This is a genomic window from Meridianimarinicoccus sp. MJW13, assembly GCF_014901205.1.
GTDB lineage: Bacteria > Pseudomonadota > Alphaproteobacteria > Rhodobacterales > Rhodobacteraceae > Meridianimarinicoccus.
This window is the reverse complement of sequence record NZ_JACNMU010000003.1, coordinates 57381-172149: the sequence shown is the minus strand read 5'-3', so window position 1 is coordinate 172149 and position 114769 is coordinate 57381. Positions and strand designations below refer to the sequence as shown.

Annotated in this window: 107 protein-coding genes and 5 pseudogenes (2 of these 112 only partly in view); 38 read left to right on the top strand and 74 right to left on the bottom strand. The window is 60.4% G+C overall.

What is annotated here, in order from left to right; all coding sequences use genetic code 11:
• On the top strand, positions 1–346 hold the final stretch of the coding sequence (locus H8B03_RS06475) for a TRAP transporter large permease (RefSeq protein WP_193140915.1). Its footprint begins 917 nt before the window's first position; only the last 346 of its 1263 coding nucleotides appear in the window; the start codon falls outside the window, past its left edge; its stop codon occupies positions 344–346.
• Here the strand turns inward: H8B03_RS06475 and H8B03_RS06470 are convergent, their stop codons facing one another.
• The 6 genes from H8B03_RS06470 to H8B03_RS06445 form a co-directional block, all read right to left on the bottom strand.
• Positions 347–1162, bottom strand: coding sequence for a PaaX family transcriptional regulator C-terminal domain-containing protein (locus tag H8B03_RS06470; RefSeq protein WP_226925749.1), 816 nt, complete (start codon positions 1160–1162; stop codon positions 347–349).
• A gap of 17 nt (positions 1163–1179) precedes the next feature.
• On the bottom strand, positions 1180–3216 hold the full coding sequence (gene paaZ, locus H8B03_RS06465) for a phenylacetic acid degradation bifunctional protein PaaZ (RefSeq protein WP_193140914.1): 2037 nt from the start codon (positions 3214–3216) through the stop codon (positions 1180–1182).
• A gap of 30 nt (positions 3217–3246) precedes the next feature.
• On the bottom strand, positions 3247–4599 hold the full coding sequence (locus H8B03_RS06460) for a TRAP transporter large permease (RefSeq protein WP_193140913.1): 1353 nt from the start codon (positions 4597–4599) through the stop codon (positions 3247–3249).
• Positions 4596–5102: a TRAP transporter small permease gene (locus H8B03_RS06455; protein ID WP_193140912.1), complete on the bottom strand. Its 507-nt coding sequence runs from the start codon at positions 5100–5102 to the stop codon at positions 4596–4598. The genes H8B03_RS06460 and H8B03_RS06455 overlap by 4 nt, the downstream gene beginning before the upstream one ends.
• Positions 5103–5168: 66 nt before the next feature.
• A complete protein-coding gene (locus H8B03_RS06450; RefSeq protein WP_193140911.1) occupies positions 5169–6185 on the bottom strand; it encodes a TRAP transporter substrate-binding protein in 1017 nt (338 codons plus the stop codon).
• Between the two features lie 34 nt (positions 6186–6219).
• Positions 6220–8229: an FAD-dependent oxidoreductase gene (locus H8B03_RS06445; RefSeq protein ID WP_319022443.1), complete on the bottom strand. Its 2010-nt coding sequence runs from the start codon at positions 8227–8229 to the stop codon at positions 6220–6222.
• 97 nt (positions 8230–8326) lie between these two features.
• Between H8B03_RS06445 and paaG the strand changes: the two genes are divergently transcribed.
• From paaG to H8B03_RS06425, 4 genes are read left to right on the top strand one after another with little or no spacing between them, the layout of a single operon-like run.
• Positions 8327–9112, top strand: coding sequence for a 2-(1,2-epoxy-1,2-dihydrophenyl)acetyl-CoA isomerase PaaG (paaG, locus tag H8B03_RS06440; RefSeq protein WP_193140910.1), 786 nt, complete (start codon positions 8327–8329; stop codon positions 9110–9112).
• 2 nt (positions 9113–9114) lie between these two features.
• Positions 9115–9540, top strand: a complete 426-nt coding sequence (paaI, locus tag H8B03_RS06435) for a hydroxyphenylacetyl-CoA thioesterase PaaI (RefSeq protein ID WP_193140909.1) — start codon at positions 9115–9117, stop codon at positions 9538–9540.
• Between the two features lie 22 nt (positions 9541–9562).
• Positions 9563–10873: a phenylacetate--CoA ligase PaaK gene (gene paaK, locus H8B03_RS06430; protein ID WP_193140908.1), complete on the top strand. Its 1311-nt coding sequence runs from the start codon at positions 9563–9565 to the stop codon at positions 10871–10873.
• Between the two features lie 2 nt (positions 10874–10875).
• Positions 10876–11472 carry a TetR/AcrR family transcriptional regulator gene (locus H8B03_RS06425; protein ID WP_193140907.1) on the top strand — a complete coding sequence of 199 codons (597 nt, stop codon included), beginning with the start codon at positions 10876–10878 and terminating at the stop codon, positions 11470–11472.
• A 16-nt stretch (positions 11473–11488) separates the two neighbouring features.
• On the opposite strand, the gene H8B03_RS06420 is transcribed toward H8B03_RS06425, so the two are convergent.
• The 7 genes from H8B03_RS06420 to pcaF are packed head-to-tail and all read right to left on the bottom strand — an operon-like array spanning position 11489 to position 17099.
• Entirely contained in the window at positions 11489–12253 is a 765-nt protein-coding gene (locus H8B03_RS06420; RefSeq protein WP_193140906.1) for a Phenylacetic acid catabolic protein, read from the bottom strand.
• Positions 12254–12262: 9 nt separating this feature from the next.
• Positions 12263–13330: a 1,2-phenylacetyl-CoA epoxidase subunit PaaE gene (gene paaE / locus H8B03_RS06415; protein WP_193140905.1), complete on the bottom strand. Its 1068-nt coding sequence runs from the start codon at positions 13328–13330 to the stop codon at positions 12263–12265.
• A gap of 12 nt (positions 13331–13342) precedes the next feature.
• The gene (gene paaD, locus H8B03_RS06410) at positions 13343–13801 is read right to left on the bottom strand and encodes a 1,2-phenylacetyl-CoA epoxidase subunit PaaD (RefSeq protein WP_193140904.1); all 459 of its coding nucleotides are present in this window, start codon (positions 13799–13801) and stop codon (positions 13343–13345) included.
• 1 nt (position 13802) lies between these two features.
• Positions 13803–14570 carry a 1,2-phenylacetyl-CoA epoxidase subunit PaaC gene (paaC, locus tag H8B03_RS06405; protein ID WP_193140903.1) on the bottom strand — a complete coding sequence of 256 codons (768 nt, stop codon included), beginning with the start codon at positions 14568–14570 and terminating at the stop codon, positions 13803–13805.
• Complete coding sequence (gene paaB / locus H8B03_RS06400; RefSeq protein ID WP_193140902.1) at positions 14570–14908, bottom strand: 1,2-phenylacetyl-CoA epoxidase subunit PaaB; 339 nt, start codon at positions 14906–14908, stop codon at positions 14570–14572. The genes paaC and paaB overlap by 1 nt, the downstream gene beginning before the upstream one ends.
• The gene (gene paaA, locus H8B03_RS06395; protein ID WP_193140901.1) at positions 14905–15879 is read right to left on the bottom strand and encodes a 1,2-phenylacetyl-CoA epoxidase subunit PaaA; all 975 of its coding nucleotides are present in this window, start codon (positions 15877–15879) and stop codon (positions 14905–14907) included. Before paaA ends, paaB begins: the two co-directional genes overlap by 4 nt.
• A 17-nt stretch (positions 15880–15896) precedes the next feature.
• Positions 15897–17099, bottom strand: coding sequence for a 3-oxoadipyl-CoA thiolase (gene pcaF, locus H8B03_RS06390; RefSeq protein WP_319022442.1), 1203 nt, complete (start codon positions 17097–17099; stop codon positions 15897–15899).
• Between the two features lie 656 nt (positions 17100–17755).
• On the opposite strand from pcaF, the pseudogene H8B03_RS06385 reads away from it, so the two are divergent.
• Positions 17756–18082: pseudogene (locus H8B03_RS06385) on the top strand (integrase core domain-containing protein); the annotation flags it as partial.
• Positions 18083–18145: 63 nt separating this feature from the next.
• Here the strand turns inward: H8B03_RS06385 and xylB are convergent.
• The 9 genes from xylB to H8B03_RS06340 form a co-directional block, all read right to left on the bottom strand.
• Positions 18146–19597: a xylulokinase gene (xylB, locus tag H8B03_RS06380; RefSeq protein WP_193140899.1), complete on the bottom strand. Its 1452-nt coding sequence runs from the start codon at positions 19595–19597 to the stop codon at positions 18146–18148.
• Positions 19598–21070, bottom strand: coding sequence for a mannitol dehydrogenase family protein (locus tag H8B03_RS06375; RefSeq protein WP_193140898.1), 1473 nt, complete (start codon positions 21068–21070; stop codon positions 19598–19600).
• Positions 21067–21768, bottom strand: a complete 702-nt coding sequence (locus tag H8B03_RS06370) for an HAD family phosphatase (RefSeq protein WP_193140897.1) — start codon at positions 21766–21768, stop codon at positions 21067–21069. The genes H8B03_RS06375 and H8B03_RS06370 overlap by 4 nt, the downstream gene beginning before the upstream one ends.
• Before the next feature lie 41 nt (positions 21769–21809).
• Positions 21810–22871 (bottom strand): ABC transporter ATP-binding protein, encoded by a 1062-nt coding sequence (locus H8B03_RS06365; RefSeq protein ID WP_193140896.1) that lies wholly within the window; start codon positions 22869–22871, stop codon positions 21810–21812.
• A gap of 11 nt (positions 22872–22882) precedes the next feature.
• Complete coding sequence (locus H8B03_RS06360) at positions 22883–23935, bottom strand: NAD(P)-dependent alcohol dehydrogenase (RefSeq protein WP_193140895.1); 1053 nt, start codon at positions 23933–23935, stop codon at positions 22883–22885.
• A gap of 3 nt (positions 23936–23938) precedes the next feature.
• Positions 23939–24190 carry a DUF2160 family membrane protein gene (locus tag H8B03_RS06355; protein WP_193140894.1) on the bottom strand — a complete coding sequence of 84 codons (252 nt, stop codon included), beginning with the start codon at positions 24188–24190 and terminating at the stop codon, positions 23939–23941.
• 4 nt (positions 24191–24194) lie between these two features.
• Positions 24195–25031, bottom strand: a complete 837-nt coding sequence (locus tag H8B03_RS06350; protein WP_193140893.1) for a carbohydrate ABC transporter permease — start codon at positions 25029–25031, stop codon at positions 24195–24197.
• A gap of 4 nt (positions 25032–25035) precedes the next feature.
• Positions 25036–25911: a carbohydrate ABC transporter permease gene (locus tag H8B03_RS06345; protein WP_193140892.1), complete on the bottom strand. Its 876-nt coding sequence runs from the start codon at positions 25909–25911 to the stop codon at positions 25036–25038.
• 131 nt (positions 25912–26042) lie between these two features.
• On the bottom strand, positions 26043–27482 hold the full coding sequence (locus tag H8B03_RS06340) for an extracellular solute-binding protein (protein WP_319022441.1): 1440 nt from the start codon (positions 27480–27482) through the stop codon (positions 26043–26045).
• A gap of 213 nt (positions 27483–27695) precedes the next feature.
• On the opposite strand from H8B03_RS06340, the gene H8B03_RS06335 reads away from it, so the two are divergent.
• The 8 genes and pseudogenes from H8B03_RS06335 to H8B03_RS06300 form a co-directional block, all read left to right on the top strand.
• Positions 27696–28676 carry a sugar-binding transcriptional regulator gene (locus tag H8B03_RS06335; RefSeq protein ID WP_193140891.1) on the top strand — a complete coding sequence of 327 codons (981 nt, stop codon included), beginning with the start codon at positions 27696–27698 and terminating at the stop codon, positions 28674–28676.
• A gap of 78 nt (positions 28677–28754) precedes the next feature.
• Complete coding sequence (locus H8B03_RS06330; RefSeq protein ID WP_193140890.1) at positions 28755–29033, top strand: hypothetical protein; 279 nt, start codon at positions 28755–28757, stop codon at positions 29031–29033.
• On the top strand, positions 29030–30010 hold the full coding sequence (locus H8B03_RS06325) for a sugar kinase (protein WP_226925748.1): 981 nt from the start codon (positions 29030–29032) through the stop codon (positions 30008–30010). Before H8B03_RS06330 ends, H8B03_RS06325 begins: the two co-directional genes overlap by 4 nt.
• Positions 30007–31287: a D-tagatose-bisphosphate aldolase, class II, non-catalytic subunit gene (locus H8B03_RS06320; RefSeq protein ID WP_193140889.1), complete on the top strand. Its 1281-nt coding sequence runs from the start codon at positions 30007–30009 to the stop codon at positions 31285–31287. Before H8B03_RS06325 ends, H8B03_RS06320 begins: the two co-directional genes overlap by 4 nt.
• A gap of 3 nt (positions 31288–31290) precedes the next feature.
• Positions 31291–32049, top strand: a complete 759-nt coding sequence (locus tag H8B03_RS06315) for an SDR family NAD(P)-dependent oxidoreductase (protein ID WP_193140888.1) — start codon at positions 31291–31293, stop codon at positions 32047–32049.
• A gap of 11 nt (positions 32050–32060) precedes the next feature.
• Positions 32061–32792, top strand: coding sequence for an SDR family oxidoreductase (locus H8B03_RS06310; protein WP_193140887.1), 732 nt, complete (start codon positions 32061–32063; stop codon positions 32790–32792).
• A 30-nt stretch (positions 32793–32822) separates the two neighbouring features.
• Positions 32823–33551, top strand: a complete 729-nt coding sequence (locus H8B03_RS06305) for an SDR family oxidoreductase (protein ID WP_193140886.1) — start codon at positions 32823–32825, stop codon at positions 33549–33551.
• A 162-nt stretch (positions 33552–33713) separates the two neighbouring features.
• Positions 33714–33842: pseudogene (locus tag H8B03_RS06300) on the top strand (IS3 family transposase); the annotation flags it as partial.
• A 139-nt stretch (positions 33843–33981) separates the two neighbouring features.
• On the opposite strand, the gene H8B03_RS06295 reads toward H8B03_RS06300, so the two are convergent.
• On the bottom strand, positions 33982–34737 hold the full coding sequence (locus tag H8B03_RS06295) for a hypothetical protein (RefSeq protein WP_193140885.1): 756 nt from the start codon (positions 34735–34737) through the stop codon (positions 33982–33984).
• Between H8B03_RS06295 and H8B03_RS06290 the strand changes: the two genes are divergently transcribed.
• A complete protein-coding gene (locus tag H8B03_RS06290; protein WP_226925747.1) occupies positions 34736–35365 on the top strand; it encodes a MarR family winged helix-turn-helix transcriptional regulator in 630 nt (209 codons plus the stop codon). The genes H8B03_RS06295 and H8B03_RS06290 overlap by 2 nt on opposite strands.
• Positions 35366–35460: 95 nt before the next feature.
• Here the strand turns inward: H8B03_RS06290 and H8B03_RS06285 are convergent, their stop codons facing one another.
• Entirely contained in the window at positions 35461–36339 is an 879-nt protein-coding gene (locus H8B03_RS06285) for a LysR substrate-binding domain-containing protein (protein WP_193140884.1), read from the bottom strand.
• A 98-nt stretch (positions 36340–36437) separates the two neighbouring features.
• Here H8B03_RS06285 and H8B03_RS06280 point away from each other — a divergent pair, with 98 nt between their 5' ends.
• The 4 genes from H8B03_RS06280 to H8B03_RS06265 all read left to right on the top strand — a co-directional run bounded on the left by H8B03_RS06280 (position 36438) and on the right by H8B03_RS06265 (position 40197).
• Complete coding sequence (locus H8B03_RS06280) at positions 36438–37142, top strand: SDR family oxidoreductase (RefSeq protein ID WP_193140883.1); 705 nt, start codon at positions 36438–36440, stop codon at positions 37140–37142.
• Entirely contained in the window at positions 37132–37383 is a 252-nt protein-coding gene (locus H8B03_RS06275) for a DUF6552 family protein (protein ID WP_193140882.1), read from the top strand. The genes H8B03_RS06280 and H8B03_RS06275 overlap by 11 nt, the downstream gene beginning before the upstream one ends.
• Positions 37384–37748: 365 nt before the next feature.
• The gene (locus H8B03_RS06270) at positions 37749–38558 is read left to right on the top strand and encodes a carbon-nitrogen hydrolase family protein (RefSeq protein WP_193140881.1); all 810 of its coding nucleotides are present in this window, start codon (positions 37749–37751) and stop codon (positions 38556–38558) included.
• The gene (locus H8B03_RS06265) at positions 38551–40197 is read left to right on the top strand and encodes an NAD(P)/FAD-dependent oxidoreductase (protein ID WP_193140880.1); all 1647 of its coding nucleotides are present in this window, start codon (positions 38551–38553) and stop codon (positions 40195–40197) included. Before H8B03_RS06270 ends, H8B03_RS06265 begins: the two co-directional genes overlap by 8 nt.
• A gap of 365 nt (positions 40198–40562) precedes the next feature.
• On the opposite strand, the gene H8B03_RS06260 is transcribed toward H8B03_RS06265, so the two are convergent.
• The 4 genes and pseudogenes from H8B03_RS06260 to H8B03_RS06245 form a co-directional block, all read right to left on the bottom strand.
• A complete protein-coding gene (locus tag H8B03_RS06260; RefSeq protein WP_193140879.1) occupies positions 40563–41315 on the bottom strand; it encodes a GNAT family N-acetyltransferase in 753 nt (250 codons plus the stop codon).
• A complete protein-coding gene (gene menC / locus H8B03_RS06255; RefSeq protein WP_193140878.1) occupies positions 41312–42466 on the bottom strand; it encodes an o-succinylbenzoate synthase in 1155 nt (384 codons plus the stop codon). The genes H8B03_RS06260 and menC overlap by 4 nt, the downstream gene beginning before the upstream one ends.
• A gap of 51 nt (positions 42467–42517) precedes the next feature.
• A pseudogene (locus H8B03_RS06250) lies at positions 42518–43242 on the bottom strand (ATP-binding cassette domain-containing protein).
• On the bottom strand, positions 43239–43871 hold the full coding sequence (locus H8B03_RS06245; protein WP_226925746.1) for a hypothetical protein: 633 nt from the start codon (positions 43869–43871) through the stop codon (positions 43239–43241). Before H8B03_RS06245 ends, H8B03_RS06250 begins: the two are co-directional and overlap by 4 nt.
• 247 nt (positions 43872–44118) lie before the next feature.
• Between H8B03_RS06245 and H8B03_RS06235 the strand changes: the two genes are divergently transcribed.
• Both H8B03_RS06235 and tnpB (H8B03_RS06230) read left to right on the top strand, forming a co-directional pair.
• Positions 44119–44418: a transposase gene (locus H8B03_RS06235; RefSeq protein ID WP_193140876.1), complete on the top strand. Its 300-nt coding sequence runs from the start codon at positions 44119–44121 to the stop codon at positions 44416–44418.
• Complete coding sequence (gene tnpB, locus H8B03_RS06230) at positions 44415–44786, top strand: IS66 family insertion sequence element accessory protein TnpB (RefSeq protein WP_193140875.1); 372 nt, start codon at positions 44415–44417, stop codon at positions 44784–44786. The genes H8B03_RS06235 and tnpB (H8B03_RS06230) overlap by 4 nt, the downstream gene beginning before the upstream one ends.
• Before the next feature lie 21 nt (positions 44787–44807).
• Here tnpB (H8B03_RS06230) and H8B03_RS06225 read toward each other — a convergent pair whose 3' ends face one another.
• The 4 genes from H8B03_RS06225 to H8B03_RS06215 form a co-directional block, all read right to left on the bottom strand.
• Complete coding sequence (locus tag H8B03_RS06225) at positions 44808–46730, bottom strand: beta-galactosidase (RefSeq protein WP_193140874.1); 1923 nt, start codon at positions 46728–46730, stop codon at positions 44808–44810.
• Complete coding sequence (locus H8B03_RS19100; RefSeq protein WP_264299178.1) at positions 46727–46855, bottom strand: hypothetical protein; 129 nt, start codon at positions 46853–46855, stop codon at positions 46727–46729. Before H8B03_RS19100 ends, H8B03_RS06225 begins: the two co-directional genes overlap by 4 nt.
• A gap of 87 nt (positions 46856–46942) precedes the next feature.
• Entirely contained in the window at positions 46943–48004 is a 1062-nt protein-coding gene (locus tag H8B03_RS06220) for an ABC transporter ATP-binding protein (protein WP_193140873.1), read from the bottom strand.
• A 3-nt stretch (positions 48005–48007) separates the two neighbouring features.
• Positions 48008–48838, bottom strand: a complete 831-nt coding sequence (locus H8B03_RS06215; RefSeq protein ID WP_193140872.1) for an IclR family transcriptional regulator — start codon at positions 48836–48838, stop codon at positions 48008–48010.
• Between the two features lie 117 nt (positions 48839–48955).
• On the opposite strand from H8B03_RS06215, the gene H8B03_RS06210 reads away from it, so the two are divergent.
• The 7 genes and pseudogenes from H8B03_RS06210 to H8B03_RS06180 all read left to right on the top strand — a co-directional run.
• Positions 48956–50227 carry an ABC transporter substrate-binding protein gene (locus H8B03_RS06210; protein WP_193141213.1) on the top strand — a complete coding sequence of 424 codons (1272 nt, stop codon included), beginning with the start codon at positions 48956–48958 and terminating at the stop codon, positions 50225–50227.
• Positions 50228–50321: 94 nt separating this feature from the next.
• A complete protein-coding gene (locus tag H8B03_RS06205) occupies positions 50322–51257 on the top strand; it encodes a carbohydrate ABC transporter permease (protein WP_193140871.1) in 936 nt (311 codons plus the stop codon).
• 1 nt (position 51258) lies between these two features.
• A complete protein-coding gene (locus H8B03_RS06200; protein WP_193140870.1) occupies positions 51259–52107 on the top strand; it encodes a carbohydrate ABC transporter permease in 849 nt (282 codons plus the stop codon).
• On the top strand, positions 52104–54188 hold the full coding sequence (locus H8B03_RS06195; protein ID WP_193140869.1) for an alpha-galactosidase: 2085 nt from the start codon (positions 52104–52106) through the stop codon (positions 54186–54188). Before H8B03_RS06200 ends, H8B03_RS06195 begins: the two co-directional genes overlap by 4 nt.
• Before the next feature lie 220 nt (positions 54189–54408).
• Positions 54409–56124 carry a DUF3300 domain-containing protein gene (locus tag H8B03_RS06190; protein ID WP_193140868.1) on the top strand — a complete coding sequence of 572 codons (1716 nt, stop codon included), beginning with the start codon at positions 54409–54411 and terminating at the stop codon, positions 56122–56124.
• Position 56125: 1 nt separating this feature from the next.
• The gene (locus tag H8B03_RS06185) at positions 56126–57037 is read left to right on the top strand and encodes a DUF2950 family protein (RefSeq protein ID WP_193140867.1); all 912 of its coding nucleotides are present in this window, start codon (positions 56126–56128) and stop codon (positions 57035–57037) included.
• A gap of 60 nt (positions 57038–57097) precedes the next feature.
• A pseudogene (locus H8B03_RS06180) lies at positions 57098–57298 on the top strand (DDE-type integrase/transposase/recombinase); the annotation flags it as partial.
• On the opposite strand, the gene H8B03_RS06175 reads toward H8B03_RS06180, so the two are convergent.
• The 3 genes from H8B03_RS06175 to H8B03_RS06165 all read right to left on the bottom strand — a co-directional run bounded on the left by H8B03_RS06175 (position 57285) and on the right by H8B03_RS06165 (position 61473).
• Positions 57285–57806 (bottom strand): adenylate/guanylate cyclase domain-containing protein, encoded by a 522-nt coding sequence (locus tag H8B03_RS06175; RefSeq protein WP_394355449.1) that lies wholly within the window; start codon positions 57804–57806, stop codon positions 57285–57287. The pseudogene H8B03_RS06180 and the gene H8B03_RS06175 overlap by 14 nt on opposite strands.
• Positions 57807–58096: 290 nt before the next feature.
• Positions 58097–59029 (bottom strand): hypothetical protein, encoded by a 933-nt coding sequence (locus tag H8B03_RS06170; RefSeq protein WP_193140865.1) that lies wholly within the window; start codon positions 59027–59029, stop codon positions 58097–58099.
• A gap of 14 nt (positions 59030–59043) precedes the next feature.
• Positions 59044–61473, bottom strand: coding sequence for a pyridoxal-dependent decarboxylase (locus H8B03_RS06165; RefSeq protein ID WP_193140864.1), 2430 nt, complete (start codon positions 61471–61473; stop codon positions 59044–59046).
• Between the two features lie 282 nt (positions 61474–61755).
• Here H8B03_RS06165 and H8B03_RS06160 point away from each other — a divergent pair, with 282 nt between their 5' ends.
• Positions 61756–63435 (top strand): VCBS domain-containing protein, encoded by a 1680-nt coding sequence (locus H8B03_RS06160; RefSeq protein ID WP_193140863.1) that lies wholly within the window; start codon positions 61756–61758, stop codon positions 63433–63435.
• A gap of 430 nt (positions 63436–63865) precedes the next feature.
• Here the strand turns inward: H8B03_RS06160 and H8B03_RS06155 are convergent, their stop codons facing one another.
• Together H8B03_RS06155 and H8B03_RS06150 are read right to left on the bottom strand one after the other, a co-directional pair.
• A complete protein-coding gene (locus tag H8B03_RS06155) occupies positions 63866–64549 on the bottom strand; it encodes an AIM24 family protein (RefSeq protein ID WP_193140862.1) in 684 nt (227 codons plus the stop codon).
• A 1-nt stretch (position 64550) separates the two neighbouring features.
• Positions 64551–65408 carry a DUF4239 domain-containing protein gene (locus H8B03_RS06150; protein ID WP_193140861.1) on the bottom strand — a complete coding sequence of 286 codons (858 nt, stop codon included), beginning with the start codon at positions 65406–65408 and terminating at the stop codon, positions 64551–64553.
• Position 65409: 1 nt separating this feature from the next.
• Here H8B03_RS06150 and H8B03_RS06145 point away from each other — a divergent pair, with 1 nt between their 5' ends.
• Positions 65410–66354 carry a TAXI family TRAP transporter solute-binding subunit gene (locus H8B03_RS06145; protein WP_193140860.1) on the top strand — a complete coding sequence of 315 codons (945 nt, stop codon included), beginning with the start codon at positions 65410–65412 and terminating at the stop codon, positions 66352–66354.
• 137 nt (positions 66355–66491) lie between these two features.
• Here the strand turns inward: H8B03_RS06145 and H8B03_RS06140 are convergent, their stop codons facing one another.
• From H8B03_RS06140 to H8B03_RS06095, 10 genes are all read right to left on the bottom strand, one after another.
• Complete coding sequence (locus H8B03_RS06140; RefSeq protein WP_226925778.1) at positions 66492–66845, bottom strand: transposase; 354 nt, start codon at positions 66843–66845, stop codon at positions 66492–66494.
• A gap of 56 nt (positions 66846–66901) precedes the next feature.
• Complete coding sequence (locus tag H8B03_RS06135; RefSeq protein WP_193140859.1) at positions 66902–67612, bottom strand: IS6 family transposase; 711 nt, start codon at positions 67610–67612, stop codon at positions 66902–66904.
• Positions 67613–67653: 41 nt separating this feature from the next.
• Positions 67654–68073 (bottom strand): plasmid pRiA4b ORF-3 family protein, encoded by a 420-nt coding sequence (locus H8B03_RS06130; protein ID WP_193140858.1) that lies wholly within the window; start codon positions 68071–68073, stop codon positions 67654–67656.
• On the bottom strand, positions 68070–69695 hold the full coding sequence (gene tnpC / locus H8B03_RS06125) for an IS66 family transposase (RefSeq protein ID WP_193140857.1): 1626 nt from the start codon (positions 69693–69695) through the stop codon (positions 68070–68072). The genes H8B03_RS06130 and tnpC overlap by 4 nt, the downstream gene beginning before the upstream one ends.
• Positions 69696–69755: 60 nt before the next feature.
• A complete protein-coding gene (gene tnpB, locus H8B03_RS06120) occupies positions 69756–70106 on the bottom strand; it encodes an IS66 family insertion sequence element accessory protein TnpB (protein ID WP_193140856.1) in 351 nt (116 codons plus the stop codon).
• Positions 70103–70519 carry an IS66-like element accessory protein TnpA gene (tnpA, locus tag H8B03_RS06115; RefSeq protein ID WP_193140855.1) on the bottom strand — a complete coding sequence of 139 codons (417 nt, stop codon included), beginning with the start codon at positions 70517–70519 and terminating at the stop codon, positions 70103–70105. The genes tnpB (H8B03_RS06120) and tnpA overlap by 4 nt, the downstream gene beginning before the upstream one ends.
• Positions 70520–70529: 10 nt before the next feature.
• Positions 70530–71720 carry an MATE family efflux transporter gene (locus tag H8B03_RS06110; protein ID WP_193140854.1) on the bottom strand — a complete coding sequence of 397 codons (1191 nt, stop codon included), beginning with the start codon at positions 71718–71720 and terminating at the stop codon, positions 70530–70532.
• Positions 71721–71843: 123 nt separating this feature from the next.
• Positions 71844–72392 (bottom strand): hypothetical protein, encoded by a 549-nt coding sequence (locus tag H8B03_RS06105; protein WP_193140853.1) that lies wholly within the window; start codon positions 72390–72392, stop codon positions 71844–71846.
• Between the two features lie 375 nt (positions 72393–72767).
• Positions 72768–73517, bottom strand: coding sequence for an isoprenylcysteine carboxylmethyltransferase family protein (locus H8B03_RS06100; protein WP_193140852.1), 750 nt, complete (start codon positions 73515–73517; stop codon positions 72768–72770).
• A 223-nt stretch (positions 73518–73740) separates the two neighbouring features.
• Positions 73741–74685 carry a homocysteine S-methyltransferase family protein gene (locus tag H8B03_RS06095; RefSeq protein ID WP_193140851.1) on the bottom strand — a complete coding sequence of 315 codons (945 nt, stop codon included), beginning with the start codon at positions 74683–74685 and terminating at the stop codon, positions 73741–73743.
• A gap of 118 nt (positions 74686–74803) precedes the next feature.
• Here H8B03_RS06095 and H8B03_RS06090 point away from each other — a divergent pair, with 118 nt between their 5' ends.
• Positions 74804–76423, top strand: coding sequence for an alpha/beta hydrolase (locus H8B03_RS06090; protein WP_193140850.1), 1620 nt, complete (start codon positions 74804–74806; stop codon positions 76421–76423).
• A 144-nt stretch (positions 76424–76567) separates the two neighbouring features.
• On the opposite strand, the gene H8B03_RS06085 is transcribed toward H8B03_RS06090, so the two are convergent.
• The gene (locus H8B03_RS06085; RefSeq protein WP_193141212.1) at positions 76568–77434 is read right to left on the bottom strand and encodes a DMT family transporter; all 867 of its coding nucleotides are present in this window, start codon (positions 77432–77434) and stop codon (positions 76568–76570) included.
• Between the two features lie 96 nt (positions 77435–77530).
• On the bottom strand, positions 77531–78925 hold the full coding sequence (locus H8B03_RS06080; protein ID WP_226925745.1) for an FAD-binding oxidoreductase: 1395 nt from the start codon (positions 78923–78925) through the stop codon (positions 77531–77533).
• Positions 78926–79071: 146 nt separating this feature from the next.
• Here H8B03_RS06080 and H8B03_RS06075 point away from each other — a divergent pair, with 146 nt between their 5' ends.
• The 3 genes and pseudogenes from H8B03_RS06075 (at position 79072) to H8B03_RS06065 (ending at position 83009) form a co-directional block, all read left to right on the top strand.
• Positions 79072–80109, top strand: a complete 1038-nt coding sequence (locus H8B03_RS06075) for a GlxA family transcriptional regulator (protein WP_193140848.1) — start codon at positions 79072–79074, stop codon at positions 80107–80109.
• Positions 80110–80390: 281 nt separating this feature from the next.
• Positions 80391–81543 (top strand): annotated as a pseudogene (locus tag H8B03_RS06070) (IS3 family transposase).
• Positions 81544–81827: 284 nt separating this feature from the next.
• Complete coding sequence (locus H8B03_RS06065) at positions 81828–83009, top strand: phytanoyl-CoA dioxygenase family protein (RefSeq protein WP_193140847.1); 1182 nt, start codon at positions 81828–81830, stop codon at positions 83007–83009.
• A gap of 383 nt (positions 83010–83392) precedes the next feature.
• On the opposite strand, the gene H8B03_RS06060 is transcribed toward H8B03_RS06065, so the two are convergent.
• The 8 genes from H8B03_RS06060 to H8B03_RS06025 form a co-directional block, all read right to left on the bottom strand.
• Positions 83393–85300, bottom strand: coding sequence for a DUF3604 domain-containing protein (locus H8B03_RS06060; protein WP_193140846.1), 1908 nt, complete (start codon positions 85298–85300; stop codon positions 83393–83395).
• An 860-nt stretch (positions 85301–86160) separates the two neighbouring features.
• On the bottom strand, positions 86161–86499 hold the full coding sequence (locus tag H8B03_RS06055; protein WP_193140845.1) for a hypothetical protein: 339 nt from the start codon (positions 86497–86499) through the stop codon (positions 86161–86163).
• Between the two features lie 456 nt (positions 86500–86955).
• A complete protein-coding gene (locus H8B03_RS06050) occupies positions 86956–87951 on the bottom strand; it encodes a DUF1214 domain-containing protein (protein ID WP_193140844.1) in 996 nt (331 codons plus the stop codon).
• Positions 87952–88084: 133 nt separating this feature from the next.
• Positions 88085–89908 (bottom strand): alkyl sulfatase dimerization domain-containing protein, encoded by a 1824-nt coding sequence (locus H8B03_RS06045; protein WP_226925744.1) that lies wholly within the window; start codon positions 89906–89908, stop codon positions 88085–88087.
• A gap of 49 nt (positions 89909–89957) precedes the next feature.
• Positions 89958–91028, bottom strand: coding sequence for a DUF1214 domain-containing protein (locus H8B03_RS06040; RefSeq protein WP_226925743.1), 1071 nt, complete (start codon positions 91026–91028; stop codon positions 89958–89960).
• A gap of 45 nt (positions 91029–91073) precedes the next feature.
• Entirely contained in the window at positions 91074–91451 is a 378-nt protein-coding gene (locus H8B03_RS06035) for a YmgD family protein (RefSeq protein ID WP_193140843.1), read from the bottom strand.
• A 58-nt stretch (positions 91452–91509) separates the two neighbouring features.
• Positions 91510–91719, bottom strand: coding sequence for a glycine zipper 2TM domain-containing protein (locus tag H8B03_RS06030; RefSeq protein WP_226925742.1), 210 nt, complete (start codon positions 91717–91719; stop codon positions 91510–91512).
• A gap of 167 nt (positions 91720–91886) precedes the next feature.
• The gene (locus tag H8B03_RS06025; protein WP_193140842.1) at positions 91887–92675 is read right to left on the bottom strand and encodes a transporter; all 789 of its coding nucleotides are present in this window, start codon (positions 92673–92675) and stop codon (positions 91887–91889) included.
• A 76-nt stretch (positions 92676–92751) separates the two neighbouring features.
• Between H8B03_RS06025 and H8B03_RS06020 the strand changes: the two genes are divergently transcribed.
• Positions 92752–93798, top strand: a complete 1047-nt coding sequence (locus H8B03_RS06020) for an AraC family transcriptional regulator (RefSeq protein ID WP_193140841.1) — start codon at positions 92752–92754, stop codon at positions 93796–93798.
• A gap of 59 nt (positions 93799–93857) precedes the next feature.
• Here the strand turns inward: H8B03_RS06020 and H8B03_RS06015 are convergent, their stop codons facing one another.
• The 9 genes from H8B03_RS06015 to H8B03_RS05970 form a co-directional block, all read right to left on the bottom strand.
• Positions 93858–94526 carry a carbonic anhydrase gene (locus H8B03_RS06015; RefSeq protein ID WP_226925741.1) on the bottom strand — a complete coding sequence of 223 codons (669 nt, stop codon included), beginning with the start codon at positions 94524–94526 and terminating at the stop codon, positions 93858–93860.
• Positions 94527–94628: 102 nt separating this feature from the next.
• Positions 94629–95834: a serine hydrolase gene (locus tag H8B03_RS06010; protein WP_226925740.1), complete on the bottom strand. Its 1206-nt coding sequence runs from the start codon at positions 95832–95834 to the stop codon at positions 94629–94631.
• Between the two features lie 191 nt (positions 95835–96025).
• Positions 96026–97192, bottom strand: a complete 1167-nt coding sequence (locus H8B03_RS19180; protein ID WP_319022440.1) for a helix-turn-helix domain-containing protein — start codon at positions 97190–97192, stop codon at positions 96026–96028.
• Between the two features lie 386 nt (positions 97193–97578).
• On the bottom strand, positions 97579–98640 hold the full coding sequence (locus tag H8B03_RS05995; RefSeq protein ID WP_193141207.1) for a DUF418 domain-containing protein: 1062 nt from the start codon (positions 98638–98640) through the stop codon (positions 97579–97581).
• A 35-nt stretch (positions 98641–98675) separates the two neighbouring features.
• Positions 98676–98915: an alpha/beta hydrolase gene (locus tag H8B03_RS05990; protein WP_193140838.1), complete on the bottom strand. Its 240-nt coding sequence runs from the start codon at positions 98913–98915 to the stop codon at positions 98676–98678.
• A gap of 90 nt (positions 98916–99005) precedes the next feature.
• Entirely contained in the window at positions 99006–100760 is a 1755-nt protein-coding gene (locus H8B03_RS05985) for a N,N-dimethylformamidase beta subunit family domain-containing protein (protein ID WP_193140837.1), read from the bottom strand.
• A 44-nt stretch (positions 100761–100804) separates the two neighbouring features.
• Positions 100805–101188 (bottom strand): carbohydrate porin, encoded by a 384-nt coding sequence (locus H8B03_RS05980; RefSeq protein WP_319022449.1) that lies wholly within the window; start codon positions 101186–101188, stop codon positions 100805–100807.
• 27 nt (positions 101189–101215) lie between these two features.
• Complete coding sequence (locus H8B03_RS05975; RefSeq protein ID WP_193140836.1) at positions 101216–101938, bottom strand: hypothetical protein; 723 nt, start codon at positions 101936–101938, stop codon at positions 101216–101218.
• A gap of 1 nt (position 101939) precedes the next feature.
• A complete protein-coding gene (locus H8B03_RS05970; RefSeq protein WP_193140835.1) occupies positions 101940–102908 on the bottom strand; it encodes a cation transporter in 969 nt (322 codons plus the stop codon).
• Positions 102909–103253: 345 nt separating this feature from the next.
• Here H8B03_RS05970 and H8B03_RS19175 point away from each other — a divergent pair, with 345 nt between their 5' ends.
• The 3 genes from H8B03_RS19175 (at position 103254) to H8B03_RS05955 (ending at position 106438) form a co-directional block, all read left to right on the top strand.
• On the top strand, positions 103254–104147 hold the full coding sequence (locus H8B03_RS19175) for an AraC family transcriptional regulator (RefSeq protein WP_193140834.1): 894 nt from the start codon (positions 103254–103256) through the stop codon (positions 104145–104147).
• A gap of 303 nt (positions 104148–104450) precedes the next feature.
• Positions 104451–104720, top strand: a complete 270-nt coding sequence (locus H8B03_RS05960; RefSeq protein WP_193140833.1) for a hypothetical protein — start codon at positions 104451–104453, stop codon at positions 104718–104720.
• Between the two features lie 104 nt (positions 104721–104824).
• Positions 104825–106438: a N,N-dimethylformamidase beta subunit family domain-containing protein gene (locus H8B03_RS05955; protein ID WP_193140832.1), complete on the top strand. Its 1614-nt coding sequence runs from the start codon at positions 104825–104827 to the stop codon at positions 106436–106438.
• 503 nt (positions 106439–106941) lie between these two features.
• Here H8B03_RS05955 and pta read toward each other — a convergent pair.
• The 8 genes from pta to H8B03_RS05915 all read right to left on the bottom strand — a co-directional run.
• The gene (gene pta, locus H8B03_RS05950) at positions 106942–107934 is read right to left on the bottom strand and encodes a phosphate acetyltransferase (RefSeq protein WP_193140831.1); all 993 of its coding nucleotides are present in this window, start codon (positions 107932–107934) and stop codon (positions 106942–106944) included.
• Between the two features lie 45 nt (positions 107935–107979).
• Positions 107980–108339, bottom strand: a complete 360-nt coding sequence (locus H8B03_RS05945) for a cupin domain-containing protein (protein WP_193140830.1) — start codon at positions 108337–108339, stop codon at positions 107980–107982.
• Between the two features lie 19 nt (positions 108340–108358).
• Complete coding sequence (locus tag H8B03_RS05940; protein ID WP_193140829.1) at positions 108359–109399, bottom strand: YeiH family protein; 1041 nt, start codon at positions 109397–109399, stop codon at positions 108359–108361.
• A gap of 136 nt (positions 109400–109535) precedes the next feature.
• Positions 109536–111317, bottom strand: coding sequence for a sulfoacetaldehyde acetyltransferase (gene xsc, locus H8B03_RS05935; protein ID WP_193140828.1), 1782 nt, complete (start codon positions 111315–111317; stop codon positions 109536–109538).
• Positions 111318–111342: 25 nt separating this feature from the next.
• Positions 111343–112743 carry an FAD-binding oxidoreductase gene (locus H8B03_RS05930; RefSeq protein ID WP_193140827.1) on the bottom strand — a complete coding sequence of 467 codons (1401 nt, stop codon included), beginning with the start codon at positions 112741–112743 and terminating at the stop codon, positions 111343–111345.
• Positions 112744–112780: 37 nt separating this feature from the next.
• Positions 112781–113167: a nuclear transport factor 2 family protein gene (locus H8B03_RS05925; protein WP_193140826.1), complete on the bottom strand. Its 387-nt coding sequence runs from the start codon at positions 113165–113167 to the stop codon at positions 112781–112783.
• A 20-nt stretch (positions 113168–113187) separates the two neighbouring features.
• Complete coding sequence (locus H8B03_RS05920; protein WP_193140825.1) at positions 113188–113697, bottom strand: universal stress protein; 510 nt, start codon at positions 113695–113697, stop codon at positions 113188–113190.
• Positions 113698–113718: 21 nt separating this feature from the next.
• Positions 113719–114769 carry the 3' portion of a TRAP transporter large permease gene (locus H8B03_RS05915; RefSeq protein WP_193140824.1) on the bottom strand. Its footprint extends 290 nt past the window's final position, so 1051 of the gene's 1341 nt are visible here — the last part of the coding sequence; its start codon lies off the right edge, out of view — the gene reads right to left on this strand; the stop codon is at positions 113719–113721.

Below are 114769 nucleotides of genomic sequence, written 5' to 3'. Positions count from 1 at the left end.
CAATATCGGTAACGTGATCCTGTTCATCCTGATGATGAACCTGCTGTTGCTGGTGGTCGGCATGTTCATGGACACGATCTCGGCCTTGCTGATCTTCGGACCGCTGCTCATGCCGGTGGCGGCGACCTTCGGGATTGATCCCGTGCACCTGGGGATCATCATGGTGCTGAACCTTGAAATCGGGCTGCTGACGCCGCCGATGGGGCTGAACCTTCTGGTGGCTACCACCGCGTTCAAGGAAAAGTTCAGCCTGGTCACCGTGTCGGTGTTGCCGTTTATCGGCCTGATGCTGTTGACACTGCTCCTCGTCAGCTTTGTGCCATGGCTGTCGCTCGCATTGCTTTGATCAGCGGGGCTCGCCGGACACCAGCGCGGTTTCCAGGCTGGCCAGCGCCTGTTTCGGGAACTGGTCAAGCAGGTTGAACACGTTGACGCGGCATTCGACGCCGCGCCAGCCGTCGGGAAACACATGATCGGGAAGAACCGGCGCCTTCAGGATGATGCGCCGCCAACTGTGGACAAGAAGAACCCGCAACGCCGCGATTTCGATGCTGGTCAGTTGCGGGTCCGATCCCAGGGTTGCGCGCAGGGCGTGCAATGCGGATGCGAAATCCTGCGACAGCCTGACGGTATCGGCGTCGCAAATCCGGGCGCTCATCCACGCGGGCAGGGGGCAGGTGTCGGTCACCGGGGTTGTGAACACCTCCTCGGTTTCCGGTGGCACCGAGGTGATCATCACGTTGGACGACACCCAGGCGCCGGGTGATGCCTCCAGCTGCGCGGGGTTTGCCGGGTTGGACAGCACCAGCCAGGCGGACTTGGCCGCCGGCCCGGCGGCGTAGATGCGGGGCGAGGCTTGCATACTTTGCGCATGGCCCCACGGTGTCAGGAAATAGTCGCTGGTGCGGCCCGTGCGGGCGCTTTCGATCCAGCCATCCTTTCGCAGACGGTGAAGCGCGACGCGCATGGCCTCGGGTTTGACACCCATTTGTTCGGTCAGGTGGCGCAGGAGCGACCCGCTGATCCGCGCGTCGCGGTCCAGCGCCAATTCGCCGAACACCGCAACCAGAAGCGACCACACCCGAGGTGTTCCACAATCGGTCAGGTGTCTGGCGATGTCGGTGAATGACGTGGTCTGCATATGCGCGGTCTTAGTGCGCATATGCAGGATTTCCAAGCCTAGGATGAATAGGCGTTCATCGTAAGAAGATCGTATTCGGCCACCAGATCATCGTCCTGGTTGGTCAGCGTGACGTGCCAGCGCACTTCGCCGTATTCGTCGTTGCGCGGTGTCTTGTGCTTGACCGTCAGGCGCACCTTCATGCTGTCACCCGCCTGGACCGGTTTCATGAATCGCAGCGCGTCCAGACCGGTATTGGCCAGAACCGGGCCTTCGTTCGGTTCCACAAACAGACCGGCGGCAAAGCTGAGCAACAGGTAGCCGTGCGCGACACGTCCGGGGAAGAACGGATTTCGTGTCGCGGCGGCTTCATCCATATGGGCATAGAACGTGTCACCGGTGAACTCGGCGAAATGTTCGATGTCGGCCAGGGTGATTTCACGCGGCGCGGTGTGAATGGTTTCCCCGATCTGCAGGTCGTGGAACGTCCGCGTGAAGGGATGCGCCGGGGCGGGTTTTTCCGTCGCGCCCGGAACCCATTTCCGGCCGATCGCGGTCAGGATATCGGGGCTGCCCTGAATGGCGGTGCGCTGCATGTAATGCATCACGCCGCGCACGCCGCCGAGTTCCTCGCCACCGCCGGCGCGACCCGGGCCACCATGCACCATGTGGGGCAGGGGAGAGCCGTGGCCGGTCGATTCCTTCATGCTGTCGCGGTTGTTGAAATAGAGCCGTCCATGGAAGGCACCGGCGCCCATCGCCACTTCGCGCGCAACTTCCGGGTCATGGGTGATGACCGACGCCACCAGAGAGCCTTCGCCGCGATTGACCAGTGCGATGGCATGATCCAGATCGCGGTAGCCCATGACGGTCGACACCGGGCCAAAGGCTTCGGAGTCATGTATGCGCACGGCCGCGTCGGGGTCGGCGCAATGGAACAGCATCGGCGGCAGGAACGCGCCTTTGGCCGCATCCGCGCCCTGAACGTCAAACTTGTCGGGATCGCCGAACACGCGCTCGGCCTCTGTTCCGATAAGCCCGGCCTTTTCCAGCACGTCGCGTTTCTGGCTGTTGGACACCAGCGCGCCCATGCGGGTGCCTTCGGCCTGCGGATCGCCGATCACGGTCTTGGCCAGACGCGCGCTCAGCGCCTCGATCACTGCATCGACCTGCGCCTGCGGCGCGAGGATGCGGCGGATGGCGGTGCACTTCTGGCCCGCCTTGGTGGTCATCTCGCGGTGTGCCTCTTTGATGAAGAGGTCGAATTCGGGTGTGCCGGGCACGGCATCGGGGCCGAGGATGGAGGCGTTCAGGCTGTCCTGTTCCGCGACAAAACGGATCGAGTTGCGCAGGATATGCGGGGCCGAGCGCAGCTTGAATGCCGTCTGGGCAGAGCCCGTAAAGCCAACCACGTCCTGACAGGTCAGCCGGTCGAGCATGTCGCCCAAGCCACCCGACACAAGCTGCAATGCACCTGCGGGCAGGATGCCGCTGTCGAGCATGATCTTCACGGCCAGTTCGGTGACGTAACAGGTCGCGGTTGCGGGTTTGACGATGGCGGGCACACCGGCAAGCAGGGTCGGCGCCAGCTTTTCCAGCATCCCCCAGACCGGGAAGTTGAAGGCGTTGATATGCACCGCAACACCTTGCAACGGCGTGGCGATGTGCTGGCCCATGAAAGTACCATTGCGCGACAGTTGTTCGACATCGCCGTCCAGATAGACATGCGCGTCGGGCATTTCGCGGCGGCCCTTGGAGGCAAAGACGAACATCGTGCCGATGCCGCCGTCGATGTCGATCATGTGGTCAGATTGCGTGGCCCCGGTGGCAAAGGACAGGTCGTAAAGCGCCTGCTTGTGCTTGCCCAGATGGGATGCCAGCGCCTTGAGCATGCGGGCGCGGTCATGGAAGGTCAGCGCCCGCAGGGCCGGACCGCCGGTCTGGCGAGCATAGTCGAGCATGGCCTGCACATCGAGCGTATCGTTGCCCGCGCGGCCCAGAGGCGCGCCGGTAACGGCGTTTTCGATGATCCGGGCATTGGCATCGGGGGCGACCCATTGACCGGCCGCAAAGCTTTTGACCTCAAGAAGGCTCATGTCGTTTCCTTTCGTGCGCGGCGCAGACAACTAGTGTCCAAGGCCACCCATTTGGTTTGGCAAGAACAGAACAATGATTGGCAGGGCGACGATCAGCGCAAGGCGGATGATGTCGGCGATCCAGAACGGGGTGACGCCCTTGAAGATCGTACCGGTGGACACATTGCCGACCACACCCTTGAGGATGAACACGTTCAACCCGACCGGCGGCGTGATCAGCGAAATCTCGACCACCACCACAACCACGATGCCGAACCAGATCGGATCGAAGCCAAGCGATGTGACCAGCGGAAAGAAGATCGGCACGGTAAGAAGCAGCATCGACATGCTTTCGAACACACATCCCAGCACCAGGTAGACCAGCAGGATCATCACCATGACCATCAACGGCGACACGTCGTAGGCGGTAACCAGGCTGATCAGAGCCTCGGGCATTCCGGCGATGTTGACGAAGTTCGAAAACACCTGCGCGCCGATCAGAACCGCAAAGAGGCTGGCCGAAGTGAGCGCGGTTTCCTTGAGAACGTCGATCAACGCCGCGAAATTCAGCCCGCCGCGCGACAGGGCGATGATGAATGCGCCCATCGCCCCCATGCCTGCCGCCTCTGTGGGCGAGAACGTCAGGTTGAGCGGTTCGAAATCGAACAGGCCGTAAAGGCCGCCGATCACCAGGAAGAACAGCAGCAGCACCGCCCATACGGATTTCAGTGCAACGATGCGTTGCGGCCAGGCGGTGCGTTCACCTGCGGGGCCGGCCTCGGGCTGACGCCAGACGGTCCAGCGCACCGCGCCCAGATAGAACAGGATGCCCATGATGCCCGGAATGATCCCGGCCATGAACAGCTTGCCGATCGAGGATTCCGTGAGGATGCCATAGATCACCAGGATCACGGAAGGCGGGATCAGAATGCCCAGCGTACCGCCCGCCGCGATCGACGCGGTGGCAAGCTGGTCGGAATAGTTGAAGCGGCGCATCTCGGGCATCGCCACCTTGGACATGGTGGCAGCCGTCGCCAGCGACGATCCGCAGATCGCCGAGAATCCGCCGCAGGCCATGACGGTTGCCATCGCAAGACCGCCGCGCATATGGCCAAGGAAGGCGTTGGACACCGCGTAGAGTTCGCGCGCCATGCCGCCTTTGTTCACAAAAAGGCCCATCAGGATGAAAAGCGGGATCACCGAGAGGCCATAATCCTGTGCCGTGTCGGTAATCTGCCGCCCGACCATGGACAAGGACGCGCGCATCCCGCGATCATCGAACAGGCTGCCGCCACGTTCATAGGCAAAGCCCAGCGTTCCGACGAGACCCATCGCGAACACGATGGGTATGCGCAACAGAACCAGGATAAGAACAACGCCGAAACCGATCAGTGCAGCAGTCATGTTTTCAGCTCCCTGAGGATTCGTGGTGCCACCAGGGTCAGCACCCCGGCCACCACCATCGCCGCCGCCGCAAGCGTGATGCCCGCTGCGATGAACCACATGGTCAGGAATTGCGGCATGGCGAGGTATTCGGTGACATCACCGTATTCCCGCGTGCGTTCGGCCAGTTTCCAGACCTGCGACACCGGCCATGACAGCATGCCACCGCACAGGATCAGGACCAGCCCGTCTCTGACACGGGTCAGTCGAAACCGGGCGAAAATGCCATCCGTCAGATCGACCGCGATATGGCGGTTGGTGACCGAGATATGCGGCATCACGGCAAAGACCATCACTGCAACGAAGATCCGGGTCAGTTCGGTTGCCGCTTCGATCGGGGCGTCAAAGCTTGATCTGAGGATCACGTCGCTGAACGTCATCACCATCAGGATGAACAAGGCGGCGCAGGCCAGCCAGATCGGAATCTGAACCAGCAGATGATAGGCTTTCTTGATCGTCGGCATCGACCGCCTCCTCGGGAAACCGGGACCGGGCATCAGGAATGCCCGGCCTGTGGGTGTGCGGTCAGGTTACTGAACGCCCAGCTCGCTGCGGAACGATGCAAGGGCCGCAGGGGCGTCGATGCCCTTGGCGCTGACTTCTTCCACGACGCTGGCGGTCACGTTGTCGATGATCGACGCGAAGGATGCGATATCCTCTGCCGAGGCCTGGGTGATCGTGTTGCCTTCGGTGTCCTTGGTCAGCTGGATGCTGAATGCATCGCCTTCATCCCAGACTGCGCCGGACATGCGGCTGATCGGCTCGCCGAACACCTTTTCCTCAAGCGCTGTTTGCAGGTCTTCGGGCAGGTCGGCGAACAGGTCTTCGTTCATGATGTAGGCAAACGAACCACGGAAGAAACCGCCGGGGATTTCGAAGTAGTTCGGGGCGACTTCGGTCAGGCGAAAGCCCTGACGGCTGTCGATGGTCATCATCACGCCGTCGGCGGTGTTGGACGCCAGCGTTTCATAGACCTTGGGCGCGGGCACCTGGATGCCGGTGGCCCCCAGGGCAGAGCCGACATCGCTTGCCACGCCGCCGGGCATCCGCAGCTTGAGACCCGAGATATCGGCAAGGCCGTTGACCTGTGCGTTGGTGTGCAGCTGGCCGGGGCCATGGGTATGCAGACCGATCACCTTGACGCCGCGATGTTCGTCAAGCGCGGCAAGGTGGTTCTGATGCAGGTTCCAATAGGCGACCGATGCCGCCTCGGCGGTGGTGTCGACGCCAGGAAGCTCGACCAGCTTGTAGCCGGTGAAACGGCCGGGCTGATAGCCGTGGAACACATAGGCCACGTCAACCGCACCATCGAGCACCATGTCCATCTGGGCATCCGGCGGGGCGATGCCCATGCGGACTTCGCCGGTCACGCGGCCATCGGTGGCCTCTTCGATCATCTCGATCATCTTCGGCAGCATCTGCGCGTTGATGTTATGGGTCGGGGGCACCCAGCTGGAAATGACCAGCGTGTATTCCGCTTCTGCGTTTGCGGCGGCACCGGCTGTCAAGGACAGCGCGGTCAGGGCTCCGAATAGGGATTTGTTCATGGGTATCTCCTCCTGATCTCATGACGGGTGGGCGTTAGGTATAGCGTTTTGCGCGGGTCCAGCTGCCGGGGCTTTGCCGGTCCAGCGCATCCAGTGCGTCGCGGATCGTGACGTCACCGGCGGTTTGTGCGGCAAACATTGGCCCGCCGCGCGCGCGCGGAAAGCCGTAGCCATGCAGCTTGACGATATCGACCGCCGCGTCGTTTTCGGCGATGCCTTCCTCGACGATCCGTGCGCCTTCATTGGCTAGGATCGCAAGCAATCGGGTCTGGATTTGCGCCTGTGTGAATGTCTGCCGAGAGATGCCGGTCTCGGCGGAATACCGGGTGATCAGATCGGTCACGACCTGGTCCACCTGCGGTGTGCGGTCGCCCTCGACATAGGCATACCAGCCTTTGCCGGTGCGTTGTCCGGTCCGCCCGAGCGCGCAAAGCTGGTCAGAGATCGTCACATAGCGTTCCTCTGCCGGGCGCGTCGCGTCCTGCCTGCGGCGGTTGGCTTCGGCGATCTGCAACCCGCTCATGTCCTGCGCCTCGAACGGGCCCATTGCCATGCCATAGGCGCGCATCGCGTCGTCGATCTGTTTCGGTGTCGCGCCATCGGCCAGCATGTATTCCGCCGCGCGGCGGTAGACGGCGAGCATCCGGTTGCCGATGAACCCGTCACAGATGCCCGACAGTACGGCGACTTTGCGCAGCCGTTTTGCCAATGCGAATGCCGTGGCGAGCGTGTCTTTCGACGTCTCGGGCAGCTTCACAACTTCCAGCAGCTTCATGATATGCGCGGGAGAAAAGAAATGCAGACCGACGCAGCGGGACGGGTTGTCGATACCTGCGAAGATGTCGCGCGGATCAAGGTAGGACGTGTTGGTTGCAAGGATGGCGTCGTCGGACATGGCCTTGGCCAGACCCGCGAAAGCGGCCTTCTTGACCTCGACATCCTCGAACACCGCTTCGATCGCCAGATCTGCATCCCTGGCCACGTCATATCCGACACCGGCGTTGAAGGAGGCGATCTGAGCATCATGCGTGGTCTGGTCGATCTTGCCGCGCTTGAGCGCACCGTTGATCAAGCCGGCAACGCGGTCTTGTGCAGCATTGGCCGCGTCCTGATCGCGTTCGATGATGGACACCCGATATCCCGCACTCAGGCAGGCGGCGGCAATCCCGGCCCCCATCAGCCCGCCACCGACAATGGCGATCCGCGTAATGTCGCGGGGGGTACCGCCTTCGATATCCTTGGGCCGGGCCACCGCGCGTTCGGCAAAGAAGGCATGGCGCAAGGCGCGGCTTTCATCGCTTTTGCGAAGCGCAAGATGCAGGGCGCGTTCCTTGGGCTGGCCTTCGGCAAAGGGCAGGACCGCCCATTGCAGCGCATCGAGATTGTGCAAGGGCGCGACGGTGCCGCGGGCCTTGCTGGACAGAGCGTTGCGTTTTTCGGAGAACCAAGTGTCGTCCAGCGACGGGGCAGGGCGTTGCGAAACCGGCGTCGGCGCATCCAGCGTCAGGCCTTGCGCGGCGGTTTCGGGGTCTGCGTCGATCGCGTCGATTGCGCCAAGGGCAAGCGCCTCTTTCGCCGAGATCAGCTTGCCAGAGCAGGCCATGTCTAGCGCAGCGTCCCAGCCGAACAGGCGCGGGGCGCGTTGTGTGCCACCGGCACCGGGGATGACACCGACATTGACCTCGGGCAGACCGAACTTTGTTCCAGGCGCCGCGATCCGCCAGGCACAAGCCATCGCGATTTCAAGCCCACCGCCAAGCACGGTGCCGCGCATCGCGGCGACAAAGGGCGTTTCGCTGGCTTCAATGGCGTTGACGACATCGGGAAGATGGGGTTCTTGCGGCGGCGCATCGAATTCGGTCATGTCGCCGCCGGCGATGAATGTGCGTCCCGCGCATTGCAAGATGGCAAGGCGGGCGCCCTGAACGGCCGTGACCGCGTCAAGCAAACCCTGGCGGACAGCGGTCGAGGTCGCATTGACCGGCGGGTTGTTTACCGTCACCCATGCCAGCCCGTCTTCCAAGCGTACATCAACAGTGCCCACGATGTCTCCTCCGCAAGAATCGTTCCTGTCATCATTAATTGACCAACCGGTCGGTTTATGCAAGTGTGAATTTGTGCAAGCCAGAAAGTGATCCCGAATGACTGAATCGATTCTCGTTCAAACCCATGAAAACTGGACGGAAATTACTTTGAACCGGCCAGACCGACTCAACAGCTTCAATGATGAGATGCATCTTGCTCTGCGTAGCGCGCTTGAGAAAGCACGCGATTCCGGGGCGCGCGCGATCCTGTTGACCGGGGCCGGGCGCGGGTTTTGTGCCGGTCAGGACCTTGGAGATCGTGACCCTTCCAAGATGACAACACCCCCCGATCTGGGTGCGACGGTGCGCACCTACTACGCCCCGCTCGTGCGGTTGATCCGGTCGCTGGAATTTCCGGTTGTCTGTGCGGTGAACGGTGTCGCGGCCGGGGCGGGGGCCAATCTGGCACTGGCCTGTGACGTTGTTCTTGCGGCGCAGAGTGCCAAGTTCATCCAGTCCTTTTCCAAGGTTGGTCTGATCCCCGACACCGGTGGCAGCTGGCATTTGCCGCGTCTTCTAGGCGAAGCGCGCGCCAAGGGTCTGGCCTTTACGGCGCAGCCCTTGCCCGCGCAGCAGGCGGAAGACTGGGGCCTGATCTGGAAAGCCCTGCCCGATGACGACCTGATGACCGAGGCACGCACCATGACCGCGCGGTTCGCCAATGGTCCGACGCTTGGCCTTGGGCTCAGCAAGGCCGCGATCCAGGCGTCGGCAACGGATACGCTTGATGATCATCTCGATCTTGAGGCCGAGTATATGAAAACCTGCGGGGAAAGTGCCGACTACGCCGAAGGTGTGTCTGCCTTCCTGCAAAAGCGCGCACCGGCGTTCAAAGGGGCGTGACCATGACACCGAAGGAACGCGCCGCGCGCGCCGCCAAGGCCATGTGGTCGGATGACGGGGCCTCGCAATGGCTGGGCATGACGCTGGTGTCGGTCGATGAAGGCACATCGGTGATGACGCTGCTGGTTGAGCAGCATCATTGCAACGGGCATCGTATTTGCCACGGCGGCATCACCTTTTCGCTGGCCGACAGCGCCATGGCCTTTGCGTGCAACAGCCGCAACCAGGCGACCGTCGCGCAAAGCAACATGATCACCTACACCGCGCCCGCCCGCGCCGGAGACATCCTGACCGCCACCGCGCATGAAGTGTCGCTGACCGGTCGCAGCGGCATTTACGACGTCCGCGTGACAAATCAGAAGGGTGAGACCATCGCGGAAATGCGCGGGTTGTCACGCTCGATCAAAGGCCAATTGTTCGAAGAATAATCCGAGGGATGGAGGATACTACATGAAAGATCTGAGCCCGAAAAAATCCGATCTGGATCCGATCGAGGTTGCCAGCCGTGACGAGATCATGGCGCTGCAACTGGAACGGATGAAATGGTCGCTGCGCCACGCCTATGACAACGTGGCGATGTATCGCGAACGCTTTGACGAGGCGGGGGTCCACCCCGACGACCTCAAGGAATTGAAGGATCTGGCCAAGTTCCCCTTCACCTACAAGAACGACCTGCGCGACAATTATCCGTTTGGTCTGGCCGCGGTGCCGAAGGAAAAACTGGTGCGCATCCATGCGTCATCCGGCACCACCGGTAAACCGACGGTTGTGGTCTATACCAAGAACGACATCGAGGTCTGGGCCGACACGCTGGCGCGCAGCCTGCGGGCGTCGGGCTTGCGGGCGGGCGACATCATCCACAACGCTTACGGCTACGGTCTTTTCACCGGCGGACTTGGCGCGCACTATGGCATCGAAAAGCTGGGCGCGGCGGTTGTGCCGATGGGCGGTGGCCAGACCGAAAAGCAGGTGGGCCTGATCACCGATTTCCAGCCGACGGGGATCATGGTCACGCCGTCCTACATGCTCAACATCCTTGAAGGGTTTCACAAGGCGGGCATTGATCCGCGCAGCACATCGTTGCAAGTGGGCGTCTTCGGGGCCGAGCCCTGGACCAACGCGATGCGCGCCGAAGTGGAAGCGGCGTTCGACATGCATGCGGTGGATATCTACGGTCTTAGCGAAATCATGGGCCCCGGCGTGGCCAACGAATGTGTGGAAACCAAGGATGGCCTGCACGTCTGGGAAGACCACTATTACCCCGAGATCATCAACCCCGTGACCGGCGAGGTTCTGGAAGATGGCGAGGAAGGCGAACTTGTCTTTACCACGCTGACCAAGGAAGGCATGCCGATGATCCGCTACCGCACGCGCGACCTGACCCGGCTGCTGCCCGGCACCGCGCGCAGCCTGCGGCGGATGGAAAAGATCACCGGACGGTCCGACGACATGATGATCCTGCGGGGTGTCAACGTGTTCCCGACGCAGATCGAGGAACAGGTCATGGCCACCGGCGGGCTTGCGCCTTATTTCCAGATCGAGCTTTACAAATCGGGTCGCATGGACGCAATGCGTGTCTATGTCGAGGCCAATGCGGATGCCGCGAGCGAGCTCTCCAAGACGGCGGCGGCGCGGATGTTGACCAAGCATGTCAAGGATATGGTCGGAGTGTCCATCGAGGTGATCGTCGGTGATCCCGGATCGGTGGTGCGAAGCCAGGGCAAGGCTGTCCGTGTCGTGGACAATCGCAACAAGGAATAAACGTGTCGCGTCCCATAGCTAAAGACCACGATGTAAAGCGTGCCCATATCCTGAAAATCGCCGCCCGCGTGTTTGCCGATCAAGGCTTCGCGCGGGCGTCGATGGCGCAAGTGGCGAAGGATTGTGGTATCTCGAAAGCCAACATCTACCACTACTACAGCAGCAAGGATGCGCTGCTGTTCGACATCCTTGATACCTATCTGTCGGCGTTGCGGGACCGGATTCTCGGGCTGGACATGACCGGGCTTGACCCGTCAGACCAGTTGGGGCGCATCGTGACGGAAACGCTGCGCGCCTATGAAGGCATGGATCACGAACACAAGATCCAGACCGAAGGCATCCCCTTGCTGCCAGCGGATCAGCAGAAAATCCTCAAGGCCTATCAGCGCGATCTGGTGACGCAGATGAGCCGTGTGGTTGCCGGGATCGCGCCCAAGGTGTTCGACGACGACACGCGCAAACTGCACGCCACCGTCATGTCGATCTTCGGGATGCTCAACTGGTTTTACATGTGGAACAGAACCGCCGACCATCAGGCGCGGGATGAATACGCGAAACTGGTCACCCGCCTGACATTGTCGGGTGTGCGCGGCCTTTGACAGCCGCGCATCCCGTTCAGCTGGCGGGTCGATCCAGCCCCAGCTTTTTCAACGCGGCCGTCGCAATCTCGACCCAGGTATCGTGCAGCTCTGCATTTGTCTTGTGGCGCAATCCCATCGCCTTGAGCGTATCGCTGCGCGGGGAAACGCCCGAACCAAAGCTGTCGCTGACGCGGGGCCACCAATAGGCAACGCTCTGGTTGACGGCGTCGGTTTCGCCTTGTGCGATCAGCTTTTCCAGACCTTCCGCGGCCAGTTCGGTATGGCGCTGCTCGCGCGGGGCAACCTCACGGATGGCTTCGGCAAAGGGCTGGTAGGACGAGGTCAGGAATTCCGACAGCTGCACATCCACGGCAAGGCCCATCAGCAGGTTCATCACCACCGCATCGACCCAGCCATCCAGCGGGTAGTTCAGGACCGACAACCGCATGTCATGCGCGTTGCGCGTCGTGCCGGGGGCGGTGTCGCGGGGCAGGCGGTCTGACCACGGGTGATGATTGGCATAGCGATCGGTGTTCGCGCCGAATTCACCCATGAGCTTAAGCACCTTGTCGGCATTGTCGGTCTTTTCCAGAACGATCCGCGCGGCGGCGATGCGTTCCTTGATGCCCGGCCCGGCATTGATCACGTCGGCAAAGCCCGCAGCCCCGGCCAGTTCGCTATCCACGAAGGTGGCCATGATCTTCATCAGTTCGGCGCGATAGCGCGTCGGCACGTTGGCGGGGTTGGTGAGGCGACCGCCCTGGGCAAGGTAGTCCGTGATATCCATCGTGTCGGTCATGGTCGGCTCCTATTGATCGTAATCCACGACCACGCGGTCGGTGAGGGGGTAGGACTGGCAAGACAGGACATAGCCTTGTGCCACTTCGTAATCTTCAAGCGCATGGTTGGCGATCATCTCGACCTCGCCTTCCAGCACCTTGCACTTGCAGGTGGAACAGACACCGGCCTTGCAGGCATAGGGCGCGTCCAGCGCGTTTTCGAGCGCGGCGTCGAGGATCGACTGATCCTTGTCCATGGTGAAACTGCGCGCCGATCCGTCCATGGTGATGGTCGCTTCGGTCGATTTGGCGGCCGCCCCGCTGGCGGAACTGCTGGCACGGCGGGCAAGGCGACCGGGCTGGGCACTGGCGAACAGCTCGAACTTGATCTGCTCGTCGGTCAGCCCGTGTTCACGCAGCGCTGCCGCGATGCCAAGCATCATCGGTTCGGGCCCGCAGATGAACGTCGTATCGATGCTGTCGATGTCGATCCAGTGTTCGAACAGCGCCTTGCACTTGTCCGCATCGACCCGACCCGTGAAAAGGTCGATATCCTGCGCATCGCTTTCCAGAACATGGATCACGGTCAGGCGACCCATATAGAGGTTCTTGAGATCCTCCAGGTCTTCGCGGAACATGATCGTGTTCACGCCGCGATTTGCATAGACCAGCGTGAAGGTGCTTTCGGGTTCGCGCCTGAGAACCGTCTTCATGATCGACAACACAGGCGTGATGCCCGACCCACCGGCAAAGCCAAGATAGTTCTTCGGCTGCTGCGGGTCGATGGGCGTGTGAAAGCTGCCCATCGGTTCCATCGCCTCGATGGTCATTCCGGGCTTGAGGCTTTCGTTGGCCCAGGTGGAAAACGCGCCGCCATCGACCTTCTTGATGCCCACCTGCAACACACCATCGTCCTTGCCGGCACAGATGGAGTAAGAGCGGCGCACCTCGGTCCCGTCGAAATCCTGGCGGAAAGTCAGGTACTGGCCCTGGATGAAGTCGAAATCCCCGCCGTTTACCGGCTTCAGCGTCACGACAACCGCGTCGCGGATGGTCTTCGTGACATCAGTGACGGACAATTGATGAAAGCGTGCCATCAATGGTGCTCCTCAGATACATTTGAAATAGTCGAAAGGCTCAAGGCAGTCGGCGCAGCGCCATTGCGCCTTGCACGGGGTCGATCCGAACTGGCTGATCCGGGTCACGTTGGTCGATTTGCAGCGCGGGCAGCAGTCCGGTCCACCCGCCGCGCGCGGCGGTGCAATGCCATAGTCCATCAGCTTGGCGCGGCCCTTTTCGGACAGCCAGTCGGTTGTCCAGGGCGGGCTGATCTGGGTCTTGATGCGCACGTCCCGGATACCCCGGTCATGCAGCGCGGTTTCGATATCCATCGAAATGACACTGGTCGCCGGGCACCCCGAATAGGTCGGCGTGACCGCAACTTCGAGCGTGTCTCCGTCCCAATTCACCTCGCGCACGATGCCCAGATCGACAACCGAGATCACCGGGATCTCGGGGTCGGGCACGGCGTCGAGCCAGTCCCAGATCTCCTCCGCCGCGGGTTTCATCCTACCACGTCGCTCCGGGATAGGCGCGTTGCAGCCATTGCATCTGGGTCAACATGTGGCCGAGGTGTTCGGAGTGCTGAAAGCCGGTCTTGCCGCCCTTGTGGGTGAACTTGCCGTCCGGGATGGTCAACGTCGCCTCGGTCAGAATGCCGCCGACATGGGTGTCGAACGCGGCGCGCAGCGTTGCCAGATCGGGGGCGATGCCGGCTTTGGCCATGGCGTCGTCCACTGCGTCGGTGACGAACATCTCGCCCACATAGGGCCACAGCAGGTTCAGCGCCTTTTGCATCCGCTGGTGGCTTTCAGAGGTGCCGTCGCCCAGCCCGATGACCGTGTCACCCGAGCGTTCGACATGGTACTGCACTTCCTTGACCGCCTTGGCGGCAATGGCCGCGATCCGGTCATTCGACGACTCCGCAAGCGCGGTAAGCACCGCCAGATGCCAGGCGTCAAACAGGAACTGGCGCATCATCGTCTGGCCGAAATCGCCGTTGGGCTGTTCGACCAGCAGCACATTGCGGAAATCCCAGACGTCGCGCAGCATCGCCAGATCATCTGCCGACCGGCCCTTGCCTTCGACTTCACCGGCAAGGCCAAGCCACATCTGCGTCTGACCGATCAGATCCAGTGCCGTGTTGGCCAGCGCGATGTCTTCTTCCAGCACCGGTGCAAGACCGCACCATTCGCTGACGCGATGGCCCAGCACCAGGGTGTTGTCGCCCATGCGGCACAGGAATTCGAAAAGTTGGGCTTGATCAACCTGTGCCATCACATCGCCCCTACTTCGTCGGGAATGTCAAAGAACGTCGGGTGACGGTAGACCTTGCTTTCCGACGGTTCGTACAGCGGGCCTTTTTCCGAAGGGCTGGAGGCGGCGATATGACGTGCCTCGACCACCCAGATGCTCACGCCTTCGTTGCGGCGGGTATAGACATCGCGGGCGTTCTTGATCGCCATTTCCTCGTCCGGCGCATGCAGGCTGCCGACATGGCGGTGGCTCATTCCGTGCTGACCGCGGATAAACACTTCCCAAAGCGGCCATTCATGGCGCTTGGGCTTGGTGCGGGTTTCGGGTGTGTCGGGATATGCGGAATTGGGAGAGCTCATTCTGCTGCCACCTTTTTGATTGCACGTTTTTCGGCATGGGCCAGAAGCCCGTCGCGCACCCATTTGCCGTCGTCCCACGCCTTGTTGCGCGCGGCGAGCCGTTCGGTGTTGCAGGGGCCGTTGCCTTTGATCACTTCGAAGAATTCATCCCAGTCCGGTTCGGCAAAGTCATAGCCGCCCTTTTCCTCGTTCCATTTCAAGGTTTCGTCCGGAACGGTCAGGCCCAGGTATTCGGCCTGCGGTACGGTCTGGTCGACGAATTTCTGACGCAGCTCGTCATTGGTGTTCATCTTGATCTTCCACGCCATCGACTGTGTGGAATGAATGCTGTCCTTGTCGCTTGGCCCAAACATCATCAGCGACGGATACCAGAACCGGTTGAGCGCGTTCTGCGCCATTGCCTTTTGTTCCGGCGTGCCCGCGGCCATCTTCATCATGATGTCGTAGCCTTGCCGCTGGTGGAACGATTCCTCTTTGCAGATGCGGATCATCGCGCGGGAATAGGGGCCGAAGGACGTGCGTTGCAGCGGCACCTGGTTCATGATCGCGGCACCGTCGACCAGCCAGCCGACCGCGCCCATATCGGCCCAGGTCAGCGTCGGGTAGTTGAAGATCGAACTGTATTTCATGCGGCCATCCAGCAGCATCTCGGTCAGTTCATCGCGGCTCACACCCAGGGTTTCCGCGGCGCAATAAAGGTAAAGACCATGCCCCGCCTCGTCCTGCACCTTGGCCAGCAGGATCGCCTTGCGTTCAAGCGTGGGCGCGCGGGTAATCCAGTTGCCTTCGGGCAATTGGCCGACGATTTCGGAATGGGCGTGCTGGCCGATCTGGCGGATCAGCGTCTTGCGATAGCCCGCAGGCATCCAGTCCTTCGGTTCGATCTTTTCGCCCGCGTCGATGCGCTCCTGAAAGGCTTTCGCCTCGGCGCTATCGTCGGCGGATTCAGATTTTACCATCTGTGCATACATGTCTTTTTCCTCCCGGTTCAGACGCGTTCGATAATGATAGCAGTTCCCTGGCCCACACCCACACACATCGTACACAGCGCATAGCGCCCGCCGCTGCGTTTGAGCTGGTGAGCCGCCGTCAGGACAAGACGCGCACCGGACATGCCAAGCGGATGACCCATCGCGATAGCTCCGCCATTCGCGTTTACACGCGGGTCGTCATCTGCCACGCCAAGCTGACGCAACGTGGCAAGACCCTGCGCTGCAAAAGCTTCGTTGAGTTCGATGACATCCATCTGGTCAATGGTCAGGCCCGCGCGCTGCAGCACCTTCTGGCTGGACGGCACCGGGCCGATGCCCATGATGCGGGGCGCAACTCCGGCGGACGACATGCCGACCACCCGCGCCATTGGCGTCAGACCATGCGCCCTGCTGGCGGCTTCAGAGGCGATCAGAAGGGCCGCAGCCCCATCATTGACGCCGCTGGCATTGCCCGCCGTGACCGTCAGGTCGGGACCGTTGACGCCCCGAAGCTTGCCCAGGGTCGCGGCATCGGTGCCGGGGCGGGGGTGTTCATCGGTGTCCACGACAACCGGATCGCCCTTGCGCTGCGGGACAGAGACAGCAACGATTTCGTCGTTGAACGCTCCGGCGGCATGGGCGGCGGCCCACCGCGCCTGCGACCGGGCCGCAAACGCATCCTGGTCTTCGCGGCTGATGTTGAAATCGGCGGCGACGTTGTCTGCGGTCTGCGGCATGGAATCGACGCCATATTGCGCCTTCATCTTCGGGTTGATGAACCGCCAACCGATCGTCGTGTCATAGACCGCGTTCGACCGGGTAAAGGCCGATTCCGCCTTGGGCATCACAAAGGGTGCCCGGCTCATGCTCTCGACGCCACCGGCGATGGTCAGGTCGTAATCCCCGGCCTTGATCCCCCGCGCGGCAAATCCGATGGCGTCCATGCCGCTGGCGCACAGCCGGTTGACGGTGGTTCCCGGCACGTTTTCGGGCAGACCCGCAAGAAGGGCGGCCATGCGCGCGACGTTGCGATTGTCTTCGCCCGCCTGATTGGCAGAGCCGTAGATCACTTCGTCGACCAGCGTCCAGTCGACATCGGGGTTGCGGGCGACCAGGGCGGCAATCGGCAGCGCAGCAAGGTCATCCGCGCGAACCGACGACAAGGCACCACCGTACCGACCAATGGGTGTGCGAACGCCGTCGCAAATCAAAGCTTCCACGAGAGTATCCTTCACAGAGTTAATCGACCGCATGGTCGGTGTATGGGGGCCGAGAGATTCGCTCAAGAGAAAAGTTACGAAATTCTCACGCAGCCACGATTTCGTAACTTGTTAGGGTTCCACCGACAGGCCAGCCGATGATCGGGCCGGTGGAACCCGGCCGGAGAAAGGTGGCTGACCGATGCATGTTCAAGAGGGACCGTTGCGTTGATCCGCTGAAGTTGGCGAAACACCTCCATGGCTGTGTGTCATCGGGACTGACCGAGCATATCGTTGACGAAGCCGATCTCAGCCTGAACGCCCGGATTCATGTTGTCGATGCGGTGGTTCCTGTTCGTTCCGACGGCATCAAATCCCGCAGAAGAGCGACTTCGCAAAGGTGCGTGATCGGAAGCCCTTTCATTATCCATGCCCCCGCTTCAGCGCCGCATGATCGCTTTTAATCCGGAGGTTTCGCCACTTCTTGTCAACATGGGAGAAATTGTCGAACTGGGGATCATAGCGTCGATTCTCGCCCGCTATCACCCCTCGGCAGGCGGGTGCCCCTGCGTGCTACTCCACCGCTGCTTGAAAAGGTCTCAGCCTCAATGCCGGCACTGCCGCCCGTTCCGTTGACATCCAGCCCTGCAGACCCGAACACCATGAGAGTTTAAAACGGCAGCGAGTTCATCTCTCGCGACCTCGATCTCTGGGCCAATGTGCACGACGTCACGCTGGACTTCTCACGGCCGGAAAAACCGACCGACAACGGGTTCATCGAAGCCTTCAACAGCAAGCTCCGGGCCGAATGCCTGAACGTGCGTCGCCATTGTTGCTCGAACCAATGGCGCATCAATGGCAACTTCATGAGCCTTGCGGATGCCCGCGACAAGCTGGAAGATTGGCGTAGGCACGACAACGAGGACAGACCCCACAGTGCGATCGGATATAACGTCCCGATCGCCATGCATTATCCCGATGGCGCCACCAGCCCGTCATCGTGAAAGAGTCGGAAAAGTCCAGCTTCCGGCGGTCCAAGCTTGGGGAGCAGTGCTGTCGCCACGGGCTTACTGAATCGCCTTGAGCCCCGGATAGGCCGCACGAAACCCCGCATATGCATCCTCGAACGCGGCGCTCCGGCTCCTGTCCGGGAGAATTTCGTCACGTATCTCGGGTGACGTGATGATACTTTCCGGCGCCTCGCCTGAAGCTGCAATCATGCCCAATCGCGCCGCCCCAAGTGCAGCTCCAAATTCACCTGAGGCCGGCAGTTGAAGCGGGACGTCAAGGACAGTGGAGATCATTCGAAGCCAATATCGTGACGCGCTACCCCCACCGATCGCGATGAGGCTTTCCAGCTTTGCGTCCGTCGCCTTCAGCGCGTCAAAACTGTCGCGCAATCCGAAGGCCACACCTTCGAGTACGGCACGGGTCAACTCCTCGCGCGTGGTGCATGTTGAAAGCCCGGTAAAGCCGCCCCGGATCTCTGCATCGTTGTGTGGCGTTCGCTCCCCTGACAGGTATGGCAGGAACCGCGTGGAAGACGGCGGCAAGAGGGAGTCCCCAAGCGCGCTTGTCAATTCCGAAGGTTTCTTGCCGACGATCCGGGCCAGCCAATTGAGACTGTCGGTTGCCGACAACATGACCCCCATCTGGTACCAACGTCCCGGCAACGCGTGGCAGAAGGTGTGTACCGCAGTTTCGGGAGCTGGCCGGTAACCGTCACGGGCGGCAAGCAAAACGCCCGAAGTGCCGAGCGAAGCGAAGCCCTGGCCTTCGTCCAATGCACCGATGCCACAGGCGGCGGCGGCATTGTCGCCCGCTCCTCCTGCGACCGTCACCGGTCCGCCGAGGCCCCATTTTTTGGCCAACCGGTCCCGAAGATCTCCGGCAGCCTCCGACCCTTCGACCAGACGCGGCATCTGATCGATGTGCATGTGACTGGCTTCGAGCAGACGTCCAGACCAGGTCCGCCCGCCAACATCCAGCCAGGACGTGCCCGCGCTATCGGACATGTCCGCAACGTAATCGCCGGTGAGATAGTAGTTCAGATAAGCTGCGGGAAGCAGCACTTTCGCGACTTTTGAGAATACTTCTGGTTCGTTTTTACGGACCCATTCCAACTTGGGCGCGGTAAAGCCGGGAAAGACGATGTTTCCCGAAAGCGCGCGCACGCCTTCGCTGGCATCAAGGCGGGCGGCTTCTGCATGCGAGCGGCTATCGTTCCACAGGATGCAAGGCCTCAGGACATCGCCGGATGAATCCAGCAGGGTCGCGCCGTGCATATGTCCTGCCACGCCAATGCCACGCAGATCCGCGAAAGCGGGATATGTGCCGCGCATCTCGTCGATCGCGGCCTCCAGCGCCGCGATCCAGTCGGCCGGGTCCTGCTCGGACCAGCCGGGGTGTCGATGGACGGCTTCGTAGTGCCGCTCGGTCGCACCGATGGGTGTTCCATCACCGTCCACAAGCAACGCGCGCAGGCCGGAGGTTCCAAGATCAATGCCAAGAAAGGTCATTCAGGCGCCCTTCAGGTAAATTTTCAGCGCGGCTTCCATGCCGTCACGGTAGATAAGGTTCAGCCAGCGGGCAAATGACCCCGCGAAGCGCGGGTCATCGGCGAGGTCACCGTAGAGATTCCGTTGTGCCAACCAGGCTGCCGGTGATGATTTGGCTTCCTTCGCAGCGGCGTTCAACTGATCCCAGAACGGGTCGTTCGGCGATATCTCGGAACCATCGTCGCGTGTGCCTTCGCACATGCGGGCCCAGGCCGCCTCGACCAGTGCCAGACCGTCCAGCGGAGCGTCGGCGGCAAGCGCGTCGCGGACCGTAGGCAGGACCATGCCGGTGTGCCGTGAGGATCCGTCGAAAGCTATACGACGGATGGTATCGATGATCCGGGGATTGGAGAAGCGCGTTTCGACAAGGTCCACATAAGCCGCCGGCGTCATCCCCGGAACCGGCGTGACATGTGGCACGATCTCTTCCATTTCGACCTTTCGGAAAAGAGCCGCGACCTGCGGGTGCTGCTTGGCCTGAGAGACGGTTTCGATTCCCAGGACCTCGGCCACGTTGGCGATTACCTGGTGTCCAGCGTTCAGGATGCGGATTTTCTGCGCCTCGTACCCATGCACATTGTCCGAAAACTGCGCGCCTGCCTTCGCCCAGTCCGGGCGCCCGGCACAAAAATCGTCCTCGATCACCCATTGCCGGAAGTTCTCATGCGTTACCGGGGCGGCGTCGTCGATCCCCATCTCGCGGACCAACGCGATTTCCTTGGACCCGGTGGCCGGAACGATGCAGTCGACCATTGAATTGGGAAACGCACAATTGCCGTCAATCCAGTGGGCCAGGTCCGGGTCGCTCAACCGTGCGAGCGATACCACTGTCTGGCGCAGGATGGCGCCGTTGCCTTGCAGATTATCGCAGCTTTGTACGGTAAAGGGACCGATCCCCTGGTCCCGGCGCAGTTTCAGCGCCGCGACAATGGCTCCGAAAGCCGTCCGTGGGGTGCCGGGGTTGGCCGCGTCGTGCCGGACGTCGTCATGCGTCTCATCGAAGCCCTTTGTAACAGGATCGATGTAATACCCGCCTTCGGTCACAGTGAGTGAGACGATGCGGATATTGGCCTCCGCCATCTGTTCGATCAACGGGCCGTTGCCGTCTTCGATCGGAACATAGCCGATCATCGACCCCACGACCTCGCCTGAGATCCCCGATGGATCCAGTTCGATCAGCGTGGTCAGACAGTCCTGCGCCGTCAGTTTGGCGCGCATTAGGTTGTCATACGGGCGCACACCCGCTCCGACAATTGCCCAGTCCTGCGCCAGACCGCTTTGCATCAGGCGGTGCAGATACCAGGATTGGTGCGCCCTGTGAAAATTGCCCAAGCCGATGTGGACAATTCCAGCCGTCAGTTTGCTCCGGTCGTAGCCGGGCTTTTCGATGGCTTTTGGCACGCTTCCAAGCGTTTCGTTCGAAAGGGCGATCATTTTGTCACGTCTTCCGTGTATGATTGGATGAACCGTTCGACTGCCGCGAGGTGTTCAAAGACCTCGATTGCACCAGCCTCGCGCAGCAGGGCAGTATGCTGATCCCGTTTTCCATCAAGATGTTGCCCACCAACAAAGCCGATGGCCGGAATGCCCGCTGCACGCGCCCCACGGATGCCATGCGGAGAATCCTCCAGGACCAGACAGTCGGCGGCATTCAGGTCAAGCCGGTCCAGTGCCAGCAAGAACAGGTCTGGCGCGGGCTTTCCGTTCGCGACCTCTTCCGCGCTGCATGCCGTGTCCGTGAACCAGTGATCGAGACCCGCCAATTCAAGCGTGGCCACCATGCGCCGCAGTGACCCTCCGGTCGCAATCGCCATTGCGGTGCCTTGCTGTTGGAGGCCGGACAGCAGCGTTTCGGCGCCGGGGATTGTGAACAGTTTGCTCTCGTATGACGCAAGCAATCTGTTCTCAACCCGTTGGGCGAAATCCTCGGGGACGGGGCCTTCAAGCCGCTTTGCAACAAACTCAGCGATGACAGGCATCGCGACTCCGAGGAACCGGTCGCCAATCTCGCGTGCGCTTGCGTCCCGAATCCCGAGCGCACGCATTTCGATGGCGATTGCCTCGAGTGACAACGGTTCGCTGTCAACGAGGCAACCATCGAGATCAAATATGACAGCCCGTTTTCTGTGCATTGGACGTTCCCTCTTCCATGGAGTCTCAGGACGAAGGATATTCAAAGGCGTCGCTCGGTTTCCCGGTCGAACAGATGCACGTCATCCGGGTTGATGATGAAACCCAATTTCGATCCGGGGCGCGCGTTGATGCGGTCCTTGACCAGGGCGTCGATCAGGTCCTTGCCGGACCGCGCGAAAATCTGGGTCTCCGACCCGGTCGGTTCGACCACAACCACTTCCATCGGTACACCCCCATCTCCGATCTGAATGTGCTCGGGGCGAATGCCATAGGTCACGTCCTGCCCTTCCCGGGCGGCCGTCTCTGGCAGCGGCAGGGAAAGCCCGCTTTCGGATACGAAAACCCGGCGGTCGCCCTCGGACGCGATCTTGCCGTGCACGAAATTCATCGACGGCGAGCCGATGAAGCTGGCGACAAAGGTGTTGTCGGGATTGTCATAAAGATCCAGCGGCGAGCCGATCTGTTCCACACGTCCATCACGCATGACGACGATCTTGTCGGCCATGGTCATGGCTTCGATCTGGTCGTGGGTCACATAGACGATAGTGGTTCCAAGGCGCTGGTGCAGCTCTTTGATTTCGACGCGCATGGTGACGCGCAGCTTGGCATCAAGGTTCGACAGCGGTTCGTCGAACAGGAACACTTGCGGATCCCGCACGATGGCACGGCCCATGGCCACGCGCTGGCGCTGGCCCCCAGAAAGTTCCTTGGGATAGCGCTTGAGGTACTTGGTCAGATCGAGGATATCGGCCGCCTTGGTGACCTTTTCGTCGATCTCGGACTGCGGTCGCTTCGCCATCTTTAACGGGAAGCCGATATTGTCGTACACCGTCTTGTGCGGATAAAGGGCATAGCTCTGGAACACCATGGCGATGTCCCGCTCCTTGGGCGGAATGCCGTTTACCACGCGCTCGCCAATGGAGATCGTTCCATCGTTGATCTCTTCCAGGCCCGCAAGCATCCTGAGAAGCGTGGACTTGCCGCAACCCGAGGGACCGACCAGGACGACGAATTCGCCGTCTTCGATGTCGACGCTGACGCCATGCATGACCTGCACGTTGCCGTAGCGTTTGAAGACGTCTTTTATTGTGACGTTGGCCATGTCGCGGTCCCCTATTGCGGAAGTACGATTTGCATCTTCACATCCGCCGGAGGGGCGGAGGCGGCGATCTCGAACGCGTTTACGCTGTCCGAAAACTCGAATGTTCTGGTGATGAGCGGTTTGACGTCGATGGCGCCCGAGCTGAGCATGCCGACGCAGCGCGGAAATACGTGGGCATACCGGAAGATGTTCTCGACTCGCGCCTCGCGCACCATGGCTGCGCCTGCATCGTACTGGATAGGATCCGGCTGGCCGCCGATCATGACGACGCAGCCGCCAGGACACAGCGGTTCGAACACGGTCTTGGCGGCATGCGGCGATCCGGTGGCCTCGAAGACGAGGTCCACACCCCACCCGTCGGTGTCGCGTTTGACGACATCGACAACGCTTTCGGATTTGACGTTCACAGGGGTGATGGCCGCGCTGAGCGATCCCGCAATCTCGAGCTTCTTCTCAGACAGGTCGGTCACGTAGACCCGCGCGCAGCCCGCGGCCAAGGCCGCCAGTGCTGTCACCAACCCGATGGGCCCCGCTCCCATGACAACCGCATTGTCGCCAGGCTTTACCCGTGCCTTGGTGGCAGCATGGACCCCGACCGCCAGCGGCTCGACCATTGCGGCTTCGGCGAAGCTGACGTTGTCAGGCAGGAGGAAGGTGAAGGCCTCTGGGTGCACGCAGGTCGGACGCAGGATGCCGTGCACGGGCGGTGTTGCCCAGAAACGCACCGCCGGATCGATGTTGTACATGCCCAGTTGCGTCGCCCGGCTGTTGGGATCGGGAATCCCAGGTTCCATGCAGACACGGTCGCCCGTCTTCAGTGTCTGCACCTCCGCACCGACCTCGATCACGGTGCCCGAGGCCTCGTGTCCCAGGATCATCGGTTCGTTCACCACAAACGGCCCGATACGCCCGTGCGTGTAGTAGTGGACGTCCGATCCGCAAATGCCGACGGTGTGCAGCTTGATGCGGACATCGCGCGGCCCCAGCGTTTCTTCGACCCGGTCAATGGCGGGGAAGTCCCGCAGGTTGATTTCGTCTTTCTTCTCAAGAACAAGCGATTTCATGCCTCAACCTTTCCTGATGATGATGAATGCCACAACAAGCGCAATGGCGTTGGAGATCCAGATGGACAGCCCGGCTGGTTCCAGAAACCGGAACCAGAACAGCGACAGGGCGATCCAGATCACGACTGAAATGAACAGACGGTCGAACCAGTTCGTCTCGATTGGCAGGAAACCGGCGCTATTCTCGGGAATGGGGGGTGCGCTTTCCTCTTCATGGAGCGCCGAGGCGAGCGGTGCTTCGTGTTGGTCACTCATGGTCTTATCCTTTCACCGCGCCAAAGGTCAGACCCGCGACGATGTGCTTCTGCACAAGGCCGAAGACGATCAGGGCCGGGATCAGCGTGAAGACCGAGATCGTTGCCATGACCCCCCATTCGGTGCCGGTTGTCGTCACGTATTCGGACAGACCGGTGGTCAGTGTGCGCGCGTTGAAGTTGGTCAGGGTGGCGGCCAGCAGGTATTCGTTCCAGGCGAAGACCCAGGTCAGGATCAAAGTCACGGCAAGACCGGGACGACAGAGCGGGAAGACAACCTCGGTGATGACCTTCCACGGGCTGGCACCGTCGACATAAGCCGCCTCATCCAGCTCTTTCGGAATCCCGTCTACAGTTGGACGAAGCGTCCAGATCGCGAATGGCAGGTTGAAGGTGCAGTAAACCAGGATCATGCCGATCCGCGTGTCCAGCAGGTTCCAGTCGCCGACCGCATAGACCTGGGTCATCAGCAGAAAGAGCGGCAGCAGGAACACCGCCGGAGGCGCCATGCGGTTGGTGATGGTCCAGAAGAAGATCGATTCCTTGCCGCTCATGTTGAACCGCGACAGCGCATAGCAGGCGAAGAACCCGAGCACAGTGCAGAGCACCGCATTTCCGGTCGAGATGATGACCGAGTTCAGCATGTAGCTGCGCAAAAGGCGGTCGCCCCAGACCTTGGCATAGTTGCCCCAGTAGGGATCCGACAGGATCAGTTCGGGCGTCGAGAAAAGTTGCACCGCGGGCTTCACCGATATGACGAACAGCCAGTAGATCGGGAACAGGGTCAGCAGGCTGATGAGACTCCAGAAAACAATTCCAATGATCGGGTTTTGCTTTTTCATGGCCTCAGTCCTTCTTGCTGCGGGGTGCAAGCATGGTCACGTAGAGCAACCAGCAGGCGACGATTGTGAGGTAGAGAACGATGACGGAAATGGTTGATCCGTAGCCGTAGTTCGTTTTTGGGAACACTTCCTTGAAGATGTGCACACCCACGAACCGGGTCGCAGAGCCAGGCCCGCCTCCGGTGAGCATCCAGACCTCGTCAACCGTTCTCAAGGCATCCATCAGGCGGATGAAGACGGTCGCGACGACGGCGGGTGCAATCATCGGTAGCGTGATGTGCCAGAAGATCTGGCGCTTGTTGGCGCCATCGATCTGCGCCTGTTCGAATGGATCGGGCGGCAGCGAAACCAGCGCGGCGATCAGCGTCAGTGTCACCAGCGGGGTCCAGTGCCAGATATCCATGATGACGACGGTTGCGAATGCGGCCGGGGCGGATGTCCCGATGTTCATGGTGATCCCGAACCACTCGTCCAGGAAATGCGGAATGATCCCGATCGAGGGCGTTGTCATCAGTTTCCAGACAGAGCCGACAATGATCGGCGCCATGATCAACGGCAGCGTATGGATCGTGCGAAAGATCGCTTTGCCCGGAAAATCGCGCATGAATGCCTGGGCCAGCACATAGCCAAGGATCAATTCGGACAAAACGGCGAAGATGACGAACATGACCGTGACGCCAACCGATTTCAGGAAGGCCGGGTCGAAGACGATCTGGCGAAAGTTGTCGGCGCCGTTGAACACCATCTCGGGATTGACGGCGAACGGGTTCCATTGATGAAAGGACACGTACACGACGTAGATGAATGGCAGGACACCGAAGAAGAACAGGATGACCAGTGTCGGGGCCAGAAGAATCCAGCCAAGTCTCTTGGATTGCATGACGCACCTCTGCTGTTGTCGATGCCCGATTGCGACACCGGCTAAGCCTTTAATGAGTATTTCTTGCTTGCGGCGCGGGCCGCCGCCTGAATGCGGCGGCGGCCCTTTCGGCAACCTGTAGGGAGGTCAAGTTACTTGCGGTAGCCCAGCTCGGTCAGAGTGGATTCCGCTGCGGCCGCCATCTGGTCCAGACCTTCCTGGACGCCAAGGTCTCCGAGCAGGATCTGGTAGAAGATCGGCGCGGTCGCTTCGCGGACCTGAGCGTGGAACGGATAGGCCGGCGCGCCTGCGAACAGGTAGCCCTTGTCCTTGATCAGGTCATAGTAGCCGCTCAGCTTTGCGTTCATCTCCTGAACCTTCGGGTCATCGTAGGTCGCGGTGTTGGTGACACGCGGAGCGGCAACCGCCCAGTCGGGCTGAACTTCATTCTGGCCGATGTACTGCAGGAACAGCGCGGTGGCTTCCTTGTTCTTGGAGGAATGCGGCATGCCGAATGCACCGCCATCGTAGTAGCCGATGTAACCTGTGCCACCTTCGACTTCTTCGAGGATGCCGTCTTTCAGCGGCGGCAGCGCAACACCGACCTTGCCGACAACCAGAGACTTGCTCTCATCGGCAGCGATCCAGCCAGCGTTCTCACCGTAAACCAGGCCCTGTGCGGCACGGCCAGCGCCGAAAGTGGTGCCCACTTCGGTCCAGGTCGACGCGGGGCTTTCCGGCGGGGCGATGTCACGCATGGACAGCCACCATGTCATCGCCTCGACGGCTTCCGGCCCGTTCATTTCGCCGCCGTTTGCAACCGATGCGGCGTAGTTGTTGTCGGCGTCGATGCCCCAGTTGTAAACGCCGAAGGTTGGTGCAACCGACTCGTAGTATTCGTACCACGATGCCACGTGACCGGTATGGGCCTGGGCGGTGGTGCCCCATAGGTCCATATCGTTCGCTTCGCCGTACTCGGTGAAGAACTGCGCGATCTCGGCATATTCTTCATGGGTTGTGGCGGGAACGAGATCACGGCCGGTCTGGCTCTTGAACGCCGCTTGGATGTCCGGATCGTTGAAGAGGTCGGTCCGGTAAAGATAGACCTTCAGGAAGGCTTCCATTGGCACGCCATAAAGGTGGCCGGCATCATCTTTGAAGTAGTCCGCGAAGGTGGTGAAGTTGCCCTCGTCGTAGGTCGGGGCGTTCAACTCCGGGTTGTCTGCCAGGAACTGTGTCAGGTCGGTCAGGAAGTCGCGGGACAGATACGAATAGATGATGTCCTGTTCGATATAGGCCATGTCGTAGATGCCGGTGCCGGCTTCCATGTCCTTGATCGCCTTGTCGAACATCTGGTCCCAGGACGTGGTTTCGACATCGACCCGAATGCCGGTCAGAGCTTCGAATTCCGGCGCGAGGACTTCGCGGATGTAAAGCGACGGCGGCGACGATTCTGTTACGCCGCGGATGGTGACACCCTGATAAGGCTCGGCGGCCGATTTCCACCAGGCTTCGTCAATTTCAGCGAATGCCGATGTGGCGGCAACGGTAAGTGTAAGCGCGGACGCGCCCATCTTGAATGCAAAGCTCACTGCTTTCCTCCCATTTTTGACAGAGCGCAGCGCACGCTATCGAACGCACTATGCGAATCGTCTCGCGCCACCTCCCAACGCTACAATGCAAGTGCATCGCCTTACATGCAAGTGTAATTATTCATATGTATGTGTTGCCAAACATATGTATCTGTGCCAGCTTTCTGTCAAAGTTGTCGGGAGTGACGCCTGCATGTCTGGGAGGACTTCAGCTTGGGACGCGAACCAATCGAGGACAGCGACGCCTTCGTAACTGAGGTCTGCTGGCACTACTATGTGAACGAAATGACCCAAGCCGATGTTGCCCGCCATATGGGTGTCACAAGGCTACGCGTGAACCAGGCAATTCAAACGGCGAAATCTCTGGGCTTTGTAAAAATTCAGATTGAATCGCCGTTCCTGCCCCGTGTTGAGTTGCAGGAGAACCTGAAAGAGGCGCTGGGTCTTCAGCGCGTCGTCATAGGACCGGCAAACGAGGCGGATTACGACTACCACAAGGCCGTCGGGGCGGCGCTGGCGGCTCTGCTCGCAGAACGTCTGGCGGCCGGCGGCTGGACATCGCTTGGTGTGTCTTGGGGCTTGACGCTTGACGCCGCTATTAGAAAGCTCACGCGTCAGTCGCATCCAGGCTTGGAAGTTTTGTCGATTCTCGGTGGTACGGCCGAAGGATCAACACTGAACTCGTTTGGGATCGCGTCCGGATTTGCCAATGTGCTCGGCGCGAGCTTCTCGGTCCTGACTGCACCAATCTACCTGTCCGAAGGTATCGATCGCGATCTCTTCCTGTCACAATACGCATTGAAAGAGCATTTCGAGAAACTCAAATCCCTGGATGCAGTCCTTCTGACCTGTTCGAACGTTTCAGAGAAATCGTTCCTGGTTGAACACGGGCTTCCGCACGAACTTACACCAGAGACGTTGATCGAGGCAGGAGCCATCGGCGATGTGCTTGGTCAATTCTTGGATCGGGATGGCGCTTCCGTGTCCGAGGCGGTGGACAACCGCACCGTCGGAATGCCGCTTGATCAGGTTTTGGCTGTCCCGGAAAAGATCATGGCGGCCGCGGGTCCACACAAGGTCGAGATTATCAAAGCTGCCTGCAAACGCGGCCTCGTCGATACGCTGGTCACGGATGACGTCACCGCACGACTACTGCTTGAGGACAAGTCCGTCCAAAGCAGCGCTGCAGAATAGCCGGCGAAGGATCGAATGCGAAGGTTGGGAATTCACTCGTTCGTCTGGACCGGCGGTCAGACTCAGGCCGGGCCCGAAATGGCACTGGAGACATCAGCCGAACATGGCCACCCCTGCATCAAGGTCGCCAACCACTGCCCAAAGCAGTTCAACAGGGACCGGCTCGCCAGAAAGGCAGAAGGACACAACGTGCAGATCGGCGTCACCATTGGCCTTCCGGTCAGCAAGGACCTGTCGTCCGATGACCCGGAAGGGGTCAATGCGGGCAACGGCCATCTTGCAGCGCATGCAAAGATCTTCATCGAATTGAAATCGGCAGAGCCTCGCCGCGCCACCAATGCGAGGGCATCGCGATGACGTTGGCACCGGACAGTCTTGGCCCAACGGTTTGCATCGGCGAAGTGCTTTCCGAAATCGTCGCCACGACCGTTGGGAGGGGCTTTTCCGAACCGCTACCGCTGATCGGGCCCTATCCCAGTGGCGCACCGGCGATCTTCATTGACCAGTGCGGGCGATTTGGCGGATCGGCTGCGATGATCGGTGCGGTCGGCGACGATGATTTCGGTCGCGTGATCATCGACCGGTTGCGGCGAGATAACGTCGATGTTTCCGGGATCTGCGTCGATCCAAAGCTGCCCACCGGAACAGCGTTCGTTCGCTACCGCCCCGATGGGGACCGGGACTTCGTGTTCAATATGTGGACGTCCGCCGCCGGAAACCTGGCCTGGACGGACGCCGTGGACGCCATCGTATCACGTGCCGGGCACCTGCATGTCATGGGAACCCTGTTGGGCAACGCAACCGTCTGGCCAATGATCGAACGGGCTGCGGACATCATATCGAAACGGGGCGGCAGCATTTCACTCGATCCCAACATGCGCAAGGAATTGCAGGCTGATGCAGAAACCGGCGCACGTGTCGCTGCGATGGTCGCGATGTCCGACCTGCTGTTGCCGTCCGGAGAAGAACTGTTTGTCGCCGCCGGCCTGTCACCGGATGCAAGCGAGGAGAACGCGTTGGAGCAGTTATTCGGCACTGGCGTTTCGGAGATTGCAATCAAACGCGGCAAAGATGGATCAAGCTGTCATGACGCCGACGGCACCTTTACGCGTGCGCCCGCCTTCATCGTTGAAGAACTAGACCCAACCGGTGCCGGCGACTGCTTTGGCGGCGCCTATGTTGCGGCGCGGCGACTGGGCTTGAGCACCCAACAATCCCTGACCTATGCCAACGCCGCCGGTGCACGCAACGTGACGTTCCGCGGCCCGATGGAAGGCGCGGGAACGCGGGCGGAACTGGACACATTCATTCAGCAGACGGAGCGCGCAAAATGACCGCGATTGAATTGACGGACCTTGCGCGGCTGCATCGTTCAGGACAAGCGCGGGGGATCACGTCTGTCTGCTCCGCCCATCCCATCGTTCTGCGCGCCGCCCTGCGTCACGGACGCGCGAAGGGCAGTACCGTCCTGATCGAAGCGACCTGCAACCAGGTCAACCATGTCGGCGGCTACACAGGCATGACCCCTACCGACTTTGCCGAACTGGTCTATGACCTTGCCCGAGAAGAAGGTTGCCCACATGAATTGATCGTGCTTGGCGGCGATCACCTGGGTCCCAATCCGTGGCGGCACCTTCCCGCGGGCGAGGCGATGGAGCAAGCCTGCGACATGATGGAAGCCTATGTCAGCGCCGGTTTTCGCAAACTCCACCTTGATGCCTCCATGGGATGTGCAAACGAACCGGCGGCGCTGAATGACGAAGTGACGGCGCTACGTGCCGCGCGGCTTGCGCGTCGCGGAGAGGAGGCGGCCGCGAAATCCGACCTGCCGCTGCCGCTTTACATCATCGGAACCGAGGTTCCTCCGCCCGGCGGCGCAGACCATGCGCTGGATGACATCACGCCGACAGCGCCTGACGCCGCCCGCACGACGATCGCGGTCCACCAGGAGATTTTCGAGGCACACGGTCTTTCGGAAATGCTGGGTCGCGTCATTGGCCTGGTTGTCCAGCCCGGTGTGGAATTCGGAAACCACAACGTCATTCCCTATGACGCCAACAAGGCGCGTGACCTGATCCGGGTTCTGGAATCGCATGACGGTCTCGTATTCGAGGCCCATAGTACGGACTATCAGGGCACTGGCCCTCTCTCGGAATTGGTCAGGGGCGGGTTTTCGATCCTCAAGGTCGGGCCGGAGTTGACCTTCGTTCTTCGCGAGACGCTCTATGCGCTGGACCTCATTGCCAGCGACATGCTGCCCAATTATGGCGACCGACCGCTCTACCACGCGATGGAAGAGGTGATGCTGGCCGAACCGGAGAACTGGGCCCGCCACTATCATGGCACGGACTCGGAACGACGCGTCATGCGCCATTACTCCCTTTCGGATCGCATCAGATACTACTGGACAGACCAGAAGGCGCAATCCGCTGTTGCGGATCTGCTGGCCGCACTTCGTGGTAAAACAGTACCGCTGCCCCTGATGTGGCAACATCTGCCACGCGCGGCGAGCGCCGCTGGACAGCCACTCGACCCCGAAGCGCTCCTGATCCGGCGCGTCGGCGATACCCTGGCGGAATATCATTCTGCCTGCATTATCCAGGAGGTCTGACCAATGTCGCTTTCGCAGTTTCGCCTTGAAGGAAAGATTGCCCTGATCACCGGTGGAAACCGGGGCATCGGGCTTGCGACCGCGCAACTCTTCGCCAAAGCCGGTGCACGGTGCATGTTGACGGCGCGTTCCGAAACGGACGACTCCCGTGCCCTGACCGACACTGGCGAACACGCGTTTCATGCCGCCGACATAACGGCTCCTGCCTCGCCTGACGAACTGGTCGAGGCAACTCTCGAACGTTTTGGCAGGATCGACATTCTGGTCAACAATGCCGGCGTGGCTGACGGCGGCGATTTTCACGATTTCGATGACGCTCGGCTGGCCCGGATCATGGATACGAACCTGATTGCGCCGTTCCGGGTCGCCCGCTCGGCCGTGCGGCCAATGCTGGCGCAGTCGTCCGGCGCCATCGTCAATATCGGCTCCATTTCAGGCTATGTCGCGAACAAGCCGCAACTTCAGGTGGCCTACAATTCCTCGAAAGCGGCGATCCATCAGATGACCTCCGTCATGGCTTTCGAATATGCCGCCCGCGGAATTCGGGTCAATGCACTGGCACCGGGATACATCCGCACCCGCATGGCAATCGACGGGATGGAAGATCCGGAAATGAGCAAGGTCTGGGCCGACAATACGCCAATGGGCCGCTTTGGGACCCCGGAAGAGATGGCCAATTGCGTGCTGTTTCTGGCCTCGGATGCCGCCTCCTTCGTCACGGGGGCCACGCTGGTCGCCGATGGCGGATACATCACACATTGAGGAACACACCAATGAGCACGCAATTCGAAGGAAAGACTGTTATCGTCACGGGCGCCGGAAAAGGCATCGGACGGGCCTGCGCAGTGGAAATGGCCAAACGTGGCGCATCCGTCTTTGCCATGGCCAGGACCAAGTCCGACCTGGATCGTCTGAGCGACGAGACCGGCTGCCGCTCTATCATCGTCGACCTGATGGACAATGCGGCCGCCCGCGCCGCAATGAAAGAGGCCGGAACCTGCGATTTCCTCATCAACTGCGCCGGAACCAATGTCCTGGAAACCGTGCTCGACATGACGGACGAGGGCTATGAAGCCGTGATGGGCATCAACCTGCGCGCGGCCCTGATTTGTGCCCAGGAATTCGCGCGGGCGCGCGTGGCGGCCGGGGGCGGCGGCTCAATCCTCAACGTGACGTCCATTGCTGGGCACCGCGGGTTCGACGAACACATGTGCTACGCCGCCTCGAAGGCCGGTCTTGAAGGAGCGACCCGTGTCATGGCCAAGGAACTTGGCGTCCATGGCATCCGCGTCAATGCCGTCGCGCCAACCGTGACGATGACCGAACTCGCCGCCGCGGCATGGTCCGATCCTGCCAAGAAAGACCCGATGATGGTGCGCCACCCGATTGGCCGCTTTGCAGAGGTCGAAGACGTGGCCAAATCCATTGTCATGCTTCTTTCCGACGATGCCCCCATGGTGACCGGCGCCGTCCTTCCCATCGACGGCGGTTTCCTCGCCGTCTGAGCGTCTCAAGCTGAATAAAAGGAGGCCGACATGGCCGAATCTCTCAACGGAAAAATCGCGGCCGTCACCGGCGCCGCCTCTGGTATCGGCCTTGCCGCCACCGAAGCACTGCTGGCCGAAGGCGCCACGGTCGTCATGGTGGACCGGGACGAAGATGCCCTGAAAGCCTGCATTGACCGGCTTGGCGACAAGGCCATTGCGCAGGTCACGAACTTGCTCGATGCCGAAAGCTGCAAGGCGATGGTCCCGTCGATCCTCGAAAAGGTGGATCACATCGATATTCTCTATTGCAACGCCGGGACCTATATCGGTGGCGATCTCGACGAGACCAACCCCGACACAATCGACCGGATGCTGAACCTCAACGTCAACGCCGTGATGAAGAACGTCCTCGCGATCATCCCGCACATGAAAGACCGTGGCATTGGCGACATCTGGGTCACCTGTTCGGTCGCCGGCCACTCTGCCATTCCGTGGGAACCGGTGTATTCCGGATCCAAGTGGGCGATCACCTGTTTCGTCCAGACCATGCGCCGCCAGCTTCGCGAACACGGCATTCGCGTAGGCCAGGTCTCTCCCGGCCCCGTGGTTTCGGCGCTGCTGGCCGACTGGCCTGCGGACAGGCTGCAAAAGGCCAAGGACAGCGGTTCTATCATCGAACCGACCGAGGTGGCGGACGCGCTCGTCTTTGCGCTGACGCGTGGGCGCAACGTGACGATCCGGGACATGATCGTGCTGCCCACGGCGTTCGACATCTGAGGCCATGAAGGCATTCGCCGGGAAGTCCGTCCTGATCACTGGTGCCGCGGGGGACTTCGGCAGGGGCACGCCCGAGGCTTTCTCCGCAGCGGGGGCTGACCGGCCCTGCGCGAAATCCCTCACCGCATGGAGAGCCTGCGCCACCTTTGAAGGAGCAGTTGATTGCGAAAGAGCCGTTTCTCCGAGGCGCAGACAATCGGGATGATCAAGGAGCAAGAGGCGGACATGCCGACCGCGGCCACAGTCTGCAAGCTGAAGTACAAGTATGGCGGGCGGGAAGTTTCCGATGCACGACAGCCCCCCTGTGCTGCCGATGTCCACGACCTCGTCGGAACTTGGGGCCCGTAACGCAACAGTCCCCCTGAAACGACCCCGTTACCGAAGTCTGGAGCCTAGAAGGGGTCACGCGGCGCATGACCCCTTTTCACGGTTACTTCAGTTTTCCCGGCAAGCTCAAATCACCAGACGCAATGTCGAAGACATCAACAACGCAAAGCAGCGGTGCGTGAATGTTGGCATTCACCCGCAAGGCAGATGTCACGCCATCATAGGCGACGCCCTCCAGTTCAACGTCATGGCCGAAGGCCACATTCACGGAAATTTCGGGACCATCGAACAGCGGCGTGAAGCCGGGACTGTCCAGAAAGATCGGCAGGCCGGGCCATGTGGCCGGCATCCTTGGCGTTTCACCGTCGGGTATGTCGCGCACAGCCAGCGCACCGGGACCACAGGCTTCGGTCGGCGTGAGAACAACCCAGTGACTGTGCCAGATCACACCGTCATTCGCCGGATCGCCATCGTTGTTTTCATCGTAAAGCGGCGTGTCGTCGAAGTCAGGGTGACTTGTTGCGGCCAAGGCCAGAATTCCTGTGCCGCCCTCAAAATCAACTGCCGATGGGTCAAGTGACGTTGGCCAGACGTAGGAGAGCACCTCTGCACCGCCGAGCGCACCCGTCGCTGCAGGCAGGTCAAAACCTGCGACTCCATTTGTGGTCATGTGGAAGGTCACGACATTGCCTTTGCGGTGCGCATGCGCGCCCAGAATATCGAATGAGGCAATCTTGGACGGGTCCGCGTCTGACAGGATGGCGCCGTCCTGCGTGACTGCATGGGCGTGTTCGCCATCCGCCCAGGCGGTGCCGCTGGTCAGGGCAAGTGTGGTCGCAATGTAGAGGGAGAGTTTCATGGCCGGTTCCTTTATGGATTGTGTGTTTTTATTAGTAGCGAATCGAAACTATTGCAATGATTATTTCGAGTCGCTACTAGAGGGTATGGAGACCGATCTCTACATTCGTGAACTGATCAACCGGCTGGCGCGCCTTGATGCGGCATCCGGCTGGGACGGCGATCTGAATCCGACACAACGTGCGGTGTTGGCCTATCTTGGGCGGGCCAACCGGTTTTCTCGAAGCCCCTCGCATGTCGCCGAATATCTGGGAACGACCCGAGGCACGATCTCGCAGTCATTCAAATCGCTGCAACAAAAGGGTTACGTGTCCGAGCTGCGCTCTAGTCGCGACAAACGGACCATTAGCTTTGCATTGACCCCCAAGGGAGAAGGAATTGCGCAGACGGTTAGTAACCTGGATCACAGTCTTTCGGAGCTGAGCGACTCGAAGAAACAAGCCTTGCAGGCAACGTTGACCGAGGTTCTCAGACGGTTCGTACAGCAAAACGATGGACGTGCCTTCGGCGTTTGCAAAACCTGCATCCATTACAAAGCGTCCAGTTCCGGGGGATTTTGCACGTTGCTTTCCGAGCCGCTATCGCCCGAAGACTCATCTCTGATCTGCCATGAACAGCAAAGCGCATGATGGCAGGTTCCTTCACCCCAATTATTGACGGATTGTTCCTCGGCAAGCTGGCGCATCGGTGCAGAAGCTGACGTGCCGCCACGACAAGGCCACCTCTATACGTTCGCATCAGCTTTCGAGGCGAACCAGTCAAAAGTGGCCTGGACGGCCGATCCACGCTTCGCCCCGCGTTCGGCCAGTAGATAGAAATCATGCTCCCCCGGGAGGGTATCCGGACAGACCTGCACGAGACGGCCCTCGGCAATGTCGCGCGTCGCAAGGAAGCTGCTGACGAGCGCAATCCCCTGCCCCGAGAGAGCCGCGTCCATGGCAAGAGCCGTCTGGCTTAACCGCAGACCGCGTCCGCCGCGATCTTCGACATTCAAATGCCTCAGGAAGGCGGGCCAGAGACCATGGGCATCGTGCAGCTTGGGCAAGCACGACAGCGCCTCAGGATCGAGTGGCAAGCTGTGCCCGCCGACAAGGGCGGGTGACGCGACCGCGATGATCTCCTGGCGAAAAATCCGAACAACCTCCAACGCCGCACCAAAGGGTGGCTTTCCCTGACGGATCGCCAGATCGATCCCGTCGCCGTGAAAGCGCGACACCCTTTCGGTGGCAAGAACCGCAAGGTCGATCTCCGGATGCGCGGCCGAGAACTCCGGCAGGTTGGGCATCAGCCACTTCGCCGCGAATGTCGGCGTGACGCTGACCAGAACCTTGCCCGGCTCGGGGCGCAGGGTCTCGGTGGCGGCGCGCAGGTCGTCGAAGGCTGTGGCGACGAGCGTATGATACCCGCGTCCCGCAGCCGTAAACGCCAGCCCCTTGGGCAATCTTTCGAAGAGCTTCACGCCCAGATGTGCTTCGAGCTGCCGCACCTGTTGGGCGACCGCCCCCTGCGTCACGCCCATCTCTTCGGCGGCAGCGCGAAAATTGAGATGACGGCCCGCCACATCGAAAGCACGCAAGCCGTTGAGAGACGGAAGATGGGTCATCTGACAATAGTAATGTTACTGTCAGACAAGATCAAATCTGGCGCGAAACCGAACCGGGAAAGACCTAGATTGGCGACAGGACAGAATTGGAGCGCGCGATGTCAGTAGAAAAAGTAGCATTGATCACGGCTGGCGGCAGTGGAATGGGGGCCGATGCCGCCCGTCGGTTGGCGGCAGACGGTTTCCGGGTCGGGATATTGTCGTCTTCCGGCAAGGGTGAGGCGCTCGGTCAGGAGCTGGGCGGTTTCGGCGTGACGGGATCGAACCGGGACGCGGACGATCTGAAGGCACTGGTGCAAGGTGCCACCGACCGCTGGGGCCGTATCGACGTGCTGATCAACTCTGCCGGACATGGCCCCAAAGGCCCGGTCCTGGATATATCCGACGACGACTGGCACACGGGAATGGAAGTCTATCTGCTGAACGTGATCCGGCCCGCGCGGCTGGTCACGCCGCTGATGCAGGCGCAGGGCGGCGGCGCGATCATCAACATATCGACCTTCGCGGCCTTCGAGCCTGACCCGCTCTTCCCGACCTCTGGTGTGTTCCGCGCGGGCCTGGCCGCGTTCACGAAGCTCTACGCGGACAAATACGCGGGCAAGAACATCCGCATGAACAACGTCCTGCCGGGGTTCATCGACAGCCTGCCCGAGACAGAGGATCGCCGCGCCCGCATCCCGATGGGCCGTTACGGGCGCGCAGAGGAGGTGTCGTCGCTGATCTCGTGGCTGGCATCGGATGGAGCGGCCTACATGACCGGCCAGAATCTGCGGATCGACGGAGGTGTGACCCGTGCCATCTGATCACGTTCTCGCCGCCCCGGCGACGGGACGGCTCGCCTTCACCGTCAAATGGGTCGCCTCGATCATCCAGATCATGGGCTACACGGCCACGGCCTTCGGCTGGACGCCCTGGAACCTCTACCTGTTTCTCGTGGGCGTCCTCGGCTGGTTCGCTGTCGGCGTGCTCTGGAATGACCGCGCGATCATGCTGATCCACATCGTCGCCCTCGGGGCCATGCTTGCCGGGATGAGCAGCAGCTGACTTCAAACGGCTTGGCAAGGGTTGCTAAAACTCAAACGTTTCGGTGGCCCGCAAAAACGACCCGTAGTGGTGAAGAACTCGACCTCCCACATGTTGTGCTTGGGTTGTGCCCCAAGACCTGGTGTAATTTGTTCGACCAGCACCCTCATCCGCTCACGGCCAAGGATGGGGGCGGTGCTCACGGCAGAGGTCATCGCCTGCACGGGCGACATGCGCTGCATGACGAAATGCAAAAGCCCCATTGTTTCGTAGGCTTCGCGTCCGCAAGGCTACAGTGCTTCAGCCGTCCCTTTGGCGTCTTTCTCCCATTGGAGAATTGAAGAACCAGGCAGTTGTGTCGTATTCTAGCGAAAAGAGACCCCCCGTTGAAAATCGCACTCTGGCAAACCTCTCCGCTACATGACCCACACCAGGCGCTGGCGGCGCTGGACCAAACTGCGCGGCGGGCCCAGGCCCAGGGTGCCCAGCTGGTCCTGACGCCAGAGATGACCTTGGGCGGGTACAATGTCGGTCCCGATCGGTGCAAGACGCTGGCCGCTTCGGCGGATGCCCTGATTGACGCGCTGAAACCCATTGCCAAGAAACACCGGGTCGCGCTGGTCGTGGGCCTTGCGCTGCCGGGACCAGACAATCCGTACAATGGCGTCATCGTGATCGATGCGGCAGGGGTCGAGCGGCAACGCTATCACAAGACCCATCTCTACGGGGGCGTCGATCGACGCCAGTTCGCCGCGGGCGCGGCGCTTTCCGGGGTCTTTGATCTGAACGGCTGGTCCATTGGCCTGGCGATCTGCTACGACATCGAATTTCCCGAAGTGGCCCGCAACCTGGCCCTGCAAGGGGTTGATCTGATCCTCGTGCCAACCGCGAACATGAAGCCCTTCGACACTGTCGCCACCCGGCTGGTCCCGGCCCGCGCCGAGGAAAACGCGGTCTATCTTGCCTATGCGAACTACGTCGGCGCCGAAGGGGAATTCGACTACGGCGGCCTGTCCTGCATCTGCGCTTCGGACGGCACCGACCTTGCGCGGGCCTCCGGAGATGCGCCTGACCTGCTGTGCGCGACCCTGGATCATGTCGCGCTTGCGGCCTGCCGCAAGCTTCAAAACCACCGCGCCGACCGACGTCCGGAATTGTACGAGCGCCTCATAGCCAAAGGTCAAATCGATGAATAAAGTCTCTGTCTTCGGCCCGGATTTTCCATTCGCCTATGACGACTGGATCACGCATCCCAAGGGTTTGGGCCATCTGCCGGAAACCGCCCATGGCGCCAAGGTTGCGATCATCGGCTCGGGCGCTGCGGGGATCATCGCGGGCTACGAGCTGATGAAGCTCGGCGCCCGCCCGGTGGTGTTCGAGGCGGGCCAGTTCGGCGGTCGCCTGCGCTCGCAGCACTTCGAAGGGGCCGATGGGGTCATCGCAGAGCTGGGCGGCATGCGATTTCCGGTCTCGTCCACCGGGTTCTATACCTATGTCGACAAGCTGGGGGTCCAGAGCGAACCGTTTCCAAACCCGTTGACCCCGGCCGCAGGCTCGACCGTCATCGACCTGCTGGGCAAGACCCATTACGCCGAGACCCTGACCGACCTTCCGCCATTGTTTCACGAGGTCGCGCAGGCCTATGACAAGGCGTTGGAGGATGGCGCGAATTTCTCCGCCCTGAAACAGGCGATCCGCGACCGGGACCGCGCCCGGGTCAAGGAAATCTGGAACCCCATCGTCGAGCAATGGGACGAACGCACTTTCTATGATTTCGTCGCCTCATCCGAGGCCTTCCAGGCCTTGTCGTTCCACCACCGCGAGGTCTTCGGCCAGGTCGGGTTTGGCACCGGCGGCTGGGATTCCGATTTCCCCAATTCGATGCTGGAAATCCTTCGGGTGAACGTGACCGAATGCGACGACCACCAGCGTTACATGGTGGGCGGGGTCGGTCAGGTGCCGCACCTGCTGTGGACCCATGTTCCCGACAATCTGACCCATTGGCCCGCCGGCACCACGCTGTGCAAGCTGAACGGCGGGGCCACCCGGTCGGGCGCCGTCCGGATCAGGCGGCAGGGCGACAAGTTCGAGGTCACCGATCAGTGGAAGCGGGCAGAGTCCTTCGACGTGGTACTTGTCACCTGCCAGAGCCACCTGCTGTCCACGGTGATCGAGACCGAGGAGCGCCTGTTTGCGCATGAATTGTGGATGGCGCTGGACCGGACCCGCTACATGCAGTCGGCCAAGACCTTTGTGATGGTCGACCGGCCGTTCTGGAAGGACAAGGATCCGAAGACCGGCCGCGACGTGATGTCGATGACCCTGACCGACCGGATGACCCGCGGCACGTATCTGTTCGACAACGGGCCCGACAAGCCCTCGGTCATCTGCCTGAGCTATTCCTGGATGACCGACGCGCTGAAAGTGCTGCCCCTGACGGTGGAACGGCGGGTGGAACTGGCGCTTTCATCGCTGGCGAACATATACCCCGGCGTCGACATCCGGTCCCATATCCTTGGCGATCCGATCACCGTCAGCTGGGAGGACGATCCCAACTTCCTGGGTGCTTTCAAGGGCGCCCTGCCTGGGCATTATCGCTACAATCACAGGATGTTCGGCCATTTCATGCAGGACGACCTGCCACCGCACGAACGCGGCATTTTCATGGCCGGCGACGGCGTCAGCTGGACACCGGCCTGGGTCGAAGGGGCGGTGCAAACTTCGCTTAACGCGGTGGCCGGGATCATCCGGCACCTGGGTGGCGGATTCCACCCCGAGAACCCGTCTCCCTGCGACAGCTACCCGGAATGGGGTCCGATCAAACTGTCGGAATGATCGCCTCTTGCCGCGGCTCGACCAGGTCCGGAAAGCGGGGTGCCACGCGAGGGCTCGCGCAAAGCTAGCAACAGCAGGTTGTCGCGGAAAGGGTGCGCGGGGCCGTGTAACTGGCGGCCGTCCCCGGCCCGACGATCATCTGGCCCGCACCCTTTACCACCCGTTCGCAGATCAAGGCCGACAATTGCGCTTTGGCGACAGTACGCGGTCGGGCGCCTCCAGCCGACAGAAACACATCGGTTTCTGGTCGGGGTCATTTCGGCCCCCAGCGTCACGAAAGGCGGTTTATGGAAATCGCCGGGCTCCCGACGATCTTTGTGCCCATGCGGGTGTCCAACCGACAGAACGGCCTGCTTCGGCACGGTCTATGCGTGACGGCCGGATGCCGGGTCTGACCTCCTGGTCAACAGATACTCGCAGGTTTCTGTGTCAAAGCCCGAAACGCGAAACCCGTCCGCGAAAGCAGCAGTAAGCGCTGCGCGCACACGCAGGCGTTCGGCCAAGGCCCCCTTGGGATCGTTGGACAAAAGTGCGCCGAAATCGGCAGGGATTGCGACCCGAAGGTCATCGCCGCTGGCTGGCGGGGTGAGCGGATTGCTTGCACGCTGCACGACATCTGGCGCGGTCAGGTGCCATTCGGCAAGCAAACGGTCCGAGGCGACACCAGCGTTGATGCCCTCCATCTTGCCGTAGTAGTCCAGAAGATAGGTCCCGGCCGTCGCCCCCAATCGTGCGATGTTCAGGCTCGCATTCACACGGCGCAGCGGATCATATGTCCAACGTACCATGGTGATGCCTCTCTCAAGGCACCAGTCACGCTGGTACCATTTCAGCTTTGCACCCAACCCCATGCCGCGGCTGTCCGGATGCACGGCCAAGCGGTGTGAATGCTGAATGTCGGGCTGACGTGTTGGAAAACCAAAGAGAAACCCCAGCATACGTCCGTCGGCAAACGCACCGGCAACCAATCCGCCTTCATGTTGCAGCGCGAGCATGATGTCGGAGTTGTCGGCGGGGTCGTCCTCGCCCCAGACTTCGCGTTGAAACGCCTCAGAGCTTTTCAGTTCATCAACCGAATTCAATTCGCGTATTGTCAGGTCAGCCGTGGACTGGTTCATGTCCCAAACTCCTCAACGTGGTCGGTGACGGTCTCCAGGAATTCACGATCAAGCGTCACGCCGATGCCGGGGCCGTTTTCTGGCACGGGCATTTCGCCGTTTTTGGCCTCCAGCGGCTCATTGATGATGTCACGTTCAAAATAGCGGCTGGCGCTTGAGGTATCACCGGGCTTGGTGAAGTTCGCCAGCGTTGCCAGATGGATATTGTGCGCGCGGCCAATGCCCGCCTCCAGCATGCCGCCACACCACACCGGCGCCCCAAAGGCCGCGCTGATGTCGTGGATGGCCCGCGCGGCGGCGAACCCGCCGACGCGCCCGACCTTGATGTTGATCACCCGTGCAGCCCGTGCCTCCAGCGCCTTGCGCGTGTCGCTGGCGCTGCGGATGCTCTCATCCAGACAGATTGCCGTTTTCAGCGCCGCCTGCACCTGAGCGTGATCGTGGATATCGTCAAAGGCCAGGGGCTGCTCGATGTAATCAAGGTTGAATTCATCGAGCGCTCGCAGGACCGGAAGGTCGGCCAGTCCATAGTCGGTATTGGCATCCACGGTCAGCTTGATCTCTGGGTGCCGGTTGCGGACGGCCTCGACAATCCTGACGTCATGGCCCTGCGCGATCTTCAGCTTGGTGCGCTTGTAGCCGTCGGCAAGCGCTTCTTCGATGCGATCAAGGGTTTTCTCAATCGTTGCAATCCCAAGGCTCACACCGACATCGACATGTTCGCGAACACCGCCAAGGGCAGTTTTCAGCGGAATGCCCAGACTTTTCGACCACATGTCCCAGAACGCCATTTCGACGACGGCCTTGGCCATCCGGTGTCCCCGCCATGGCACCAGGTAGGGTTCCAGTTCGTAGGGCGAAGCAAACCGCTTGCCGACGATGGAAGGCAACAGCACATCGCGCAAAAAGGCGATTGCGCCGGGAACGGTTTCCTCAAGATAGTCGGGCGTCGGGTCCATCACCGCCTCGGCCACACCCTGCAATCCTTCGCCTTTCAGCACCAGCAATGGGAATGTCTTGCAGGTCATCGTGCCGGTCGAGATCACGAATGGTGTCAGCAATGGCAGGCTCACGATCCTCAGTTCGGCAGCCTCGATCAGGATGCCGCCGCGCAAGGCACCAGCCGATGAAGCGATTGGGTTTTCGGGCATGGTTTTCACCTGTAATGAATGCGATTTCGGGACGCGCAACAGGTCAGGGCGCTAGCTGCTGACCTTGGCGATGAAGCGGTCCAACCCTTCGGTCTTGGGGGTGGTGAACATCTCGGCTGGCGGGCCCTGTTCGGTATCGCGGCCTTCGTGCAGGAACACAACCTTGGACCACACATCCCGGGCAAGTCCCATCTCGTGCGTCCTTCCGCAGCGAGCGATTGCATGACCTTCAGCACTTCACCCACCGACTCGGGGTCAAGCGCCGATGTCGGTTCGTCAAACAGGATCGCATCGGGTTCCATTGCCATCGCACGCGCGATGGCCACACGCTGTTGCTGCCCGCCCGGAAGCTGCGAGGGATACATCTGCATGCGATCCTGCAATCCGACCCGTTTCAGCAGCGCCTCGGCCTTGGCCACGCGTTTGACCTGTACCGGACCTTCCATCACATTTTTCAGAATCGTGCGATGAGTCCAGAGATTGAATTGCTGAAACACCGTGCCCAGACGGCTGCGGATACTCTCGATATGGCGGGCTTTCTGCGGTTTTCCGTTGCGCACCAGAACTTCCTCGCCATGGACCGGTACCTTGCCCGAGGTCGGCGTTTCAAGGACGTTGAGGCAGCGCAAAAAGGTCGACGTACCAGACCCCGACGCGCCCAGGATCGAGATGACGTCATGATTGCGCGCCTCAAGCGAAATACCCTTGTGGACTTCAAGCTCGCCAAAGGAAATGTATATATCTTCGGCTTTCAGAACAGTTTCCGATGGGTTCATCCTTGGGTATCCCTCATGCGCATCGTGGCCGTGCGCGGTTTGTTGCGGGCATCGATGTGGCGGCTAAGCCTGCGTTCCGCCTGCCGCCAGATCAATACAAAGATCGCGGTGACGCACAGATGGATCAGGGCCGCCCACAGATAGACTGAAAAGTCGAAGGTCTTCGAGAATACCTGCCGGGTGCGGCCCATGATATCAAAGACCGTCACAACGCTTGCCAATGCACTCGCCTCCATAAGCAGGATCACCTCGTTGCCCGAAGCTGGCCAAGCGATGCGATACGCATGCGGGTAAACCACCCGGATCAGAGCGAAGATTGGCGAAAAGAATGCCGCGATCAAGGCGCCACGCAGAGTGCGCTTGATCGTCATCAATGTACCGTCCAGCAAGCGGGGCCAGTATTGTAAGATAACGTCGATCGGGTTCATCTCATGCCCTCCGAACGTCGCGGTTGGCGCGCCGTTCCATTCGCGCCAGAACCACACCGGAACAAGGCAAAGCCCCCAGTCGATCAGGCAGGCCACAAGATAGAATGTGAAGGGCTGCTTCGTGACGCCCACTGCCACCTTTGTCATCCGCATCAGATCATCCAATGCGATGACCGACACCGGCACCGTGTCCTTCAGCATGTTGATCCACAGATTGCCCAATCCGGGCAAGGCAAGCCGCCAAAGCAGCGGTAACTTGGGGTCTGCTCCGGCTGGGGGCAGAATGACACCTTAAGGCCGGACAGTTTGTGACCAGCGACGTTTGGTCGGCCTCCTTGATCAATCTGCAAGCTGTTGATCTGTACGCGCCGCCTGGGCCCCACGTATCGCGCCGCTGCATGATCTGAGATTCTGCACTCCCTGTTGATCGGATGGAGTAAGTTTCTCAGTGGAGACGCATTTTGCGGTTCTCACGAACCATGGTGAGAAGCGACGGAACCGGAAGTGGCCGAGCAGCCAGAAGGCGGCGATCGTTGCAGAGACGCTGGAGCCGGGCGCGTCGGTGAATGCTGTTGCCACGCGCCACGGGGTGTTGGCGAACCAGCTTTCGTCATGGCGGAGGATGGCACGGGACGGCAAGCTGGTGCTGCCCGCACCCGAGGACGCCGTGGAGTTCGTGTCACTGTTGGTGGCGGCTGCAGGCGCGCCCGCGGAGCGGATCGCAGCCGTGGTGCGCGCGCTCGCATGATCCCGTCCGACCGCGTGCGGATCCTGATTGCTACGAATCTCGTCGATTTCCGGAAGGGCCAGGACGGCCTCGCGGCGGTCGTGCAGTCGGCACTGAGGGAGGACCCCTTTGCCGGCGCCGTCTTTGTGTTCCGGGCCAAGCGCACCGAGCAACTGGCCAGGCAGGGCCTGGTCACGCGGACAACCGACCGGAACGACGCCCGCCGTGCGGTGGCGAAGCTGACGAAAAAGGGCTTCGATCTGATCGACACTGCGGTCGGCGAGCATGTCGAGACGCAGAAGGCACTGCTGGCGGCGTTTTCGGAGGACGAGATCGCCACACTGGATGGCGCGCTACGCAAGCTGATGAAGGCGGCGGAAAAAGACTGATCGCGCGCCGCAACAGGACATCTAGGCCAGACGTGCGCGGGTCACAGAGACAGGGTCCAGGGTCAAGCCCGCCACCTCATGCGTCTCGGTATCATGATTGAACCAGAACCGTTCCGTCCCGGTGTCGCGACACCGCACGCCGCCAGGCAAGTCCATCGTTTCAACCCCGGCCCGCGCACAGGCCAGTCGCAAGACGCGCATCATCGCACTGGGATCAAGCCACCCGGCGGCATAGAGGATTTGACCTTGAGCCACCAGCGCGGCCTCGCCGGTCTCGGTCCGCACCAGAATTTCTGCGGTGGTCTCCAGAACGTCCCGGTAGCTGCGGATCGCGCCGCCGCCTTCCAGCCCGATCGGCAGATCCGGGCGCAGGCTTTCGACGAAAATCACCGTTGCATCCAGCCCCGGCATGGCCGGGGGCAATGGAACCGGCGTGCGCATCGTGGCATCCCGTGCGCCGCTGCGCGGGCCGATCAGGACGGTTGCACCGCTGTCGTTCAGCGCTGCTTTCAACGCCTCCGTCATGTGCATCAAACCGGGCGCAAGAATGAGCTTGTAGCCATCCAGCAGGTCTGGTCTGGCTGGCAGGATTTCCACTGACAAGCCCAGGCGGCGCAGCGCGCGATAGGTGTCAAACACCAATTCAAAATAGCTGAGGCCCGCGCCGTGGGGCTGGATCGCCCAGGCCCATTCTGCTTCGTAGTCAAAGATAAGTGCAACGTCAGGTTGCGACGGGCTGACGTCCGGCGCGCCGGCCAGTTCTTCCGCAACCTGCCGCGCTTCAATTATCCCTGCCGCATCAACACTATCGGATCGCAGCAATCCGGCGTGCATCTGCTCCTGCGCCATGGGCGCCTGACGCCAGCGAAAATAACACACCGCCTCGGCCCCATGTGCAAAGGCTTCCCAACTCCAGAGCCGCACCATCCCGGGCAAGGGCGCGGGATTATACGGCGCCCAGTTCACCGGTCCGGGTTGTTGTTCCATCACCCACCAGCGCCCACGCCCGACCGCACGGTAGAGTTCATGGTGAAACGCCTGAAAATCCGGATCCCCCTGGCGCGCATAGGCCTGCTGTTGTGCGACCGTCGCCGGAACCCGATCTTCCAGAAACCCCAGCGGATAGCTGTCCCAACTGGCAATATCCAGATCCGCGCCCACATCGTAGTGGTCGAAATCGGTTATCCGTCCCATGTAATTATGCGCGATCGGCGCATCCGAATGTGCGCGGATGATCTCTGACTGAAGCCGGTTGAATGCCACCACCTGATCCGAACTGAAGCGCCGGAAATCAAGCAGGTGGGACGGGTTCGGTTCTGTGACCGTCAGATTCGGCAGGTCGATCTGATCGAAATCGCCATATTCCATCGACCAGAAGATATTGCCCCAGGCCGCGTTCAGCGCTTCGATGTCGCCGTCGTTCCCCTGCCCTGGGTATCGGCTGCGCAACCAGCCGCGAAACGCATCCCGCGCCGCATCGCTGTAGGATATCGTCGTGTCGTGGCATCCGTATTCATTGTCCGTTTGCCACGCGGCGACATGGGGATTGCGCCCGTAGCGCTCTGCCAACCGCGTCACGATGCGCGCGCATTCGCCTTTGTAGCCCTCATGGCTGAAGCAATAATGACGGCGCGAGCCGAACTTGCGCGGCCGCCCGTCGGCATCCACCGCCAACATGTCGGGATGGCGGTCAATCATCCACCGTGGCGGCGTCGCCGTCGGCGTCCCAAGCACCACTTTCAGCCCCGCCGCACCCAGAACCGCGATCGCATCGTCCAGCCAGTCAAAGTCATACGTGCCCGCAACAGGCTCAAGTCGCGACCATGCGAACTCGCCAATCCGCACCCATGTCAGACCGGCCTCAACCATCCTGCGCGCGTCCTCTTGCCAGATCTCGCGCGGCCAGTGCTCGGGATAATAACACGTGCCAAGAGTTCGCTTCATGCGTCTTGCTCCAAAACCGTCAGGTCAAATCGCGACGCATTCAGGTCGCCGCCCGTCAGCCGCGCTCCGATCGCTCCGGCGTCCAATACGCTCTGCCCCAGCGCATCGATCTCCGGCAGGGGCACGACGACCTCCCCCCCACCGCGATCAAGGCGGTGAAGTGATAGACCGCATCGAAGTCGCGCCCGGACCGAAGGTGAGCGTCCGAGATGTCAGCGAATGCGCGCTTCGGTTGCGGCATCGAAGAGATAGCACCGCGCCGGATCGAAGCTCAGGTTCACCCGCGCACCCGGCGAAGACCTGTGATCGCCACGTTCTTCGACAATCAGCCGTTCGCCGGTGTCAGCCTGGATATAGTCGAACGACACTCCGCCCAACGCTTCGGTCAGTTCGATCGACATGGTGTCGCCCTCGCTGACCACGACATGTTCGGGACGAATGCCAAAGATCACTTCGGTTCCCGGCGGCGGCATCTTGACCGGCACGGGTACCGCAGACTTCAGCGCGGGGACATCGACGGTGCCTTGCGCATTCACCTTGCCCTTCAGAAAGTTCATCGCAGGGGAGCCGATGAAGCCGGCAACAAACCTGTTGTCCGGATCGCGATACAGATCGAGCGGCGCGCCGACCTGTTCGATCTTGCCCAGGCGCAACACGACGATCTTGTCGGCCATCGTCATGGCTTCAACCTGATCGTGGGTGACATAGATCATCGTCGCGCCAATGTCCTTGTGCAGCCGCGCGATCTCGACCCGCATCTCGACGCGCAATTCGGCATCAAGGTTGGACAGCGGCTCGTCGAACAGGAACACCTCCGGCCCGCGCACGATGGCACGGCCGATGGCGACGCGTTGGCGCTGGCCGCCCGAAAGCGCGGCGGGCTTGCGCTTGAGATATTCGTCAAGCTTCAGGATCCGGCTGGCCTCGGACACCTTGGCCTTGATCTCGTCTTTGGGGTGACCGTTCATCTTCAGGCCAAACCCCATGTTTTCCTCGACCGTCATGTGCGGATAAAGCGCGTAGGTCTGGAACACCATCGCCACACCGCGCTCGGCCGGGTCCATCCGTGTCACGTCGCGCTTGCCGATGTGGATCGTGCCCTCGGTGGTTTCTTCCAGACCGGCCACCATGCGCATCAGCGTGGACTTGCCGCAGCCCGACGGGCCGACGAAGACGCAGAATTCGCCGTCCTCGATCTTCAGGTCGACGCCGTGGATCACTTGCACCGTGCCACCGTAGCGCTTGACGACATTGTTGAGTGTCACTCCGGTCATGACTCAAATCCCTGATGTTGTGTTGTTTTGATTGGCTTCGGGAAAGCTCCAGTCGGCGGCATCCCGGGCGATCTTTCCGGCGGTTTTCTGGATCTCCGGCAGTTGGCTTTTGAGTTTCGCAAGATCGGTACGCCGGTCCGGCGCGTGAATGCCCAGCCCCCCCAGAAGACTGCCGCCTGGCGTCACGATCGGCACCGCAACAGCAAGGATGCCGCGGATATGTTCTTCGTCTTCGATGGCATAGCCGCGCTCTCGGGTTTGGTCGAGTTCCCTGCGCAACGCGGCCTCTTTGGTGATGGTTGCGTCCGTCATCCGGTGAAAGCTCTGTTGCGTCAGGGCCCGGTCAAGCTCGTCTTCCGGCAGGCAGGCCAGCATCGCCTTGCCGACAGCCGTGCAATAGCTCGGGTAGACCCGATTGACGTCCTGGAACACGCCGGCAAGGTCGTCCGGCGAGCCACGGTCAAGGCAGACACAGTGGCCACCATCGAGCCGCGAGAGATACACAGCTTCGCCGATCTGATTGGCCAGCGCGCTCAGATGCGGCTGCGCCACCGGCGCGATCATCGAATGACGCCACGCGGCATGGGCCAGGCGGACCAGGCGAATGCCAAGGAAGTAGACGTTGCGATCGGGATCGAAGCTCAACATGCCGTGTTCGGTAAGTGTCTGCACGAATCTGTACAGCGTCGGCTTGGGGAACCGGCTGGCCGCTTGCAGTTCCTTGAACCGCACCGGGCGACCGAAATCATAGATCAGATCGAGCACTTCGATGGCCTTGCCAACGGTCGCGACGCCGGCAGGCTCTTCACCGTGAAAACTCGCTTTTTCGGCCATAAGGCGCTCCCCAATAGACCGTTGACACGTTAGCGCCATCGAATACATTTAATCAATAATCAAAATCGTGTCTCAAATAATGAGCCGGAAGCGCCTGGGAGGACGCAAATGAAACCTATGAAAACGATGAAGACATGGACGATTGCTGGTCTGGCAGTCTCGAACCTGATGGCGGGCGCGGCCTTTGCTGACTCGCATTCGGCACCGCTGTCGGGCGATCTGAAGATCTTTCTCGACACGTCGAACCCCGCGCCGCGGGCGACGATGGAAAAGATGATTGCCGAGTTCGGCGCGATGCATCCTGACCTCACCATCGAAACCACGGTCATCGACCGTGAGGCCTATAAAACCCAGATCCGCAACTTTCTGACCGCGGATTCTCCGGACGTTGCGACCTGGTATGCGGCCAATCGGATGGGGCCCTACGTCCGGGCCAATCTGCTCGAAGATGTTTCGGATCTCTGGGAGGATCCCGAAATCGCCGAAAACCTCGCCTCGACCAAGGGTGCGATGACCATCGACGGCAAGCAGTGGGGCGTGCCCTATACCTACTACCAGTGGGGCATGTACTACCGGAAGGACATCTACGACGAACTGGGTCTGACAGAGCCCACCACATTCGACGAGATGAAGGCCAACTGTCAGGCCATCCTGGACGCCGGCAAGAAATGCTACACCATCGGCACCAAGTTCCTTTGGACTGCGGGCGGCTGGTTCGACTATCTCAACCTGCGCACCAATGGCTTTGATCACCACATGAAGCTGGCGGCGGGCGAGATCAAATGGACCGACGACAGCGTTCGCCAGACCTTTGCCAACTGGAAAGAGCTCATCGACATGGGCGCGTTCGTCGACAACCACCAGACCTATAGCTGGCAGGAAGCGCTGCCCTTCATCGTCTCTGGCGATGCGGCGGAGATCCTGATCGGCAACTTCGCGGTCGCGCCGCTGCGCGAATCCGGGCTCGACGACAGCAAGCTCGATTTCTACCAGTTCCCGCCGATGGACCCGTCGATCCCGCTGGCCGAAGACGCGCCGACCGACACCTTCCACATCCCGGCAGGCGCGCAGAACAAGGACGCGGCACGCGCCTTCCTGAAGTACGTCGTTTCGGCTGACGTCCAGACCGAGATCAACAATGGTTCGAACCTGCAGCAACTGCCGATCAACGCCAAGGCTGCGGTCGATGACGACAAGTTCCTGAAAGAGGGCTTCGAGATGCTGTCGACCAACAGTCCCGGCGGCGTCGCGCAGTTCTTTGATCGCGACTTCCCGGCGGAAATGGCCGCCGAAGCCATGCAGGGCCTGCAAGAGTTCATGGTGTTCCCCGACAACCTCGACGACATCCTGAACCGTCTCGATAAGGTTTCCACGCGGGTCTACAAGTGACCTGACCGGCCCGCCCGGGGACAGCCCCGGGCGGGCCATCAGAAAAGTGGCAAGGGCGTGCCCTCGCGGCCTGCCTGACCAGGAAAGGCGTGTCATGTCGACCACTTCGCCAGATCTCCCCGTCGATCAGTACGAGCCGCCCCGGCGGTCTTTCTACAAACGCAACGAGATCGCCATCACCCCATGGCTGTTTCTTGCTCCGGCAATCCTGTTTTTCCTGTTCTATGTCATTTTCCCGATCTACCAGAGCTTTTCTATCTCGCTCTATGATTGGGACGGCTTGAGCGAGCCGACCTATGTCGGCCTGGAAAACTACCGCGAACTGATGGACGACAGCGCCTTCGAGGTGTCACTGTGGAACAACTTGAAGTGGCTGGTGCTCTATCTTCTGGCCATTCCGGTGGGCCTTGCCATCGCGCTGTTCCTCAACCAGACGGTCACGGGCATCAGACTCTACAAGTCGCTGTTCTTCTTTCCCTTCGTGATCTCGCAGGTCGTTGTTGGCTTGGTCTTCACCTGGTTCTACGACCCGACATTCGGGCTTTTGAACACCTTCCTAGGCTGGTTCGGCATCGGAACAATCAACGTGCTGGGCGATCCGACGCTGGCCACCTACGGCATCATCATCGCCGGCCTCTGGCCGCAAACCGCCTATTGCATGATCCTTTACCTCACCGGTCTGAACGCCGTTGACCCCGAACAGATCGAAGCCGGGCGCCTGGACGGCGCAAAGGGGTTCAGGATGTTGTGGTACATCATTGTCCCGCAACTCAAACCCGCCACCTTCATCGCTTTCGTGGTGACGATCATTGGCGCGCTTCGGTCCTTTGACCTGATCTCGATCATGACCAACGGGGGCCCCTTCGGGCAGACCCGCGTCCTGTCTTTCTACATGTTCGAAAAGGCGCTCAGCGAATACGGGTTCCGCATGGGATATGGTGCTGCGATTGCCGTCGTGCTGTTCATGATCATGCTCTGCTTCATCGCGTACTTCCTCTACTCGATGTACAAAGAAGAGAAGGGCCACTGAGATGTTCCCGACCCCGATCGAAAAGTCTCCCCGCTCGTGGCAACTGACCTATCAGGCCCTGCTGCCAATCGCCCTGATCTTCTGGCTGGCCCCGCTGATCGCCGTCGCGGTCTTCTCAATCAAACCCGACGTTGACTTCACCCAGGGCAACTACTGGGGGGTGCCGTCGTCTTTCGAGGGCGCTGCCAACTATGGCAAGGTGTTCTTCGAAAGCGACATGCCGCGCTACATGCTGAATTCGGTGTTCATTACCGTGCCCACGGTGATCGGTGCGGTGGCGTTGTCCTGCATGGCGGGATTTGCACTGGGAATCTACCGGTTCAAGGGCAACCTGTTGATATTTTTCATGTTCGTCGCGGGCAATTTCGTGCCGTTCCAGATCCTCATGGTGCCCGTGCGCGACCTTACGCTGGATCTCGGGCTTTATAACACCAAGACCGGGCTGGTCCTGTTCCACGTCGCCTTCCAGGCCGGGTTCTGCACGCTGTTCATGCGCAATTTCATTCGGCAGCTGCCCTTCCCGCTGATCGAAGCTGCCCGCGTCGAAGGCGTCGCGGAATGGAAGATCTTCTGGTACGTGGTCCTGCCGCTGATGAAACCGGCGATTGCCGCGCTCAGCGTGTTGATCTTCACCTTCATCTGGAACGATTACTTCTGGGCCATCGTGCTGACGCAAGGGCCGGGCGCACAGCCTGTGACCGCGGGCATTACCAGCTTCAATTCTCAGTTCCGCGCCGCCTATCACCTGATGAGCGCCGGTTCCATCGTGGCGGCCCTGCCGCCGGTGGCGATGTTCTTCCTGATGCAGAAGCACTTTATCGCGGGGCTGACCCTGGGTGCTGTGAAATGATCCGATGCTGGCGTCTCGACGACGGTCGGCAGTCCCTTGTTATCGGTTCCCGCAAGGACCACCTCGCCGAGGTGGTCTATTGGGGGCCGCGACTGCCGGACGGTGAAGACCTCGAAACCCTCTACCTCGCCAACCAGATCGACGTCACCGGCGGCATGCTTGATGCCAATCCGGAGCTGTCGATCTGCCCCGAGGCGACGCGCACCTTTCCCGGCCAGCCGGGGCTGATCCTGCGCGATGGTTCGGGCACGCCGCTGTTGCCGAAGTTCTGCTTTGCTGCGGACACGGCCGGCGACAATTCCATCGCGCTTGCTTTCCGCGACGCGGCCAACGGGTTGACCTATACCGCCAGCTTCGCGATCAATCCGATGACCCATGTGATAGAAGCCAGGGCGATGCTGGAGACCGACACGCCGACGCATCTGCACTGGCTCTCGGCGCCCGTGTTTCCGGCACCGCAACTGGCCGACGAGGTGATCGACTTCTCGGGCCGCTGGTGCGGCGAGTTCCAGATGAATCGCATCCCCTGGTCGCCCGGCATGCGCTACCGCGAGAACCGCACCGGGCGCACCGGGCACGAGCACTTTCCCGGTCTTCTCCTCCCCTGCCGGGGGGCGACCAATGCGGCTGGCGACGCCTATGCCTTCCATTACGGATGGTCCGGCGGCCACCGCATGGTCGCCGAGGAACTGCCCGACGGGCGGCGCCAGGTCCAGTTCGGCCACGCCGCCCGCGTCGAAAGCGACGCGCGAACCCGGTTCGAGACCGCGACGCTGTATGCGGTGTATTCCGACGACGGCATCAATGGCTGCGCCGTCGCCTTCCAGCGCCACCTGCGCGACGTTGTGGTGACATTCCCTGACCCCGGCCGCCCGCGCCCGGTGCATTACAATTGCTGGGAGGCGGTCTATTTCGACCACAACCTGGAGAAACTCAAAGGCATCGCCAAGATCGCGGCCGACCTTGGCGCCGAGCGCTTCGTGCTTGATGACGGCTGGTTCGGCAACCGCGACGACGACACCCGCGCGTTGTCGGATTGGGAGGTCGATCCGCGCAAATATCCCGATGGTTTGACGCCATTGATCGAACATTGCCAAAGCCTCGGCATGACGTTCGGCATCTGGTTCGAACCGGAAATGATCAATCCCGACAGCGACATTCACCGCAAGCACCCTGACTGGGCTTCGGGCGGCGAGGATCAGATCCTTGGCCGCCATCAGAAGGCCCTGAACATGGCGCTGCCGGACGTGCGCGATTTCCTGTTCGACCGCATCAGCAAGATCCTGGGCGAGCACGACATCGACTATGTCAAATGGGACCACAACCGCGTCCTGCCGCTGCCCGATGCCGCCCAGACTCGCGGCTCATATGCGCTGATCGATCGGTTGCGCGAAGCCCATCCGAACGTAGAAATCGAAAGCTGCGCTTCCGGGGGCGGGCGCATCGATTTCGGTATTCTCGGCCGCACGCATCGCGTCTGGCTTTCTGACAGCAACGACGCCATCGAACGTCTGCGGATGCAGCACAACTCGGCAATCTTCCTGCCGATGGCGGTCACCGGCTCTCACGTGGGCCCGCGGGTCTGCCACACTTCGGGCCGCACGCTGGACATCCGGTTCCGCGCCTGGGTGGCGGCGCAGCGGCACATGGGGTTCGAGATGGACCCGCACGAGCTGACCGAGGAGGAGGCAGGCGTCCTGAAAGACGTGACCGCGTGGTGGAAAGCCAACCGTGACTGGATGTTTCATGCCGATATCCTGCGGCTTGACAGCCCGGACCCGGCGGTGCTCGCCGAGCAGCATCTGGCCCGGGGCGGTGATCGCTTCGTGGTCTTCGCAGGCAAGGCCGAAACGTCGCAACAGATCACCCCTCGGCCGCTGCAACTGACCCGGCTGACCGGGGGCGCGACGTACCGGGTCGAGCTGATCAACCGGGCCGACGCTCCGGGCCTGTCCCGCGGCGATCCGATCCTGAAACACCAGGAGATCGAGGTCAGCGGCAGCTATCTGATGAGCCACGGGTTGACGCTGCCGTGGAGCTTCCCGGAAACGATGTGGGTGATCGAGGGAACCCTCATGTAGATGACGCGCGCATCCAAGACCTTGCGGGGTCTCATGTTCTTGTTCTGCCAATAAAGATTGACGTGCAAGCAAAGAAACCCTTTGGGTGTAGCGACTTCACGGCCTACAAAATGATTGACCTTCGCAAGAAACGGGCTGTTCGATTTTGACGGCAAACAATAGGCTGAGGGCGAACGTGCGCAAATTCCGGTCACCGGATTTGATTGGGGAGCCAGAGGCCATGACAGCGACTTTGCCTCGAGTATCATTCTGGACCCGTGCTGCGGGAACAGTTGGCGGAACAGCAGTTCGCGGGGCCGTATCAGCCGTTCTCGCGAGCGCTTTCGCCCTGCCAGCCTCGGCGCAGGTGCTTGCTGGCGACGGCTCGGTCCCCTGCGGGAAAGCCTACGTCGTTGAAAGCGGCGATACGCTCAGCAAGATTTCCGAGCGGGCCTACGGGGATCCGCAACTTTACGGCTTCATTGCCGATGCGAACTGGGATGCCCTCGGCGGCAACCTGGAAAATGTCTCCGTGGGCATGTCGCTCGCCATCCCCTGCGTAGACGCAAGCGGCGGTGTCATGACCGACGAACAGCAGGCCGAGCAAGCGGAATCGCTCGGAGATGTGGTCGCCGTAGAGGGCGCGCTTACACCCGACGAGATGGATGTCCTTTTCGGACCGGTTGCGCTCCTCCCGGACCAGGTCCTGACGCCCTTACTCGTTGGCGTGACCTTTCCACTCGACGTGGTGAAGGCGGCGCGTTTCGTGGAAGAAAATTCAACGCTATCGGACGAGGAACGTGCCGCGCAGGCGGTGGATCAGCCGTGGGACAGCAGCGTTCGGGAACTTACCGCGGGTTTCCCCGACCTCGTGACGCGGATGAGCGAACACGTCGACTGGACGGAACAGGCCGGAGAGGCCGTGGTCGCGCAGACCGACGACGTCCTGGGGTCGATCCAGCGTCTTCGGCAGACAGCGATCGACAACGGCTATCTCGTCACCAACGACGCGCAGGTTGTGGAAAAGCAGGGAGACACAATCGTGATCAACCCGGCCACCCCGGGCGTGGTCTATGTGCCGGTCTACGACAGCCAGGTTGTCTATTCCACACCGGTGGTCGGAACCCCGGAATATCACTACGGATATGGCAACTACCAAGATGACGGTTGGGGCGACGTTATCATCGGCGGTGGCATCCTGTTGGGCACGGCAATCATCCTTGACGAGATATTCGACGACGATTGGGATGGCTGGGATCATGATGACAAAATCGACTGGGATCGCGGCGACATCACGATCGACAGGGGCGACATCAACATCGATCGCGGCGACATCAATATTGGGAACGGCGAGATCAACATCGGCGACGGAAACCGACCCGGCATCGGCGATGGCGATCGTCCACAGATCGGTGACGGAGACCGCCCACAGATCGGCGATGGAGACCGCCCACAGATCGGGGATGGAGATCGTCCGCAGATCGGGGATGGTGATCGTCCGCAGATCGGGGATGGTGATCGCATCAGCATAGGTGACAGCGACCGTCCGCAGGTTGACCGTGGCGACCTTGGAACCATTCGGGAAGGCATCGCCGATGGCGATCGTCCGCGCGCCGACACGTTGCCGGCGGACCGGGCCTCGATTTCGAATGCCGCCACCCGCGAGGCTGCGCGCGCCAAGATCGAGACCCGGAAGTCGACGGGGGCAAAACCGGCGAAATTGGGCAACTCGCAGCTGTCCAAGTCCCGCCCATCCGCCGCGCAGTCGAGTGCCACGAAACGCGCGGCTTCCCTAAACCGGCCTTCGACGAAACGCGCGCCGGCCGCGCGGGCACCGAGCCGTACGAATACTTTCAAGCGGCCTTCCGGCGGCAATCGCGCCGCTGCAACTGCCAGCCGTGGCCGCGCCAGCATGGGCGGACACGGTGGCGGTAGGCGCGGGGGCGGGAGACGCTGAAATGATGAGATTGTTCATGTCCGGGGCCTTGACCGCCCTTGTCGCTGCCACTGGAACCGCCGGGGCCGAGCCCGCGCGCTATTCCACGCCCGAGGATGCCGTCGCCGCGCTGATCTCGGCCCTGGAAACCAAGAACGAAGCTGCGGTGATCGCGGTCTTCGGGCCCGAGAACGCCGATATCGTTTCCTCCGGCAACGCGGAAGAGGACCGGCAGATATGGGGTGACTTTCTGCACGACACGCAGCGCGTCCTGCGGATCGAACGTGAAGGTGACGATCGGGCCATACTCTTCGCGGGGCGCGATTTCTGGCCGTTCCCGGCGCCATTGATGTTGAGCGAAGGGTCCTGGAGCTTCGACGCGGAGGCCGCACGCGAGGAAGTTCTGATGCGCCGCATCGGCCGACATGAGCTCGAAGTCATCGAAATCCTGCGACGTGTGCCGGATATCCAGCGCCGCTATCGCGAGGCTGATCACGACGGCGACGGCGTGATGGAGTTCGCGGCCTCGATCCTGTCCAGCCCGGAGGCGCGGGATGGCCTTTACTGGCCCGAAACGCCAGGTACGGCACCGAGCCCGTTCAACGACTCGATCGCCCGCGCGAACTTCTCCGGCTACAACCTCGACGGCGAGGATCGCGACCCGGAACCTTACGAGGGCTACTACTTCCGCATCCTGCAAGGGCAGGGCGACAATGCACCGGGTGGCGCCTACAGCTACATGGTGGCTGGCAACATGGTCGCCAGCCACGCGCTCGTAGCCTACCCGGCGGTCTACGGCGACACCGGCGTCATGAGCTTTCTGGTGGGCGAGGCGGGGATCGTCTACGAGGCCGATCTCGGCGATGACACACTCGCACTTGCGACGGAAATACTCCTGTTTGACCCGACGGAAGAGTGGACTCCGGTCGAATAGCCCGTCTGTTGCGCCGCCTTTTCTTCGGCCCTTGCGCAATTTCGTGTCACCGGTTCCGGCCCGAACCTGCCGGACCGCAACGCCGGTGCAACCGGGCCAAACCAGAAATGGGCAGGCGACATCAGCAACATCCGGACCCGCGCGGGGTGGTTATATCTGGCAGTCATCCTGGACCTGCGTTCCCGCCGCGTGATCGGCTGGTCCGTCAAAATGGAACCTGGAGCGGCTTTGGAATCTGGCAGGTCCGCTATCCCAGTGCGAGCGCGTTCACCGGCTGGTCGATCCCCTTGAGGGTCACGGTACAGCGGTGCTGTTCATCCATGGCGCGGTGGGCGGCCTGAAGTGCGGATTCACTGACCAGCGCCTTGCCCGCCTCGGCCTTGTCCGCCAATCGCGCGGCCAAATTGACGCCGTAGCCAAAGGCGCTGATCTCCTGCAGGTCGCATGTGGTCGAGGCGATCGTGCCCATATAGACCGTATCGGTGTGGACCGAGATGCCGATCGGCACTTCGTCGTCACTTGAGATCGATTTGGGGTGGTGCGCGACAAGCTCTTCGGCCGCGGCAATCGCCTTGGCAGCATGGTTCTCGCCGGCAATGCCCGGAGGCCAGACACCGATGACCGCATCGCCGTGATATTCCAGCACCGAGCCGTCCGTTTTGGCCATTGCCCTGAGCGCGGCATCGCGCAGACCAGCCACGACGTCGTGAAAGGCTTTGGGGCCGAGTTTTTCCGAAAGTGGCACGGAGTTTCGGATATCGACGAACATCATCGACAGCGTCACATTGGTGCCACCGGGATAGGTGCGCAGGAACGTGTCACAGGCATTGCAAAAGCGCGGGTTGCGGTTTGATACCTTGATATCCAGGCGGCGCAAGAACCAGCCGCCGATCCCATTGAAGGGCGCAAGACAGAGCTTGCAGCGGGGTGGGCTGGGCAGAATACCGAACCGGCGTTGTTTCTTGATCAGAAGTGGGTGACCGGTGTTCAGGATCATGTCCCAGACTTCGTCGTTGCCATTCTGTTTCTCGAAATCCGGCATCATAGAAATCCTTGCTGTTACGCCTTGTAGTAGGAGAGCGGCATCGGTGAGAGGCCCAACGGATCCTGTCCTTCTCCGGTGCAGGGGATCATCGTTTCGGAATTGGCGACGCCGGTGATGCACGACACGCTTGGCCCCGGCCTGATTGGTCGAGCCGGTCCCATTCCGCGATACTGCACGTCGACTTTGGCCTTACCTTCGAACGGGTTGGAGCACGGGATGCTGAACGTATTGGTGGCAGGGTCGTAGATCTGCACTGACGGGACCGAGATGACGATGCCGGCCTTGAGCAGTGTCTTGTCAAGCCAGTCGGGCGCTTCCTTAAGGCTTAGGACGTGATCATAGTCGGGACCGAAGGTGTCGGGCCCAAGCGGGCCGTTGGCAAGACGGGCAGTTTGCAGCGTGGTCATATGCGCCTCGTCCCCTTCACCAAAGAGGTAGTAGGTGGCGTGCTGCGGTGTCTGGTAGTGGTGGGCAAAGGGGCGAAAGAGCACAATGCGTTCGACTTCGACCTTGAACTGCAGGCAATCCTCCATCGGGTTCACGCCATCCAAAGCCCAGGGAAACCAATGCGGGTCATCCAGGTCCTCCGGGATCTCCGTTGGCCATCCGCGAAAAATACTGGCGGTAAACTGCGTTGTTTCCTGGGCAGCCATTGAAGGGATTGTGAAGAGATCGTCGAGATCATTGCACATGACGATGAAGTCGGTCGGATAGGCTTTGCGTGCGCGGCGGTAGGATTGCAGGGTCGCCTCGGGCAGCTTCAGTTTGAGAATGATCTGATACTTGTGCACCTCGTGGGTGTATTGGGTCATGTGGACGCCAAAGACGGTGTCTTGCCCGATCAGCGCAAAGGCGTGCTGGTGTGGCGGATTGATGATCCTGGTGCCAAATTGGGGCTCCAGCGCCGGTTCGGTAGGCATGTGGTGATGCATGGCATGTTCGCTCATTTTTCTCCCTCGGGTTAGGGCTTGCCGGTTGGCATAGCGGTGAGGCCGTGGCGGCTGATGACCTTGTCGGCGGCGCCCCGGGCAATTTCGGCGAGCGAGGTCATCAGACGTGGAACGAAGTTGCCGTCGTCCGTGGCGGTGATCCACGGGTTCTGATTGGTGGAGATAAGAAACTTGATCCCCTTGCCCGGTTCCGGGACCAGTCCGCAGCGCTTGGCGTAATGGTCCACGAAGGCCTGTCCGTAGTTTTCCGGATCGAAGGTTGAGGCGGTCACGATCATCTCGACCGAAGGTAGTTTGTCATCGAGGGTCTGAACGCTCATCTTCTGGAACATGAACTCGTTCATTTCGTTCAACAGGTCGATCGAGGTGTTCAGGCCGTCCGCGGTCTTGAAGTTGAAGCTGTAGGCGACGATGCACTGGTCGGATCCCATCTCGCGGAAGAGCTCCAGCAGGGTCGGACTTGTCGACAGCGCCGCAACAAGATCCCTATCGGAAAAATGCGGTACGAAACGATTGCGGATGGTATCCAACTGGTCGCGGATTTCGCTGGCTGTTGCACCGACCCTCTCGGCGGGCAAGCGCTGGAACGGGGTGACGGTGAAAACATCCTTGGGGCCGGCCATGGTGACCAGCGCGGCATAGAAGCGCTTGCTGGCATAGATGCATTGCCCCAGAAGTTGCCCATAGCCGTCCCAATCGGTCGGGATAAGGCTGTGCGACAGATAGACAGCCGTGGCCGAGGCGCCCGGCTTGGAGCCCTCGATACCATAGAAGCCGACCGAGGCGGCGACATCACCGTGGTCGACCACTGGTGACGCGAACGCCACCTGATGTCGCATCGCACCGTTGCGGTAGCAAAGCGCACCGGCGGGATACAGGATGAAGCCTCCCTTATGCGGGTCTACGGTGATGCTGTCAGCGTGTTTGAGTGCACTGTATTGTCTCGTGACATAAGCATTCATCTTGATTGCTGGGGCGAAGGCGGTGTGCTTCCAACGGAAGGTATCGCGAAGAAGGTCAGAATTCAGATTCGGGATGGTTTTGGGGTCACGGTCGGGGTCATCGACGCCCCAGAGTTGCACAGTGTATCTGGCGAGCTCGTTTTCCTTCTGCTCTCTCAGAGTGGGGTCGAGTTCCTTGCGCACTTCTTCTTCCAGCCGGTCACGCACTTGGAGAGAGCGGGGTTCGCGCATCATGGACGCAAAGTACCCGCCCCATGCGGCATCCACATGCAGACTGAATTCCATGCCGCGTTCGCGGAATTCCTCGCGGATGGCGACAATTTCGGCGAAGGGATCGACGGCGCTTTCTTCAGTGGTCCCCATGACCGACACCACCTGCACCACGGGTCGGCGTTCCCGCAGACATTCCTCCAGGGCGCGGCGCAATTCGACCGGGTCCATACGCGCATCCAGGTCGACCTTGATTGGTCGGATGGCCACGCGGCCAAGGCCCACGATCGACGCGGCCTTGGGCCACGAGTAATGCGCCGTCGAAGGCGCCGTGACAGCGGGGGATGGCGTGTCGGGGAGGTATCGGCGATGGAATTCGAGCAGGCCAAGATCCTGCACCGAATGGCGGGCCATTGCGTCCTTGAGAACATCTGCTTCAATCCCGGCGGTGCGGGCAATGCGCGTGGCGAGCCCGATCGCTTCATCCATGGGCAGATTCAGAAGCCCCCAACTGTCGAGATCTACCAGCCGCGCCCGCACACCTGTCAGCGTCTTGACGGTGACATCTCGCGCAGCGGCAAGATCGGCATCTTCGCGCAAGGCGGCGGCCATGGCGACAGGGACGTATTTGACGTTTCGCGCGGCCCACATGCTTTCGATATTGGCAACCGAGCCATCGCAGGTGATGTGGCCCCAGGGGCGGGTCTGATCGGTGTTCTCGTCCCACGGGTCGGGCACATGATAGCCCAGCATTCGGCAGAGATCATCCCCGACTTCCATTTCCAGCACTGTGGTGACGGGAGAGGCTTCGGGTGTGCAATTGTTCTGATTGTAAAGGCAGGTCGCGATATAGCCAACGATACTGGGAATGGTAACATCCCAATACATGTGTGACTGGTTTCGATAACTCGCCATCGGGATCGAGCCGCGAAGATAACCCAGGACTTGCTCGAACCGATACTTGAATTCGGGCAGGCCGGTTTTCAGCAGGCTGCCTTCGAAATCGAGAATGCTGGTGACGCCCGGATCCGGAGTGCCGTATTTCGGCTCGAATTGAGTGGAAAAGTCGGTGCGCGATTCGATGTGATGGTCAATGGCTTGTGTAATCAGGTCCCGCAGAACTTGGCCGTTCTCGCCTTTTGGCCCCAAAAACCATGCGGCGGGGATGCTGACACCAGGACGATTCAGACTGAGTGCTTTGCGATGCCAGTCTTGTCTAAATGCGTTGATATCTTTCAGTACTTTAATATTCTGTTCTTGGCTCGCCATCAGCACCTCCCAAAAAACTGGGGGGCCGAGATCAAGATCGAGCGGGCTCGGCCCGCACGTGTATCGTGACAGATTTCCGCAAACCTCGCTAGGATTCGCTTCAGCCAGGGGTTGACACGCGATCAAACGGGTCCGGGCTCAAGGCTTGATTGCCATGCGTGCAAGTTGAATTCATAAAACTTGATGTGAATATACTATCGGTGGTATAATTCCCGTGGGAACATTGTGTGCCAAAAGCTCCGGATTTGTTGGAGGAAACGACCAATCGGGGAAATGTGAAAAATGTCTGGCATTAGCAACAGTGGCACGTCTGCCAATGAAGTGATTCAGGGAACCCGTCTGGACGACCTGCTTGCAGGAAACGCGGGAGACGACACGGTTCAGGGTCGTCGCGGCGATGATGTGCTGATCTATGACGTGACCGCCAACGCGGGCTCCACCGACACCTATGACGGTGGCCTCGGGTCCGACACCTTGCGCCTCCAGATGACCAGCGCCCATTGGAACGATCCCGCGGTGCAGCTGGAAATCGCCACCTACCTGGCCTTTATCGACACGAAGACGAATGGCGGCACACAGGAAGCGGCCAAGGAATTTTTCACTTTCCACAGTTTCGGCGATCAGACCCTCCGTGTGAACCGCATGGAAGCGCTGGAAATTTTCGTCGATGGCGTGCCCGTCTCGCCCCAGGATGATCCCGTCACCGCCGTGGATGATGCCGAGCAAGTGGACGAGGATGGCCCGGTGTTGACCGGCAATGTTCTGGACAATGACAGCGTGCCGGATCTGCTGGGCAGTGTGACGCTGGTTTCCGGCACCACGCTGGGTGCGCTGGTGCTGAACAGTGACGGCAGTTACAGCTACGCGTTGGACAACTCCAACCCGGCGGTGCAGGCGCTGGATGCGGGCGACACGCTGACCGACAGTTTCACCTATCTGGTGGCCGACGCCGACGGGGATACCGACTTTGCCACGGTAGACATCACGATCAACGGGGTAGACGACGGGGTTTCGGGGGTCATGGACTTCGAAGGCGGATATTCGATCCTCCGGGCCAATGACCTCGGCGGCTTCTCCTACTATATCGTCGACGGCGGGCTTCAGATACTCCCCGGCTTTGGCAGCTCTGGCTGGTCTACGCCGGCCGAAGGGGCCGGTGACGGGTATTATCGGACGGACGACAATGATGCGACAACCACCAATAGACTAGGCAGCGCCCGGATCGAAGGCGAAGGTGGTACCGGCACGTTTTCCCTGAAATCCCTTGAGATCGAGTCTTTCAAGGACGACGAAGGCGATGGCTGGTCGGTGACCTTCACGGGCTCCAACAACGCCACCCATACGGTCAGCGTCGCCGGAACCGGATCCCCCTCCAGCGGCACCTATGGCACGGTGGATTTCGGCACGCTCTTCACCGATGTGGACTGGGTGGACTGGGTGTTCAACGGTGATGTGAACGCGAACGGGTCCAACCTCCTGTTCAAGGACTACTTCCAGGTCGATGACATCGTGTTCCAGGACTTGCAGGGCACCACGCCCGACGACTTTTCCGGCGGGAATCCCGAAACAATGGAATTTGAAGCCGGCGCCGGCAACTATCTGGGCTCGGCCTACCAGGAAGACGGGTTCAATATCGCGGTTGTTGGTGCGGGCAGTCTCAATATCAACGACTGGGATGCAGGGGATACCGACATGGAGTTCCGCGCTCACGGTGGCGCACAATATGATCTGAACCGCACCGATGGGGGAAGTTTCGACCTGGAAACCCTGCTTCTTGTCCAGACGGCCAATGGGGCAACCTTCACCGCCTCCAACGGGGCCACCCACACGGTGGCGCCCGGAACCAGTGGGGTGATCACCTTCGACGACAGCTTCCACGGCATCACTTCCGTCTTGATGAGCAACTCCGGTCTCGACACCATCCTCGACGACATCACCTTCGCCAATATCGAAGTGGTCTAGGACCCAGAAAACGTGCGCCCCCGATCTCCGGGGGCGTCCGTGCCGATAGACAGGCGCGCTGCCGAAACGGCGCACAAGTCAGTCCAGCGCGGTCTGTTGCAGCAGTCGTCTCGGGCCAGGTTTTCGCGGGCCAGACGGCCACTCCTACGTGCGCAACCCGAAGAGGCTTTCCGCCAAAAGGGGGTTCGTCACTGGCCCGGGAAACGGCGAAGCCCGTTTGCCGAGAACGGGCAGGGTTCCGGCTCAATGGTTGCTCTGCAGACGGGATACCGTCGCCACGGGTCACTGTGACCAGTGGCGCGATCATTGCCTCTTCGGCTTCGTGGCGAACGGTTGAGCACGGACCCTTCGGGCCGGTTTTCCGATCCTGGACCCTCTGCCGCTACTGTGCAGAAAAGCCGCTGAAGGTGTGTTGAATCACAAGTCAGAACTATTCGAACAGTGTTCTGCTAATTCTCTCACCTTCTGTCATCTGGCTATGAAGATACTCGTTCCAGTAAGGCGTCCAACACACAAGAGCCTTCCCGGATCCTTCATACAATCTCAATCGCTCTTGACCGGATATGAAGTTTCGGGGAAAGCGCGCCGATCGCACCGACCTGAATCGCAATCCAGACGTTCTGCCCAAGACCAGGCGTCCCTGGACTTTGAGTTCCCCATCCTTCACGCAGACTTCTTCCACCGGCCCTGGCGCATTGATCGCGACTTTTCCTTTTCCGCTGACGGTTGTCTTCCACGCAAAGAAGCCATCTCCAGCCCAGAAGCTTGAGAAGAACGGGTCTCGGTGCAATCCCAAATCGACATTGGCCTCACTGGCCCAGTACTCTCCCGGTTCCAAAATCCACTTCTCGTCCCCTTGCAACTCAAACACATGGAAGCCGGCGAGAGAAGGTTGCAGCAGGACAGAGCCTGTCCCAGTGTAATAGGGCCGGACGCGCGACTCATGTGCAAAAAGGCTTCGAAGGATGTCCCGTAGTGCTGGCAGCCTTGGCGTGAATGTTATCGAGCCTGAGTAGTTGGACAATGCGCCACGCGCTGCGCGTATGGTCTCGTTCTGCAGATCGACCCGGATCTGACGCATTCCTTCAATATTGCGAACGTGAAAATCTGCCATGTCAGAAGCGCTCCCCATCCGGTTCATCCCAGATCATCGCCCTGGTCCACAAGGTTTCAAATGGCTGTGGCGGCAGCGCTGCTTCGCCTCGAAGTGGCCGATCAAGTGTTGTGATTACGAACAGGATAATCCCAAGAAACAATGCCGTGATGCTGCCAAGCAAGACATGTTGAAGAACGCGAATCCGCAAGATCGTCATGAACAATATGCTCACACCAGCACCGACAAGCACCGCTTGCCACAACACCGGCGGTATCGCCGTTCTAACGCCAGAGAGCCGACGTTGCCTTGCATCTGTAAAATCCTGAAACGACGAAATGACTTCCGCGTGAACAATCGTCTCTCCGTCCGTCTGCGGCTCGAACAAGGCCAACTTGTGTCGGACAGCTTCGACGCGGCCGTATCCTCCATTTAGAATTCGACCCTCCTTATGCGCCAACCATTCCTTGTGGATGGTGAACAGCGTGTAGTCGCGGATGTGCCATTTCACATCGCTCCGGAAAGGCTCCGGGTAGACATCCAACTGGGCGTAAAGAGAACCAAGCGACGTCGCCTCGTTCAGGATGCTTTCCTTGACCCGTTCGGAATTTTGAAAGGCCGCGACTGTCAAAAGGCCAAGCAACAAACCGTAAAACAGGCTGAAACCGGATGTCACATAGTTGATCGACGGATTGAAGTCCGGCCCCGTACCAAGTAAAAGTCGGAGCAATGGCTTTATGATGAACAAGCCAACTGCGACCGCCAGAAGTGAACCGACCACGAACCATATGGCAAGGGAGCGTGTCGGGATGTCGTATACAAACTCAGGCATGGTGGAATGGGTCTTCCATGTCAAAGGCAGCTTGATCGGGATCAGCACAATGAGACGCTATCTCCGTAGCACACTAGTCGCACTTCTTGTCTTTTGCCACCATGTCGCTGTCGCCGAACCGGTCAAACTGTTCAGCATCGGCTCCGGTGATATTTCAGGAAACTACTACCCGGTCGCTCAGGCCATCTGCAAAGCCTTCAACCGGGCGGACGATTCCCGCCGGCGGTGCAGTCCAGAACCGTCCCCTGGATCGATCTACAACTTGACTGCTCTCCAGGAAGGCGCCCTGGAGTTTGCAATCGTTCAGTCGGACTGGCTGAACGCTGCCTTTTTGGGAACCGCGCCATTCTCCCATGGACCTGCAATGACGGACCTGCGCGTCATCGCAGCGCTCTATTCAGAAACAATTACCGTTCTCGTTGCACCCGGCTCGGATATTTTCAGCGCGTTGGATATGTTGGGGAAGAAAGTGGATATCGGGCGTCCAGCCTCCGGTCGCAATGCCACGGTCAACCACTTGCTCGAATCGCTGGACTTCTCGCTTGGTGATTTCGGGTCGGTTCGGGAATTGCTCCCGGCCAACGCGATCGAAGAACTTTGCAAAGGCACAATTGATGCGGCCATCCTGGTTGTCGGTCACCCCAGTGCACTTGTTGCGGAGGCCGTGGAGCGGTGCGGCGTGAGATTTATTGAATTTGACGGCCCGCGTATACGAGAACTACTCGGTCGTAGCGACACTTACCGAAAGTCCTTTATTGATCTCGGTATGTACGGACTACCTGGAGAAGAAATACCAAGTTTGTCTGTCGTCGCCTCTCTGGTCACGCGAACAACCGTCGATGAGAAGCTCGTCGCCGATCTCTATGCGGCCATCCAACAAGCTGCACCCATGCTGGCCGAGGAGATACCAGTCTTGAGTGAACTGCAGAGTTTCCTCGTCTCGTCGACGCCCTTGGGCGTCCCTGCCCACGATGTTGTCGAAAGGGCGCCCTAGCAGGGTCTTCTCTTCTGGCCTGAACCGCGCCGGGTTTATCGGAGAGTAAAACACTCAATGGATGGTCCCTAGTGGAACGAGAGGGACTGTTGCATTGGTCCTTTCAAACTGAAGTCGGCTTTGTTAGACCTTTTGGATCAAGCGGCGGTTTTGAACAAGCTGTCGATGAACGCGATTTCGCCCCTGACGCCCGGTTGTTTGTAAAAGATGTGTCCACGTTTGATGGTCCCAATGGTTTCTATCCCGCTCAGGGTCGCCTTATCCGTTCGTAGGGAACGAAAGCTCTGGCGGTAACCTAGCAACCGTTTCATGGCGGCGTGATCTCTTTCGATCAGGTTGTATCGCCATTTCCGATCGATGTGCCGGACGCTGTCAACATGTGGATCATGTCGGTGATTGATCTCACGGATGACGCGCCGATAGGCCTGCGCCTTGTCCGTGCAGATCGTGACGGGGCGATGCAGGCGCACACACTTTATTGCCTTGTTCAGAAAGGGACTGTTGCGTTAATCCGTAGAGGTTGGCGGAGCGCCTCTATGGCTGTATTTTATGCGGCCAGGCCGAACATTTCGTGGACGAAGGCGATCTCGCCCTGGACGCCCGGTTTCATGTTGTCGATGTGGTGGTTTTTGATGGTCCGGATGGCTTCGATGGCGCGGAGTGTCGATTTGGCGGATCTCAGCGTACGGAAGCTTTGTCGATATCCAAGCAACCGCTTCAGCGCCGCATGATCACTTTCAATCCGGTTGTTTCTCCACTTCTTGTCGATATGGGTGATGCTGTCGAACTGGGGATCGTAACGTCGGTTCTCGTCCTGGATCACCTTTCGGTAGGTGGGCGCCTTGTCTGTGCATATCGTGACTGGGCGATGAAGCCTGACCTTCTCGATCGCCCTGCGCAGAAAGGCTTTCGCAGCTTTCGCATCGCGCCGGGCAGTGAGTCTGAAATCGATCATCTGTCCATGCCGATCAATTGCCCGCCAGAGGTAGCGCCACTTCCCGCCAACGCGGACATAGGTCTCGTCCACGTGCCAGTCCAGGCTGATCCACCGCCGCCGCTTGTCAGTCTCGTCAGCCAGCCGTGGTCCGAACTTCTGCACCCAGCGGTAGACCGTCGAGCGATCAACATTCACACCGCGTTCAGCCAGCAAATCCGCTGTGTCCTGGTAAGACAAGGGATAGCGTAGATACATGCGAACGGCACAGAGGATGACGCTCGCGGGGAAACGGTGGCGCTTGAACGGTTGCCGGCTGGACATGATCTACCTCGTGTTCTCCGCATGGTTAGAAAAAACAACGACTAACGCAACAGTCCCCCGCCGACGTCCTCCGGTGGACAGGCCCCTGCGGCCTTCAGAAGCCGCGGATAGGTCACGCCCTGGGTGGCCTCGCCCACCCGCTCGATCCGGATGCTGTGGTCCCAGTCATCACCGAAGTCGTAGACATACTGGATCGTCCTGGTGGCGGTCTGGTCGAGCAGCTTTTCCAAGGTCATTTTCTTCGCGTCCATGGGGCCGTCGTAGAACCCGTCCGGGTCGGGCATGCCCCAACCGGCATCCCCCACCCGGAACTCGTAGAGATGGGTGTCGGTCCAGCCCATGGCCGCTTGGATGACCTCATGCAGCCGGTCGAGCCTGATCTTCAGCGGCACCTCGATGTGGCGCATCGGCATTGGCTCGACGTCGTTCAGGATGATCCGGAGGCGGGCGATCAGGGTCATGCGGCGATCCCTTGCCGTGTCGGGGACCAATTCCAAGGCAGGAGATCCGGCACCCGGGAGGCTGTCGTGCCAGGCAGCCGGGCGAGGACGTCGCCGAGCCAGGCCTGAGGATCGACATCGTTCATCTTCGCGGTGACGATCAGCGAATACATGAAGGCGGCGCGGTCACCGCCGCGCTCGGAGCCGGCGAAGAGCCATGACTTTCGGCCAAGGGCCACACCGCGGAGTGCTCTCTCGGCCGCGTTGTTCGTCAAGCAGACCCGCCCATCCTCGAGGAAGCGCGTGAAGGCCTCCCATCGGTCTTTCTTGAACATGTAATTGATCGCCTTGGCGACAGGATTGTGCTTCGACATCGTGCCCTGCTCGGCGCGCAGCCAAGCGTGCAATGCCTCAACCAAGGGACAGGACAACCGGTGCCTGGCCTCGAGCCGGAACGTGGCATCAAGGCCGTTGATCTGGCGTTCGATGTCGAAGATCGCGTCGATCCTCGCCACCGCCTCCAGTGCGACAGGAGATATATCGTGGGCGGACTTGCCCTTGCGGACATTGCCCTTGATGTCGGCAAGCTCGAAGAACTTCCGCCGGGCATGGCTCCAGCAGAGCGCGCTTCCGGCCGGACCGGGATCACGGTCGCCGCGATAGAGGTCGTTGTAACCGCCATAGGCATCGGCTTGAAGGATGCCCCGCCACCCGGCGAGATGTCGGTTCGGGTGAGCCATCTCCCGATCGCGCGAGAAGTAGAACAGCGCGGCCGGCGGTGCACCGCCCGCGAAAGGCCGGTCGTCGCGGACATAGGTCCAGAGCCGCGCGGTCTTCGTACCGCCCCGGGCCAAGAGCGGCACCGTTGTGTCGTCGCCGTGCAGCCGCTCGGCGGCCAGGACATGGGCCCTGATCAGCGCATGGATCGGCTCCAGCGCCACGGTGCAGGCGCCGACCTGGTCAGCCAGGGTGGACAGGCTGACCTCGACACCTTCCTTGGCGTAGCGCTCGACTTGCCTGTTCAGCGGCTGATGCTGGCCGAACTTCTCGAACAGGATCATCGCAAGCAGGTTGGGCCCAGCCCAGCCACGGGGTGTGGGATGGAACGGCGCTGGCGGCTGGCTGATCTTCTCGCATGCCCGGCAGGTGAACTTCTCGCGGACCGTCTGGATCACCTTCCACTGCCGGGGAATGACCTCGAGCGTCTCGGTGATATCCTCGCCCATCTTCACGATGCGATCCGAGCCACAGCAGGAACAGGCCGTGGGCGCCGAAATCACCACGCGCTCGCGCGGCAGATGCTCCGGGAAGGGTTTGCGGGCCGGGCGGCGACGCTCGAACCCCGCGACGGACGTGGTCTTCACTACCTTCTCGGCGGCGATCTCGTCTTCAGTGGCTGCGGCCTCGAGTTCCTCGAGCTGCAATTCCATCTGGTCGATCAGGCGGGCGCGGCGCTCGGAGCTGTGGCCATATTGCTCGCGCCGGAGCTTGGCGATCTCGAGCCGGAGATGCTTGATCATCGCTTCCGAGGTCGAGACCACCGCCCGGGTCTGCGCCAGCTCGCTCTCTGCGGCCTCGGCACGGGCCTCCGAGGCCGCAAGCGCGGCGCGCAATCTGGCGATCTCGGAAGCGGCATCTGACATGGCCGAGACCTACCATGCAGGCATCGGAAAGCCCATAAAAATAAGGCCGGAGAAGCCAATTTATCCCGCCTTTGCAGGGCGTTGCGTCCAGCGCGGATTGCGCCAGTCGATCCCCTCCAGGAGATAGCCGAGCTGGGCTGCGGATATCTGCACCGCTTCACCACTTCCGCTGGTCGGCCAGATGAACTTCCCGGCCTCCAACCGCTTGGTATAAAGCGACATGCCGACCCCGTCGTGCCAAAGCAATTTTACCAGGTCGCCCTTGCGCCCGCGGAAGCAGAAAATCTCGCCCGCATGCGGATCACGTCCCAAACCCTGCTGCACCGTCAGCGCCAAGGTGTTCATCCCTCGCCGCATGTCGGTGACCCCACCGGCAATCCATACGCGCATCCCCGCCGGGAAGGCGATCATCGGCTTTCCAGGGCCGGCAGCAGCCGCGCCAAAACCTCTGGCTCCACCGACGAAGGGACGAGAAGCCGTCGCCCGTTCCTCAGCACGATCTCGAGCTGGACATCAGGCGTGGTGCGTGGCGCCTCCCGTGCGGTCGCGGGCACGGTCGCAGGTGCCATGGGCGGCGAAACAGCCAGCGGGATGAAGGAAGGCGGTGTCTCGGCGCCAAGTTCGCCAGCGCGATACTGGCGCCGCCATATCGTCAGCAGAGAGCGAGATACGCCATGCCGCCGCGCCGTGGCTGTCACCTGGCGATGCCCCAGGAAGCTCTCCTTCACGATCGCGATCTTGTCGCCATCGCTCCAGTGACGACGGCGCGGCGCGTCCGCGGCAGAGAGGACTTCAATCTCGGGTCTGAACTTATGGTCGGCCATAAGGTCGGACTTAGCACCGACGCTGAAACCCCGTCAGACGGCCTCCACCGGAGGGATACCCGAGGAACGCCGTCGAAAGCGGATTGGCCACCGCAGCCAAACCTGCAAACACCAGCAATCCACTCCCCAGGCCCAGCAAAATGCTGGACCGGATGACCGCGCTTTGCAGTGCGGGATCAGCCAGCGTTTCGGCCCGCGCCATGCGCACCATCGAGGCTTGAAGCAGCGCCATCGGGATTGCATAAGCCACGCCTGCGACCCGCAGTACCAGAACATGCGCAGCCGCATCGGTGGCTCCGAGCGTGGCAGCATATATTGTAGCGCCAAGGTAAACGCCGACCTCTGCAACGGCTGTGATGCCAATTGGCAGCCCCACCCGCATCACCGCAAATAGCTCGCTCCAATTGAAACGGATGGGGCTCGACGTCGTTGTCTTGATCCGGCCAATGATCGCCAGCACACCTAGAATGGCCGTTGCCACGAGAAGGGAGGAAACGCCTGCGCCGGTAACGCCCAGCCCGGGTATCGGACCGGCGCCCTTCATCAATACATAGTTGAATGCTGCGTTCAGGGGCAGCATGGCAAGCGTGACACAGAGGAAAACGCGAGGTCTTTCTGCTGCAGTCAGCATTGTCCGGTAAAGCACCACGCCCAACATTGGAAGGAGGGTCACCGCCATCGCCTGAGTATAGCCCCGGCCCTGCGCAAGGAGCGCGGGTTCGATCCCCATGGGGCGCAGCCAGTCCGGGGCGCTCCACACGATTGGCATGAGAAGTGCAGCGACAAGCACGACACTGACCCAGCCGATCCGTTGCAAGCGGAGCTGTGCAATTGCGTCGGCACGGACGACCGCGGCGGTGTAGAATGGAGCGAGACCGCTGATAATACCGACACCGAAATAGTAGAGGATCGAGTAAAGGTCGCTGCCCACGGCCACGGCTGCCAAAGCGTCAGCACCGAACATGCGCGCGACCATAGCCGCATCAGTTACACTCATACCCATCGAGACCAGCGCGATCGCCGCGATCGGAGCAGCGAGGCGAATGAGCGATCGCGATTCAGAAAATCTCGCGAATTTTTCGGCGCTATCGAGGTGCCGAGATGAGGTGTGCAAGGAATTCATGATGATACCACGGAATGGGCTGCAACCGTCCATTTTCAGGACGGCGCAAAGATGTTTGTGATGGCAGTCGGCGGGCAAGGACGCGCCGACTGCTATGTCTTCGGAAAACCAGGAGCCGTGTTTAGGACCGAGTGAGCGGGTCTCCCTCTGAGGACAGAGGTACCGTTCTATCGGTGTGACGGCTTGCCCTTCTTTCTGCGGCTAAGACGCATCCTGTTGCTGGCCAAGCTCGATCTGCAGACGCACACCGTAGCCGTCGGTCATGCCAAGCATCACTTGTCTGATCTCCGCAGGGGCGTCTGCATAATCGCCCGTGCCGCCAGTGACAGCACGCGTGACAGAGACATCGACATCTGCCAGTTCGGGACCGTGAGTGATCAAGAGATCACCGTCATTGAACTGGATGATCTGGCGTGTGATGACGATTGTGCCGGTTTCAGTGCGCATACCATCGCCCACCAGGTAGCCATCGCAGGTCCAGATGCCGATCACCTTGTCGGGAAAGGCCGGGCTGCCGTCAGCCAAGGTACCTTCGACGCCGCCATCCAGCGTACCTGCGGGATAGACGTAACCCTGGGTGATGAAGGGGTTGCCGTAGGCAGGCATCCCGTCGTCGAACACCGGGGCTTCGGCGAAGGTAAAACGGCTGATGTCCTCGGCCACGTCAAAGGATGTCAGCATGCCGTCCGCTTGCACCGAGAATGCAGTCGAGGCCAGTGCCGCGGCCAGGGTGAATTGGAGAGGTTTCATTGGGTATTCCTTTCTTTTCGGGTCATGTTTGGGTTTGCGGTTGTACCGTTTCGGCACGTCGCTAGGTGGCGGTCCGCGTGAGGCGCGGGCCGGAAACTTGTGGAAACGCCGCTTGGAAGAGGCGGCTAGTAGAGGTAGGCGCTGGGACTGTACCGTGGCGTGATCAGCTCTTCGTGACCGATGTCACGCAGAGGGAGATCTGGAAGTTCGGATATACCTCTGATGAATCTGCGGTGCTGTTGATGGGCCCAGATACTTCCGGTCCAGTGGCGCAAGGCCATCAGAAAAGGCGCGGACGCTTGAATTCAATGTCAGTTCCATGGTCGGTCCCTTGACGTGTGGCTGGCGCAGCGATGCCCCCGGGGGGGACGTTGGTCAGTCGCGCAGTCTTGCTCTGTGCTTCGAAGCTGTGGGCAAGCGCGGCACTAGCATCGGCACGCGGAGGCGGTAGGCTGCGTAGTCATCGCCAAATTCGCGAAGCAGCGCGCGTTCTTCGAACCGTAGGCCGATCAGGATGTAAGCGAGCATGACGCCAGCAAAGAGCAGACCCCCGCCGGTCATCTCGGGCACCGAAAAGACAGCGAGCAGGATCCCAAGCTGCAATGGGTGGCGCACAATCCTGTAGGGCAATGGCGTGCGAAATCGTGCAGCGGAGACGGAGGTGCCATTCATATTGCTCCAGGCCTGCCGCAGTCCGGTGAATTCGAAATGGTCGAGTGCGAAGGTCGAGATGGTAATCAGCACCAACCCGGCGACGAAACCGGACAGCAGCACGACTTTGGCAAGGCCATCGGCGCTCCAGATCACATGCGGAATCGATTGCCAGAACAGCATGATCACCGCCAACAGTGCCGAGGATTGCAGCACATACGTGGCACGCTCCGCTGCTTCTGGAATGATCTTTGTCCATTGCCGTTTGAACGCCGGACGCGCCATCACGCTGTGCACAAAGCCAAAAAGCGAGATCAGAAGGATGTTGATCGCGACTGCCTGAGACAGAGGTGTGCCGGCATTTGCGGTGCGGATCGAGCCGACATCGAGCAGAAATGCCACGAGCCAAAGGAAGACGGCCAGGAAGGCGGCATAGGACACAATCGCGTAGACCATGATGGCGATGCGGGACATTCTTTCTCCTTTCTTCATAATTTCAATGCCTTGAGCCTGGAGTTCCGGCAAACGCCAATCGCGCAATCGGGATGTCAGTTGCGCCGGTGGGAAACCCAATTGAGTCAATGCATGGGTGTCCAAAGTCCTGGTGAGCACCCTGGACTTGTTGCGAGCTGTCTAGTTTCCATGAGTTCGGCTGAGCGAGGCACGAAGCAGTTGGATCTTTGCGTTGCTCCCTCCATCAGTCGGCATGCAGGGCGTCGCAGATCTTTGCGACGTGCCGATGATCGGTCCCACAACAACCGCCAAAGACGTTCAGCCTGGGCAAGAAACGCGTGATTTCCGAATACTGCTGTGCAAGTTCGCCCGGGTTGCCGTCATCCAGTTCTTCGCAACAGTCGAGTTCCGCATGAGACATGCGCGACGCATTGCAACGCAACCCCTGGATGCGGTTCACCCACTCTCCACGTTGCTGCAAGATGCCGGTGAAATGGTCCGGGTGTGCGCAATTGATCATGTAGTAGGCGGGCTTGTGGAAACAGCTCGCATCGACCTCTGCAATGGCATGCCCCAGCGTCTCGCCGGTGGGCAGATGCCCATCAGTTTCCAGTGTAAAGCTGATTGCACAGGGCAGGCCGCGTTCTCCAGCCGCACGCGCAATGCCGATCGCTTCCGGTGTGTTGGTCATGGTGAGTGCTGACACCATATCCACGCCATTGTCGGCGAATACACCAACCTGAAAAGCATGGTAGTCCTCGGCGTCGCTTGCGGTCATGATAGTTGACGGGTCATAACCATCACCGCGCGGACCGATCACACCATTGACAACGACGTTTTCGCCTTCACCGAATTCCCGGCGAAGCTCCTGGGCAAATGCCACGGCCTCGCGGTTGATCTCGACGTGATCGCCTTTGTCATAGCCAAGCAAATCGAGCCAGTCGGGGCTGGACCGCCACGTGTTGGTGTCGAGGATGAACCCAGCACCATGTTGGCGGGCGGTCTCCATGAAAGGTGCAATATACTCCTTCATCGCTGCACGGCCATCTACGCTGCGCAGCATCGGGAAGAATGCGAAATGGGGCATATCATAGCCCTTGTGGAACAGCATTGATGTTTCAAAGCCGGCGTCCGTCACGAATTTCTGGTCAGTCTGGTGGGGCAGGGTGTGGATTTTCGATTTGGTCATTTTTAAGTCTCCGGTCTAAGTCTGCTGAGGCTTTTCTGACGTCTGACCGTGTGCAACAGCGTTGTAACGAGCGTTGGAATTGACTAGAATTTTCGTTGTAATTTAAGGTTTTCAAAAAATGATCCCTCTTTTGCGCATGTCTTTATTGGGCGAATTGACGGTTGCTGCCGACAGCGGGGAGATCGCGTTACCGGCGTCTCGAAAGACGCGTGCGTTACTCGGATATCTGGCAGCGAATGGACGACCGATCCGTCGGGAACGTCTTTGCGAGTTGTTTTGGGACCTGCCGGACGATCCGCGTGCGTCTCTTCGCTGGGCGCTGAGCAAGATCCGCAAAGTTGTCGATCGTGACGGCGTCAGGCGCATTATCGCAGATCGGGAGCGGGTTACGCTGGACCTGGACGATCTGCACGTCGAGTTGCGACACATCTGGGTCAGATTGAATGATGACCCACCGTTTATTCCACCCTCCGAACTTCGGAACATGGCCGAATTATTGGAACGTCCTTTTCTTGAGGGTCTGGACAGTGCGGGCTCTGAGGTTTTCCAGCAGTGGATTGTCTCAGAGCGCGAAAATGTTCGGTTGATGCAGCTTAATGTTCTGCGGCGTTTGGCCTTGCATCCAGAGCTTTCCCCGGAAGAGCGCGCCATGTGGGCCCGTCGGTGGCAAGAAGAAACACCGGTTGAAAAAGAAGCTGCGCGTAGCCTGATACGGGCATTGGCGATGTCCGGTCGGCTTGACGAAGCACGCAAGTCTGAAGCCGACTTTCATAGAGCTGCCAGAGAGGCGGGGTTACCGTCGATCGGATCGCTTCTGCCCGATATACAAGAACTTCCAAACGAGGTGCTTGGTCATGAACGCCCGGTTGAGACAACGCCTCGTCGCATGTTGCGCAAGCAGAAGATCGGTTTCTGTCGGGCCCGTGATGGGGCGCGAATTGCCTATGCAACCGTCGGTGACGGTCCACCACTGGTTAAAGCAGCCAATTGGCTAAACCACCTTGAGCTTGATTGGGGCAGCCCGATCTGGGGTCCCACATTCGCGGCATGCGCGTACGAGCGAACCTTTGTGCGGTATGATGAGCGTGGTAACGGCCTTTCAGATTGGAACGTGAATGACATCAGCTTTGAAGCCTTTGTGCGTGATCTGGAAACCGTCGTTGATGCGCTTGGACTTGAACGGTTTCCGCTTTTGGGCATCTCGCAGGGATGCGCGGTTTCGATCGAATACGCCGTACGCCATCCCGAACGGGTTTCAGGACTGATCCTGATTGGTGGATACGCAACCGGATGGCGCATTGGCGCCAGCGCTGAGGAACAAGCGCGTCGTGAAGCGGTTTTGACGCTCACGCAACACGGGTGGGGGACCTCAAATCCTGCCTACCGGCATATTTTTTCGCAAACGTTCATGCCTGATTCAAAACCGGAAGATCTGGCATGGTTTGACGAGTTCCAACGCCAGACAACCTCACCTGATAATGCCGTTCGTTTTCAGGAAGCCTTCGGGCACATTGATGTGCGTGAAAGTCTTGCGAAAGTACGTGCCCCAACAATTGTTTTCCACGCCCGCGAGGATCAGAGAATTTCCATAGATCAGGGGCGTGAACTTGCCATCGCCATTCCCGGCGCTGAATTCGTTCCTTTGGAAAGCAAGAACCACATTCTGTTGGGGCATGAACCGGCGTGGTTGCGATGCGTTGAGGAAACCGTGGGCTTTTTAGGGAAGCACGGGATATGAATTGGATCTATCTGTCGGTAAAGCACCATCGTCCAAAGACGATCGCGGGGCGGCCCGGACATTACCGTACCGGCAAGCCGATCGCAATGAGATGACATCAGGAACCATAGACTATGCCCAACGTCTGAAATAAGACGACATCCGCTATGCGGCTGATCGGCTTGCGCGAGCTGCCAGGACAGCTCCAAACGTGATAAGCACACTTGCCACAAGCAACGCCCACGTCATGTCGGCGATACCGGCGACCACGAGCACGAATGTCGAAAGCAATGGGGCGGCGTAGGATGCGACGCCTAACAATTGAATGTCGCCCTGTTTCACACCCACATCCCATACGAAAAATGCAAGTCCAACAGGACCGACGCCCAAACCAATAACGGCAAGCCAGGCGGTTATCCCAATCGGTCGGAATGTCGTCTCCAGACCAATATGGGCGATGCCAGACAAGAGTGATGTTGCCAGGCAGAATACCGCAACGCTTGATGTCGGTGTCTGACCCAGCCTGCGAGACAGGACAGAATAGCCTGACCACGTGACAGCACACAAAAGGGCTAACCCGTATCCCAGTCCCGCGCTCGCTTCGAAGCGTGTTGCGCCTTGGGTTACAATGACTGCGGCCCCCGCAAAACCAATCAAACCACCAACAATGTGCCCTGATTTGAGTCGCTCGCCGGGTAGAAGGCCCGACAGCAAGACGATCAGGAGGGGCCAAAGATAGGCAATCAGCCCCGCTTCTGCGGCCGGAGCGAGCCGCAATGCCGAGAAGTAGAAGAAATGATAGCCAAACAGCCCGGCTGTCCCAAAGGCATAGATCTTCCAGCTCACGCCCCCGAGTGACTTGACCTCGCCCGTGACGATAACCCAGCAAAGGCCAAGCACGCCACCAACAGCAAATGACATGGAGGTCAGTTGAAAGGGTGGAATCGGCACTGTCTTGACCGTGAGAAGCGCCAGCAGTGCCCACATCAGCACAGCTCCAAACCCCAATATTGTTGCTCGTGCTTTTGTCATATCGCTTGTCACAGTTTCCCAGTTGCGGGGTCGGTTTTTTCCGGTGCCAAACCAACCTCCGCGGATGCGTGTCATTGATGTGAATATGCGCAGGTCCTAAACCGTCGGGGCGATATTCTGATTGAAGCGGAACCGGTTCTGCGGATCGTACCTGGTTTTTATCTCGACAAGCCGTTCATAGTTCGCACCGAAAGTTGCCCGCGTTAGTGCCGCGTTGTCTTCACCAAGTCCCGGAAAATTCAGGTAGGCCCGCCCACGGTGGCCAAAGCGTTCGCTATTGGACCAGCCTTCGCGTGACCAGGCGATGTTTGCATCATCGTCACCGGGGTCGGTCCAGACGCCATCCAGTGAATACATCCATCCCATCGACCTGTCGCCAAAGGCAGTGGCGTCCGCCGTAACTTTCGCGGTTGCTCCGCCAAAATTCCAGAGTGATGACAGCGAATTATCCGACGGCGCTGCCAAGGCGTTGGCCATGGCAAGATCAATCATCTCATCAGAAAGGTCCGTCAGATAACGGGCCTTCCAGTAGCAGCGAAACTCTCCGGCAGGCATGAGCGTGTCAAACAGTTGCTGCACGTCGCAATAGTTCATCCGCCCGGAAAAATCGGTGACGATATTTCCAAGCTCGCTGAGCGGCTTGAGAAGCGCCTCGCCCTCGGCCGGATCACCGTTGTAAATGCAGGCCAAGGTGTAGACCCGCTTGCCCCAATGCTCCTCGGGGAAATCTTCGCCACCTGCGGTGGAAAACTCACATAGCGAGCCGACGAAATCGCCGTGCGTGTCCAGAAAGTCACGCCAGGCCCGAATGGGCTCGGGGCCGTCTTCAACGGCATAGATCGGGGCTGCGAACATGACTTCCGGACCGATGGGATGAAGTGCGAATTCGAACCCGACCACGACACCGAAATTGCCACCCCCACCTTGCAGGGCCCAGAGCAGTTCGGGGTTTTCCTCTGCACTTGTGTGGATCAGTGTCCCGTCAGCAGTGACAACGTCCGCGGCCACAAGATTGTCGATCGCCAAACCATGCTGGGCACGCAGCCACCCGATACCGCCTGACAGCGTCAATCCGGCGACACCAGTATCGGAGATCAACCCACCTGGTGTTGCCAGCCCATGAGCCTGCGTTGCAGCGTCCACATCGCGCCAAAGCGCGCCGCCCTGCACCTTCGCCACCCGTGCCGAGGCATCAACCGTCACGCCGCGCATGAGCGAGAGGTCGATCATCACGCCGCCATCACAGACTGCATGACCCGCAACATTGTGACCACCACCGCGAATGGCAATGGGCAGGTCACGGGCGGCCGCGAGCCTGACTGCGGTTTGCACATCGCCGACAGTTCTGCATTGAGCGATCAGCGCAGGGTGGCGATCTATCATCGCATTCCATACACCGCGCGCCGCATCAAATCGGGCATCTTCCGGGTCGATCATCTCGCCATGAAAATCCAGCAAGAGCGTATCTGGCGTGTTTGTGAAATCTTCCATTGTGGGCATCCTTTTTCCAAACTCGCGGTCACGCTATCCCAACACGCAAATCCAGCAGAGTGGCATTGAGGCCAGGTGCGAGGCATACTGGACACACGGCCACGGCAAATTGGCCAATACCGTGCCGAATTGGACAAGGAGCAGTCATGACCCAACCTGCAAAGCCCCAGATCGTGCTGCTCGCCGCCCCGGAATCATCAGCGTCGGTTCTCTATGGGTTGTTTGATATCCTGCATTCCGCAGGCGCAGTTCGCTGTGACATGATACCCGGATCGCCGGGTGACGCGTTGTTGGACATCAAGATCGCGTCGGCAGACGGGGAACCATTTCATTGCATCGGCAACATCCCGGTTGAACCGCATATGTCAGTCGACAATCAGGCGACACCGGATGCCGTTGTCGTCTGCGACATGTATACGTCGATCTACGATGTACCGAAGGACCGATACCCCCGGGAAAGTGCCTGGTTGCGAAAGATGCACGCGGATGGGGCCATGCTTACATCGGTCTGTTCCGGATCGCTGCTTCTTGCGGAAGCGGGGCTGTTGGACGGGAAAGAGGCGACAGCGCATTGGGCGTATCGTGACATGTTTCAGCGCCATTTCCCGGAAGTCGCTTTTTGCAGTGAGTCCATCATGTGTCTGAAGGCCGAAGCAGACCGCATTGTGACAGTTGGCGGGGTCACCGCGTGGCATGATTTGGCGATCTACCTGATCGCCAGGTTCTGCGGATACCGGCAAGCGATCGAAACCGCGAAGGTCTTTCTGATCAGCGGCCACTCTGACGGCCAGTCGCCTTATTCGGTCATGACCCGTCCAATGGAAATCTCGGATGCGCAGATTTCTGACTGCCAGGTTTGGATCGCTGACAATTACGCCGTCCCCAAGCCTGTCGAACAGATGGTTGCGCGATCCGGCCTGAATCCTCGCACGTTTTCTCGACGGTTCCGGTCGGCAACCGGCTTTGCACCCTTAGATTACGTGCAGTCGCTCAGGATCGAAGAAGCCAAGCAGATGCTTGAAACAGATGTGCATTCGATAGACGATGTCGGTAGTTCAGTCGGCTATGAAGACCCCGCTTCGTTCCGCCGGGTATTCAAACGCGGCGTCGGCCTTTCACCCGCGGCCTATCGAAAGAAATTCCAACGCATCTCGCAAATTGCCAAGCCTATTGCAGCAGAATGACGTCAAGGTCTTCACAAAGCGGATATTGGCGCACGCGCAGCGATTTCACACTCGGTCCGCATCGCGATCCTTGAGACAAGGCGCACCGAATGTCCGAAGGCGACTTCCGCTTTTCTTGATGTCTCGCCTTCAACGACCGGATGTCTTGGGGGGGTCCCGTTTCCTCCGACACTTGCCCCTGAGAAACGTTTCTCCCCATCCGGCTGCGTCCGGATTTTATCTTTGCGTAAAGGGGTTATACGGGTCGGGTCGTTCACCGTCACCCGAGATGAACGATCTGAATAAGTCTGAGGTACTCCCCAATCGTTGGACAGGATCTGGCGCGAGCCGGACGAAGTGTTGGGAGTCCGGCGCGGGAGCATGGGCCCTGCGCAGCCACGATTCATGGCTGGGTCAAGCGGGCCGGTGCTGATGGCGGCGAAAGTGATGATCGTCTGACCAGTGTAGAGTTGGATGAATTGCGGGCCCTTCGCACAGAAGTCCGGCAACTTCGGCAGGAACGGGACATACTGTCAAAGGCCGCGACTTGGCTTGAAAAAACGACGTGACATTGCGGAAGTATTCAAATGCATGACCGCGAACCAAGCCGAGTATTCGATCCAGTTGATGTCGCGCTCTTTGGGTGTTCCCGCAGCGGTTTCCATGCCCAAGACAGCAGGCCATCCAGCCCCCGGCAGGTTGCTGATGACGCGCTGACCGATCGGATCGCCAACAACCACGAGGCATCGAAGTCAACCTATGGTGCGCCGCGCATCCACGCTGAACTGGCTGAAGAAAGCATCCACGTTGGTCGCAAGAGCATTGAACGGATGATGAACGCCAAGGACTTGAGAGGTGTCAGCCGCCGCAAGTACGTCGTCACGACAGAACGTGACCCACGTGCCCGGCCAGCCAGGGACCTTGTAGATCGGAACTTCTATGCAGAAGACCCTAGTGTATTGCTGGTTGCAGACATCACCTACGTGCCGACCCAGCCGGGCTTTCTGTATCTTGCAGTTGTCCTGGACGCCTTCAGTCGCCGCATCATCAGTTGAGCCATGTGCAATGATCAGAAAGGTCAGCTCGTCATCGACGCAATGAACATGGCGGTGGCGCAACGCAAACCTGATACCGTCATTCATCATAGCGACCAGGGCTCGCAGTCCACATCGGTGGCCTTTGGTCTGCGATAAAAAAATGATGGGCGTGCGCCCGTCGATGGGGTCGGTTGGCAATTTCTATGACAACGCCGTGTTCGAGAGCTTCTCCGCCACGCTCCAATGCGAGTTGCTCGACCGGCGGAAGTTCAAGACCAAGGCCCAGGCGCGTGTTGCGTGCTTCCCGTTCATCGAAAACCGATACAACCCCTCGCGCAGGCATTCGGCTTTGGGCTGCAAGTCGTCGATCAACTACAAAAGGACAGCCGCTGAAGGGCTGGAGTGTCTAAGCCAATAACCGTCCATCAAACCGGGGGAAATCCAGATCCAAAACAAACGTCTGCCGCGCGCGGCGAGCTGTGCTTCGTGGGCCTTCAACTCTTCGATTGCGGCGGTCACGCGCAGCTTTGTTTGTGGGCTCATATGGGCCCGACCATTCAAAAACGCGATCGAGTGTAGCAGTGGCCAAATTTACCTGCCGAATAATTTCCTTTTTGGGAAGGCGGTGTGTCACTTGGTGTTTTTTCTCGCCCAAAGCAATGCCTCCGCCTCTATGGTGTCCAGGAAAAGGGAGGAGCCGCCATGAGAGATATCGTCGAGAACACCGTAGCCTACTACGATCCCGATACCTGCGATCTGAAAAAGTTCACGGCGATCATCAATCAAACCACACGCCGCGAGCAGGTTCCGCAGGCGGCTGCAATCAAACACAATATCCCGATCTACGACATGGCGAACCTGCGTTCGGCTCTTGAGGATGATCGGGTCCGCCAAGGGATCATGGCGGAATGGGCGCAAGTGCTGCGCACTGGTGCAGGGGTTGTGGTCTTGAAAGGGGCCTTTTGCGATACAGCCGTTCTGGATGCGGCGACCACCATTTACGAAGGCATCATCGCGGAAGAAAAGCAGCGCACCGGAGGTGGCGCAGATCATTTCGCCGCCTCAGGTGCAAACGATCGCTTGTGGAACTCGCTGCAGAAGCTCTGCGAAGCCTCGCCCGAGGTCTTTCTGAATTATTTCGCCAATACCGACATCGCAACAATCTGCGAAGCATGGCTGGGGCCGAACTACCAGATGACGGCACAGGTGAACCTCGTGCATCCTGGCGGCGCGGCACAGCAAGCACATCGCGATTATCATCTGGGGTTTCAAACCGCCGAAGTGAGCGCGTCCTACCCAGCCCACGTCCATGACGTCTCGCCTATCCTCACACTTCAGGGGGCCGTCGCGCACTGCGACATGCCACTGGAGAGCGGCCCGACCAAGTTGCTCCCGTTCTCGCAAGCCTACCGGCCAGGCTACGCGGCGTGGCGTCGGGACGACTTCCGGGCGCTTTTCGAAGAGCGTCATGTACAGCTACCGCTTTTGAAGGGCGATGCCGTATTCTTCAATCCAGCCCTGTTCCACGCCGCCGGCGCTAACACGAGCCGTGACATTCATCGCCTCGCCAACCTGTTGCAAGTATCGTCGGCATTCGGTCGCGCAATGGAGACGATTGATCGCGACAAGATGTGCAAACTGGTTTACCCGCATGCACTTCGAGCCATGCACGAAGACAGGCTTGGTGCCGCTGAATTGTCCGCGGCAATCGCTGCGGCCGCCGAAGGGTACTCGTTCCCGACGAACCTTGATCGTGACCCGCCAACAAATGGACTTGCTCCGGAAACCCAAGCTGCCTTCTTCAGGCGTGCAATGTCAGAAGGCATTGATGAACGTGCCTTCGCCGAACGGCTCGATCAAATGAGTAAAGCGCGCGCAGCCTAAACCAAGGCGCTATGGAAGAGGACTTCGAAGCGTCGTTGATTCTACAATCAACATTCGCACTCTTCGGGCTCCAGTGCGGTCCTCGAGAAAAGCGCGATATCTGGCCAGACAGGTCCAACTGGTTCTGAAAGGACGGCCGAAATCTGACATACGCCCATGCTCTTGTCGCTGTGGTGCGGCTTCACAAAACCGGCCATTCCTGCATATTACAGCATTTTTATCGAGCGAGTGTCCGCACCGCGGGACAATGCCGTCACTCATTGAATCTACTTGAACCAGCGTGAAGGGTGAACTGCCGACATTCGACCTGCGTCGGAAAACGGCGGCTGCTCGCTCGACATCGTGTGGTTCAAGAAGCGGTCAAACCAGTTTTCGAGGGCAGTTCAGCCACCCGGCGTATACCAGATTGGTGAACTGTATGCCCTTTCCTGAATTGTCGGGGGGACGTCATCTGGCAGCGCCACACCAAAGATCTTGTGGTCAATCGTGGTCCAGCGCGGCGTCGGGATCTCAAGCACTCGGACGTAATAGAAGGCCCGATGGGCAGGCTCAAACTCGGGATCGGTCCAGAAAGCTTGCAGGAAGGGCGCACCGATGCTGTTGCTGTAGGTCGCCTCTGTGATATCCACGGTGTTGCCAACTGCCGGTACCTTGCCGTCTTTGCCGGGAACGCGATCGCCTGACCAGGCAATATCGTAGACTTTCTCAGCCAGCGTCCCATCGGCATTGAGCCAGCCTTTGACCATCTGCACCCGGTCAAGGTTTGCACCATCGACATCTCGCAACGCACGAACAAGAAAACTCGGAGCCTGCCCTTGCGACGGCAGGTTCAGATCCGCCCCCATCGGAACACCATTGGCATAGCCATAGGCGGCAAAATCCGACTTGTTCAGATCGTTCGGGGAAAAGCCGTACCCCCCGAACAGGCGCACCCGCATCCGCGTTCCTGTGGTCGCGAACACTTCCTTGCGAGCGAATGCATCCCAGATGTCTTCGCGGGTGTTTTCGCGCGCCCACACGGCCGCAAGACCGGCGGCGGCGGTTCTGCGCGAACGTATTCTCTGGTCTTCCGACCGGTCTTCTGGCACGCGGCCTATGATGACTTCTTCGAAGCGGATCTGGTCGGCAGTCGGTTCAAGCAACGCCACTTTCCCGAACCAATTGTCCTCGGTCGTCGTTGCAAGTCCGGTATGGGCGTCCGTCGATCCGATCAGGCCGAACTTGAAGGGGTTCGCGCCAAGTTGCGCCTCATAGGCCAGGCCACGTTTCAGCGCCTCGCGGGCGTATTCTCTGGGCAACATGTCTGCCGTGTGAGGCTCGGGCCCAAAGCTGCCTTTGTCCCAGATTTCGTAGTTGGCAAACTCGTCATTCGTCGCAAGTGCCGGGTGGGTTTCACTGGTGCCCTTGGGTTGTGTAACCTCGTAGATCGGCTCCCATCTGGCGCGGCGCTCGGCGTAATCTGGGCTGAAGGCTTCCTTGGTGGTCAACGTGACATCATCAAACATCAGGCCGTTGGAAAGGTTGCCATTATGCGGGATGGCCAGCATCTTGCCGCCGGTCAGGGCCTCGTAGTTTTCCATCCAGGCCCAAAGCTCTTCCGGATCGCCCGTATCGTAGTAGGAAATCGGCACGATCTGATCGGCAAAGTCCTTGCCATCGCGAAACAGGATGTTCCTGTGCAAGTTGTTTCCGTCTGGTGCGGACGTCCATTCAAAGCCGATGATCGCCGAAAAACGGCCCGGTTCGTTGAATTTCTCCGCGGCTTCGGTCAGCTGGTTCCAGGCCGTCTTTGCCATGGTCGTGTCACTGGCAAAGGGGTCATCAAGGGCTTGCATTTTTGCCATCCACTCGTTGAACGCAGACGGGCTGTCCCCCAATTTCACAAGATCATGGACCTTCTTGCCCCAGGGGTTTGCAAGCACTGTTGGATCCGAGGACGCAATCAACGGTGCCAGACCAAGGTTTTCCGCATGATCGGCGATAACCAGAAAGTCCAACGGGCGTTCCAGCCTGACAGGCAATCCATGGTTCGAAGTGATTTCTTCTCCTAGGGCAAAACGATAGGCTTCTTCGGGCCCGACAATCGCACCGACCATGCCGGCATCGGCCGAGTATGAGGTATGCAGATGCGTATCGCCGTAAAACACCTGATTGGGAAAAGTCTCTTTCGGATAGGGGGAATACTGCACCTGAGCATCCGACGGGGGCGGTGCATCCTGTGCTGCCAGGGTATACGGGAGCGCGGCTCCCAAAATGGTCGAAAGCCCGAGAGCCAGTGTTGAATTCTTCATTTGATTTTCTTTCCCAAGCGAACTTCGGTGACAATCAACAAAAACGACTGAACTGAACTTTTCCCGCCATTCTGGAATACGGCAAATTCGGAGTCAAACCTTCCAGCCGGGAATGCCCGAAAACCGGCTCTCGTGTCGAATGCCACGCTTTGTACGAAAGTCGCAGAAGGGCTGGTAGCCACTTGCGGTCGTGCAGCAAAGACTCTGGATTCAACTAAATCTGAATGTCTGTTTCCGCCCAACTGGATTGCGCGCTTCGCTCCTGCAGAGAAAGTCTGGAGGCGGCCAATTTGGTTGATTCATGCTCCACAACACCGTCCATACGGTGCAGAGCGAAGCGATAGTCGCTTCCGACGCAAACCAGCCGTTTAGGAGGCTTAGCGGTGCCGCGGTGCGGCCCGCCCAACCGGTCATTCGCGGCGCCATCATAAGGGTGGAGATCGGGAATGACGGAAGGGCGGAGCTAGCCGCCGTTCGCCGCCTTTCTGGGGTTGTCCGAGACTGCGCAATCCGGACGTCCGCCGGTTACCGCGCTTTGCAGTTGCGGCGTTGCTTTTGAACGCGCGAACGGCCCAAAAACAGACCTCAATTCAATTCGCAACGAACCATAGTTTGACGACGCAAGAAGACGACATTCAAACCCCGCCGCACCTTCTCGAAAACAATGTAGAATCTGCGGAGTGTCACGCCGCGCCGGTAGTTTCGGTGCTTGACCCATAAATCAGCGTGCCGTCCTCAAGGTCGGCGCAAGGGATCTCGTCTCGCTCTCGGTAGTAGTCCTGGCTGAAGGTCCAATGTGTCCGGTCGCCCTGCTTGGGCAGAATATCCGCGCTACGTAGAATGTATCCTGCGTGGAAGTTCTATGGGTCAATGAAGGGGAGCGCAGGCATGTTGGCATCGGAGGCGCGAAGTCTCGGGGTGACGACGACATTGCCGCTTGCGTCCTTGCGCTCGAGCAGACGGCAGACAAATTCAGAGATCATGTCAGCGCGGAGTGTCCAGGACGACCGCAGATAGCCCATGACCCATGCGAGATTGGGCATGCTAGAGAACATAATTCCGCGGTGCGCCCAAGTCCCGGACCAGTCAACCGGGATACTATCTACTGAAAAGGTGATGTCGCGGATCTCGGCCACGATCACCGCATCTGCGGGCCTGCCGAGGGGTTCGGCATAGAAACTTGATCGCGCCACGCCCATCAGTGCACATCCCCGTTGGATCGAGCGGTTGGCGGGCCGACGGTCACGGATGTAGGCACGCGTCTCGGCGAGGGTCTGGAGCGTTGGCCCCCTTTGGAAACTCTATCTCGAGCGCCGGCCTCCCGACGAGCCGCTCAAGGGCTGCGATCCACCCTTCGTCGTCTGCGAGCAACTCGGCAGCGGCCGCGTCTTCATCCAATGCACCTGCCTCCGCCTTTTCGATCCGGATGCGGATCAGGTTTCTCGAAAGGTCGTGACGGCGGCCCAGTGCCTGCAAGGTCTCGCCGGCATGATACTCGGCGACCCCCCCCATGGCGCTTGAACCCGGTGCCATGGCTGCGATGGCGTCGTGGCATGGACTTTCTTCCTTCAAAAGCCCGCGTCCGGTCAATTCAACTCACTCAATCTGTCCACCCCGAGGGGCGCACTCCAGGTCGCGCTCCTGCCAACCCGAGTTCAATCGACCTGTTCGAAGGCCGGGAAGGTCCAGCTCCCGTCGAGGATCTCCGCGCGTGGCTCATAAAGGCGGATGGAGTGGTTCCAGTTGGGCGTGATGGGAATGCAGTTGACCCGGCCATCCTCGCAGCCGCCGAAATGCAACGTGTAGGATCCATCGTCATTCGGAGTGGCGCTGACGTTGTTGTAGCTGTTCACGCCAAGATCGTTCGGTTCCAGATAACCGTCGGCATTGTAGACCGTCACAGACCAGAACGCGTTCACAGGCACGTCTTTGACCGTCACGGCATGCAGGACTTCCCCGTCATTGGAACGCACACTGTCGACGATGTAGCTTGCAGCGGATCGCGGAAGGCCGCCCCATCCTGCGGCGGCACCGACAATGTGGTCTACCGGGCGCGTCTGTTCCTTGGTTCCAAATGCAAAACTTGTGTCAAATCCAAGAGCAGCAATGTCGCTCAGCGCTTTGCGCGCCACTGCAAGGTCGTCCAGATTCCAGTCAGGCGCCTCGTACGGGCCTTTGCCGCCACCGCTCAGCACAATCGCATCCTGCGCGGCATGGGCCTTGGCAAGATCGTCAGCATCTGTGACGTCCACGAAGGTGCGGAAAGACACCAGGGCGAATTGAGTGCCGAGCCCCTCCTGGGTCAACATGTATGTCCCGGGCTTGGCCTCGGCGAACATAAAGTGATCCTGGCTGACCACATGCATCGACTGATAGCGCCCTCCGATTTCGGGCAGGGTGATCTCAACTGGCTGGGACAGGTCCAGAACCAACCCCGAATAGAGCGTATCCTGATTCATGCGGATCGTTGGCTGGTTGTCCGGCGAGATGGGGTCGCGCAAGTGTTTCAACTCTCCAAGCCCGAAGTCGAAGGCGTCCATGTTGGCCCGGATATTGTAGTCAGACTCCGCACGGACGAAGTTATCAACAGTTACTCTTTCGGCCATGGCCAAGGTCGGGGCGCACACCGCGAGGGTCAGCAGCAGTTTCATCGTTTTTCCTTTGTCGATAGGGTCCATTCACGGGGCAGGCGGCAGGGAAGACCCAACCGCCGCCAAGAAATTCGGGCATCACGCGACTTTGCGGATCACTTCGAGCGGTTCTTCACTTGGTCACATGGGGCCGTCAGCGGTTGTGGCTCTTGAGGGCTGGTGGAATGACCACGGATTGTTCCGGTCTGAAACGGTCGAACAGATCGATCAGGCGGGCGGCTTCATCCGCATCCCCTGTCACCTTTATTTCGCCGCTTGCGATCAACTCTGCAGGGGTTGCCGCACCGAGATACAGGCCGGCCCAGCTTTCCCCGGACAGGGCAAGCGTGATGTCCGGATGCCGTGCGTAGTCGTCCGGCGTAGCAATGAACTCGGCGACGGCGCGACGAATGTGCAGGCCTGCGCTTGTGCCATCGTCAAAGTCGAACCGCACGAAACTGTTGGTTTCGCCGCTTTTTACCGGGTCAATTCGAACGCGGAAATAGTCCACATAGGTGGTTGGCGAACTGGAGATGGTCTGGGGCGCCGGGGGGATCAGGCGCGGGATCGTCACCTTGCCTTCAAGCGACAGGGCTTGTGACATCATGTGCGCACGATCATTGCCCCCGGTGCTGACATAAGCCATCTGGCGCAGCGCATCTGCCTTCAACTGGCGCACATCGGCGTCCTGCGGATCAAGCTGGTAGAGATAGTTCACCAGGTGTGCAGCCCAGGAAAATTCCTTTTCTTCCATGGCAGCCGACGCTGCGGCCAGAACCGCGTCGCGCCCGCCCATAAGGGGGACGATCCGTTCCGCCTCGGCCCGCGGTGTCACGGGTTTCAGATTGGCCGCGTCATTGTCGTACCAGCCGACCGACTGATAAAAGATCGCCGGAGAATAGGACGAAATCTCGCCGTAGTTCTGCAGGTTATTGGGAATCTCATCGAGATAGGCCGGGAACTGCACGAATTCGCGCAATTCGTCCGGGCCAAGCCCGCCAAGAATGCCACGCAGGGATTGGTCCAGCACGAAGGCTGCCCCATCCAGATAGCCTTCGAGAATCCGCGCCACGTTTTCCTTGCCAACAACGGCCTTCGCGCCTGCGGAAATCAGAACCTCGGCGCCCAGATCGCGGTTGAATTTCAGCCCGGCGATCCATTCACGCGGATCACGGAAAACGTCCCCGCGCACGGAATACAGCTGTGGCGGGCTGGACCACAGCATCGTGGTCAGCAGGATCTTGCGGTCTGGCAACCAGACCGTCGTATGCACCTTGTCGTCCGAGCCGTACTTGGTGAAGAACTGCATCCTGACACCAAGCACGGTCATTTCCTGTCCATCTTCGACCGGGGTGTTGACCGGAATGAAGGCGGAGTCCGTATCCGTCAGGGTCAGGGGAACCACAAAGGCATCCGGCCCTTCCGCCGGCAGGTAGCTGTTGAACTGGATCAACGCCCGCGCTGTCAGATAAGGGCCGATTTCGTTGAAATAGGCCGGGATGCCAGAGCTTTTCTGGTTTTCTTCGTAGACCTCATTCAGGTTGGGGTGGCCGATGATCATCACATCATCGTTGCCTTCGGCCAACACGCCGGCCCCCAGAACCGTGTGGGAATGGCCATAGATGATGGCTTTGACCGGCTTGTCGCTGACTGTGCGGATCGCGGCCAGCAGCAATTCACCGTCATGCTTGCTGTCGCCGGTGTCAAAGGCGATCAGCCCTTCGTCGGTGTCGATTACGGCAATCGGGGCAAGACCATAGCCGCCAAAATGCCAGATCCCTTCAGCCGGGGTGTCGATCGTTGGCCCGGTCCAGCCAACTTGATCGATCCCGTCCAGGATCTTCTTGTTGGCGATCGCGCCGTTGGGGGCTTCGACCAGCTCCACCGGCCCGCCCATATAAGGTGAGAGGTCCTGCGCCATCGCCGCCGGCGCAATGGCCCAGCACGCGAGCAGGGCGACAATCCTTGACTGTTTCATCGGGGGTAGCCCTTTCCTTTTGGGAAATCCAATTCCGTTCTGCACGTGATCAATTCGCAGGAACGACCTCGGGGAAGGTCCAGCTGCCATCTATGACCTCTGGCTCGGGCCGATACATCCGCACGATGTAATTCCACCCCTCCATCAGCGGCAGGCAATTCGCGCGATCGTCGTCGCAGCCGCCAAGGTGGATCGTCATTGATCCGTCATCGTTGCGCGCGCCGGTGACCGAATTCACGTTGTAGGCGTTTCGGTCATTCTTCTCGAAAAAGCCGTTCTTGTTATACAGGCTGACCGACCAGAACGCCGCCACCGGCACATCTGCGGGAACATCGATCTTGTATTCGCCCACGGGCAAGCCGAGATCTGCGCCATCATAGAACGCCTCGCGCTCGGGCAAGCCGCCCCAGCCAATCGCCGTGCTGAGCAGATGGTTGATCGGATCGACCTCGTCCTTGGGACCAAAAGCACCAGTGCTGTCGGCGGTGAACGGCAGCAGCGCGTTCAGCCCCGCGACCAGCGCCTCATAGCCCTCTTCGTCATAGTCCGGCAGGATGAAGGGCTGCGACGATGCGGCTTCGACCGTCATCTGATCCTGGATGGCATGCACCGCCGCCACGTCATCGGGATCGGATGCATCCACAAGCGTGCGCATGAAAACAATGATATACGGCGTGTCGAAGGTTTCGGTGTCGAGCGTGTAGCTGCCGCCGCCGTGAAACACATCGTTGATATAGTGATCCTGATTGACGATCATCGCGGACATGTACCGCTCCCCCACCTCGGGCAGCGACAGCGTCGCGCCGTCGCTGATATCGACGACCGCCGTGCTGTAGAGCGTGTCAAAGTTCATGCGGATGGTGGGTTGGTTGTCCACGTCTCCCGGATCGCGGAAGTGAAAGAAGCGGTTCACCCCGCCGGCGAGGGAAACGTATTTGGCCAGTTCGATATCCGTCGCGGCGCGGGCGAAATTGCCGATCATCACCGGGATTTCACGAGCGTCTACCAAGGCGTCAAGATCGTCGCCAAGGAATTGCGCGTTGGCGCCACTCCCAAAGACGACCGCCCAAGTCAGGGCCAGTGACAACGGCGCAATCCGGCCATAGGTCTGTTTCATCATTGTTTTCCTTCCTGTTGGGCAGTTTTCTGCAAGTGGCGCTTCGGGTCAGTCGAACGCCCGGAAGGTCTCTCTGACGGCGAGATCGACGGCCCCGGTCAACGACATGCCTGGATCGTCATCGCAGGCGTCTTCCAACTCTTCGACAAATTCGTCCTTGAGACCTGCACGGTCCTGTTCGTCCATAACCTCTGCCAGGACGTCGATCTGTCGGTTGTAGAGAGAAATCATCGCCATCAGGCGCACGATTTCGGCCACTTTCGCTTCGTCATCGCCATAGGAGTCAAGAATGCTCCCGCAACTGTGGTGCATGTACGGCTGGGCCGCAGCGATGGTCTGGTCCATTATCTCGTCGGCCTGTGTCATGCCGCCGAAGGTGAAGAGGAAAATCGCCGCGAAGGCAGACTTTTCAAAACAACGTATCATTTCCGATTTCCTTGCCGTGTCTGTGCCCCTCACGCGTGAGCAGTCAGACAACCAATTCCTATTTTCTTGCGCCAGCGATCGCGCCGACAACAGCGCCGCCTTTCGCGCCATTGTTGCCGCCCACAAGGAAGCCGACGCCTGCACCCACCACCGCGCCACCAATTGTGTTCTGGACCTGTTTGTTCGCCATGGCAGGCGTGGATAGTGCAAAGCCCATCGCCATCGCCAATGCGAGTGACGCCATGAGCGCCGTTTGTCTGATTTGCATGTGGAACCTCCATTCCCGTTCGTTGGAAAAGGGCAACGTGTGGCCCTCTTTTCTTGTAAAATCCTGATCTGGCGCCCCGCGCCCGTTCTTAATGCGGACCCCCGCCTTGAGCCCCCCTGTTCGGAAGGCAGCCTCGCCGATTGGCGGGGTTGGCGCGGTCGTTCTCATCACCCCTTCGGCAGCACGAACTGAACCTGAAGGCGGAACCGCCAATCCTCTGGCCCGCCTTCCGGGCTCTCCAGCCAGTTGCCGACACCGGCCTGGAAGTTGACCGGCTTGCCATCGATGATCGCCAGCTTCGACACCGAGGCGTTCAGGGGCACCGACCAGCTGTCGGCCTCCCAGTCGTAGGTGGATTCGCTTTGGAGCGAATAGGTCCACGCGTCCTCGGTCGAGTAAGCGACGAAGGGCTGGACGAAGGTTGCATTGGTGGGAACCTTGGGATCGTCTTCCAGATCTCGCAGGTGGTTGGCCAGCACGCCGTATGTCCACGGGCCCTTCTGCTGCAATGCAATGCCGGTGACACCCGCAGCCCATGTTTCGCTGGAGACATCGGAAAAGGTCGGGAACCGGACCACTGGACCTATGCCCCAGGTCAGGTTGGTCTTGGTGGTCCGGGAATACCACGCCTTTGCCAGAACATCGCCAAAGCCGCTCTGCGAGGTGCCGGGGATCACGTCTTCCTGCCAGATATAGGGGATGATCGTGCGCGTGATGATGTTGGCACCGTTGTCGAGCGCGAAGGGGACGATCGGTTGCAGGTTCAACGTCGTCCGGTTGCCGTCGTTCGCCAGGCCGAGATTGTCGTCATGGTTCAATTGGAACGGCACGGAGATGATAGCCGCGAGCGGGTTCGCCAGTTCCTGCGCCAGGTCGGCGGCGTCCTGCCCGAAGGCTCCGACGGGCAAACATAGACCGCATAGAGCAGCCGACGCGCGAATGGTGGTGATCCTCATCTGCGGGGCCTCTCTGCGGCCTCGTTTCAGACATGGGCCGGTCGCTTGTTTACCCTGTCTACAGGGTACCATTGCATTGCAGGACATTTTGCGACAATGCGATCCCATGCAGAGAAATATGGTGAACCTCGTAGAACTCACTCACGTCGTGGATCTTCTTGATCGGTTCGCGGGGCGGTTGACTGTGGACAGGGCGCTTCGGTCGGCGGGGCTTGATCGCACGATGCTCGACGGGGTGTCCGGGTTCATCCCCTATGCGTCTGAAGCTGTCTTGGTCGACTCGGTCGCGCGTGCCATCGGTGACCGCCACCTCGGGGCACGGCTCGGGCAGGCCTTCGACTATTCGACCTATGGCGCCTTTTCGCATTTCGTTCTGGGCGCGCCGGATTTGGCATCGGCGTTTGACCGGGGGCGGCGGGCCCTGATGTTTACGCATCCCGGCTCGGAGATCACCTTGCGAGAGACCGAAACGCATCTGGTCGTCGGACGCGATTCCAAAGGCCTGTCCGTGGTCGGGCATCACCATCTTGACGAAGGCGCGCTGTTTGTCATCCGGCGCGTTGCACGCCATTTTCTGGGCTCCGACTGGACGCCCGATTGGGTCGAAGTGCCGGAAACCAATGCCCGCGAACTCGCGGTCCTTGCAGATCTTTCGGGGACCAAGATCCGTTCGGGTGCACTGGTGCCCGGCGTCGCCATCCGCCTGTCAGAACTCGCGACGCTGAACCCCGGCCCACCGCAGCCCGAAAGAACAATGTCGCTTGGCGAGTTGGGACTGCTGATGAACATCGCGCCAACACAGACCATGGAAGATGCCGTGGTTCAGATGCTGACCATCACATCCGCAACCGGCCAGACGGATGAACGCACCATCGCCCGTTTGCTTGCCATTGGACCGAGATCCCTTCAACGCGCCTTGAGGACCGAGGGTACGACCTTTCGTCAAGTCCGCTCACGGGTTGTCAGCGATCGCGCGCGGGCGCTTCTCTCTGAAACTGACATGCCCCTGGCGGAGATCGGAAAGCTCTTGGGGTACGCAGATCCACGCGGTTTCCGTCGCGCCTTCAAGGACGCGACGGGTCATGCCCCGAGTGACTTTCGCAAGGCTGCGCAGACAGGATGACCTGGTGAAAAAGCGGCGTCAGGTTCCCCTGTCCCGAAACACAAACTGATCGCGCGGTTTCAGAGCCCCTGGAGAAAGTCCACCTTCCCGCTGGAGATGTCGTAGACGCCACCGACGGCACTGATCTTGCCGGACGCGTGGAGATCGGCCAGGATCGGATCTGCCGAGACCGCCTTTTCGGCGTTCAGCGTTGCGTTTCTTGCTGTTGCGGCCGCCAGCAGGTCTGCCGGATCGTCGGGCAGGACGTCATAGACCGCAGGGCGGATTGCATTGACCAGAAGCGGCAAGTGTCCCGGCGGCAGCGTCCTGTCCTGGATGGATTTGATCGTCGCGTCAACGGCACCGCAGGCCGTGTGTCCCAGAACGACGATGGTCTGGATGCCAAGAACCGCCGCGCCGAACTCCAGACTCGCCAACCCGTCGTCATTGATGAAATTCCCCGCCACGCGAAGCACGAAAAGATCGCCCGGCGCCTGGTCAAAAATCAACTCTGGAACAACCCGGGAATCGGCGCAGGAGACGACGGCTGCAAAGGGCTGTTGGCCCTGCGCCCGTGCCGCGCGTGCGGCCGAATGGTCCGTATTGATCGCCTTGTTGGCCACGTAGCGCTCGTTGCCCTCGACCAGACGTTTGAGAGCCTCGTCGGGTGTGGCAGGCCGTGCCTCGGCCACCTGGGCGGCGACCTGCGAGGCCGAGGCGCCCGCGACGCCGAGCGCAAGCCCGCCCATGAACAGACCCCGGCGGCTGATGGTCTCTTTTGAAGTGTCCTGGCACATGATTTTGGTTCCTCATTTGGACAACATGTTGATCGGAGGTCGGGAGTATCGGCGCTATTTCGCGGAATATACCGTGTAGAGATGTTGCAAGACCGAACCCGTCGCCGCATTGGCTTGGGCGCCAGGGAAATTCGTCGCCACGATGATGGCGAGATCCAGCGTCGGATCGACGACGATCCGGGCAAGGTTCATCGAGTTCGACCCGTTGTGCGTCAGCAAGGGCCCGTCCGCCCAGTCGAAGGTCACGATCCCCCAGCCCAGCCCGTAGCTGCCGGTTCCGGGGGTGCCCGGCGGCGGGTTTTTTCGGACGGGGGTGTCGACCTTGACCGACTGGATGTGGGTCAGCGTCTGCGGTGTCACCAGCGCCGGGCCACGTGTGCCCTTTCCGGCATTCCAGCCAGCCCATTTTGCATAATCTAGGATGGACATGTGGGCGTTACCGGCCGGCGCGATGACTTGCGGCATATCCGCTGCTGGTCCCCAGAGCATCGGTATCACGGTCCCGTCGGGTCCGATTCTGTGTCCGACCGGCGCATCGATCAGGCCATAGGTTGCCTGCGGGCCAAGTCCCGCCGTCTGCATGTCCAGGGGCGAAAAGATGCGGTCGTGCATCAACTGCTCCCATGGCTTTCCAGCGACTTTCTGGATCATCATCCCGGCAATGACGTAGCCAAGGTTTGAATACTGAAACGGTGACCCTTGCGGCCTTTCAATCTCGGTCGTTTTCCACTGGTCCAGCAGGCGATGGCGGAGATCGGTCAGGTTGTAGTCGAACGCGTCAGCGCTGAAATAGAGGTCGAGGATCTGTTCATTGTCGCTGGGAATGCCGCTGGAATGGGACAAGAGTTGTTCGAGGCTGGCAGCGGCCAGGCTCGCGCTCATGCCCGGAACATCGTCCCCCAGAACCTCACCGACAGTTGAGTCCCACCGCAATTTCCCCTCATCCACCATCATCCCGGCAAGCGTCGCGGTCATGGACTTGGTGTTCGAACCGATATGGAACCGATCGGTGATTGCCACGGGCTGCGTGCCGCCCAGAATACGCGTGCCAACCGCTGCGGCCGCAACGATTGCGCCATCTTGCACCACTGCGGCGGCCAGCGCGGGCAGGCCGTATTCGGCCCGAACATCCGCAAGGTAGCCGTCGATCTCTTGTCCTCTCACAACGGTGGCCGCAAACAGGAGCATGACGGCCAGCAGACCCGCCAGAACGTGGCCGGTCAGGATCGGGCGAGGGGTGCGTGGTTCGATTTGCGGCATGGGGTGGGGTGTCCAAAGTCGCTCGCCCATTGCTGGCGAAGTGTCAGGTTGGGTGTCGGAATGGAGCCTGCGGAACTCTCTCAAAGGTTGAGTATTCGGTCAGGCTATCGAGGGAAATCAGGAAGGACTATCCGATTTCCGCAAATCCCGGGGCAATCGGCAGTCCATGCAGATCTGCGTACCCCGGTCGGTCACCTTCCAAGCGTTGCGGAGGGGGACTGGCCAAAGAGACGCTTGTAGTCGCGGGCAAACCGGCCCAGGTGCAGAAACCCGTGATCCATGGCGATCGCCGTTACGCTCGTCGTGCCGGGGGACGCGTCCACAAGAATGTCCCGAACGCGGTTCAGGCGCAGCAGGCGCAGATAGGTCATTGGCGACAGTCCGAAATGGGTCCTGAATGCATATTGCAATGTGCGTTCGGACACGCCGGCTGCAGTGCAGAGTTCGACAATCGTGGGCGGATCATGGAGGCTCCAGCGCTCTTCAGCAAAGGCGTGCGCCTGTCGGCAAATGCGCCGCGCCCGCACGCGCGCAGCGTGGGGCACCTCTATGGCGGCGGCCTGCGTTGTCGTTGCGATATGAAGGATCGCCTGGTGGAGAAGACGGCGCAAACCACTCATGTCAAAAGCGGGACATGATCCAGCGGTCCCGCCAGCCACCATGAAGCACGTCTCGACGGTGTCCTTGAGCAAGGCCTTTTGACCGGACCGGAGGACTGTCACACCCCCTTGCAACGTATCCCAAACCGAGGGGTTCAAGATCCGCGCCTGCCTCAGAAACTCATCCTGATCCAGGCTGACATAGGTCGTCTGGGCGCCGGCCGGGACATACACATCGAAGTCGGTCTTTTCCGGCATGAAGAATATCGTGTCGGCGGTGCCCGCATCGTGATCGGCAAACCGCAAGGCCGGATCGAACGAGCTGTAAGACACCGTGCAGAGGTTGGCGGGGGTGGCACCCAGCTTCTGAACACCGGCGTTCTGGGTTTCGCGGACAACTTTCTTGCTGTCGAGGTCGATACTGTCCAGTCGCCCCAGGCTCTTGCCCCGGCTGAGCTGGAAACACTCCATCTGCACCCAGGGCTGCAAGGCCGCCTGAAGGGAGGCATGTTTGATCAAGGTTGAACGCATCCGCAAACCGTCGACCTGCGGCGCGCGCTTCTGGTTGAACTCGTTCAGCAGAAAACCTCCTCCATACACTCGCATCCTGCAGTGGTTCTCACGGTGCTGTCCATCTTCGTGTGGCCCAGCAGGTGTCGGACCGCGCCGGTTGCTGGTCCTGGGGCAGACAAGAGCAACGCTGGTATGGCCCTTTGAATGCGTGCTGTACGAGCTTGGCGCGCGGCCGATGTCCGGCACGCGGTCCCTGACCAGCCACGCGTTCTGGCGGCTTTGGATGTGGCGAAGATCGTAGCGCTTGCCGGATCCTCAAGTCATGTGTCGAACGGTCGGCGGGTCCCCACAGCGGGATCGACCCGGATCGGAGGCTGGGTCTTGCGCTGAAAGATCGCTGCTCGGCCCTTGATCCGGTCGGCAGTTTAGGTATCGGCGACCGGACGTTTCACCGGATCGCAACTGCGGTGCATGCTGTCGGTCGCGAGGTTGAACGGCGCAAGGTCTTGGGTATTGTTCGCGATTTCGGGCCGGAGGCGGATCGCCTCGACATGCTTTGGTAACCGAAACCGTTTCGGGCCCACGATCCACCCCACGCGGTCGGCCCTGCCGATCCGCAGATGAACCACCGACTATCCAGCGGCTTTTCGCATCAAGGCTTCGATCGGCCCCCGTTTGAACCACTTTGCCCAGATCAGGGCGTAGATCGTCGCAGCGAGGCAGAACAGGGCCGAGGCAAATACGGCTTGGCCGACTTTTTGTCCGCCAAGCCTGCCAAGTGCTTCCAGAACGCCCATGCCAATCAGGATATGCGCGATGTAGAGCGTCAGGGTTTGACGTCCGGCGGGCAGCAGCAGCCTCAGCACGCCCATGGTCCGGAGCCGGTCCGAAACCCGCAGGCACAGGCCGATGACCAGGCATGCCGCACCTAGCCCCGCAACGGTATAAAGCGGCATCGGCGGCACGGGTCCGGTCGTGGCAAGGGCTGCAAGCTCTGGGTCAAGCTGCCCAAGTTGGGTTGTCAGAATGGCGCTGATGCCCTCGGCTGCGGCAAGTGCAGCGGCTCCTCCGACGATCAGCCGGGTCTGTGTCGAACGGTCTGCCAGCGCAAGTCGGCTGAGAATGATCCCGAACAGCACAAACCCCAGCCACGGGATGACCGGATGCCAGCCATTGAAGACCAGATTGCGAATGAACCCTGCGGGCGTCCAGAACCCGGAATAGGTGTGGTCGTCCCAGTTCCAGCCTGCATCGTAATCCAGCGTCAGGATCATGATCGTGAAGACAAGATTCAGGCCAAGAATTACCCCCGTCAGGGCGCGGCTGGACAGCGCAAGCAGGCCGACACCGAAGAGAAAGTAGAAGGCGTAGTAGTGCAGGATGTCGGCGTCGAAGATCGTCATGTTCAGCAGGCCGACGATCAGCAGGAAAACAGCGCGCTTGATTGTCACCCAGACCGTCTGGTCCAACCCCTTCAAACCGGCAAGCCCGAGGCCGATGCCGGCCAGAACGACAAAGGTTGCTGCTGCGCGACCTTCCAACGCGACGGTCAGGGTGTTCAGCACGCCGGTGCCGTTCTCGACGCCCATGACGATCGTGAAGTTGACGACCACCATCCCGACAAAAGCCACATAGCGGGCGAGATCGAGGCCTTCGAGCCGGTTGCCCTTTGGCGGTTTCTGGTCAGATTGCATGGTCACGGCCGGGGCTTCCGAAAGGTTTTCCAGTTTCACCGACCATCACCCTGCGACAACTGCGCGTCAAAGAACGCACAGACCTCTCTGACGACCTGTGCTGACCCCGGCGTCCCGGGATCAAGATTGTTGCCATGCGATTGGCCTTCGAAAATGTGCAGTTCCGCCAGCGTCCCCGTGCCGCGCAACGCACGGTGAAAGCGGATCGTGTTGCTTTGGAACAGATCCCGGGCGTCAGAGACAAGGATCGTCGAAGGTTTGGCAGCTTTGTGCATGTCAAAAATCCCGTTCGCAGTATGGCAAATTCAACGCGGGCACACGGGCTGTGACGATGGCGGGCGGGCGGGGGCCGCCCGCCGCGGATGTTACGCCGTGAATTTGTTCAGCACGTTGCGGGTGATGATCTCGACGAACGGGTCACGGTCACGCAATCCGCTGATCCAGTCTGTTGTGGCGGCGTTGAAAACCTCTCCCTGTCCCTTGCTCATATTGACAATCATGCCCGAGCCGTAGCGTAGCTTCGCGCGGTTCTCTTCGGTGTCGGCCCCCAGAATCGCCTTGGCCGAAAACGACAGATCGCCGTCGCGGGCATAGAGGTAGGTTTCCGGGTTGCCGTGGTCTTCTTCATCCATACCGGCCAGAGCCATGGCGATGATCTCGATGTCTTTTGATGCGCCATCCTCGCCCGTGGGGTAGGGTTGGCCATAGCGGAAGGTATAGGCAAGCCCGTCGCCCTCGTACCCGGCAATGGCCGCGTCCTGCCCGAACACGTCACCATAGTAGAGATCGGTGCCCTCAAGCGCCCAGTGCTTGGGGCGGTAGACGGTGTATCCCCCCGTGGCCCGCGGCTGGAAGCCGCCCATTTTCATGTAGACGCCGCGCAACCCGTTCACGCCCCAGGTCAGGGCAGGCGGCAGGTTCAGATCCATGGCCTCCCATGCGGTGGTCAACGTGTGTTTGCGCGCAGGGTCGTTGCGTACGGGGTCCTCGTCGACGGCCCGGGCCTTGTAGCAGATCAATTGCCCATCCTCACGGCGTGCCTGCCAGATGACATTGGCACCGAAGCGGGCAAGATTGCCGCCCGCCTCGACAAAGCTGTCCAGTGCTTCGCGTTCTTCCTGGGTGTGATATTCATCATGCCCGACCATGACCACGGTCTTGTAGGGCTTCAACAGATCCGGATTGCGGTGCAGATCGTCTTGCGCAAAGTAGTCCAGGCCATAGCCTTCACCATCCGCCCAGCGGGCAAAGTGGCTGTCGAACGACGCCCAGCCCGCGCCGGCGAAATACTTGCAATAGCCGTGTGCATACGCGTAGTCGAGCGTCGGGTAGCGCGGTTTCGATCCGATGGGTCGGGGCGCGGTATCAATGATCCGGGGCAGGCCGGGCGGTTGAAAGATGAAGCCGCGCGCCCAGGGTCGGCGGGTGCTGGTGATGGGCGAAAACGCATTGCCGTCCGGACCGGCGACGCCTTCGTAGAAGTTGGATCCGCCCCAATCGTTATAGGCTTGCCAGGTGGTGGTGGCGAGGACGAAGGCGATCTTGTTCGCCCCGGCCTTGGCCGGGCGCAGCACGAAGAAACCGTGTTGCACGATTTCCTGCCCGTCGGTGCCGGCCGCCCTCAGTTCGATGACATATCCGCCGCTGCGCCAGTCGGCCGAGGATTGTATTTCGATGCTGACCGGCCAGCGGGGGCCGTTCAGATAGGCGTCGTCCGGCGTTGTGTGATGCACCCCCGGCAAACCGGTCTGTTCAAACACGACGTCGCGCTGTGCGCCGTCGCGATAGACCGTCAGATCGTAGGTTGCCGCCGAGGTGCTGACATGCACATCCACCACATCCCCTTGAGCATAAGACGTTTCGTCCGTGTAGCCGTAGATATGCAGGACATCCGGGTCAGCCGAGGGGAATTCGAACCAGGAGTGGTGTGTGTTGTTGAACCACTGGTCGCGGAACTCGCCAAAGGGGCCGTTGGCGTCGGTGGCCTGCAAGACGTTTGCGCGCGCCTGGTTCGCCCCGAACCCGGCCGTGGCCATCGCCCCGACGGCACCAGCCCCGCGCAGAACATCCCGGCGGCCAACGACCGGTGCGTCTTTGGTCTTGTCATCACGATCCGTCATATGTGTTTTCCCATCTCACGCGCTGTTTTTCCAAGTCACCCGTTTCAGAAAACCACCCGCAACCGCAGGCCCAGAACCGTGACGCTGCTGCGCGACCGGTCCATTGCCGGATCAAGGATGATCTGAAGGTCGGGGGTAATGCTGGTCGTGTCGGAAACCTGGACACTCCAATACGCTTCAAGGCCTTTTTCGCGTCGCAACGAGGCGTCCTCGGACTCGACCTGCCATGCGGCCAGCCCGATCCGGTCATCAACCCGCCCAAATGGCGCCTTGTAGACATAGCCTGCGGCGAGTGCCTGCAGGTATTCGGTCATCTGACTGACGGATCTGGAAAACCGCGCGAATACCGCGTGGTTTGCGCCGATGTCCTGATCCGCGCTGACCCCATATCCCCAGCCGTTCTGCCGTGTTCCGTTGCCGGTTTCGATGGCGTCGATGCCTGAAACGGTGAACCGTTAGTTCCCGGGTCCCAATCCCGCGATTTTCGGGGTCAAGCCCAACTCGGCCGCGTATTGCCAGACACCGTCGCCCGGACTGTCAAAGTCGATCCAGTTGTCCTCGGCCGAACCATCCGCAACGAAACCAGAAACGTACCATTCCTGACGGCGTAGTTCGGCAAAGACACCCAGTCCGCTGTCCTGAATGTTATAGCCCGCAACCACATCCCCGGTCACAACCGTGTTGAAGAAATCCGACCGGCCATCATGGGCATAGCGGTTCTTGCCAACCAACTCGGCCAGTCCCAGCTTGCCGAAATTCAGCCGCACGCCGCCGGCCAGTTCCTGCTGCCACCACAACAGCGCCAGCCCCGAAAAGCTGCGATCACCGCCCAGATCGCCATCATTGGGATCCGAGATGATACCCAGGGTGTTGGAAAACGCCGACGTCGACAGGCTTGAATAGTCCAGGATGTTCAGCGCCCACCATTGCAACACACCCGACCCGTTGGCCGGTGTCCAGCTGCCGATGAAATCCAACTCGTGATTGGCCGTGCTTTCCCAATCCCGATCCGGGCTGGCCTGTATCACCGGCGCATAGGTGAATTCAAAGTCGATACCGGCGTTGCGGCTGAGGGTGTCCTTGAACTGTTCCCAGCTGGATTGCGAAAGGGCCGGACCGGCGGCCAGCGTGCCGATCAGTGCCACCATGGGCAGCCTCTGGGTGCGAAATCGCGACACGTTACGCGTCTTGTGATGTGACCACCGCACGGCCGAACGGCGAGGATGCGGTCACAACAACTTCAATTTTCACCGGGGCAACAATCCCGGAGAACGACGCCGCCAGAGCCCCGCGCAACGCGTCGATTTCCGCGCCGTCGACCGGCTTGGTCGGGTTGATGTAGAACACGGCGAAATAGGATCGGCCCAACTGTGTTACAGCCACGTCCACCAGATCGAATGGCCGCTCTGCCAGCAGCTGCGCCGCTCTTGTGCGGGCGATCTTGTCGGCATCTCCGGGGGCGGCGGCCCCGGCAACCTCGCCCAGGGCGGAACGGAACATCATCAGCGGCTGGGGCAGCATCACCAGTGTCAGCACCAGAACGATCAGTGCATCCGCGACCGGCACGACCCCGGCAAACCGGGTTTCCAAGAGCAATGGGCTGCCAAGCAATGCGGCACCGGCACCCGCGCTCATGATCCCATCAACAAGGGCTGCGCGACGTTCGGCCAGCAGAAGCGCACTTTGGCGTCCCCCGTCAACCCAGGTGCCGTGATACCGGATTGCCAGACCCAGACAGATCAGGACCATGGCCGCGCTGTAGGCCAGGATGGGTCCGTAGACCAGCTCTGGAACCTCGCCCCCGGACAGGTAGGTCAGGATCTTCTGACCCGCGCCCAGAACCGCAAACACAAGGATACCTGCCAGCACCAGCGAGCGGAAGGTTACATACAGGGCTTCCAGCGCATCATATCCAAACGGGTACAATCGGTCGGCCGGACGCGCGACCGCGCTTGCAATTCGCGCGGCGATGATCGCGGCACAGAAGTTCACGCCCGAATACAGGCCGTCGACCAACAAGGCGTCCGAATGCGACAGGTATGCCGCCAGAATGCCCGAGGCGCACATGACGAGGTTGGCCCATTTTCCGGTTGCCAGAGCCTTGGTTTCTGCGGAGTGCGTCAGGGGTTTTCCTCGGGTTGGCGCCACGAAGCGCAGCAATTCGCACGGTGTAGATTTGCCGTTGGACCAGAAAAAGCCAATTTCGGACAGCAGGGGCCATATCCTCGCACTTCAAGGCTTTCGCCGGCTTCCGGCCCCGCTCTGCGGACTGATGGCCCCGGTGTCGGCCATCTGAAAAGCCCGCATCGCGCTTTGCAGCGGGGCGCATCAAGCCGCGTTCACTTCGGCTCTGTGGTGAACCATCTCGCGTTCGTATTGCGCCACGCGCCGTCTGTTGGCTAAGCTTTTCGACAGAAGTCGCGCGATCAGATCAATTTTCAGGTGCGATCCCGCGCGACCGGTCTATCCAAGTCGCTTCGGAGGCATGCGCGCGTGGTCCCAGACATTCACTACATCGACGAAATCGAGAACGTGTTTTCTGAGTGGGTCGACTGGGACTACGAAATTCAGCAGCTGGCAAGCGGACCTCTCGGCTTCGGTCGCAGAGTCTTGGCGCTTGGCGATGTTGTGCTTACCTGGGAATGGGCCGACAAACCCATGCGCGTGCGCCTTCAGTTGCCGGGTGACGCGATATCGGTCAGCCTCCTGCTGGCCGGAGACCGCCCGGCATTCTGGAAAGGCCATGAACTGGGGGCAGACCAGGTGCTCGTGTTTGGCGCAACCGAACACGATTACTTCATTCCGCCGGCATTTCTGGCGGTCAACATCTCGACGCATAGGTCTGCCATGGCCCGGTTCGGTCTTGCCGCTCTGGCCGGGGGGCTTTGGGATGTTCCCCCCGCGCATCTGGCCAGATTGCAGATGCAATGCGCGGTGGCCCTTCGGAGCAGCACAGGCAATCATGACCTGGGGACTGAAATACTCGGTGCGCTGGCGGACCTGTTCCAACACGCGAATTGCCGTGGCGAACGTCTGCGGCCTTCGATCCGCGATGAAACCCCGCGCCATCGAGTCTTGCGCCTGTCCGAAGACCTTGGGGTCCAGTTGGATCAGGGCGCGCCGATCGTGCATCTTGCCGATACGCTATCCGTATCGACCCGCACGCTGCACCGCACGATCAAGGACCTGAGCGGTCTCAGCCCGAAGCAGTATCTCGACGTGTTGCGACTGCACCGGTTTCGCAAGGATCTGCTGGAACGCGGTCAAAGCCGCACCATCACCAGTCTCGCGTTTGACAACGGGTTCGAACATGTCGGGCGTCTGTCCCGCTTTTATCAGGACTGGTTTGGAGAGTTGCCCCGCGAAACACGCCGACGCCAGGTATAGTTGCGCGGCAAGGGCACAGCGCCGCCGCATGTCAGCCATCAGGCGCCCCACCTGCAATGGGGGCTGCGGTGAAAGTCTCGGGCCCCGGAACGGCTTGATCGACGTCCGGAATCTGGCGGGGGGGCGGCCGGATGGCGCTGGCGGGGACTCACACAGGCCTGCGAACCTGTGACATGAAAAAAACCGGCGCGTTTCGTCCGGTGGCGGAAATCGGCTTTTTCCACCGCGTCACTTGCTTTTCTGTTCCTGAGACTCCAACCGCCGTGGCCCGCGCGAAAAAGCCGGACAGATGGACAAGCATCAATGACGCAAGCCGCCCCTTTGTCTGTTCAGACCAATGTTCTGTTCTGCGGCTGTTCCAGTCTGCGGATCAAGGCGCAGCCACAGCGGCAGATGTCGGCGATTGTCACACGAACCAAAGCGCAAAGCGGCCGTGGGCGGGGCACGCGGGTTCCGGCGCTGAAAGCACACCCAATCACCTTGAAGGACTTGTCATGGAAGACGAACAGCAGAATTCTGCGGGGGCAGCGCAACCTGCAGGTGCGCCGGAAAACCCGGCACGCCGGATATTGATGGCGTCGGGTATCGCCGCTGGCGCCGCCCTGCCATTTGCGGCGCAGGCCGCGCAATCCAGCGGAACTGTTGATCCAGCCCCGTTTTCTGGCGGACCCTCGACGATGCGTCTGCCACAGGGCTGGCGTGCGTTTGATCTGTCGTATTTCGAGATGTCGGCCAACGATCCGGCATATCCCGAGATCTATGCCTATTGCAGCGCGCCAAGCTATGCTGCCGGTGAGACAGTCGGGCTACATGTCAGCACCACAGCGGACACATTCGACCTGAAGGTCTGGCGGGACGGGACCAGACAGGACGTCGTGCTGGAACAGACCGGCCTGGCGGGTGTGTTCATGCCGACGCCCATGGATGCCTATCAAGCCGGATGTGGTTGGCCGGTTCTGGCCGAGATCCCGGTCGATCCGAGCTGGCGATCCGGTGTCTATGTCATCGAACTGCGCGCGACCAAGGACGGGCAGGAGCGTATCAGCGAAGCCGGGTTCGTGGTTCGGGGTGCCAAGAAGGCCAGGATCGCCTTCATGCTGACCAGTGGCACCACCACCGCCTATAATGCCTGGGGGGGTGCCAACCACTATCTGGGGATACACGGAGACGACAGTTTCGGCCCGTCGCCGCGCCTGTCGCTGGACCGCCCGCATGAACGCGGGTTCTGGGTTGCGCCAGCCAACTTCCCCTATCTGTCCACCAAACCCGAGCAATACCGATATAAACGCGAACGCCATTACACCGGCCAGCCAACCGGGGGATACGCGCTTATGATGGGCTATGCCTGGGGCGCGAACTCGGCCGGGTGGGCGCTGGACAACCGTCCCTTTGCTGTCTGGGCCGAAGAGAATGGCTACGAGATGGACTATGTCGATCAGTACGATCTGGGGAACATCCCCGGCGTTCTTGACGGCTATGATTGCCTGGTGATCGCGGGGCATGACGAATACTGGTCCTGGGATCAGCGCGATGCGCTGGACGCCTTTGTCGAGGCCGGCGGCAACCTGGCCCGGTTCGGGGCCAACATGTTGTGGCAGATCCGCATGGAACAGGATGGCCGCCAGCAGGTGTGTTACAAGCTGGGGGCCGACGAGGAGGATCCGGTCAAGGGGGATCCCGAAAACGGACATCTTCTGACCTCGATCTGGGAGCACATGGATGTGGCCCGCCCGTCGGCGCAATCCTTCAGCGTCACCGGCATTCAAGGGATCTATGCCACCTATGACGGTGGCTCGCCCCGCTCCAGCGGCGGGTTCACGGTCTATCGAAACAAGCACTGGGTCTTTGACGACACCGGCCTGATCTATGGCGACACATTTGGCATGGAGGAAGGCATTCTGGGATACGAGACGGACTCGGTCGACTATGTGATCCAATGGGGCTTGCCGGAACCCAGCCCATTGCATTCCCCGCTGGAGGGGACCGAGATCCTGGCCGTGACACCCAGCATGGTCGACCAGTACGACGCCGGAGGTCCGGGCAGTGCCGTGGTCTCGCAAGTGTTGGGCGATGACTGGTTTGCGACGAAGTGGGCCGAGGTCATCGAAGGCAAGACCGACGAGGACACGGTCAAGAAATACCGCTATGGCTCGGCCCAGATGGTCGTGGCGCCCAAGGGCAAGGGCGAGATTTTCTGTGCCGGGACCGTCTATTGGTTCCTGGGTTTGAAATGGGGTGACCGGACAACTCAGCAGATCACGCACAACGTGTTAAGGCGCTTCACCCGCTAGACAGTGTGACCGGCCGGGCGGGGGCTACTCCGCCCGCCTCACCCTCGCGATCTTTCCGTCCTTGGCTTTGGCCTGGGCGTTCGGGTTTTTTTCCTGGGGGCAGATACAGTCGATCATCGACGATGCTGACGGTCGGGTGCACCGCCGACGGAAGAAAGGGCGGCCAACGACCTTTCTGCTCTCGGTCCAAGCCTGCCGCATCAACTGGGTCTGCCGCGCATCCTCCGGCGCAAGGCGGCGGAACGGTTCCTTGAGGCCTCGCCAATTCCAGGGGCACTTCAGGACGGGTCACCAGGGCGAAGCTGTCTCGAACCGTGCGATCACATTTGCCAGGTACGCGCTGCCCGCGTGCCGATTGCTGACCCGACAGCCGCATGTTCCAGAGCCGTGGCGCAGCCGATGCGGTGACGCAGGGGCTGCCGGGTGTCTGGGTCGCACGGAACGTATTTGCCGAGGCCCGGAGGATGATCTGTCCACCCTCCGGGTCTCCCCGGCAAATCCGGTCAGCACTGGGCGGAAGTCACCGCAATCATGTGCAGGATGTCTTCTGCGTCGCATCCCCTGGACAGATCATTCGCAGGCTGCGCAAGACCTTGCAGGATCGGGCCGATGGCCACGGCCCCACCGATGCGTTGGGCGATCTTGTACGCGATGTTGCCCGTATCAAGGTTGGGGAAGATAAAGACATTTGCATTTCCGCCCAACGCGGAATCCGGTGCCTTGGCAGACGCCACGCTCGGCACGAAGGCTGCATCGAATTGCAACTCTCCATCGACATTCATGTCGGGTGCCATCTTGCGCAATATTTGGGTTGCTTCGACAACTTTCGAGACTTTTTCTCCACCGGCGCTGCCCCGGGTCGAGAAGGACAGCATCGCCACTCTGGGCGTCTCGCCGGTCAGATGCACCAGCGACGCAGCCGCCGCGTGAGCGATTTCGGCCATCTCTGCTGCCGTCGGGTCAATGACCAGACCGGCGTCCGAGAAGACGAGCGCGCCCTTTTTCTCGTGGTAGTCCTTGCAGAGCAGCATCAGGAAAAAGCTCGACACCATCTTGGCATCCGGTGCCGTGCCGATCACCTGAATCGCGGACCGCACGATCTCGGCGGTTGCGGTGGTGGCACCGCCCAGCGTGCCATCGGCATGGCCGAGCTTGACCAGCAACGCCGCATAGATGTGCGGGTTCAGAATGGCGGTTTCTGCATCCGCTTCTGTCACGCCCTTGTGCTTGCGCAGCTCGTGGAACTTGGCGCTCATTTCGGATTTCAGCGAACTGTCGCGCGGGTCATGCACCTCGATCCCGTCCAGGTCGCTCCCACCCGCTGCGGCGAGCCCCTTGAGGATTGTTTCGCGATCACCGACCAGCACAATGCGCGCCACCTTCTGCTTGCGCGACTGAATGGCGGCTTCGATGACGCGCGGATCTTCACCTTCGCTCAGGACAATCTTGCGGTCCGAACGCGCGGCATTGGCCAAAATCATTTGCAGTGGTTTCATCGTGAAGTTCCTTTGGATGCGAGAGGTCGGAGGCGGGGGCCGATGTCAGTCTGCGCTGTAATCCCGGATGACGAAATGCTTGGTCGTCGTTTCAAGCACATGCCAGTAGCCGCGAAATCCGTTGGGGATCAGGAAGCTGTCGCCCTTGCGGAACTCCTGTTCGGTGCCGTCGTCCGAGATCAGCTTGATGTGCCCGCTCAACAGAACGCAAAACTCGTCGCGGTCGGCGAAGGCGATCCATTTGCCGGGTGTGCTGGTCCATGTGCCTGCAAGCAGGGTGCCGTCCGGGCTGGTGTACCGCATGCGTGTTTCGTGGTGCGGATCGCCCTCAACGACCCGGTCCGGCAGATCTGCGAGACGTCGCTTGGTGACGGCAACTTCGTCTTTGAAATCTACGACACGCATGGCAGTTTTCCTTCCGGGTTTAGCTGGCGAAATGGGTGATGCCGAATAGGATGAATCCGGCGATGAACACGGTTTCGGCAACGATCAGGATGATGGCCTGGCCACCCACATCGAAGATGGTCCTGAGCGACGTCTTCATGCCGACAGCGGCGATGGAGACCAGCAACGCCCATTTCGACAGGTCGGCCAGCAAAGACTGCACGAAGCCCGGGATCAGCCCGAAGGAATTGATCGCGGCCAGCAGCAGGAACATCAGGACGAAGAAGGGCATGAGCGGGGGCCGCTTGCCGTCGCCTGCATTGTCATCGTCTGCATAGGCACGGATCACCAGTGCAAAGACCAGCACCACAGGGGCCAGCATGGTCACGCGGATCAGTTTGACCAGGGTCGCGGTTTCGCCGGTCTCGTCGCTGACCGAGAATCCTGCGCCCACCACCTGCGCGACATCGTGAATGGTGCCGCCCAGGAAGACACCGGTGGCCAGATCGTCCAGGTCAAGCGCAGAGGTGATGATCGGATAGGCGATCATGGCGATGGTCGACAGGACCGTGACGCTCAGTACGGTGAAGATCAGGTTGCGTTCGGAATGTTCGTTCTTGGGCAGAACCGCCGCGATCGCCATGGCCGCCGACGCGCCGCAGATCGCCACCGAGCCACCGGTCAGCAATGCGAACCGCCAGCCGCGACCCAGCAATTTCGCGCCGAGCAGGCCGAAGAGAATGGTAAGGATCACCCCGGCGACAACCAGACCGATCAGTTTCGGACCCAGCCCGATCAGCAGTTCCACGCTGATGCGCGCGCCCAGCAGCGCCACGCCGATGCGCAGAACCGTGCGTGATGTGAACGCAATGCCGGGCACGCAACGGCCTTCCTCGGCCAGAAAGTGAAACGCGATGCCCAGCAGCAATGCCATCAGCATCGCAGGAGCGCCGTAGTGATCCGAAAGGAACTGCGCGGCGGCGGCTACAACGACAGAAACCGCGAAGCCCGGACCGTTCTTGGAGAAGAACGCCGGAAAGCGACCGAAAAAGTCGCCAGAGGAAGTCAACTGGGTGTTCATCTGACAAAGTCTCCTTGGCCGCTTGTGGAGCGTTGAGCGCCAAGCGGTTGTTTCGGAACAGGAATTCTTGTTTTCAGGGGGGAAATTCCCCGAGTGAAGGAGACGCGCGAACGCGTCTCCTTCGAGTTACAGGCGATCAGCCGATCTGCTGCTTTTGCATGTCCGATGCAGAGATGCCGGCAACCGAAACCGGCTTCTTCATCGCATCGCGGCGGAAGGGCTCGCCCAGTTCCTGGTTCAGGACAACTTCGATGAAGGTGGTGACATTGTCCTTCATCTGCTCCTTGATCGCAGTGTTCAGAACGTCCGTCAGCTGCTCCATGGAAGTCGCCTGAACGCCTTTCAGGCCACAGCCATTGGCGATCTCGGCGTAGTTCACGTTGAGGTTCAGCTCGGTGCCGACGAAGTTGTCATCGAACCACAGGGTGGTGTTACGCTTTTCCGCGCCCCACTGGTAGTTGCGGAAGATGATCATCGTGATCGCAGGCCAGTCGCCGCGGCCGCAAGCGGTCATCTCGTTCATCGAGATCCCGAAAGCACCGTCACCGGCAAAGCCGACAACCGGAACGTCCGGGCAGCCGATCTTTGCGCCCAGGATCGCGGGCAGGCCGTATCCGCAGGGACCAAAGAGACCCGGTGCCAGGTACTTGCGGCCCTTTTCGAAGGACGGGTAGGCGTTGCCGATGGCACAGTTGTTGCCGATGTCCGAGGACACGATGGCATCTTTCGGCATTGCCGACATGATCGCGCGCCATGCCTGGCGGGGCGACATGCGGTCCGGCTGACGATTGCGGGCACGCTCGTTCCAGGTGACGCCTTCATCGGAGTCATCTTCGTGGTCCATGGACGAGAGTTCCTGCGCCCAACGCGATTTGGTCGTCGCGATCAGGTCGGTACGCGCCTTGCGGCCCTTGTCTCCGGCACCATCGCTCAGCTTGGCAAGCAGTTGCTCGGCCACGGCCTTGGCATCGCCCTGGATGGCAACGTCGACCTTCTTGGTCAGACCGATGCGGTCCGAGTTGATGTCGACCTGGATGATCTTCGCATCCTGCGGCCAGTAGTTGATGCCATAGCCGGGCAGGGTGCTGAACGGGTTCAGACGGTTGCCAAGGGCCAGAACGACATCGGCCTTCTGGATCAGTTCCATCGCCGCTTTCGAGCCGTTGTAGCCCAGCGGACCGACGGCCAGCGGGTGCGAACCCGGGAAGGCGTCGTTGTGCTGGTAGCCGCAGGCCACCGGGGCATCCAGAGCTTCGGCCAGCTTGGCCGAGGCTTCGATGGCACCCGCAAGGATCACGCCGGCGCCGTTCAGGATGACCGGGAATTCAGCTTCGGACAGCAGTTTCGCCGCGGCATCGACCGCTTGCGTGCCGCCCTGCGGACGCTCCAGACGGATGATCTGGGGCAGTTCGATGTCGATCACCTGTGTCCAGTAGTCGCGCGGGATGTTGATCTGCGCCGGAGCGGATCCGCGCCATGCTTTTTCGATCACGCGGTTCAGGACTTCGGCCATGCGCGACGGGTCACGCACTTCTTCCTGGTAGCAGACCATGTCTTCGAACAGTTTCATCTGCTCGATTTCCTGGAAACCGCCCTGACCGATGGTCTTGTTGGCCGCCTGGGGCGTGACCAGAAGCATCGGGGTGTGGTTCCAGTAAGCGGTCTTGACCGGGGTCACGAAGTTGGTGATGCCGGGGCCGTTCTGGGCGATGGCCATCGACATCTTGCCGGATGCGCGGGTGTAGCCGTCGGCGATCATCCCGCCGGAGGTTTCATGTGCGCAGTCCCAGAACTTGATGCCCGCCGCCGGGAACAGGTCCGAGATCGGCATCATTGCCGAACCGATAATGCCGAACGCATTGTCGATGCCGTGCATTTGCAGGACCTTCACAAAGGCCTCTTCGGTAGTCATTTTCATGTTGGTCGTCCTTTTTCGAAGGGGGTCAGAGAATTTCGTCGCGAAGGTAGTAGTAGGGATACATGAACCGTTGGCCCAACCGGCGGAACGGAGTCAGGATGCCGTGGCTTGGCAGCGGTGAGGTGAAGATCGGAAGGTCGAGTTCCTTTCCCTCGCCGGCCACCAATTGCGCCAGACGCTTGCCGGCCATGGCGGAATACATCACGCCGTTGCCGCCGTAGCCCAGGGCATAGAAAATCGTCTCTTTCTTGTCCGGCTGGAAGATACGCGGCATCATGTCGTGGCTGACATCCACCCAACCCCACCAGGAATAATCAAGCTCGATTCCGGTCAGCGCCGGGAACTTGCGGTGCAGCCCCTTTTGCAGCAGGTCCAGGTGCTTGGGATTTTCCGCATCCGGTCCGGTGATTGCACTGCGGCTTCCGATCTGAACCCGGTCGTCCGGGAGAAAACGATAGTAGTGACGCAAGGTGCGCGTATCGGTCAGCGGGGATTTCACCTTGAACCCACACTCGGCCTTTTCGTCTTCCGTCAGCGGACGGGTCACGATCGAGTTCGACAAGATCGGCATCAGCCGGTGCTTGGTCTTCTCGTTCAGACCCGGGGGCGTGTACCCCGCCGTGGCCAGGGCCACCGCCCGCGCACGCACGGTGCCGCCGGGCGTGGTCAGATGGTGCACGCCGTCCTTGATCTTCCAACCCATGACGGGGCTGGCAGGGTGGATCGTGGCGCCCAGTTTGCGCGCAAGACGCACATAGCTGAACGCCAGCTTGGCGGCGTGAATGCAGGTGCCGTCCGGCTCCCACATGGCGCCGAAAGCCTCCTGGTCACGCACGTGGTTCTCGTGCAGTTCTTCGCGCCCGATGATGCGAGAGCCATAGCCGAACACTTCGTTCAGCAATGCGCTTTCTTTTTCGAGCTTTGGCATCACCTTTTCGCGGTGGGCCATGTAGTAATGCCCACCCGTTTGCGGATCGCAGTCGATGTCGTCCGACCCGATCAGGTCGTTGAACAGTTCGAAGGCTTCACCCACTTCGGCGTGCATTTTCTTGGCGACATCAACACCCCAGCGTTGAATCCACTGGGAGCGCTTGAGGCGTCCGGAAGAGATCTGCGCCTGGCCGCCGTTGCGCGTGGAGCAGCCCCAGGCGACCGTGTTGGCTTCAAGAACCGTGGCCTTGATCCCGTGTTCCTTGGCCAGGTGGATGGCCGTCGACAGCCCGGTGTAACCGGACCCGACAACCACGACATCCACGTCCATGTCACCGGACACGGCGCCATCATCTTCCGGCGGGGTTCCCGCCGTCCCGATCCAGTACGTCGGTGCGTAGTCCCGGTTGTGACCGGGACCTGCGTCTATGATCGGGTCATAGCGGGGGTCGTAGCTGGCCTTGGGCCAGTGACGGGGTCGTTTTGAATCAGGCATCGAAATGCTCCGTCAATCGGGGGGGGAGGTGGGGAAACTAGGCTTTGAAAGGTGGCCGTGCTTTGCGCAGCGCCTGCTTGACGACGATCTTGCCGTCGCGCAGCGTGAAGAGATCCGCGCCTTGCGCCTCGACCCGCATTCCGTTGGCATCGGTGCCCGAGAAGGTCCATTCCGAAACCGCGCGATCCCCGTGCACGAAGTGGCTGTGGTGATCCCAATGCGCGTCTTTCATCCCGGCCCATACGGCAGAGAATGCGTCGGCAATCGCCTTCGCGCCCTCGATCTTGGTGCCATACGCCTGCTCGCCGCCGACAGTGTAGAAAACGCAGTCGTCCGCGAAATGGGTCATGACTGCATCGACGTCATGACGGTTGAAAGCATCGAAAGTGTCCGCGAGGTCCTGGGCGGTCAACGTGGTGGTCATGTCATGTCTCCTTGTACGAGTTACTTGTTCACTACCGAGCCGTCGTCCTTGAACGGAACGACGAGTGTCGGAATGTCGGACCGGCGCAGCACAGAAATTGCCACCGTGCCGAGGAAGGTGTGGGTGAAGCTGTGATCGCGTGCGCCCAGAACGATCAGATCGCAGTTCAGTTCGTGCGCACGGCGCAGGATCTGCCGGGCGGGCTGGCCCTCGACGATCTCGATCGAGGTCACCTGGTCGCGGATCTTCGCATCCTCTCCGGTCAGGGCGCCCCAGAAGCGTGCCTGACGTTCGGCCAGAACTTCATGGATCATCTCGCCACGACGCTCGGTCGCCTTCTTGCGCATGTCGTCGTTCAGGATGAACATCTCGATTGCCACCCGTGCGTCGTCCGACAGCGGTTCGCTGACGTGCAGGACGTGGATTTCAGCGCCGGTGGCCTGCGCCAGGCTGGCCGCGTGGCGCAGCGCATAGGTGGAGCTTTGCGACAGGTCGGTTGCAAACAGGATGTTCGTGATCATCGGTTTCATCGGTAGATCCTTTCCCTAAGGTCAGTAGCCAAACAGGCGCGGCAGCCAGAGAGACAACTCCGGGAAGAACGCGATGATGAAGATTGCGATGGTGTTCACCGCCGCGAAGGGCAGGGCCCGGAGTGAGATGTTCTCGATCGAGATGTTCGAGATGCCCGAGGCAATGAACAGGTTCTCACCCAATGGCGGGGTCTGGAAGCCGATACCCAGGGTACAGATCATCACGACACCGAAGTGGATCGGATCAATCCCCATATTGTAGGCCACCGGCAGCATGACCGGCACCAGGATCAGGATCGCGGCAAGAGTTTCCATGAACATCCCGACAAACAGCAGGAAGAAGATGATGAGTGCCCAGATGACGTAGATGTTGTCGGTCAGGGACAGCATCCCGTCCGCAATGATCGCCGGGATCTGGTTTTCCACCAGCAAGCGGCCGAACACGGTGGCGGTGAACAGGATCAGCAGAACGCGGCCGGACAGCCAGGTGGTTGTCTCCAGGGCGCGGTTCATCGAAGCCATGTCCAGTTCGCGGTAGATGAACTTGCCGACGAACAGCGTGTAGAAGATGGCGACGATGGCGGCTTCGGTGGGGGTGAAGAAGCCCGAGTAGATGCCGCCCAGAATGACAACCGGTGCCATCAGCGACCAGAACCCGCGATAGAGCTCGCACAGGATGTTGCGCGCCGACCAACCCTCGGCCGAGCCGGTGTAGCCATGCTTCTTGCACAGGATCCAGTTCATGGTCAGCAGGCTGCCGGCGATGACAAAGGCCGGGATGAAGCCCGCGATGAAGAGCTTTGAGATGGACACGGTCTGGAAGGTGCCGAATTTCTCGACCGCTTCAGGCGGGGCCATCATGCCAAGCGCAGCGATGCCGAAGATGACCATCGGGATCGACGGAGGAATGACAATGCCCAGGCCACCGGCCGAGGCCGTCACGGCAGAGGCATAGCCCCGGTCATAGCCGCGCTTGATCATCGCCGGGATCATCAGCATGCCCACGGCGGCGGTTGTTGCCGGGCCGGAGCCGGAGATGGCGCCGAAGAACAGGCAGCCCATGACGGTCGCT

What these genes read in the sequence shown, in the direction of transcription:
- H8B03_RS06470 (WP_226925749.1), bottom strand. Translation starts at nt 1,162, where the DNA reads ATGCGCACTAAGACCGCGCATATGCAGACCACGTCATTCACCGACATC.
- paaZ (WP_193140914.1), bottom strand. Translation starts at nt 3,216, where the DNA reads ATGAGCCTTCTTGAGGTCAAAAGCTTTGCGGCCGGTCAATGGGTCGCC.
- H8B03_RS06460 (WP_193140913.1), bottom strand. Translation starts at nt 4,599, where the DNA reads ATGACTGCTGCACTGATCGGTTTCGGCGTTGTTCTTATCCTGGTTCTG.
- H8B03_RS06455 (WP_193140912.1), bottom strand. Translation starts at nt 5,102, where the DNA reads ATGCCGACGATCAAGAAAGCCTATCATCTGCTGGTTCAGATTCCGATC.
- H8B03_RS06450 (WP_193140911.1), bottom strand. Translation starts at nt 6,185, where the DNA reads ATGAACAAATCCCTATTCGGAGCCCTGACCGCGCTGTCCTTGACAGCC.
- paaG (WP_193140910.1), top strand. Translation starts at nt 8,327, where the DNA reads ATGACTGAATCGATTCTCGTTCAAACCCATGAAAACTGGACGGAAATT.
- paaI (WP_193140909.1), top strand. Translation starts at nt 9,115, where the DNA reads ATGACACCGAAGGAACGCGCCGCGCGCGCCGCCAAGGCCATGTGGTCG.
- paaK (WP_193140908.1), top strand. Translation starts at nt 9,563, where the DNA reads ATGAAAGATCTGAGCCCGAAAAAATCCGATCTGGATCCGATCGAGGTT.
- H8B03_RS06420 (WP_193140906.1), bottom strand. Translation starts at nt 12,253, where the DNA reads ATGACCGACACGATGGATATCACGGACTACCTTGCCCAGGGCGGTCGC.
- paaE (WP_193140905.1), bottom strand. Translation starts at nt 13,330, where the DNA reads ATGGCACGCTTTCATCAATTGTCCGTCACTGATGTCACGAAGACCATC.
- paaD (WP_193140904.1), bottom strand. Translation starts at nt 13,801, where the DNA reads ATGAAACCCGCGGCGGAGGAGATCTGGGACTGGCTCGACGCCGTGCCC.
- paaC (WP_193140903.1), bottom strand. Translation starts at nt 14,570, where the DNA reads ATGGCACAGGTTGATCAAGCCCAACTTTTCGAATTCCTGTGCCGCATG.
- paaB (WP_193140902.1), bottom strand. Translation starts at nt 14,908, where the DNA reads ATGAGCTCTCCCAATTCCGCATATCCCGACACACCCGAAACCCGCACC.
- paaA (WP_193140901.1), bottom strand. Translation starts at nt 15,879, where the DNA reads ATGTATGCACAGATGGTAAAATCTGAATCCGCCGACGATAGCGCCGAG.
- xylB (WP_193140899.1), bottom strand. Translation starts at nt 19,597, where the DNA reads ATGACCTTTCTTGGCATTGATCTTGGAACCTCCGGCCTGCGCGCGTTG.
- H8B03_RS06375 (WP_193140898.1), bottom strand. Translation starts at nt 21,070, where the DNA reads ATGATCGCCCTTTCGAACGAAACGCTTGGAAGCGTGCCAAAAGCCATC.
- H8B03_RS06370 (WP_193140897.1), bottom strand. Translation starts at nt 21,768, where the DNA reads ATGCACAGAAAACGGGCTGTCATATTTGATCTCGATGGTTGCCTCGTT.
- H8B03_RS06365 (WP_193140896.1), bottom strand. Translation starts at nt 22,871, where the DNA reads ATGGCCAACGTCACAATAAAAGACGTCTTCAAACGCTACGGCAACGTG.
- H8B03_RS06360 (WP_193140895.1), bottom strand. Translation starts at nt 23,935, where the DNA reads ATGAAATCGCTTGTTCTTGAGAAGAAAGACGAAATCAACCTGCGGGAC.
- H8B03_RS06355 (WP_193140894.1), bottom strand. Translation starts at nt 24,190, where the DNA reads ATGAGTGACCAACACGAAGCACCGCTCGCCTCGGCGCTCCATGAAGAG.
- H8B03_RS06350 (WP_193140893.1), bottom strand. Translation starts at nt 25,031, where the DNA reads ATGAAAAAGCAAAACCCGATCATTGGAATTGTTTTCTGGAGTCTCATC.
- H8B03_RS06345 (WP_193140892.1), bottom strand. Translation starts at nt 25,911, where the DNA reads ATGCAATCCAAGAGACTTGGCTGGATTCTTCTGGCCCCGACACTGGTC.
- H8B03_RS06330 (WP_193140890.1), top strand. Translation starts at nt 28,755, where the DNA reads ATGGCACTGGAGACATCAGCCGAACATGGCCACCCCTGCATCAAGGTC.
- H8B03_RS06325 (WP_226925748.1), top strand. Translation starts at nt 29,030, where the DNA reads ATGACGTTGGCACCGGACAGTCTTGGCCCAACGGTTTGCATCGGCGAA.
- H8B03_RS06320 (WP_193140889.1), top strand. Translation starts at nt 30,007, where the DNA reads ATGACCGCGATTGAATTGACGGACCTTGCGCGGCTGCATCGTTCAGGA.
- H8B03_RS06315 (WP_193140888.1), top strand. Translation starts at nt 31,291, where the DNA reads ATGTCGCTTTCGCAGTTTCGCCTTGAAGGAAAGATTGCCCTGATCACC.
- H8B03_RS06310 (WP_193140887.1), top strand. Translation starts at nt 32,061, where the DNA reads ATGAGCACGCAATTCGAAGGAAAGACTGTTATCGTCACGGGCGCCGGA.
- H8B03_RS06305 (WP_193140886.1), top strand. Translation starts at nt 32,823, where the DNA reads ATGGCCGAATCTCTCAACGGAAAAATCGCGGCCGTCACCGGCGCCGCC.
- H8B03_RS06290 (WP_226925747.1), top strand. Translation starts at nt 34,736, where the DNA reads ATGGCCGGTTCCTTTATGGATTGTGTGTTTTTATTAGTAGCGAATCGA.
- H8B03_RS06295 (WP_193140885.1), bottom strand. Translation starts at nt 34,737, where the DNA reads ATGAAACTCTCCCTCTACATTGCGACCACACTTGCCCTGACCAGCGGC.
- H8B03_RS06285 (WP_193140884.1), bottom strand. Translation starts at nt 36,339, where the DNA reads ATGACCCATCTTCCGTCTCTCAACGGCTTGCGTGCTTTCGATGTGGCG.
- H8B03_RS06280 (WP_193140883.1), top strand. Translation starts at nt 36,438, where the DNA reads ATGTCAGTAGAAAAAGTAGCATTGATCACGGCTGGCGGCAGTGGAATG.
- H8B03_RS06265 (WP_193140880.1), top strand. Translation starts at nt 38,551, where the DNA reads ATGAATAAAGTCTCTGTCTTCGGCCCGGATTTTCCATTCGCCTATGAC.
- H8B03_RS06260 (WP_193140879.1), bottom strand. Translation starts at nt 41,315, where the DNA reads ATGAACCAGTCCACGGCTGACCTGACAATACGCGAATTGAATTCGGTT.
- menC (WP_193140878.1), bottom strand. Translation starts at nt 42,466, where the DNA reads ATGCCCGAAAACCCAATCGCTTCATCGGCTGGTGCCTTGCGCGGCGGC.
- H8B03_RS06245 (WP_226925746.1), bottom strand. Translation starts at nt 43,871, where the DNA reads ATGCTGAAGGACACGGTGCCGGTGTCGGTCATCGCATTGGATGATCTG.
- tnpB (WP_193140875.1), top strand. Translation starts at nt 44,415, where the DNA reads ATGATCCCGTCCGACCGCGTGCGGATCCTGATTGCTACGAATCTCGTC.
- H8B03_RS06225 (WP_193140874.1), bottom strand. Translation starts at nt 46,730, where the DNA reads ATGAAGCGAACTCTTGGCACGTGTTATTATCCCGAGCACTGGCCGCGC.
- H8B03_RS06220 (WP_193140873.1), bottom strand. Translation starts at nt 48,004, where the DNA reads ATGACCGGAGTGACACTCAACAATGTCGTCAAGCGCTACGGTGGCACG.
- H8B03_RS06215 (WP_193140872.1), bottom strand. Translation starts at nt 48,838, where the DNA reads ATGGCCGAAAAAGCGAGTTTTCACGGTGAAGAGCCTGCCGGCGTCGCG.
- H8B03_RS06210 (WP_193141213.1), top strand. Translation starts at nt 48,956, where the DNA reads ATGAAAACGATGAAGACATGGACGATTGCTGGTCTGGCAGTCTCGAAC.
- H8B03_RS06205 (WP_193140871.1), top strand. Translation starts at nt 50,322, where the DNA reads ATGTCGACCACTTCGCCAGATCTCCCCGTCGATCAGTACGAGCCGCCC.
- H8B03_RS06200 (WP_193140870.1), top strand. Translation starts at nt 51,259, where the DNA reads ATGTTCCCGACCCCGATCGAAAAGTCTCCCCGCTCGTGGCAACTGACC.
- H8B03_RS06195 (WP_193140869.1), top strand. Translation starts at nt 52,104, where the DNA reads ATGATCCGATGCTGGCGTCTCGACGACGGTCGGCAGTCCCTTGTTATC.
- H8B03_RS06190 (WP_193140868.1), top strand. Translation starts at nt 54,409, where the DNA reads ATGACAGCGACTTTGCCTCGAGTATCATTCTGGACCCGTGCTGCGGGA.
- H8B03_RS06185 (WP_193140867.1), top strand. Translation starts at nt 56,126, where the DNA reads ATGATGAGATTGTTCATGTCCGGGGCCTTGACCGCCCTTGTCGCTGCC.
- H8B03_RS06175 (WP_394355449.1), bottom strand. Translation starts at nt 57,806, where the DNA reads ATGTTCGTCGATATCCGAAACTCCGTGCCACTTTCGGAAAAACTCGGC.
- H8B03_RS06170 (WP_193140865.1), bottom strand. Translation starts at nt 59,029, where the DNA reads ATGAGCGAACATGCCATGCATCACCACATGCCTACCGAACCGGCGCTG.
- H8B03_RS06165 (WP_193140864.1), bottom strand. Translation starts at nt 61,473, where the DNA reads ATGGCGAGCCAAGAACAGAATATTAAAGTACTGAAAGATATCAACGCA.
- H8B03_RS06160 (WP_193140863.1), top strand. Translation starts at nt 61,756, where the DNA reads ATGTCTGGCATTAGCAACAGTGGCACGTCTGCCAATGAAGTGATTCAG.
- H8B03_RS06155 (WP_193140862.1), bottom strand. Translation starts at nt 64,549, where the DNA reads ATGGCAGATTTTCACGTTCGCAATATTGAAGGAATGCGTCAGATCCGG.
- H8B03_RS06145 (WP_193140860.1), top strand. Translation starts at nt 65,410, where the DNA reads ATGAGACGCTATCTCCGTAGCACACTAGTCGCACTTCTTGTCTTTTGC.
- H8B03_RS06135 (WP_193140859.1), bottom strand. Translation starts at nt 67,612, where the DNA reads ATGTCCAGCCGGCAACCGTTCAAGCGCCACCGTTTCCCCGCGAGCGTC.
- H8B03_RS06130 (WP_193140858.1), bottom strand. Translation starts at nt 68,073, where the DNA reads ATGACCCTGATCGCCCGCCTCCGGATCATCCTGAACGACGTCGAGCCA.
- tnpC (WP_193140857.1), bottom strand. Translation starts at nt 69,695, where the DNA reads ATGTCAGATGCCGCTTCCGAGATCGCCAGATTGCGCGCCGCGCTTGCG.
- tnpB (WP_193140856.1), bottom strand. Translation starts at nt 70,106, where the DNA reads ATGATCGCCTTCCCGGCGGGGATGCGCGTATGGATTGCCGGTGGGGTC.
- tnpA (WP_193140855.1), bottom strand. Translation starts at nt 70,519, where the DNA reads ATGGCCGACCATAAGTTCAGACCCGAGATTGAAGTCCTCTCTGCCGCG.
- H8B03_RS06105 (WP_193140853.1), bottom strand. Translation starts at nt 72,392, where the DNA reads ATGAAACCTCTCCAATTCACCCTGGCCGCGGCACTGGCCTCGACTGCA.
- H8B03_RS06100 (WP_193140852.1), bottom strand. Translation starts at nt 73,517, where the DNA reads ATGTCCCGCATCGCCATCATGGTCTACGCGATTGTGTCCTATGCCGCC.
- H8B03_RS06095 (WP_193140851.1), bottom strand. Translation starts at nt 74,685, where the DNA reads ATGACCAAATCGAAAATCCACACCCTGCCCCACCAGACTGACCAGAAA.
- H8B03_RS06090 (WP_193140850.1), top strand. Translation starts at nt 74,804, where the DNA reads ATGATCCCTCTTTTGCGCATGTCTTTATTGGGCGAATTGACGGTTGCT.
- H8B03_RS06085 (WP_193141212.1), bottom strand. Translation starts at nt 77,434, where the DNA reads ATGACAAAAGCACGAGCAACAATATTGGGGTTTGGAGCTGTGCTGATG.
- H8B03_RS06080 (WP_226925745.1), bottom strand. Translation starts at nt 78,925, where the DNA reads ATGGAAGATTTCACAAACACGCCAGATACGCTCTTGCTGGATTTTCAT.
- H8B03_RS06075 (WP_193140848.1), top strand. Translation starts at nt 79,072, where the DNA reads ATGACCCAACCTGCAAAGCCCCAGATCGTGCTGCTCGCCGCCCCGGAA.
- H8B03_RS06065 (WP_193140847.1), top strand. Translation starts at nt 81,828, where the DNA reads ATGAGAGATATCGTCGAGAACACCGTAGCCTACTACGATCCCGATACC.
- H8B03_RS06060 (WP_193140846.1), bottom strand. Translation starts at nt 85,300, where the DNA reads ATGAAGAATTCAACACTGGCTCTCGGGCTTTCGACCATTTTGGGAGCC.
- H8B03_RS06055 (WP_193140845.1), bottom strand. Translation starts at nt 86,499, where the DNA reads ATGGGCGTGGCGCGATCAAGTTTCTATGCCGAACCCCTCGGCAGGCCC.
- H8B03_RS06050 (WP_193140844.1), bottom strand. Translation starts at nt 87,951, where the DNA reads ATGAAACTGCTGCTGACCCTCGCGGTGTGCGCCCCGACCTTGGCCATG.
- H8B03_RS06045 (WP_226925744.1), bottom strand. Translation starts at nt 89,908, where the DNA reads ATGAAACAGTCAAGGATTGTCGCCCTGCTCGCGTGCTGGGCCATTGCG.
- H8B03_RS06040 (WP_226925743.1), bottom strand. Translation starts at nt 91,028, where the DNA reads ATGATGAAACAGACCTATGGCCGGATTGCGCCGTTGTCACTGGCCCTG.
- H8B03_RS06035 (WP_193140843.1), bottom strand. Translation starts at nt 91,451, where the DNA reads ATGATACGTTGTTTTGAAAAGTCTGCCTTCGCGGCGATTTTCCTCTTC.
- H8B03_RS06030 (WP_226925742.1), bottom strand. Translation starts at nt 91,719, where the DNA reads ATGCAAATCAGACAAACGGCGCTCATGGCGTCACTCGCATTGGCGATG.
- H8B03_RS06025 (WP_193140842.1), bottom strand. Translation starts at nt 92,675, where the DNA reads ATGAGGATCACCACCATTCGCGCGTCGGCTGCTCTATGCGGTCTATGT.
- H8B03_RS06015 (WP_226925741.1), bottom strand. Translation starts at nt 94,526, where the DNA reads ATGGGCGGGCTTGCGCTCGGCGTCGCGGGCGCCTCGGCCTCGCAGGTC.
- H8B03_RS06010 (WP_226925740.1), bottom strand. Translation starts at nt 95,834, where the DNA reads ATGCCGCAAATCGAACCACGCACCCCTCGCCCGATCCTGACCGGCCAC.
- H8B03_RS05995 (WP_193141207.1), bottom strand. Translation starts at nt 98,640, where the DNA reads ATGCAATCTGACCAGAAACCGCCAAAGGGCAACCGGCTCGAAGGCCTC.
- H8B03_RS05990 (WP_193140838.1), bottom strand. Translation starts at nt 98,915, where the DNA reads ATGCACAAAGCTGCCAAACCTTCGACGATCCTTGTCTCTGACGCCCGG.
- H8B03_RS05985 (WP_193140837.1), bottom strand. Translation starts at nt 100,760, where the DNA reads ATGACGGATCGTGATGACAAGACCAAAGACGCACCGGTCGTTGGCCGC.
- H8B03_RS05960 (WP_193140833.1), top strand. Translation starts at nt 104,451, where the DNA reads ATGACGCAAGCCGCCCCTTTGTCTGTTCAGACCAATGTTCTGTTCTGC.
- H8B03_RS05955 (WP_193140832.1), top strand. Translation starts at nt 104,825, where the DNA reads ATGCGTCTGCCACAGGGCTGGCGTGCGTTTGATCTGTCGTATTTCGAG.
- pta (WP_193140831.1), bottom strand. Translation starts at nt 107,934, where the DNA reads ATGAAACCACTGCAAATGATTTTGGCCAATGCCGCGCGTTCGGACCGC.
- H8B03_RS05945 (WP_193140830.1), bottom strand. Translation starts at nt 108,339, where the DNA reads ATGCGTGTCGTAGATTTCAAAGACGAAGTTGCCGTCACCAAGCGACGT.
- H8B03_RS05940 (WP_193140829.1), bottom strand. Translation starts at nt 109,399, where the DNA reads ATGAACACCCAGTTGACTTCCTCTGGCGACTTTTTCGGTCGCTTTCCG.
- xsc (WP_193140828.1), bottom strand. Translation starts at nt 111,317, where the DNA reads ATGAAAATGACTACCGAAGAGGCCTTTGTGAAGGTCCTGCAAATGCAC.
- H8B03_RS05930 (WP_193140827.1), bottom strand. Translation starts at nt 112,743, where the DNA reads ATGCCTGATTCAAAACGACCCCGTCACTGGCCCAAGGCCAGCTACGAC.
- H8B03_RS05925 (WP_193140826.1), bottom strand. Translation starts at nt 113,167, where the DNA reads ATGACCACCACGTTGACCGCCCAGGACCTCGCGGACACTTTCGATGCT.
- H8B03_RS05920 (WP_193140825.1), bottom strand. Translation starts at nt 113,697, where the DNA reads ATGAAACCGATGATCACGAACATCCTGTTTGCAACCGACCTGTCGCAA.